A 114,118-nucleotide genomic window follows, 5' to 3' on the forward strand; every position below is an offset into this window, starting at 1 on the left:
GATGGTGAGTTCCTTAAATTGCGTGGTAAATTTTGCCTGCGCATCGGATTGATGCTGTGCCAACATCATCTCCGCTTCATTCTTCCTTCACCCTGCAGTTGGGAAAAGCGGTGGACCGCGCACGTCGCGCCATCAAGTCTATTGGCATGGGGAAACCAGCGGTTAGAAACGCTTCCTCAACATCTACTGAGCCATAGGCCTTTTTGACGTTATCCTTTCGCGCGTCTTGAAGTACAGGGCAGTGACACTCTATGTAGGGTGAAAGGATTTTTATTCGATTCCCGACGTTTTCGCCGTCGGGGGCAAGCTTGGTAAAGGACGCACATGAGAAATCCAGTCGATACAGCTATGGCTCTGGTGCCGATGGTTGTTGAGCAGACCAACCGCGGGGAACGGTCTTACGACATCTACTCTCGCCTGCTGAAGGAACGCATCATCTTCCTGACCGGCCCGGTCGAAGATCAGATGGCGACGCTGGTCTGCGCCCAGCTTCTCTTTCTCGAGGCGGAAAACCCGAAGAAAGAAATCGCGCTCTATATCAATTCGCCCGGCGGCGTTGTCACCGCTGGTATGGCAATCTACGACACCATGCAGTTCATCAAGCCTGCCGTGTCGACGCTTTGCATCGGCCAGGCCGCGTCGATGGGTTCGCTGCTGCTCGCAGCCGGCGACAAGGACATGCGCTTTGCCACGCCGAATTCGCGCATCATGGTTCACCAGCCTTCCGGCGGTTTCCAGGGTCAGGCTTCGGATATCGAGCGTCATGCTCGCGACATCATCAAGATGAAGCGCCGCCTGAACGAAGTTTATGTCAAACATTGCGGCCGTACCTACGAAGAGGTCGAGCAGACGCTTGATCGTGACCATTTCATGTCCTCCGACGAGGCCAAGGACTGGGGCCTGATCGACAAAGTGCTGACGTCTCGTACTGAAATGGAAGGTGAAACCGCCGCCTGAGTTTATCCACGGGCGGTGTCCTCTACGCCACAGTTCTATCCCATTTGTGATCGAATAGGGGTTTAATGTGATGTAGAACACGGTAATAGTAGGCGTTAATGCTATGTAGTGTTTTTATGACATAGCATTCGGCATTCGAAGGGGGATTCGTTGCCACCGCAGCCCCGGCATGGGTGTCTGGGCTACGTTCAGTACCCCGAAGGGCGCCGCGATCTGCTGATGAAACGAGGGGCAGGTCCGGCGGGCGCATTGAGTGGACCGCGATTTCAATTTAGAGATTAGCGGCATGCTGGAAGGAAAGTGATATGAGCAAAGTCAGCGGCAGCAACGGCGGCGACTCCAAGAATACCCTGTATTGTTCATTCTGCGGCAAGAGCCAGCATGAAGTCCGGAAGCTTATTGCCGGGCCGACAGTCTTCATCTGCGATGAATGCGTCGAGTTGTGCATGGACATCATCCGCGAGGAGAACAAGTCCTCGATGGTCAAGTCCCGTGACGGCGTGCCGACACCGCAGGACATCATCAAGGTTCTCGACGAATATGTCATCGGTCAGAGACAGGCAAAGAAGATCCTGTCGGTGGCCGTTCATAACCACTACAAGCGCCTGGCGCATGCCTCCAAGAACGGCGATGTCGAACTGGCGAAGTCGAATATCATGCTCGTCGGTCCGACCGGCTGCGGCAAGACCTATCTCGCGCAGACGCTGGCCCGCATCATCGACGTTCCCTTCACCATGGCTGACGCTACGACGCTGACCGAAGCCGGCTATGTCGGTGAAGATGTCGAAAACATCATCCTGAAGCTGCTGCAGGCTGCCGACTACAACGTCGAACGCGCCCAGCGTGGCATCGTCTACATCGATGAAGTCGACAAGATCTCGCGCAAGTCAGACAATCCGTCGATCACCCGCGACGTTTCGGGCGAAGGCGTGCAGCAGGCGCTGCTGAAGATCATGGAAGGCACTGTCGCTTCGGTTCCCCCCCAGGGTGGCCGCAAGCATCCGCAGCAGGAATTCCTGCAGGTGGACACGACGAACATCCTGTTCATCTGCGGCGGCGCTTTTGCCGGTCTCGACAAGATCATCTCCGCCCGCGGCGAAAAGACCTCGATCGGCTTCAGTGCTGCCGTCAAGGCGCCTGATGATCGCCGCGTCGGCGAAGTGCTGCGCGAACTGGAACCGGAAGATCTGGTCAAGTTCGGCCTGATCCCGGAATTCATCGGCCGTCTGCCAGTCCTGGCGACGCTGGAAGACCTGGACGAGGATGCGCTGATCCAGATCCTTTCGGAACCCAAGAACGCGCTCGTGAAGCAGTATCAGCGCCTGTTCGAGATGGAAGACGTCGAGTTGACCTTCCACGAGGATGCGCTGCGCGAAATCGCCCGCAAGGCGATCGTGCGCAAGACCGGTGCTCGCGGCTTGCGGTCGATCATGGAAAAGATCCTGCTCGACACCATGTTCGATCTGCCGGCGCTGGAAGGTGTTCGCGAAGTGGTCATTTCCGAAGAGGTCGTGCGCGGCTCTGCCCGCCCGCTCTACATCTATGCCGATCGGCAGGAAGAAAAGGCCAACGCTACCGCCTGATCGCGCGATTTGCGGCCTAAATTCGGGGCTCGTCGTTGACGGGCCCCTTTCTATTTGAAAAAACGTACAGTTTCCTGATAAAGTCCGGGGATAAGCTTATTGGAACGCCGACTTAACCGGTTGTGAAGAACGCCCGCCGCAGCCATGATGGCGCGATTCCGGGAATTCTCGGCGAATATGGATTTTGTGTCCGGCTTTGGTCCTCAGGGTACCGCGTCGTCGGCAGTGTTCGAGTAGCCGGGCTCCGGTGTTTGTTGTTGCGTTCCTCTTCGTGAAATGCGCGTTTCGTCGTCTGGCGGCGCGCCCTGCACGACTTGAAATAAATAATGTGAAGCTCCACTTCTAAACCAAGTGAGAGAGCCGGCTAATTCCCCCAGCCGGCAGAGAGCCCGGGAACGGGACGACGGAAAGGAAATGACATGACTAAGAAAACGTCTGCGGCAAATGAGAGCATTGCCTATCCGGTATTGCCATTGCGCGACATCGTGGTTTTCCCCCACATGATCGTGCCGCTGTTCGTCGGACGGGAGAAGTCCATCCGCGCGCTGGAAGAGGTCATGGGGTCGGACAAGCAGATCATGCTCGTCACCCAGATCAATGCCAGTGATGACGATCCCGCTCCGGATGCAATCCACAGGGTCGGCACCGTAGCCAACGTGCTGCAGCTCCTGAAGCTCCCAGACGGCACCGTCAAGGTGCTGGTCGAAGGCCGGGCACGCGCAGAGATCGACGCTTACACGAGCCGCGAGGATTTTTATGAAGCCCTCGGCCATGTCCTGCATGAGCCGAACGAAGATCCGGTCGAGCTGGAGGCGCTGAGCCGCTCGGTCGTTTCGGAATTTGAAAGCTATGTAAAGCTCAACAAGAAGATTTCTCCGGAAGTGGTCGGTGCGGCCAGCCAGATCGATGACTATTCAAAGCTCGCCGATACGGTCGCTTCGCATCTGTCGATCAAGATCACCGAGAAGCAGGAGATGCTGGAAACCACCAGCGTCAAGGGTCGCCTCGAAAAGGCCCTCGGCTTCATGGAAGGCGAGATTTCGGTTCTGCAGGTCGAAAAGCGTATCCGCTCGCGCGTCAAGCGCCAGATGGAGAAGACCCAGCGCGAATACTATCTGAATGAGCAGATGAAGGCGATCCAGAAGGAGCTTGGCGACGGCGAAGAAGGCCGCGACGAGATGGCCGAGCTGGAAGAGCGCATCTCCAAGACGAAGCTGTCCAAGGAAGCCAAGGAAAAGGCCGATGCGGAGCTGAAGAAGCTGCGCCAGATGAGCCCGATGTCGGCGGAAGCCACCGTCGTGCGCAACTATCTCGACTGGCTGCTGGGCATCCCCTGGCACAAGAAGTCGAAGATCAAGACCGATCTGAACAATGCCGAGAAGATCCTCGAAGCGGATCATTTCGGTCTGGACAAGGTCAAGGAGCGTATCGTCGAGTATCTGGCCGTTCAGGCTCGTGCGACCAAGATCAAGGGTCCGATCCTGTGCCTCGTCGGCCCTCCGGGCGTCGGCAAGACCTCGCTCGCCCAGTCGATCGCCAAGGCGACCGGCCGTGAGTATGTTCGCATGGCGCTTGGCGGCGTTCGTGACGAAGCAGAAATCCGCGGTCACCGCCGCACCTATATCGGCTCGATGCCCGGCAAGATCATCCAGTCGATGAAGAAGGCCAAGAAGTCCAATCCGCTCTTCCTGCTCGACGAAGTCGACAAGATGGGCATGGATTTCCGCGGCGATCCGTCTTCGGCCCTGCTGGAAGTGCTGGACCCGGCGCAGAACTCGACCTTCATGGATCACTACCTGGAAGTCGAATACGATCTGTCGGACGTGATGTTCATCACGACGGCGAATACGCTGAACATCCCTGCGCCGCTGATGGACCGCATGGAGATCATCCGTATCGCCGGCTACACCGAAGACGAGAAGCGCGAAATCGCCAAGCGGCACCTGCTGCCGAAGGCCATCAAGGAACATGCGCTGCAGCCGAATGAATTTTCGGTCAGCGATGATGCCCTGATGGCGATCAGCCAGCAGTACACCCGCGAGGCCGGTGTGCGTAACTTCGAGCGTGAATTGATGAAGCTCGCCCGCAAGGCGGTCACCGAGATCATCAAGGGCAAGGCGAAGTCCGTTGCGGTCACCGCTGCGAATATCGACGAGTATCTCGGCGTTCCGCGCTTCCGCCATGGCGAAGCCGAACGCGATGATCAGGTTGGTGTCGTAACGGGTCTGGCCTGGACGGAAGTCGGTGGCGAGCTGCTGACGATCGAAGGCGTGATGATGCCGGGCAAGGGCCGCATGACGGTCACTGGCAACCTGAAGGAAGTCATGAAGGAATCGATTTCCGCGGCGGCCTCGTATGTCCGCTCGCGCGCCGTCGATTTCGGCGTCCAGCCGCCGCTCTTCGACAAGAGCGACATCCACGTGCACGTACCGGAAGGTGCGACGCCGAAGGATGGTCCCTCGGCCGGTGTCGCCATGGCGACCGCCATCGTCTCGATCATGACCGGCATCCCGGTTTCCAAGGATGTCGCCATGACCGGTGAAATCACGCTGCGTGGCCGCGTGCTGCCGATCGGTGGCCTGAAGGAAAAGCTGCTTGCAGCGCTTCGCGGCGGCATCAAGAAGGTGCTGATTCCGGAGGAGAACGCCAAGGATCTGGCGGAGATTCCGGACAACGTGAAGAACAACATGGAGATCATCCCGGTATCCCGTATGGGCGAGGTGATCAAGCATGCGCTGGTCCGCAGGCCCGAGCCGATCGAGTGGGATGGCACCGTCGAAACGCCCGTGATCGCAACGGTTGAAGGCGTCGACGATGTTGGAGCAACCATCGCTCACTAAGCGTGGTTTCGCCTCATTTGTGACGAATTGACATAAAACCAGAAAAGACCGGCATTTTTGCCGGTCTTTTTTTGTGAAAAGCTTTTGGCGGCGCTTGCATTTCCTTGATTTGCAGGGCTTTTGGGGGTTGCGGCGGGCTAGAGCATTCGTATTCTGCGCCCCGCTTACAAGATGAGTCGTTTCATACCAGTAGAAAGGGGTGGAAACATGAATAAGAATGAGCTCGTGTCCGCAGTGGCCGAGAAGGCCGGTATTACGAAGGCTGACGCTGCTTCCGCTGTTGACGCTGTTTTCGATACCGTCCAGGCTGAACTGAAGAAGGGCGGCGACATTCGCCTCGCTGGCTTCGGCAGCTTCACTGTTTCTCACCGCGCGGCCACGAAGGGTCGTAATCCGTCCACCGGCGCTGAGGTTGATATCGCTGCTCGTAACGTGCCGAAGTTCACGCCCGGCAAGGGCCTGAAGGACGCCGTCAACGGCTGATCCGTTTTCACCCGCCTATCGGGGCTTTTGCCCTATGGTGGAGGATATAGGGGGTTCGAAGCATTTCGGACCCCCTTTTTGTGGGCGCATGTTGCAAATGCCGCCTATGAGTAGTTTCGGCCCGAAGCGGACAAAAGAGAGACCTGCTGCTAGCCTCAATAAGCTACTCTATGCCACTGCGTAAAAGCGGCTCGCCCCACAATCTCGGCAATTTGTGAGTTTGCATGGACGCCGTCAGCGGGAAGCATCCGCCAACCTTCGGCTATGACCTCGCCGTCACACTGCGACACAAAGTGATACTGCTCTGCGTAGGTATAAGCCATCTTCTCGCTGGAGGATAACAACACGACGTCATCGATTCTCGTTTATCGATGGGTTCGAATGTAGTCCACGAACGCTCTCAGCTTCAGAGGCTGTCGGTGCCGTTTGGGATAATAGAGATAGAAGCCGTCAAATGGCGGACAGAAGTCTTCCAGCAACGGTACCAGTTGGCCGCTCGCCAGATAGGGCTCGAAAGTTTCCACCATGCCGAAAGTGATCCCGGCTCCAGAGAGGGCGGATCGTACCATCATGCCCATGTCGTTCGTCGTCAGCGCCGGATCGACTGCGACGGCAAAATCCCGACCATCTTCGGTAAATTCCCAGCGATAGGGAGCGGCATCGGGTCTGGGGCGCCACCCGATGCAGATATGGTCGATCAGTTCGCGCGGATGCCGAGGGGGTTTATGTGCGGCAAGATACTTCGGAGAGGCGACCGCGCAATGCTTTTGCGATTGGGAGACCGGAACCGCCAGCATGTCCTGCTCCAGCACCTCGCCGAGCCTGACGCCCATGTCGAAGCCACGCTCGACGATATCGAACTCCTCGTCGGTGATGGTGATATCGAGATGAAGATCGGGATAGGCTTCCATGAAACCGGCCAAAAACGGGCCGGATATGAAACGCTCGGCAATGGATGACGCGGCAATCTTCAGGAGCCCGCGCGGCCGAGTCTGCACCTCGCGCACGGCCTGAATGGCTTCGCTGACCTGCTTCGCCGAGCCAGCGACCATGTCATGAAATCGCTCTCCGGCCTCCGTCAGCCGAACGCTGCGCGTCGTGCGCTGCACAAGTGCCACGCCGACACGATCCTCAAGCCGTTGCAAGGCCTGGCTGACCGCGGAGCGGGTCACGCCAAGCCTCTCTCCGGCCACACGGAAGTTGCGGGCTCCGGCAATCGCCAGAAAAACGGAAATTCCTTCGAAATCATCGCTCATTGGTTAGAGATTTTAACCAGCCTATCTCGGATTGGCAACTCGATAGCCGTTAATCGCCGGCCTATGTTTCTCGGGTCACAGACGAAACGGATAACACAATGAACGATCACCCTTATGTCGGCCTGTGGGTTACCGACGATGGCCAAGTCCGCCATGAGCTTTTGAACCATGGGCGCTACGACGAGGGTCGGGGCAACCTCAGGAGCGCTTACCGGGGCCGCTATCGGGTCGAAGGCACTCACATCGAATACCAAGACGATACCGGCTTCACGGCGGACGGCGATTTCGTCGATCTCGATACTCTGCACCATGCCGGCATGATCCTGCGGCGGCAACGCGGCTGAGGCGGGCGGCAAACTCTCCATTGAAAGGAACAAGCATGGCGAACACATCCCCCGTCTGGTTTATTACCGGCGCGTCCTCGGGCCTTGGCCTTGCTTTGGCCGAAGCAGTTCTCGAACGTGGTTGGAAAGCCGTCGTCACGGCACGCAGACCGGAAGCCCTGGACAATCTCACGGCGAGATTCGGAGACCGCATCCTTGCCTTGCCGCTGGACGTGACGTCCAAGACTTCGGTCACGCAAGCCGTGGCCGCTGCCGAAGCACAATTCGGAATGATCGACGTCCTCGTCAACAATGCCGGCTACGGCTATCTTGCTGCGATCGAGGAAGGGGCCGATCCGGAAATCCGCGCCCAGTTTGAAACCAATGTCTTCGGATTGATCGATGTTACTAAGCAAGTCCTGCCCGGCATGCGCGCTCGCCGCTCCGGCCATATCTTCAGCATCTCGTCGCTCGGGGGTCTCGTGGCTTTCGCTGCCACCGGCTATTATCACGCGACGAAGTTCGCGGTCGAAGGCTTGTCGGAATCCCTCTTTCATGAGGTCGGCCCGCTGGGCATCAGGGTCACGATCGTCGAGCCAGGTGCTTTCCGCACCGATTGGGCGGGCCGTTCGATGATCGAGTCCGGCATTGTTATCGACGATTATGCCGAAACCGCCGGCAAGCGGCGCCAGGCGACGCGATCCGTTTCCGGCAACCAGCCGGGTGATCCGGTCCGCGCGGCAGCGGCAATCGTCAAGGCTTACGAGGCAGGCACACCGCCCTTGCGGTTGCTGCTGGGGGCTGGGGCTCTGACGGTCGCGCGCAAGCGCCTTGAAGACCTGCGGACCAATTTCGATCAATGGGCCGAATTGACATTAAGCGCCGATTTTCCGGCCTAAGGCCGGCATCACCCCAATCTATCCAGAAATCACGGAGACCACGATGTCCGACATCGAAGGGAAAGTCATTGCCATTACCGGAGCCAGCAGCGGAATTGGCGAAGCAGCGGCGCGTGTTCTAGCCAAGGCTGGCGCGCATGTCGTGGCAGGCGCACGGCGAACGGATCGCCTGGAAAGACTGGCCGCCGACATTGGCCGCGCAGGCGGATCAGTCCGGCCGAGGCATCTCGACGTCACGGATCAAGCAGACGTAGCAGCATTCGCTGGCTATGCCGCTGCCGAATTCGGCAGGCTCGATGCCATCGTCAACAATGCGGGTGTCATGCCGCTCTCCCCCTTGGCCGCATTGAACGTCGATGAGTGGGATCGCATGATTGACGTTAATATCAAGGGTGTTCTCTACGGGATTGCCGCGGCATTGCCGATCATGAAGCAACAAGGCTTCGGCCATGTCATCAACGTCGCCTCCACGGGTGGCCATCGCGTTTCGCCGACGGCTGCCGTTTACTGTGCCACCAAGTTTGCCGTCCGGGCTATTTCTGAAGGCTTGCGGCAAGAGGAAGACAGCATTCGCGTGACGATCATCTCGCCCGGTGTAACGACTTCCGAACTTGCGGATACGATCAGCGACGATACCGCACGAGATGCGATGCGCGTCTGGCGCGCCATCGCCATCAGTCCGGAGTCGGTGGCAGGCTCGATCCTGTACGCACTTTCTCAGCCCTACGAAGTTGATGTCAGCGAGATCATCATCCGGCCGACCGCGAGCGCAAACTGAGAACAGACGGAATGGCCGCCCTCGGCGCACAGTTGCATTGGACGCCGCCTCTATTGGCGGCGGCCAATGGCGCTCACATCGCTCCCTCAGAGCAGCGTCCGGCCGCCATTGACCGCAAGCTTCTGCCCGGTGATGAAGTCCGCCTTGCTCGATGCAAGGAACACGACTGCGTCGGCGATATCTTCAGGCTTGCCGAAATGGGCCAGCGGCGTCTGTGCGAGATAGCCGTCTTTCGCCTGCTGTGAAGCCTCAGCATGGCGCTCGACCGGAATCCAGCCGGGGGCAACGAGATTGACCGTAATTCCCTCCGGCGCGAGTTCCCGGGCCCAGGAGCGGGTCATGGAAAGCATGGCGCCTTTTGCCGAGGCATAGTTTCCGAAGTAAGGATTACCGAGTTCCGCGACTTCCGAGCCGATATTAATAATTCGCCCTGACTTGCGCACGCGCCAATCCGGCAACACGGCTTGCAGCAGCTCGAGCGGCGCTTTGACGAAGAACTCAAGCTGATCGAGATGGGTCTGCCAGGATTGCTCCATCAGCGGCATTTCCGGCTGCGGCCCCGTTGCATTGTTTACGATCAGGTCGACGGGCCCTAACGCGTCCGTTATGGCACCAAGGCCGTCGGTGAGCTGAGCCTTGTCGATGACGCTGAATTTCGCCGCATAGGCTTGGCCGCCCCGCTGCCGGATCGAGTCGACCACGGAATCCGCCCCGCGGGTATCATGTGCATAGTTGACCGCTACGGCCCAACCCGCCTCCCCAAGTTCCCGCGCAATCACTGCGCCAAGTCCGCGCGACGCGCCGGTTACGAGAGCCACTTTCATTGAATCTCCTCCTTGAACTCTGCGGTTCGATGCAGACGCGACTATGCGTCGTTTTCGAATTCCGGCCGACCGCCGAAAGATTCATGGCCGGGTTCGCACCCGGCCACCTGCTGCGTGGAAATTCTTGCCGTTACCAGCGGTGATGAACATGCGGCGCGACCAGGCGCTCGTAGATCTCGCGCGTTGCAGACATGACATCGGCCGAAAGTGGCGCGAGGTCGGCTGCTGCCGCATTGGCCTTTGCCTGCTCGGCGTTGCGGGCGCCGGGGATGACGACCGTGACCGCTTCGCTCATCAGGATCCAGCGCAGCGCAAAGGCCGCCATGCTCGCGCCGGCGGGAACCAGCTTGCGGACTTCTTCGACGGCCTGCAGGCCGACCTCGAACGGCACGCCGGCAAAGGTCTCGCCGACATCGAAGGCTTCGCCGTGGCGATTGAAGTTGCGATGATCGTCGCTGGCGAACCGGGTATCGCGGGTGATCTTGCCGGAAAGCAGGCCGGAAGCTAACGGCACGCGGGCGATGACCGCGACGTTCCTGCGCATGGCTTCTTTGAAGAACAGATGATCGGGACGCTGACGGAAGATGTTGTAGATGATCTGGATGCTGAGCACGCCCGGATATTCGATCGCCTTCAATCCCTCCTCGACCGTGGAGACACTAACGCCGTATCCCTTGATCTTTCCGGCCTTCTGCAACTCGTCGAGGCCGGCAAAGACTTCGGGGCGGTAGAGCACATCTGTCGGCGGACAATGCAGTTGCACCAGATCCAGGCTGTCGACGCCGAGGTTTTTCAGGCTGCGGTCGATGAAGCTCTCGAGATTGGCCTTGTTGTAACCGTCGGCGACATGCGGGTTGAGCCGGCGGCCAGCCTTGGTCGCCACCATCGGGCGCGTGCCGCCGCGCGCCTTCAGCACGTCGGCGATGATCTTTTCCGAGCGGCCGTCGCCATAAACATCAGCCGTGTCGATGAAGGTCATGCCGGCGTCGAGCGCGGCATTCAATGCAGCGCGGCCGTCGACCTCGCTGACATCGCCCCAGGCGCCGCCGATTTGCCAGGCGCCGAAACCGACATCCGTAACGACAAAGGGCGTGCGGCCGAAAGCATGGTGTTTCATGAGATTGTCTCCGTTCGTGATGAAATGCCAAGGCACTACCAGCCACCCAGAGTGCAGACAAGCCTAGGACGAAGCTGCGGGATCGCAATTGCGTGACATAGGAGTATGACAGGCGCCGGCAATGGACGAAAGCGTTGGATGACTGATGTCACACGGTGTTCATCGAACCTGTATTTCCCTAAAAGAGGGTGCGAGATATCTGACGATGACCGGAGCTTATGCCCTCTTTCAGCTTCATCCATGCCGCCGACCTGCATCTCGGCAGTCCTTTCCAGGGGCTGGCACTGAAGGATGCTGCCGTGGCTTCCGTCTTCGTGGAAGCCAGCCGCAAGGCTTTTTCGACACTGGTTGGGCTGGCGATCGAGAAAGCGGTCGATTTCCTGCTGATTGCTGGCGATGTCTATGACGGCGATTGGAAGGACAACAAGATCGGCCTGTTCTTCAATCGGGAAATGGCACGGCTGGAGCGCGCCGGCATCCCGGTCTATCTGCTGCGAGGCAATCACGACGCCGCCAGCGTCATTACCAAGACGATAACTCTGCCCGCCAATGTCCACGAATTCCCCACGAACAAGCCCGCCTCCATCAAGCTGGAGGCGCTGCAAGTCGCGCTGCATGGACAGGGCTTTGCCGAGCGCTCGGCCAACGACAATCTGGCGATTGGCTATCCCGCAGCCGTGTCCGGCTGGTTCAATATCGGCATTCTCCATACCTCGCTCACCGGCCGCGAGCCACATGCGCCCTATGCGCCGTGCTCGGTCGACGACTTGCGGTCGCGCGGCTACGACTATTGGGCGCTGGGCCATGTCCACGACTACGAGGTGGTGGCGAACGACCCGCTGGTGATCTTCCCAGGCAATCTGCAGGGCCGGAACATTCGCGAGCGCGGTGCCAAGGGCGCTGTTCTGGTAACCGTCGAGGAGGGCCGCATCAGCCATGAACGCCTGATCGTCGACGAGGCGCGGTTTGGGCAGATCGATATCGCTGTCGATCCTGAGGATGACCAGGCAGCGATCCTGCGTCGTGTCGAACAGGCAGCGCAGCCGCTTGCCGATGATATGGCGGGGCGCATGATGGCGCTGCGCGTCCGGCTATCGGGTATTACGCCGCTGCAGGGCGCCATAGCGGCCTATCGCCAGCAATGGCGGGACGAAGTCGAGGCGGCGTGCCATCGCGTGCATGAGGATATCTGGCTGGAGAAGCTGGAGCTGCGGCTGGAGCCGCCTGTCGCGCGCATCGTCGAGGCCAACGGCACACTCGATCTCGGCCAATTGCTGGCCGAGCATGTCGGCGATGCGGACATTGTGGCGGAAGCGAACAGGCTCGTCGGTGAGATCGCAATACGCTTGCCGTCCGGTCTAGGTGCGTCGGAATTGCCGTTGGACGATACAGTCGAGATGCTGATCGAAGAGGCGCGGCAATTGCTGCTGGCGCGCGGGCAGGGGGCAGGCTGACTTTATGCGCTTCGATCGGCTCTCTATTCTCCGCTACGGCGCGCTGACCGACCGCACGCTCGATTTTCGCGCCGGCGCGAAGCTGCATGTCATTTACGGGCCGAACGAGGCCGGCAAGTCCTCGGCGCTCAGTGCTATTTCCGATTTGCTTTTCGGCTTTCCCGCTGCAGCCGAACAGGACTTCCGGCATGAGCTGACGAGCCTGCGTGTCGGCGCCGCCGTCAGCTCGCGCGATGGTGCGACACTTGCTTTCCGCCGCCGCCGCGGGCGCAAGAACACTTTGCTCGCTCCTGACGACAAGGAGACGCCGCTTGCCGAAGATGCCTTGGCGCCGTTCCTCGGCAATTTGAGCCGCGACGTTTTCGAGCGCGCTTTCGGGCTCGATTCTCTCCGATTGCGGCAGGGAGCGACGGCCATGCTGCACAGCGGCGGAGAGATCGGCAGCCTGCTGTTCTCCGCTGCCTCCGGTCTTACAGGCCTCTCTCGCTTACGGCAGTCTCTTGAGGGCGAAGCGGACGGCATCTACGCGCAGCGGCGGTCGAAGGATCGCCGTTTCTACCAGGCACTCGATCGCCATGACGAGGCGCGCAAGGCCGAACGCGACTATGAGCTCAAATCCGGTGACTGGAAGAAGCTGCTGTCGGAAGCCGCGGAGCTCGAAGCCGAACTGGAACGCCTACAGGACCAGCGCCGGCAGACGCGGCAAGCGCTCGACCGGCTGCAGAGGTTGAAGACGTTGCAGCCGCTCTTGGCCGATATCGACGGCGAGATGGCGGCTCTTGTCAGCCTCGCCGATCTCTCTGCGATGCCGGACAGTTTTGCGGACGGGCTGGAGCAGGGCCTGAGCGACAAGCGTTCCGCCGAGGACGAACTGCGCCGTGCCCAGCAGCTAGCCACGCGCACCAGCGAGGAGCTGTCGTCGATTCACATAGACGAAGCGCTGCTGCGGCTATCGGACGATATCACGCAGCTCTTTGCTGAGACCGGCAACTACCGCAGCCAACGACAGGATCTGCCGCGCGTCGATCAGGAGTTGGCTGGTTTTGACGCGGCACTTGCGCAACTCGCCCGCCGTCTTGGCTGCGCTGATGTCGAGCAGTTGGATAAGCGGCAGCCGAGCGATGCCGACCGCGCCCGCCTTTTCGAACTGGTAGAGGAGGGCAGACGTTTGCTTCTCCAGGGCCAGGGGCTCACGGAGCAAGTAGATAGCGAGCACAGACAATTGACGGCGCTGGAGAAAGACAGTCTCTCAGGCCGCCTGATCGACCCTCGGCCCTATATCGACCAGCTGGAAGCATTGGCCCACGATCTCTCCGCCCTTGCCCGCCTGGATGGGTGGGAGACACAGATCCGCCGCGTCAAAACGGACCTTCAGGAGGCGGCCGCTCGCTTGCGCCCGCCGGTCGCCGATATCGAAGCGCTCTTTACCGCGCCGCTGCCGGATAGCGCCGAGATTGCCGCGCATCGCGAAACGATTGACACCATCCGCGGCAGTCTGCGCGAGGCGTCCGACAAGGCGCGCGTTCATGACGAGCAGTTGGCGGAGATCGAGCAGGCGCTGGAAGATGCCGAGCGCAAGGGTCCGATCGTCACGCATGAACAGATTGCCACCGCACGCGACGCTCGTGATGTCCTATGGCAATCGATCCGCCACGTCTTGGCGGATGGTGGCCTGCCTTCCGATGGCAAGACGATCGCCACCTTCACGACAAGCCTGGTGGAAGCGGATCGCCTTGCCGATGTGGCACTGAGCGATGCAGAGCGGGTTTCGCGTCATGCGGACAATCTGCTGCGGCAGGCGCGGCTGCGGCAGGAGCGTGAGGCTGCCGCGAAGCGACTGCAACAGTGCGAAGAAACATCGGTAAAGGCGCTTGCGACCTTTGCGGCGCTGTTCGAGCCCTGCGGTATCACCGCCCTCGATCCGGCGGCCATGCTGGAATGGCGGCGGGCGATCGACGGGCTATTCCGGGAGCGCCGCGCTCTGCGCGATCTGCTGGACGAGCGGGATGAAGCTGCCCTTGCTGAGGCGCGTGTCTCGCCGGCCCTGAAGGATATCGCCGACGCCACCGGCTATAAAAGCGGCCGGCTGCCGGCGGGTGCGATGGCAGAAGGGCTCCGAAAGCACCTCCGTTTGCTTTCGGAGCGTTGGAGCGAGAGCCGCACGCGCGAAGGTGAGATCGTCTCAGCACGCGATCGGTTGACGCGCCTCGGGGAGCAGCAGCAGGATATCGGGCGGCGTCAGGCCGTTTGGCGCGAAGCCTTCGACAGGGCTGTCCCGCTCTTCGGCCTTCCCGAAGATACAACATTGGATATGGCTGCTGCCGCCTTGAAGGCATGGGTCGAGCTGCCGGATGTTCTGGCGGAGCATGACAACCGCCAGCGTCGCGTCAGCGGCATGCGCCGCGATATGGCCGATTTTGAGCGGCGGCTCGCCACACTCGCCGCAACCGCCGGCTACGAACTCGACCACTTGCCGCCGGACGCCGCGGCCGAGGCGTTGCACGCTCGCGTCAATGCGGTGCGTGGTGAACAGAAGAAACGCGACCGGCTCGACGAAGAACGCCAGCAGGCGGAGGCGCAGGCTATCCGCTGTGGCGAGGCGGTCGCAACTGTCATGGCCGATCTTGCACGTCTGACGGCCGATCTGCCGGAGGATACCGATCTGCCGGCATTGCTCTTGCGCCTGCGCGAGCGTGCCCGGCGGAACACACGGCTGATGGAAAGCCGAGGCCGTTTCCGCCAGCAGGCCAATGGCGACGGCGAGGACGAAACTCGCGCCCAGCTCGCCGGCTTCGAGCGCGTCGCCGCCGAGCTGGAGATCGAGCGGTTGACCGCCGAAGATCTCCGGCAATTCACAGCCCATGGCGAACTCACGGCGCGTCTGTCGGAAAACCAGCGCCAGCGGCGCGCATTGGAGACCGGCGTCAGTGCCGAATACGCCGTCTTCGAAAAGCTCTCCGCCGAGCAGGAAGCCAAGGATCTGGCGCGGCAATGGGTGGTGCTGAAACTCGCGGCACGGATGCTGGCAAGCTCGATGGAGGCCTATCGCGAGCAGCAAGCCGATCCCGTCATCACGCGGGCAGGGGATCTATTCTCGCTGCTGACCGGCCACCGCTTCGCGCGACTGGTCGAGGAACATGACGAGAAGGACATTTTGCAATTGCTGGCGGAGCGCTCGGGCGGCGAGCGCGTGCCGCTGGAGGGCTTGAGCGAGGGCACCGGCGATCAGCTTTATCTCGCCTTGCGGCTCGCCTTTCTCGAGGATTATTCATCCTGCAACGAGCCCGCGCCATTGATCGTCGACGACATCTTCCAGACCTTTGATGACGACCGCGTCAGCGCCGGCCTGAAGGCGCTCGCCGGCACGGCGGAGCGTTTCCAGACCATTCTCTTCACCCATGAAATGAGCCTGGTGGAGATTGCCAAACGGGAGATCGGCCAGGATTTGGACCTCGTCCGCCTGTAACGGGCCGGCAAGCGTCTATGTTGTCGCTTGGATGACGTCATCGGATGGCATAGGCTGACCGCAGAGAACAAGGCGCGGCAAGACGCCGCCATGTCGGTAAAGCAGGAGAAACGCCGTGGAGATCAAGCCTAACGGATCGCGCCCGACGCTCATGGCGCCGGCCGAATACTTCACCGGTACTGTACGCCAGGAGCCGTTGATGCAGGCGCAGGCACCGGCCCGCGTCCAGGTCGTGAATGTCAGCTTCGATCCGGGCGCCCGCACGGCTTGGCATACGCACCCCTTTGGCCAGACGCTGGTGGTGACATCCGGCAAAGGCTTTGCGCAGAGCTGGGGCGGCGAAATCCGGGAAATCAACGCCGGCGACGTCCTCTGGTTTGCCCCTGGCGAAAAACACTGGCACGGCGCCGGGCCGGATACCGCGTTGACGCATATCGCCATTCAGGAAATGCAAGACGGCAAAGCCGCCGACTGGATGGAATATGTAACCGACGAGCAGTATCGCGGGTAAAGGCGGAACGGCTCGATCGGTTTGGAAGCGCGGCGGTTCTTTCGGATCAGGGTGGCCGCTGCGGCCTCACATCGATGGAATATGCAGCTTCGTTGCGATCAAGATCTTAGGGTCTGACTTGTCTCGGCTGTATGCCGGATTGATCGCCCGGTCGTCAAAGGTCTGTGTCGCATGCAGCCGTCGCAAATTGTCCTTCTCTCGCTCAAATCGCTTTTTTCGTTCTCCCGATTTGTCGGATCCCCGTGAAACCGATTCATGGTGGTAGAGGCAGGCGAACGGCGTCCAAATGATGCGGAAGCCTGCTTTATAGGCCCGCAGGCAATAGTCGACGTCATTGTAGGCGACGGCGAAATTGTCCTCATCGAATGTGCCGATCGCCTCGGCGCAGTCGCCGGAAATAAGCATGACCGCGCCTGTGACACAGGTCATCGAATTGCGGACATGCAGCCTGTTCATCGGGCCGCCGAAATCCCTAGGCTTGTTCATATACCAATGACCCGCCAGCCCGCCAAAGCCGATGATGACGCCGGCATGCTGGATCTTGTCGTTCGGATAGAGAAGCTTGGCGCCGACAATGCCGGTCCCCTCGTAGGCGAGACAGGCCACCATCTCCTTCAGCCAATCGGGCTCGATTATCTCGACGTCATTGTTGAGGATAAGATAGTGCTCACCCTTGGCGGCACTCAGACCGCGGTTGATCGACCGGGAGAAATTGAAGGGCTCCGGCGTGATCGAGGCCGAAAACTGCGGATGCGTTTTGCGGTAATGCTCGTAGAGATCCAGCACGGACTTATCCGAAGAGCCGTTGTCGACGACAAGCACTTCGAAATTGGCATAGTCCGTTCGCTCGAAGATATCCTTCAGCACCCGCGAAATCAGGTCGAAGCTATCCTTGCTGGGAATAATGATGGAAATCTTCGGCCATGAATTCTCCGGACGCTCGAACACTACGCGATGCAGAGTTTTCGTCAGTGCGCCGTCGACGCGAACAGGCTGCTGTTGGCGCTCAAATCGTTCGACAAGCGCCCTTCGGGCGTTGGCGGTCGCGGCATCCATGAATTTTCGCGAATAGGTATGGCCATTGCGCCGCCACCAATAGGCAGGGTAGGGCAGGTGAAGGATGGCATTGCCGGGCAATCCTTCCAGATAGCGCAGCAGCAGGTCATAGTCCTGCGAGCCATCATATCCGGTGCGAAGATAACCGATCTCCCGAAGCCGGCTGCGCCGGTAGATGGAGAAATGATTGATGTAGTTGACGCCCGTCAGAAGAACGGGGTCGTAGTCCGGCTTCAACATCAGCCCGGTGGGCTTCAGCGTGTCGTCAACAACCAGTTCGTCGGTATAAAGGAAGCTCGCATTCGGATTCCGTTCGAGCGTGTGCCGCACGACTTTGAGGGCATGCGGGGCGATGACGTCGTCATGGTCCAGCAAAGCGACCCACAGACCGTGTGCATGCAATAGTCCGGCATTGGTGGCGGCCGCTATGCCGCCGTTCTTTTCGTTCAGGACGAAACGGACATTGTCTTTCGATCTCTGCGTCTCATACCACCGCAGTGTTTCAGGCGAGGTCGATCCGTCATCGCTCAAGATGAGCTCCGTACCTTCTTCGTTTTGTGCTTCGAAGGATCTTACGAGATCGTCGAGATATCGAGACGGCGCGTTGTAGACCGGAACGACAACGCTGAGCCATAGTCCCGCCGTCGAGGAAACAGGCGACGCAGCGAGATCGGCGGCAAGCCGATAGCTCGCCTCCGCATATTGTATCGTCGCGCTCGGCGAACGTTTCCCGAAGGCCAGCTTCGGCATCTTAGTCCAGTATTGCGCCAGCTTACCGAGATCGACGCGTTCTGCTGGCCCATGCGCGTCCAGCAGCGCTGAAATATGCTTTTCGGCCGATTTCACTGAAGAAAATGCCGCAACGTCGAAGCTGAACGTGGTTGGGAAGCTGGCCGGGTCGGCGCGCAGGGAGCAGATGGTGCCGACCGCTCCCACGTCGGCCGTGATGATGAAGCGACGCCCTGCCGACAGCGTGACCGCATCCTTTTCCCGGAAGCCGCGACCGCGATTGACATAGAACTTCGGGTCAATGGCTTCATCGGTGCCGGCTATATGAGCGACGACGAGCCTTCTCCTGACAGGGGCGAACCGAATTTCGAAGGCGGGATCGTCGCCAAGCGATTTCCATAGATTGGGATGGGCACCGGGCGAAATTTCCCGTTCAAGATCGTCGTTGGGTAAAATCTTAAGTGTCATTGATTTCTTAATATCCAAATCCCAGCCGCGGATAGCGTTCCCATGGCTGGCCATCAAGCCATATCACCGAGCCCATCGAAACGTATGCCTGGAAATGCCAGCGTCGCATTCTGCCGCATTTTTTCTATGGACTGTTGTGTGGCATTGCGCGCAATCATTCGCCGGTCTCCATCCTCCACAAGCTGATCGATGGCCATCAGCCATTCCTCCATCGTGTTGCCGATGTGAATCTCTCCGGCAACGGCACAACGTGCAAATGTCGTGCATCGGGAAAATATGGCGGCGGCTCCCATGCGGCTTATGTCGATCCGCTTCGTATCCGCGCGGCTGTCGTTGGTCCGTCCCGCCAGGAGCGGCGTCAAGGCAATGTCGGCGCCATGATCCGTGGTCCTTGCAAGATAGGACGACCACGGCAACTGTGGGCTAATCGTCATTCTGTTCGGTTCAATGTCCTGACGGCGCCATCGGCGCGCAAGTTTGCCATCGGCAAAAACCTCGAAATGCAAATTTTCATGCTTGCGCATTGCCGAGCTGACGACCGGCATCAGGAATTCGTGCTCATGGCGGTGAATACCGGTGGCATGATAGACCATTTTCAGCGCGGGAACCGTCTCGCCCTTGATCTCGGCTGATTTCCTGGCGGGCTTTGCCGGCATCGGCGCCAGGATCTCGACCTTATGGCTGGCATTCGCCAGCGTCTCCGCCAGAGCCTCCGTCGATACCCATAGATGAGTCAGCAACCGGTTGAGGCGAGGGAGCGGCCGTATGGCGAAATTGAGCAGCCTGAATTTGTAGGGCCAGCTGGCTTCGTCGCCTGCCACGACGGCTGGGATATCGTCGTCGATGAAATATGCCACGCCCGCCAGGCTGTCACGCCTGCGCTCCAGCCAGCGCAATTGGGGCTCCTTGATGTAGCGGCAAATGATGACAAACAGTCCTTCACCATCGACATCGTCCAATCTGTCGTCGAGCCCCCGCATGAAGATCGGGATATTGGCAAGAGCTTTGGTTCGCTCATCCAGATAGTAGCTGGCACTAGGATTAGGGTGTCGCGATAGAATCAGAAGCTGTTTTGCAGCGGGAGCAATACCATCAAGGGATGTAGCGCAAGGCTGCGGCCTGGGTATCAATCCGTGGATGATGTTGCGCAGACTTTGCATGGATGACCGACCGAGCGCAATTAGCCTAGACGATTTCGCACGGACGTCAGCAGGCTGACGACAATGCCCCAAATTGCCAAGGTCGCTGCCAAAACGCCACAGATCCAGAGCGCCCGTTTGGGATATTCCGCTTCACCCGGCAGGTCCGGCGCAAGAAACGTATCGAGATAGAGGAGCTGTTGCTTGCTGACGAACTGCACTTGCTCCAGCGTTCTCATACTCGCGGCGAATTGCTGTTCGGCCAGGCTTTGCTCCAGTTCTCGCTGAGACATATCGACCGACACGTCGGCAAGGTTCTGCTCCGATTTGTTTTGTCCGGCCACCTGGCTGTTCAGATCCTCGAGTTGCTTTTCCTTGCTGTCGATCTGGCGCTTCAGAACCTTCATCTGTGGCGCATTGGGCGATACCGTTCCGAGCAGCGCGTCGTATTTCTGCTGAAGGTTGACTTTGTCCGTCTGCACGCTCGTGATCAAACCCGTGAGAATGGCCGATGATCCTTCGACGCTGAGGACGCCGGTTTGATTGCGGGCGAGCTGAAGCTGCTCCCGCGTTTTCTGCAGTTGAGTCTTCGCATTGTCCAAATTGGTTTGAGCGGTGGTTGTGACATCGCGCCACATGCGGTTGTTGACGTCGTTGACAACGGCTTCGGAAGCCGTAACGACTTCTCTTAGTATCTTTTGCGCGTCGGTGGCCGAAAAGGCGCGGACCTTTACGGTCACGATACCGCTGTTGGCGTCGGTTTTGATCGAAACCATATCCTCCCAGTAGTCGAGCATTTTCTCTGACGTAGCATCCTGCTTCAGCCTCGCAAGCGGGTCGATCGCCGGATTTCCGTAGAGTTTTCGGAAGTCGACCTTGTCCTGGAGAGCGGCCACCATATCCTTGCTGGTAATGAAATTGGTAACGATCAGCGTATTCTGAATAATCTCCGCCGATGGCAGGCCGGTTACTTTGGCCAGCTGGTCCTTGCCGAGTGCCGGCGTCGATGACCGGACGGTAAAGCGTGTTTCGGACTGGTATTGATCCGAGGCCATGTGTGTGAAGTAGTAGATCGACGCGGCATTCGGGATAATGAGAAGCAAGATCGTTAACGCCAGAATCGCCCTGCCAATAATCTGCTCAAGGGGGCGGGGGCGCAGTCCGACTGCTTTATAAAACTGGCTTCGTTTTGATGTCGAAAAGCGCAATTTGCGCGCAGTCACCGACAGTTTCGCGGCAACATCGCGGCTGTGCTGGATCGCACTGAGCTGAACAGTTTCAGACGTCTTTCCGGTATCGTGAGCCATTTTGGACCTTGTTGACAATCCGTCGCATCTTATCTGTTCAACCTGTAGTACGCTTCGATGGCCTGTTCGACCTTGTCGAAAATCATGAGTCTGCCGTCGACGAGCACCATTCCCTTGTCGCAATGTTTTTTGATCATGCTCATACTGTGGGAGATCATGATGATGTCTGAATATTTTCGCCGGCTATCAAATGCGGCGCGACAGCGTTCCTGGAACCGAGCATCGCCCACGGCCAGAACCTCGTCGACAAGATAGCAGTCGAATTCGATGGCCATGGAAAGCCCGAAGGCCAATCGGGCGGCCATGCCGGAAGAATAGGTGCGTACCGGCGCATTGATATAGTCGCCAAGTTCAGCGAATTCCTCGACAAAACGGGAGACTCGCCTGACATCCTCCCCATAGGCGCGGGCAACAAAGTGAAGATTCGCGCGGCCGGTCATATAGGGATTGAAGCCGCTGGCCAGTCCCAATGGCCAGGACACCCGAACGTCTTTGATGATCTTGCCCGAATTTGCCAGCATGGTGCCGGCAATCATCCGCATTGTCGTCGATTTTCCCGCGCCGTTCACGCCGAGCAGGCCGTAAGAATAGCCGGACATGAATTCGCAGGTCACGCGATCCAGGATTACCTTTTTGCTATTTTGCGTCTTGAAGTATTTCGATACGTTTTTGAAGCGGATCATCACGCATGTCTCACTTATATCTGATGATCCTGCACGGACGCCCAGATCAATGAGAGGGTTGTCCAGACAACGGCTAGGCCAAGCAATATGATGAGTGGCGTGGTGATCCGGTGAGGAAAGACGGCTTCATCCGGAAGCGTTGGGTTCACGAAAACAGCGAGGTAAAGCGTTTTTCGAAGCGCTTCCGCAAGCACCGCATCGTAGTTCCTCTGCGAAGCCTCATAAAGCCTTTCCGCGATTACCCGGTCCGTATCGAGCCTGGAGTATTCCAGCAGCGCTTTGGCCAGACTCGCATTTTCCGGCCCGGTCAGTTCCGATTTCTTTTTGTCGATCTGAGCATCAAGGCTTTGCAGCGCAAGCGTCAGTTGTTGGTAGGTCGGAGAGCCCTCCGCATGTGACTGCTTCATCACGAAAAGGCGCGTTTCGAATTCGAGCTTCTGCGCAAGGAGTCCCGTCAGCAGCGTGCTGCTGTCCTTGGCCTGCGCCTCTGGACTGAGAAGCCCGGATTGATGCTGAAATTGATTGAGCGCGGTCAAGGTGTCGGCATAGGCCTTCCCGCTTTTTTCGACATCCGCCTGCATGCTTTGCACGATGTCGTTGCGTGCGCGTTGCGAGAGCTCGTTGATCAGCGCTTCGCTCTCCTGGATGATGGCGTTGGAGAGCTTTACGGAATCGTCGGGCGTGAATGCGCGAACCTTCAAAGTGATGATGCCGGAGGAGACATCGATGTAGGCACTGACGTGGTTTTGCCAATAGTCCAGAAATTTCTCGTCTGATTTCGACGAGCGGAATCGAGACAGAAAATCCGCATCTTCCCGCGTGAACATGGATCGATAGTCGAGTTTCTTGCCGATCCGTTTGAGGATCTCCGTCGAGCGAATGAAGCTCGTAACAACGTAAGCATCCTGTGAGGCAGAACGCATATTGAGAAGGCCCGCAGGCCCGCCGCTATTCTCGGATCCGCCACTGCCGTCGCCCTTGTCGTCTGAACTGGTGCCGGAGAGGGCGCGAACGGCGAAGCGGGCTTCAGCAACGTACTGATCTGAAGCGATGAAGACGTAATAGATCAAGCTCGCCAGAAACGGCAGGATGACCATCAGTAAAAAGCTGAGGAGGCGAAGCGGTGGCTTGCCGCCGGACTGGGGCGCGGGTTCCTGCGTGCCGGGTACCGGTATATATTCGATCTCTTCCAGATCATTGTGCTGGCGCCGTTCGGGCACCCGTCGCCGAAACAATGACGGTAAGAGATGTCGCGCCGGCTTTACTCGCGGAGACCGCTGATCGATCGCCTCTTCAATGGTTATTTTGGGCATGTCGGCTTGCATTCGTTTTTAGCAATTCCGGCGCGGTCGGTTTCATCGCCTCACGCACGTAATGATCAAAAATAAGGTCTTCCTCGAGCATCAGCTCGGCAATATGCAAAGAGCGTAATCTGGTCGCGACGTCCTCCAGGGCGGTGTGCCGGGAGAGCAACGGAAGCTCGCCTATGGAAATACCGAGCAGCTCACCAATCGCGTCCTGAAAATGAAGGCTGTCGGCATCATGCCCGACAACGGTGAAACGTGAGAGCAGCTCGATCGCCGCAGCAATGTCGCCACGCGTGGCGAGTTGCTCCGGGCTGCTGGCGACCAGTTGGCGGGTAACAGGGGACACCAGAACGTTTCTGACATTCTGCGATGCTTTCTTGAGCGCCGATTTGAGGGACGACTCATTTTCGAGATCGACCTCAGCGAAATGTTCCGCCGCCGGTGCCAGGATGATCTTATCCCGGTCGCCAAAGAATGAGATCTGGGTTTTTGCCATCCGCTTCAAAAGAAATATGCGCAGGGCCAATTCATAATAGGGGTCCGTGAGCAGAACGATGGCTTTGAATCCCTTGTCGAGAAACTCCTCATAATTCCGCAGCAGCAGGCGCCCGCTGATATAAATCGACTGGATGGCGTTGAGATGAAAGGCCTGGAGCGCGGTTTCATGGCCGAAACGCTCTACGGACGACAGCTCATATTGAAAATGACGGCCGCAGTGATAATCGAATTTGACCATCGGCAGGAGCTGTGTTTCCAGGCGCAGGATCTTCAGTGGGACCGGTTGCGACACTTGTGGCCGCCGATAGATCAACACTCCCGACATCCTCGGTGTAAACGAGGCGCTCTACCAACTGAGCTAATCGCCCGTCATGCAAGCGGGTCATTGGCCCGCCGCGTTCGGTGGCCGTGATCTATGCGGAACGGCAAAAAACCGCAAGAGTGTTTGTGAAGATTTTTTGATTTTTTTGATGGCGTCGCTCCGTCAAGTCGATATCGATACTCCGTCCTTTCGCAAAAGCAGCCTGGCTCTGGAGCGTGTATGAGCCGCTTTTGAAATGCGTGAGACGCGAACCTGCCATGCCAAATCGGCGGAGCCGGAATGTGTCGGCGACGGTCGCGCAAACAATTCGCACTCTGTCATGGATTTGTATTTAAACCTGCTTGACACCCAAACACGAACCCCGTAGTTAGCCGCTCATCGAACGGCGAGAGGCCGCTTTGATGGATGCGAGAGCATCCGGAATGCTTGAAATGAAGTGCGGGTGTAGCTCAGTCGGTTAGAGTGCCGGCCTGTCACGCCGGAGGTCGCGGGTTCGAGCCCCGTCACTCGCGCCATTTTAAAGCATAATTGCCGGATTTCGCATGGCCGATAGGTCAAACGATGCGCGGGTGTAGCTCAGTCGGTTAGAGTGCCGGCCTGTCACGCCGGAGGTCGCGGGTTCGAGCCCCGTCACTCGCGCCATTTGTTTCAAGCCATTACAATCAATCATCAATTTGCTGCGACTGCGAAAACACCGTTCCGCGTTTGCGCGGATTTGTCGCGATATCGTTGCAGCTTGTTGATAAGCCGTGTTCGGTAGTGCTTGAAACGACATATTCAAAAGGCTTGCGCCCGCGCTCCGGCTGCGCTAACCACGGCTCTGTTGCAACGCTCTTTCGCTTGGCTTGGGCATTTGCTCAGAGGCGCCACCCCGGCGCCCATGGCAAGCAGGGATGGACATGATGACTGGACTGCTCAGTTCCTATATTCCGATAGCGATTTTCATTGGTATTGCCGTGGTGATCGGCCTGGCGTTGTTGATTACGCCGTTTGCCGTCGCCTTCAAGGCGCCTGATTCGGAAAAGCTGTCGGCTTACGAATGCGGCTTCAACGCATTCGACGACGCCCGCATGAAATTCGACATCCGCTTCTATCTTGTGTCGATTCTCTTCATCATCTTTGACCTGGAAGTCGCCTTCCTTTTCCCCTGGGCCGTATCCTTCGGTGCGATCGGCTGGTTCGGGTTCTGGTCGATGATGGTGTTCCTGGCGGTGCTGACCATCGGCTTTATCTATGAATGGAAGAAGGGAGCGCTCGAATGGGAGTAGCCCAAAGCAACACGACGCTCGTTGCGCCGCAGCCGAAGGGGATCATCGATCCCGCAACCGGCAAGCCCGTTGGCGGCAATGATCCGTTCTTCGGCGAGATCAACAATGAGCTCGCCGACAAGGGCTTCCTGGTCACCTCGACCGACGAGCTGATCAACTGGGCCCGTACCGGCTCGCTGATGTGGATGACCTTCGGCCTTGCTTGCTGCGCCGTCGAAATGATGCAGGTTTCCATGCCGCGTTACGACGTAGAGCGCTTCGGTTTTGCACCGCGTGCCTCGCCGCGCCAGTCTGACGTCATGATCGTCGCCGGCACGCTGACCAACAAGATGGCCCCGGCTCTGCGCAAGGTCTACGACCAGATGCCGGAACCGCGCTACGTCATCTCGATGGGCTCCTGCGCCAACGGCGGCGGCTACTATCATTACTCCTATTCTGTTGTGCGCGGCTGCGACCGTGTGGTGCCGATCGACATCTATGTACCGGGCTGTCCTCCCACGGCGGAGGCGCTGCTCTACGGCGTCCTTCTGCTGCAGAAGAAAATCCGGCGCACCGGCACGATCGAACGGTAAGGCAGAGGACAAGGCAATATGAGTGAAGCCCTGAACGAACTCGCCACCTATCTCACGGAAGTTCGCGGCGCGCTGATTTCGTCGTTCGAGATCAAGTACGGTGAGCTGAACGTGACGACATCAGCGGCAAACGTGGTCGCGCTGCTGACGTTCCTGCGTGATGATGCCAAATGCGGTTTCGTCAACCTTACGGATATTTGCGGCGTCGACTGGCCGCAGCGTCCCGATCGTTTCGATGTCGTCTACCACCTGCTGTCGCCGAAGAAGAATTTGCGCATCCGCGTCAAGGTTCCGGTCGCCGAAGATCAGCCGGTTCCCTCGGCCTGCAGCGTCTATCCCGGCGCCGATTGGTTCGAGCGCGAAACCTGGGACATGTACGGCGTTCTCTTCACCGGCCACCCGGATCTGCGCCGCCTTTTGACCGACTACGGCTTCGAAGGCCATCCGCTGCGCAAGGATTTCCCGACCACCGGTTTCGTCGAAGTTCGTTATGACGACGCTGCCAAGCGCGTCATCTACGAGCCGGTCGAGCTGAAGCAGGAATTCCGTAACTTCGACTTCTTGTCCCCTTGGGAAGGCACGGATTACGTGCTGCCGGGCGATGAGAAGGCGAAGGCATAATTTGATGGCGTGTGGCGGGCCTTGAGGCTTGCCATTCTCTGAATATCTGAAAACGCGAGCATCGCCGCCATGACAGAACACAACGTTCGCAACTTCAACATCAATTTCGGTCCGCAGCACCCGGCTGCGCACGGCGTTTTGCGTCTTGTCCTCGAATTGGACGGCGAAATTGTGGAACGCGTCGATCCCCATATCGGCCTGCTGCATCGCGGCACGGAAAAGCTGATCGAGACGAAGACATATCTGCAGGCCGTTCCTTATTTCGACCGCCTTGATTACGTGGCGCCGATGAACCAGGAACACGCCTATGCGCTGGCTGTCGAAAAGCTCCTCGGCATCGAAATTCCGATCCGTGGCCAGTTGATCCGCGTGCTCTACTCGGAAATCGGCCGCATCCTTTCGCATCTTCTGAACGTTACGACGCAGGCCATGGACGTCGGTGCGCTGACGCCGCCGCTGTGGGGCTTCGAGGAGCGTGAAAAGCTGATGGTGTTCTATGAACGCGCATCTGGCTCGCGCATGCATGCCGCTTATGTCCGTCCGGGCGGCGTTCACCAGGATCTGCCGGAAAAGCTGGTGCAGGATATCGGCGACTGGTGCGATCCCTTCTTGAAAGCGCTCGACGATATCGACGAGCTGCTCACTGGCAACCGCATCTTCAAGCAGCGCAACGTCGATATCGGCGTCGTGTCGCTGGAAGACTGCTGGGCATGGGGCTTCTCTGGCGTCATGGTCCGTGGCTCGGGTGCCGCTTGGGACCTGCGTCGCGCGCAGCCCTATGAATGCTATTCCGATCTCGAATTCGACATTCCGATCGGCAAGAACGGCGACTGCTACGACCGTTACCTGATCCGCATGATCGAGATGCGCCAGTCTGTCCGCATCATGAAGCAGTGCGTCAACCGCCTGCTCGGCGATGCCAAGACCGGCCCGGTCTCTTCGCTCGACGGCAAGGTCGTGCCGCCGAAGCGCGGTGAGATGAAGCGTTCGATGGAAGCGTTGATCCACCATTTCAAGCTCTACACTGAAGGGTACCACGTGCCCGCCGGCGAGGTTTATACCGCCGTCGAAGCGCCGAAGGGCGAGTTCGGCGTCTATCTCGTCTCCGACGGCTCGAACAAGCCGTATCGCTGCAAGATCCGCGCTCCGGGCTATGCGCATCTGCAGGCCATGGATTTCATGTGCCGCGGCCATCTGCTTGCCGACGTCGCGGCCGTGCTCGGTTCGCTCGACATCGTGTTCGGTGAGGTGGATCGCTGATGCAGCTTTGGCCGGTCCTCGTTGCGGCGCTTCTTGTTGCTTCCGGAGCTTCGGCTCAGCAGGTCGGCAAGACGCAGACGTTGCCCAGCATCACCGTGCAAGGTTCGAATGCGAAAAGTTCGAATGTTGCCAAGAGTGGAAATACGGCTTCGCAAAGCGCGGTATCGACCATGGGCGATCTCGTGTCACGCGGCTATGAAATAAAGGCCGCTGTGCCCAACGGCGGCAAATTCGTTGTGTTTATGCAGAAAGACCAGTCGGCCTATGCCTGCGAATTTTCGTCTCTGACGGATACGCGGTGTGGGTCCTTAAACTGAGATAAGGCGTGAAAGATGTCCGTTCGTCGACTAGCCGAAGATCAATTCCAGCCTGCCGCCTTCGCCTTTAACCAGGAGAACGCGGTTTGGGCGGAAAAGACGATCAAGAAATATCCCGAGGGCCGTCAGCAATCCGCGATCATCCCGCTGATGATGCGGGCGCAAGAGCAGGATGGCTGGGTCACCAAGGCGGCCATCGAAAAGATCGCCGATATGCTCGACATGGCCTATATTCGTGCGCTCGAAGTTGCCACCTTCTATACACAGTTCCAACTGCATCCGGTCGGCAGCCGCGCCCATATCCAGGTGTGTGGCACGACGCCCTGCATGCTGCGCGGCGCCGAGGGCTTGGTGAAGGTCTGCAAGAGCAAGATCGCCGACCACGCGCTGGAACGCAATGCCGAAGGCACGCTTTCCTGGGAAGAGGTCGAATGTCAGGGCGCCTGCGTCAACGCACCGATGGTTGTTATCGGCAAGGATACCTATGAGGATCTGACGCCGGAACGTCTCGAAGAGATCATCGATGCATTTGTCGCAGGCAAGGGCAGCGAAGTCCCGACTGGCCCGCAGATCGATCGCGTTTTCTCTGCACCGGAAGGTGGTTTGACTTCGCTTCTGGATTCGCCGAAGCCGGCGACGAAGAAGAAGTCCGGTGCTAAGGTTGTCGCCGAAGCGGGGGCGGTGCCATCCGAGCCAGCGGCTGTCGGCAACAAGGCTGAGTAAGAGGTAAGGCATGTTACAGGATCAGGATCGCATCTTTACCAATATCTACGGTCTCAAGGACAAGTCCCTGAAAGGCGCGATGAGCCGCGGCCATTGGGATGGCACCAAGCAAATCCTCGAAAAGGGCCGGGACTGGATCGTCAACGAGATGAAGGCTTCCGGCCTTCGCGGTCGTGGTGGCGCAGGCTTCCCGACGGGCCTGAAGTGGTCCTTCATGCCGAAGGAAAGTGATGGCCGTCCGCATTATCTCGTCGTCAACGCCGACGAGTCTGAGCCGGGCACCTGCAAGGACCGCGATATCATGCGCCACGATCCGCATACGCTGATCGAAGGCTGCGTTATTGCCGGCTTCGCCATGGGCGCCCACACCGCCTATATCTATGTCCGTGGCGAATACATGCGCGAGCGCGAAGCCCTGCAGGCAGCCATCGACGAGTGCTACGATGCCGGTCTTCTGGGCAAAAACAACAAGCTCGGCTGGGATTTTGATGTTTTCGTTCATCATGGCGCCGGCGCTTATATCTGCGGCGAAGAAACCGCGCTGCTCGAAAGCCTCGAAGGCAAGAAAGGCCAGCCGCGTCTGAAGCCGCCGTTCCCGGCCAACATGGGTCTCTACGGCTGCCCGACCACCGTCAACAACGTCGAATCGATCGCCGTTGCGCCAACGATTCTGCGTCGCGGCGCTGCCTGGTTCTCCTCCTTCGGCCGTCCGAACAATGTCGGCACGAAGCTGTTCATGCTTTCCGGGCACGTCAATCGTCCGTGCACGGTCGAAGAAACGATGGGCATTACGTTCCGCGAACTGGTCGAGAAGCACGGCGGCGGCATTCGTGGCGGCTGGGACAATCTGCTTGCCGTTATCCCCGGTGGCGCGTCGTGCCCGGTCGTTCCGGCGGCCGACATCATCGACTGCCCGATGGATTTCGACGGTCTGCGCGAGGTCAAGTCCTCCTTCGGTACGGCGGCTGCGATCGTCATGGACAAGTCGACCGACATCATCAAGGCGATCGCCCGCATCTCGGCCTTCTTCAAGCATGAAAGCTGCGGCCAGTGCACGCCGTGCCGCGAAGGCACGGGCTGGATGTGGCGCGTGCTGGAACGCATGGCTCGGGGCAATGCGCAGAAGCGCGAAATCGACATGCTGTTCCAGGTGACCAAGCAGATCGAAGGCCATACCATCTGTGCGCTCGGCGACGCCGCCGCGTGGCCGGTACAGGGCCTGATCCGCAACTTCCGCCCGGAAATCGAAAAGCGCATCGACCAATATACGGCCAATGCGACGAGCCACGGTGCGGTGCTGGAAGCGGCCGAGTAAGGAGCGATGATGGCGAAGACCACAGATACCAGGCAGAATAGCGGAGCGGCCGATGCATCGGCTGATCTCAGCCGTATTGCCGCGGATATGCTGCGGAATTCGCCTGTTTTGCCGATCCACCCGTTGATGTCGCATCCGGCGGCCGCATTTGCTGCCGCGACCGCGATTGGGTTCGGCTTCTCGTCGCAGATGGCGGGCGCGTTCTTCGGCGCGCTGCAAGGTGCGGTCGAGGCGACCAACAAGCTCGCTGTCGCGCTTGACGAGAAGAACAGTGCTTCTGCTGAGCCGAAGCCGGTAGCAAAGAGCGATGGGGCAGGAGAGGTGACGGCGTCGCGCGTTGCCAAGCCGGTCGAAGCAAAGCCGACGGATGTAAAGAAGACCGAACCAAAGTCCGTCGCGGCGAAAGCTACGCCAGCGAAAGTGCCGGCCAAATCCAGGGCCAAGGCCAAGGTCGTTGCTGCTGAACCGGTCGCGGCAAAGCCGGCAGCGGTGCCTGTGCGTAGCCGCAAGGCCGCCGCGAGGGCGGATGACCTGAAGCGGATTTCGGGCATCGGTCCGAAGTTGGAGCAGGTTCTGAACGGGCGCGGCATCCAGCGCTTTGCCGATATCGCTGCCTGGAACGAGGCGGATATCGAGCGGATCGATGCGGAATTCGGTTTCGATGGCCGTATCAAACGCGACGATTGGGTTGGCCAGGCGAGAGCGCTCCAGCCGAAAGGCCGGAGTTGAGAATTTTCTTTGGCCGTGCCTAAGCAGCCGAAGAGCGTGAACTAAAGCGGTGAGCATGTTGTGGGCGCGGCCTGCGATGTTTCAGCCGAGGTGCTGATCTTGTGGGGGCAAGGTTCGGCAAAGGTGATTGTGAGCAAGACCGGTGCCACGCGGCTCAAATGCCGTGCCGGTGGCGAGACGGTATTGCGATCATGAAATTGTCTGTGGCCAGGTTCGGCGGCAGACGTGACATAGGACTGAGTGGACGATGGCAAAACTGAAGATTGACGGTAAAGAGATCGAAGTTCCGGATCACTACACGCTTATCCAGGCGTGCGAGGAAGCCGGCGCCGAAGTCCCGCGCTTCTGCTTCCATGAACGACTGTCGGTGGCTGGCAATTGCCGCATGTGCCTCGTCGAGGTGAAGGGTGGCCCGCCGAAGCCGCAGGCCTCCTGCGCCATGGGCGTGCGCGACATCCGCGGCGGCCCGAACGGCGAGCTTCCGGAAGTCTTCACCAACACGCCGATGGTCAAAAAGGCCCGCGAAGGCGTGATGGAGTTCCTGCTGATCAACCACCCGCTGGATTGCCCGATCTGCGATCAGGGCGGCGAATGCGACCTGCAGGACCAGGCCATGGCCTTCGGCATCGATAGTTCGCGCTATCAGGAAGACAAGCGCGCCGTCGAAGACAAGTATATCGGCCCGCTCGTCAAGACCGTGATGAACCGCTGCATCCACTGCACGCGCTGCGTCCGCTTCACGACGGAGGTCGCCGGCATTTCCGAACTCGGCCTGATCGGCCGCGGCGAAGACGCCGAGATCACCACCTATCTCGAGCAGGCGATGACCTCCGAGCTGCAGGGCAACGTCGTCGACCTTTGCCCGGTCGGCGCGCTGACCTCGAAGCCCTTCGCCTTCACGGCCCGTCCGTGGGAACTGAACAAGACCGAATCCATCGACGTCATGGACGCGCTCGGCTCAGCCATCCGCGTCGACACCCGCGGCCGCGAAGTCATGCGCGTCTTGCCGCGCGTCAACGAGCAGATCAATGAAGAATGGATCTCCGACAAGACCCGCTTCATCTGGGACGGCCTGAAGACGCAGCGCCTCGACAAGCCCTATGTCCGCAAGGACGGCCGCCTGCAGGCTTCGACCTGGAGCGATGCCTTCGCCGCCATCAAGTCCGCGGTTGCTGGCACCAGCGGCGACAAGATCGGCGCGATCGCCGGCGACCTCGCTTCTGTCGAAGAGATGTACGCGCTCTCTGAACTGCTGAAGTCGCTGGGATCGGAAAATCTCGACTGTCGCCAGGACGGGACGGCGCTTGATCCGTCGCTCGGCCGCGCAAGCTACATCTTCAATCCGGGCATCGAGGGCATCGAAGCTGCCGACGCGCTGCTGATCATCGGCGCCACGCCGCGCTTCGAAGCGGCTGTGTTGAACTCGCGCATCCGTAAGCGCTGGCGCAAGGGCAAGTTCCCGATCGGCGTGATCGGCGAACATGCCGACCTGCGTTACTCCTACGATTATCTCGGCGCCGGTCCCGATACGCTGGCCGATGTCGTCAGCGGTTCGCACAGCTTTGCCGAGGTTCTGAGGAATGCTGAGAAGCCGATGATCATCATCGGCCAAGGCGCGCTCATCCGCGAAGACGGTGCCGAGGTGCTGGCGAATGCCGCCAAGCTCGCTGCCGCCGTCGGCGTCGTGAAGGACGACTGGAACGGCTTTGCCGTGCTGCACACCGCGGCTTCCCGCGTTGGCGGCCTGGACCTCGGCTTCGTGCCGGGCGCAAAGGGCGTCAATGCTGCTGCCATGCTGTCCTCGATGGACGTTCTGTTCCTGCTTGGCGCCGATGAGCTCGACTTCACCCGCAAGGGCGCGAAGTTCACCGTCTATATCGGCTCGCACGGCGACAATGGCGCGCACAATGCCGACGTGATCCTGCCGGCCGCCACCTACACCGAAAAGTCGGGCACTTGGGTCAATACCGAAGGCCGCGTCCAGATGGGCAATCGTGCCGGCTTCGCACCGGGCGACGCCCGCGAGGACTGGGCCATCATCCGCGCCCTTTCCGACGTGCTTGGCAAGAAGCTTCCCTTTGATTCGTTGAGAGAATTGCGAGCCAAGCTCTATGCTGCTTTCCCGCATTTTGCAGGCATCGACGAGATCGCCGAAGGCGATAGCGCCCAAATTGTCGCACTCGCGAAAAAAGCCGGCGCGATGGGTAAATCCGGGTTTGCTTCGCCGATCAAAGACTTCTATTTGACGAACCCGATAGCGCGTGCCTCTGCCGTCATGGCGGAGTGCTCGGCATTGGCCCGCAACAATTTCCAGGCTGCGGCAGAGTAAGGGCAAAGGACTATGGATTCATTCGTTTCGACCTATCTTTGGCCGGCGCTGATTATCATCGGTCAGTCCCTGCTGCTCCTGGTCTGCCTGCTGATCTTCATCGCCTATATCCTTCTTGCCGACCGCAAGATCTGGGCGGCGGTTCAGCTGCGCCGCGGCCCGAACGTCGTCGGTCCTTTCGGCCTGTTCCAGTCCTTCGCCGACCTTCTGAAGTTCATGGTCAAGGAGCCGATCATTCCGGCTGGCGCCAACAAGACCGTCTTCCTGCTGGCTCCACTCGTTTCCGTGGTTCTGGCGCTGTCCACCTGGGCCGTCGTGCCGGTGGCGCATGGCTGGGTCATCGCCGACATCAATGTCGGCATTCTCTACATTCTGGCGATTTCGTCGCTCGAAGTGTACGGCATCATCATGGGCGGCTGGGCTTCGAACTCGAAGTATCCGTTCCTTGGCGCGTTGCGTTCTGCCGCGCAGATGGTGTCCTACGAAGTCTCGATCGGCTTCGTCATCGTCACCGTGCTGCTTTGCGTCGGCTCGCTCAACCTGACCGATATCGTCATGTCACAGCAGACCGGCCTCGGCACCAAGCTCGGCCTGCCTGCCTCGTTCCTCGATTGGCACTGGCTGTCGCTGTTCCCGATGTTCATCGTGTTCTTCATTTCGGCGCTCGCTGAAACGAACCGTCCGCCCTTCGATCTTCCGGAAGCGGAATCGGAACTGGTCGCCGGCTTCATGGTGGAATATGGTTCGTCGCCCTACATGATGTTCATGCTCGGCGAATATGCCGCCGTCGTTCTGATGTGCTCGCTGACCACGATCCTCTTCCTCGGTGGCTGGCTGCCACCGATCGATATCTGGATCCTGAACTGGGTCCCGGGCATCATCTGGTTCCTGCTGAAGTCGTGCCTCGTCTTCTTCATGTTCGCGATGGTCAAGGCGTTCGTGCCGCGCTACCGCTACGACCAGCTCATGCGCCTCGGCTGGAAGGTCTTCCTGCCGCTGTCGCTGGCCATGGTCATTATCGTTGCATTCGTGCTGAAGCTGACGGGATGGGCATGATGATGTCGATCCTCGCTTCAAGCAGATTTGGAGGTTGAAGATGGCCGGAATTTCCAACGCCGTCAGCTCGCTGTTCCTCAAGGAATTCGTCGGCGCATTCTTTCTGTCGATGCGCTATTTCTTCAAGCAGAAGGCGACGATTAATTATCCCTTCGAAAAGGGACCGGTCAGCCCGCGCTTCCGCGGCGAACATGCGCTGCGCCGCTATCCGAACGGTGAAGAGCGCTGCATCGCTTGCAAGCTCTGCGAAGCCATCTGTCCTGCTCAGGCCATCACCATCGAAGCCGGGCCGCGCCGCAATGACGGCACCCGCCGCACGGTGCGCTACGATATCGATATGGTGAAGTGCATCTATTGCGGCTTCTGCCAGGAGGCATGCCCCGTCGACGCCATCGTCGAAGGGCCGAACTTCGAATTCGCCACCGAAACCCGCGAAGAGCTTTACTTCGACAAGGCGCGGCTTCTGGAAAACGGTGACCGCTGGGAACGCGAAATCGCGCGCAACATCGCGATGGACTCGCCGTACCGCTAAGCGGAATTTTGAATATGCCGTGACGGGCGGCCGAGATTGTCGCCGTCGCGGTCGAATAGAGACCGGGGCTTTGCCGGACGTTTGTCCAGCAAGTCCCATCGGGCAGGGACACTCCCGGCTGCCCGGGGGAAGACGAAAAAGGCACCAACATGGGTCTGCAGGCTCTTTTTTTCTACATCTTCGCCTTTGTCGCGGTGGCGTCGGCGTTCATGGTTATCTCGGCGCGGAATCCGGTCCATTCGGTCCTGTTCCTCATCCTGGTCTTCTTTAATGCGGCCGGCCTCTTCCTCCTGATGGGGGCGGAATTCCTGGCGATGATCCTGCTGGTCGTCTATGTCGGCGCCGTCGCGGTTCTCTTCCTCTTCGTCGTCATGATGCTCGATATCGACTTCTCCGAGCTCAGGGCAGGCATTTTGGAATATGCGCCGATCGGCGCGCTGATCGGCATCATCCTCGCCGCCGAGCTGATCGTCGTCATCGGCGGCAGCGTGATTTCGCCCACGATCGCCAAGTCGGTCGCCATGCCGATCCCGGCGCTGACAACCCGGACGAACACCGCCGCACTCGGCGACGTGCTCTATACCAACTACGTTTATTTCTTCGAGATCGCCGGCCTTGTGCTCCTGGTCGCGATGATCGGCGCAATCGTGCTGACGCTGCAACATCGCACGCACGTCAAGCGTCAGAACATTCCCCAACAGGTCGCCCGCACGCCCGCGACCGCCGTCGAGGTGGTCAAGGTCAAGCCGGGGCAGGGCGTCTAAGGCGAGGCACGAGGGTCAAAGGAACAAGAATATGGTCATCGGACTTTCCCACTACCTGACGGTCAGCGCCATCCTTTTCGTGCTCGGCGTCTTCGGCATCTTCCTGAACCGCAAGAACGTCATCATCATCCTGATGTCGATCGAACTGATCCTGCTTGCGGTCAACATCAACATGGTCGCCTTTTCGTCGTTCCTCAACGATATCGTCGGCCAGGTCTTCGCTCTGTTTATTCTGACTGTCGCCGCTGCCGAAGCGGCCATCGGTCTTGCAATTCTCGTCGTCTTCTACCGCAACCGCGGCTCCATCGCGGTTGAAGACGTCAACATGATGAAGGGCTGATAAAGCTATGTTTTTATATAAGGCTATCGTCTTTCTTCCCCTGATCGGCGCGATCATCGCCGGCCTGTTCGGCCGCGGGATCGGCGCCAAGGCTTCGGAATATGTCACCTGCGGCTTGATGATCATCGCCGCAGTTCTGTCCTGGATCGTTTTCTTTACGGTTGCGCTTGGCCACGCCGATGGCGCGATCAAGGTCGAAGTGCTGCGCTGGATCCAATCCGGCGGTATCGATGCCTCCTGGACGCTGCGCATCGATACGCTGACCTCGGTGATGCTGATCGTCGTGAACACGGTTTCGACCCTGGTTCACGTCTACTCGATCGGATACATGCATCACGATCCGCATCGTCCGCGCTTCTTCGCCTATCTCTCGCTCTTCACCTTCGCCATGCTGATGCTGGTGACCTCCGACAACCTCGCCCAGATGTTCTTCGGCTGGGAAGGCGTCGGTCTGGCCTCCTATCTGCTCATCGGTTTCTGGTTCAAGAAACCGTCGGCGAATGCGGCTGCGATAAAGGCCTTCATCGTCAACCGTGTTGGCGACTTCGGTTTCGTGCTCGGCATCGCCGGCGTCTTCGTTCTCTTCGGCTCGATCAATTTCGATGTCATCTTCGGCAACGCTCAGAGCTTTGCCGCAGGGCAGGGCGGTCAGCCGGGCGATATCGTACTCAACCTCTTCGGCATGCACCTTGATCGTGCGCATGCACTGACCGGCGTCTGCCTGCTGCTCTTCATGGGCGCCATGGGCAAGTCGGCGCAGTTCCTGCTGCACACCTGGCTGCCGGACGCCATGGAAGGCCCGACCCCGGTGTCGGCGCTCATCCATGCCGCGACCATGGTCACCGCCGGTGTCTTCCTTGTCGCCCGCATGTCACCGATCTTTGAACTGTCCCCGGACGCGCTGACTTTCGTCACCGTCATCGGTGCGATTACCGCCTTCTTCGCGGCGACGGTCGGCCTGGTGCAGAACGACATCAAGCGCGTCATCGCCTATTCGACCTGTTCGCAGCTCGGCTATATGTTCGTCGCCCTCGGCGTCGGTGCTTATGGCGCGGCCATCTTCCACCTGTTCACGCACGCCTTCTTCAAGGCCCTGCTGTTCCTCGGCGCCGGTTCAGTCATCCACGCCGTCGACGGCGAGCAGGATATGCGTCACATGGGTGGCTTGCGTACGCACATCAACAAGACCTTCTGGGTTATGGTTATCGGGACGGTGGCAATCACCGGCGTCGGCATTCCCTTCACCCATTTCGGTTTTGCCGGCTTTATTTCCAAGGATGCGATCATCGAGGCTGCCTATGCTTCCCACAGCTCGGTCGCCGGCTTCGCCTTTACGCTCCTGGTCATCGCAGCGCTGTTCACCAGCTTCTATTCCTGGCGCCTGATCTTCATGACCTTCTTCGGCAAGCCTCGCGCTTCGCACGAGGTCATGCATCACGTGCATGAATCACCGAACGTCATGCTGGTCCCGCTCTACCTGCTGGCGCTCGGGGCTGTCCTCGCCGGCATGGTCTTCAGAAGCGATTTCGTTGGCGAGGCCTATGGCGAGTTCTGGAAGACTGCACTGTTCTCATTGCCTACGAACCATATCTTCGAAGAGATGGAACATGTTCCGGCTTGGGTGAGCATGAGCCCGTTCATCGCCATGCTGCTCGGCTTCGTGTTGGCCTGGTACATGTACATCAGGTCGCCGGAAACGCCGCGCGTCCTCGCGCAGCAGCATCGCGTGCTCTACGAGTTCCTCTTGAACAAGTGGTACTTCGACGAACTCTATGACTTCCTCTTCGTTCGCTCTGCCAAGGCGCTTGGTCGCTTTCTTTGGCAGAAGGGCGACATCGGGGTCATCGATACGCTCGGCCCGAACGGTGTTGCCGCCCGTGTCGTCGATGTCACCAACCGCGTCGTTCGCCTGCAGACCGGTTACCTCTATCACTATGCCTTCGCGATGCTGCTCGGCATTGCAGCCCTCGTTACCTGGATGATGCTCGGGAGTTCCCTCTGATGACCGATTGGCCTATTCTTTCAACGGTCACGTTCCTGCCGCTGGTGGGCGTCCTGCTCCTGCTGCTTATGCGGGATGACGGACCCAATGGCCGCCGCAACATCCTGAACGTATCGCTGCTGACGACGCTCTTCACCTTCGTTGTCTCGCTGTTCGTCTGGATTGGCTTCGACAATGCCAATCCGGGCTTCCAGATGATCGAGAAGCACGACTGGCTCAACTCCGGCATCAGCTATCATATGGGCGTTGATGGCATCTCCATGCTGTTCGTCATCCTGACGACCTTCCTGATGCCCTTCTGCGTGCTGGCGAGCTGGCTCTCGGTCGAGAAGCGCCTGAAGGATTACATGATCGCCTTCCTCGCCCTCGAGACGATGATGGTCGGCGTCTTCACGTCGCTGGATATCGTGTTGTTCTACGTCTTCTTCGAAGCCGGCCTCATTCCGATGTTCCTGATCATCGGTGTCTGGGGCGGTAGGGATCGCGTCTACGCCAGCTACAAGTTCTTCCTCTACACGCTGCTTGGCTCGGTGCTGATGCTGCTCGCCATCATGGCAATGTACTGGCAGGCCGGCACGACGGATATCCCGGCGCTGCTCGCCTACAAGTTCCCTCCGCAGATGCAGATATGGCTGTGGCTAGCTTTCTTCGCCTCGTTCGCGGTGAAGATGCCGATGTGGCCGGTGCACACCTGGTTGCCTGATGCGCACGTTCAGGCGCCGACGGCGGGCTCGGTCATCCTGGCCGGTATTCTTCTGAAGCTCGGCGGCTATGGTCTCATCCGCTTCTCGATTGGCATGTTCCCGAATGCGTCGGAATATTTCGCGCCGCTCGTCTATGCCCTTTCGGTGATCGCTATCATCTACACCTCGCTGGTGGCGATGATGCAGGATGACATGAAGAAGCTGATCGCCTATTCCTCGGTCGCACATATGGGCTATGTCACCATGGGCATCTTCGCGGCCAACCAGCAGGGCGTGCAGGGCGCGATCTTCCAGATGCTGTCGCACGGCATCGTCTCGGGCGCGCTCTTCCTTTGCGTCGGCGTGATCTATGACCGCACCCATACCCGTGAGATCGCGGCCTATGGTGGTCTCGTCAACAATATGCCGAAATATGCCGTAGCGATGATGGTCTTCACCATGGCGAACGTCGGTCTGCCCGGCACCTCCGGCTTCATCGGTGAATTCCTGACCCTGATCGGCGTCTTCCGCGCCAACACCTGGGTTGCACTGTTTGCCGCCACTGGCGTCATTCTTTCAGCCGCTTATGCGCTTTGGCTCTACCGCCGCGTCATCTTCGGCGCGCTGGAAAAGGAAAATCTCAAGAAGCTGCTGGATCTGTCGCCGCGCGAACAGCTCATCCTCTATCCGCTGATCGCGTTGACGATCTTCTTCGGCGTCTATCCGGCTCCGATCTTCGATGCGACGGCCGCTTCGGTGGATCTGCTCGTGAACAACTATACCGCAGCCCTGCACGCCGCGCAGAATGTTGCGCTGTCGATGAATTGATGACGGGACTTATTCGACATGACTGCTGACACAATTCTTGCAAGCCTGCATCTTTCCATCCCGGAGCTCATCCTCGCGGTCGGTGCGCTTGTGCTGCTCATGATCGGGGTCTTCGCGGGCGAACGGTCGGGCCCGACCATCACCGGCCTTGCCATCGCCGTTCTCGCGGTGGCCGGTCTCTGGATCATCTTCGTGCCGGGCGAAGGCCTGGCTTACGGCGGCGCCTATCTCGCCGACGGCTTCTCGCGCTTCATGAAGGTCGTGGCGCTGATCGGCTCGATCGTCGCCATGTTCATGAGCATGGGACATGCGCGCGAGCAGCAGCTCGATCGTTTTGAGTTCCCGGTGCTGTTGCTGCTGGCAACCCTCGGCATTCTGCTGATGATCTCGGCCCATGACCTGATCTCGCTTTACCTTTCGCTGGAGCTGCAGTCGCTGGCACTTTACGTCGTTGCTGCCATCAATCGCGACAGCATCAAGTCGACGGAAGCTGGCCTGAAGTATTTCGTGCTCGGCGCGCTGTCCTCGGGCATGCTGCTCTATGGTATGTCGCTGGTCTATGGCTTCACTGGTCACACCACCTTCGACGCCATCGCTACGGCGCTCACCGCGGAAACCCGCTCGCTCGGTCTCGTTTTCGGCCTGGTTTTCGTTCTCGCAGGCCTGGCCTTCAAGATTTCCGCCGTGCCGTTCCACATGTGGACGCCGGATGTCTATGAAGGTGCGCCGACCCCGGTCACCGCCTTCTTTGCCGGTGCCCCGAAGGTTGCGGCCATGGCGATCCTGACCCGTATCGTCGTCACCGCTTTCCATCCGGTGCTTGCCGACTGGCAGCAGATCATCGTCTTCATCTCGATTGCTTCGATGTTGCTCGGCTCCTTCGCCGCGATCGGTCAGCGCAACTTCAAGCGACTGATGGCCTATTCCTCCATTGGTCACATGGGCTATGCGCTGGTCGGTCTCGCTGCCGGCAACAAAACCGGCGTCTCCGGCGTCATGCTTTACATGGTCATCTACATGGTCATGACCCTCGGCTCCTTCGCCATCATCATGGCGATGCGTCGCAAGGATGGCCGCCAGGTTGAAAACATCGACGACCTCGCTGGCCTTTCCGCGACCAATCCGTTCATGGCGGTTGTGCTGACGGCACTGATGTTCTCGCTTGCCGGTATCCCGCCGCTCGCCGGGTTCTTCGGGAAGTACTTTGTTTTCGTCGCGGCCATTCAGGCTCATCTCTATGCGCTCGCTATCATCGGCGTTCTCGCATCGGTCGTCGGCGCCTACTATTATCTGCGCGTCATCAAGGTGATGTGGTTCGATGAAGCCAAAGACGAGTTCACCCGCACCGCCGGTTCGCTGCGTCTGGTCTTCGGACTCTCCGGTCTCTTTGTGGTCGCCTACGTCTTCTTCGGCGGTGCTATCGGCGGTGCGGCCGATCTCGCTGCCGCGACGCTGTTTTGATGGCGTCTGACATGAACGGCCGGAAGTCGCTCGCCGACTTCCGGCATGATGCGCTTTCGGAGACTGCGTCCACCAATAGCGAATGCCTGGAGCGGGCGCGGGCAGGCGATGCCGGCAATCTCTGGGTGACGGCAGGCCGCCAGACGGGCGGCCGCGGGCGCCGCGGGCGTCCATGGGTGTCCGAACGCGGCAACCTCTATGCTTCCCTTCTTCTGATTGATCCGGCTCCCATGGATCGCCTCGGTTCTCTGCCTCTGGCCGTCGCGGTTGGAGTGCACCAGGCGGTGCGCGGCGTGTTGCCGTTGGCGGCCGAGCCTGTCGAGGTCAAGTGGCCGAATGACATTCTGATCGGTCGCAAGAAGACCTGCGGCATTCTGATCGAGGGAGAAGCTCTTCCCGACGGCCGTTATGCGCTGGTGATCGGTATCGGCATCAACGTTTCCGTCATGCCGGAAAACCCGCTCTATCCAGTCACCTGCCTGCACGAGCACGGCACGACAGTGTCGCCGGAAGAGCTGTTTGCGCATCTTTATGCCTCTATGGCCGAGGCGCTCACGATCTGGAACAGTGGCAAAGGCGTCCGCGAGGTAACCGCACGTTGGCGCGAGGTCGCCTGCGGCATCGGTGAAAAGATCACTGTAAACCTGCCGGACCGTTCGATTTCCGGCCATTTCGCCGGAATAGATGATAATGGCTTGTTGATGCTCGATACCGGTGACGGCAAGATTTTGCCGATTGCCGCGGGCGATGTTTTTTTTAATCGTAGGTAGAAGATAGATATGGCGAACCAAGACGAACTGGTGTTTCTGCCACTTGGCGGCGTCGGCGAGATCGGTATGAATCTCGCGCTTTACGGCTATGGCGCGCCGGCACATCGCCAGTGGATCATGGTTGATTGTGGCGTTACCTTTCCTGGGCCGGATCTGCCCGGTGTCGATCTCGTGCTCCCCGACATCCGCTTTCTCGCCAAGGAGCGCAAGAATCTCAAGGGTATCATCATCACCCATGCGCATGAGGATCATTACGGCGCGCTGAACGATCTATGGCCCGGCCTGAATGTTCCTGTCTATGCCTCGGCCTTCACCGCCGGCTTGCTGGAAGCCAAGCGCGACTATGAAAAGTCGATGGGCGAGATCCCCATTACACCGTTCAAGGCCGGCGATCGTATCAATGTTGGCCCGTTCAGCATCGAAGGCGTGGCCGTCAATCACTCCATTCCCGAACCGATGTCGCTGATGATCCGCACGCCGGTCGGCAATGTCATCCATACCGGCGACTGGAAGATCGACCACGAACCATCGCTTGGACCGTTGACCGACGAGGCACGTTTCCGCCAGCTCGGCGACGAAGGCGTGCTGGCGCTGATGTGCGATTCCACCAATGCGTTGCGCGACGGCGTGTCTCCCTCGGAAAAGGATGTTTCGGAAAGCCTGCGCAAAATCATCGAGGATGCCGAGGGGCGGGTGGCGATCACCACTTTCTCCTCGAATGTCGGCCGTATTCGCACCATTGCCGAAGCCGCCGAGGCGGCGGGTCGCGAGATATTGCTGCTTGGCAGTTCGCTGAAGCGCGTTGTCGACGTCGCCCGTGACATCGGTATCATGGAGGGCATCAAGCCGTTCATCGCCGAAGACGAATATGGCTATATCCCGCGCGACAAGGTCGTCGTCATTCTGACCGGCAGTCAGGGCGAGCCGCGTGCCGCCCTCGCCAAACTCTCGCGCGACGAGATGCGCAATGTCGCGCTCGCCGCCGGCGATATCGTCGTTTTCTCCTCGCGCGCTATTCCCGGCAATGAGAAGGCGATCCAGGATATTAAGAACGGCCTCACCGAGCAGGGCGTGCATGTGGTGACGGATGCAGAAGCGCTGGTCCATGTCTCCGGTCATCCTCGCCGCAACGAGCTGCAGAGGATGTATGAATGGACGCGGCCGAAGGTCGTGGTGCCGGTGCATGGCGAGGCAACGCATCTGACCGCGCACAAGGACCTGGCCGAGCAATCCGGGATCTCCATCGTGCCGCGGGTTCGCAATGGCGATATTTTGCGGTTGGCGCCGGGGCCGGTCGAGGTGATTGGCGAGGCGCCGCATGGTCGTATCTTCAAGGACGGCACGCTGATCGGCGATTTCGACGAGATGGGCATTGGCGAGCGTAAGAAGCTCTCCTATGTCGGCCATGTCGCTGTTAACGTCGTGCTCGACGCCCGCTATGATATCGTCGGCGATCCCGATCTCGTGCCGATCGGCCTTCCGGCCTATGACGACGAGGGCGAGGAGATGGAGGATACCCTCTTTGACGCCATCGTCGGTGCCATCGAGAGCATTCCACGCGCTCGCCGCAAGGATATCGACATGCTGCAGGAGGCTGTGCGCCGCGCTGTGCGCGCCACTGCCAACCAGAGCTGGGGCAAGAAACCGGTCGTGACCGTGTTTGTCACGCGCGTCACCGGGCAATAAATAGGGGTTTCGATCTGATCGAGGAAAAAGGGGACAGCCATGCTCAGGCGCATCAATCACATTGCGATTGCCGTTCCTGACATCGCTGCTGCTTCTGCCACCTATCGCGATACGCTCGGCGCCAAGGTTTCGGCACCGCAATCCTTACCGGAACACGGCGTCACCGTCGTTTTCGTCGAATTGCCGAACACGAAAGTCGAGCTGTTGGAACCCCTCGGTGATGCCTCGCCGATATCTGCCTTTCTCGCCAAGAACCCCGACGGCGGCATGCACCATATCTGCTACGACGTGGATGATATACTCGCGGCACGCAATCATCTGATTGCGGCCGGTGCCCGCGTACTCGGCAATGGCGAGCCCAAGATCGGCGCTCATGGCAAGCCGGTGCTCTTCCTGCATCCCAAGGACTTTTTCGGGACTCTCATTGAACTTGAGCAGCGCACAGTCCTTTAAATCGGCGGCGATTTGGCAGAGGCACGCGCGCAATCCGGAAATGCTACTGTGACCTTTGCGCGTCTGGCTGGACGCGCGGCGCAGTTGTGTGACATTAGGGCGCTAAGCTGCGCTTTGAAATGGCGGGGTTTTGGTTCTATAAGCTGATTTAATGAGAAGAGGGCAAGCCGGTTTGCGGCCTGTTTCGAGGGGAGCGTCATGGCCCAGCAGATTTTTTCGACTTGCGCGGTCTATTTCGTTGTCTGGTGGATTACGCTTTTCGCCGTCCTGCCGTTTGGTTTGCGCACACAAGCCGAAGATAACCATGTCATTCTCGGCACGGTCGAGAGTGCGCCGACGAAATTTCGTGGCTGGAGGGTGGTGCTGATCACGACGCTGGTATCCGCTGTGATCTACGGCGCGTGGTACGTCAGCTCGCATTATCTGGGTTTTGGCTTCGACTCGATCCCGCCCATTGTTCCACGCGACTGATGGCTAAGGTTCATTCCTGAATATTTTTCGCAATTTTCGGATGAAGATCCTGCGCCCCTGAATAGCCCATAATCCGTCATACCCCTGTCATCTGCCTGAGGCAAAGAGGCTGCGCAACGGCGATCATTCCGTTACGTGAGTTCGCCGTGGCTGGAGACTGCATTGGAGCCCGTCGGCTGGAAAAACAGGCGATCGGGCGGGGCAGAAAAGCAAAAAAAAACAAGGCTGTAAGCCTTGTTTTTAAGTATCGCGTGATCCTTATCCGTTGCCGGGGCTGCGAACGAGCGCGCCTAAGATCTGATCCTCCCAAGACTTGACCGCGAAACGACAAGAATTTAGCCTTCTTGCCTCTTTTGTGAGCTAAAATTAGCTCAAAGATTGGGCCTTGTCATCTATTTTTTTGCATTTTTGCTACAGTCGCGCAGAATTTTTCTGTTGACAGATTTCGCTCACAAATCCTTAGAAACGTGCATCTTTTCGAAATTGTAAAAATATATGACGTTGCCCCGCATTTGCGGGTGTTCACCCGGTTTGCTCGCGCTAAATGCGGGTTTCTTTCCTGCGCCGAAGCAGTTATGAACGCCTCCAGCAGTTAATTTTCGAACGATTCCGCTGGATGCGGAACGTCAAACCATCTGGAATCAGCCCATGCGTCTGTCTCGTTACTTCATGCCCATTCTGAAGGAAAATCCCAAAGAGGCTGAAATTGTTTCTCATCGGCTGATGCTGCGTGCCGGCATGATCCGCCAGCAGTCTCAGGGCATCTACTCCTGGCTGCCGCTGGGTAAGCGCGTTCTCGACAAGGTCAACAATATCATCCGCGAGGAACAGAACCGTTCCGGCGCCATCGAGCTGCTGATGCCGACGCTGCAATCGGCTGAGCTCTGGCAGGAAAGCGGCCGCTATGACGCCTATGGCAAGGAGATGCTGCGTATCCAGGACCGTCAGGAGCGCCCGATGCTCTATGGCCCGACGAATGAGGAGATGGTCACCGACATCTTCCGTTCCTACGTCAAGTCCTACAAGGATTTGCCGTTGAACCTTTATCATATCCAGTTGAAGTTCCGCGACGAGATCCGTCCGCGCTTTGGCACCATGCGTTCGCGTGAGTTCATGATGAAGGACGCTTATTCCTTCGATCTCACGATGGAAGGTGCCGTGCACTCCTATAATAAGATGTTCACGGCCTATTTGCGCACTTTCAATCGCCTCGGCCTCAGGGCAATCCCGATGCGCGCTGATACCGGCCCCATCGGCGGCAATCTCAGCCATGAATTCATCATCCTTGCCGACACTGGCGAATCGGAAGTCTTCTGTCACAAGGATTTCGTCAATTTCGATATTCCTGCGGAAGACACGAATTTTGATGATGTCGCAGGGCTGAAGGGCATCTTCGACAAGTGGACGTCGCTTTATGCGGCAACCTCCGAGATGCATGATGAGGCGGCCTTCAATGCCATTCCTGAAGGCGAGCGCCTGTCGGCCCGGGGCATCGAAGTCGGCCATATCTTCTATTTCGGAACGAAATATTCCGAGCCGATGGGCGCGAAAGTGCAGGGTCCTGACGGCAAGGAGTATGCCGTCCACATGGGATCTTACGGTATTGGCCCGACCCGCCTTGTTCCCGCCATCATCGAAGCATCGCATGACGAGAACGGAATCATCTGGCCGGCTTCGGTCGCGCCCTTTGACGCCGTCGTGATCAACATGAAGGCCGGCGATCAGGCCTGCGACGCCGCTTGCGAAACGGTCTATGCAGCGCTTTCGAAGGCCGGCAAGGACGTGCTTCTCGACGACAGGGACGAGCGCGCCGGAACGAAGTTTGCCACCGCCGATCTGATCGGCGTGCCCGTGCAGATCATCGTCGGGCCACGATCGATCGCGAACGGCGAAGTGGAAGTCAAGGACCGCAAGACGGGTGCCCGCGAGACGATGACTGTCGAAGCGGCGCTCAATCGGCTGGCAGGCTGATAAACGATAAGGAAGAGAAGCGAATGGCGGTAAGCGCGGCAGTGGAGCAGCAGGGGAAGGTCCTGAAAACCAGCCCATCATCGCGTCCGTTCTCCGGCTTCGAACGGCTCGTCGCCTGGCGCTATCTGCGCGCCCGGCGCAAGGAAGCATCGATTTCGGTCATCGCCGGCTTCTCGCTGGTCGGCATCATGCTCGGCGTCGCGGCTTTGATCATCGTCATGGCCGTCATGAACGGTTTTCGCGCGGAGCTCTTCAAGCAGATCCTCGGCTTTAACGGCCATGTCGTTGTCCAGCCGGTGGATTCGCCTCTGAATGATTATGCTTCGCTGGCGCAGAGGCTTGCTGCCGTCCCCGGCGTCACCATGGCATTGCCGCTGGTCGAAGGAGAGACGCTTGCTTCCGGCCGCGGCGGTTCGGGCACTGGCGCACTCGTGAGGGGTATCCGCGCCGAAGACCTCACCAAGCTTAAGACCGTTTCGGACCATATCGTCGATGGCGATATGGTTGGCTTTACAGCCGGCCAGGGCGTTATGGTCGGCTCACGTCTGGCCCGGCAACTGGGTCTTACCGTCGGGGATCAGATCACGCTCACGGCACCAGACGGCGACGTGACGCCCTTCGGCGTCAATCCGCGGGTCAAAGCCTATGCGATCTCCGGCATCTTCGAAGTCGGCATGTCGGAATATGATTCCTCCGTGGTCTTCATGCCGCTGGAGGAATCGCAGCTCTTTTTCAATGCCGAGGGGATCGTCGAGAAGATCGAGCTCTTCGTCAGCAATCCGGATGATGTCGACGAATTGAGGCCGAAGATCGAGGCGGCGGCGGGGCGGCAGGTCTTTCTGACGGATTGGCGACAGGTCAACGAGACCTTTTTCTCGGCGCTGCAGGTCGAACGCAACACTATGTTCATGATCCTCACGCTGATCGTCATCGTCGCTGCACTCAACATCATTTCCGGCCTGATCATGTTGGTGAAGGATAAGGGAAGCGATATCGCCATTTTGCGCACCATGGGCGCGACATCCGGGGCGATCATGCGCATCTTCTTCATGACGGGCGCGGCGATCGGCGTCGTCGGCACGGTCGCCGGCGTCGCGCTCGGTGTCGTCGTCTGCCTCAACATCGAATCGATCCGCCAGTTCTTCTCCTGGATATCTGGCACGGTGATCTTCAATCCCGAGGTCTATTTCCTCAGTAAGTTGCCGGCGCAAATGAATCTCGGCGAGACCATCTCGGTGGTCGTGATGGCGCTGACGCTATCCTTCCTCGCCACGATCTTTCCGGCCTGGCGCGCCTCGCGGCTCGATCCGGTGCAGGCGCTACGGTACGAATAAGGAATTCCACATTTGATGAAGCGCAACGTCGTTCTCCAGCTTACGGGCGTGGAGCGTCATTACGGGCAGGGCGAAACGCGGCTGTCGATCCTGAAGGGCGCCGATTTTGCCTTGAGCAGCGGCGAGATCGTCGCCCTCGTCGCACCCTCGGGAACGGGGAAATCGACGCTTTTGCACGTGGCAGGTCTGCTGGAGCATCCCGACGGCGGCGAGGTGACGATCAACGGCCATGCCTGTGAGGGATTGTCCGACGAAAAGCGTACCGCCGTCCGCCGCAGCGAGATCGGCTTCGTCTATCAGTTCCATCATCTGCTGCCGGAGTTTTCGGCGCTGGAAAATATCATGATGCCGCAGCTGATATCCGGTCTCTCATGGAAGGAGGCGAGCGCCCGTGCCGCCCAGCTCCTCGACTATATGCGCATCGGCCACCGCGCTGACCATCGCCCGGCTGAGCTTTCCGGCGGCGAACAGCAGCGTGTCGCCATCGCCCGAGCCGTCGCCAACGCCCCGCTGGTGCTTTTGGCCGACGAGCCGACCGGCAACCTCGATCCGGATACCGCCCACTATGTCTTTGACGCGCTGGAGGCGCTGGTACGCCAGTCCGGACTTGCGGCGCTGATTGCCACGCACAATCACGACCTCGCCGCTCGCATGGACCGCCGCGTCACCATCAACGACGGCAAGGTCGTTGAGTTCTGACGGCGTCAAGGGACAATCAGCCCGCCGCGATAATCCAGCTCATAGGCCTTACGCTCGTTCACCAGGATGATCTCGTGGCCGATAAAATGATCGCAATCGCCGGTGCTGCGATCGACATAGCGGCCAAGCGGATGGTCGAATTCAAAGCCGCCAAGAAAGCGTTTCTCATCTAGGTAAAGCCGCATGAGGGCCGCCTTGATAATCATGCCCGTGGCCTTGGCGTCGATCAAATCGGGCTCCGCGATCCGTCCGAAATAGTTCATTGCCCACACGGGCTCGTCATCGAGCCAGATCAGCTCCTGTCCGGCGAAATCCGTGCCGCCGAAATAGCTGTCGAGATAGCGCCAACGGCCGCGGGCATAGCCGATATCATGCGAACCGTTGCAGCAGGACGGAAGAGCTACGCCGTCGCCGACATAGGTTTCGGCTTTGGCGGTGACAATAAAATCATTCAGCTCGGCAAGATCCGGCACGGTTCTCTCCATCTAGTGATGAGAGGTCAGGATGCCACGCACGCTTCGGCTTGTAAAGAACATATAGTGAACAAATGAGCTATTGTTACTGGTTTACGCCACAGCCCTTCTGACCGATATCGTCGTTCCAATCCTGGATCTTGATGGTCCTGGCCTCGATCTTGAGTTCCTTGCCGCCCTTCGTCGCCTTGCCGGTCAGGACATTGTAGTCGCAGGTGAAGCTGCCGTCAGGATTGAGAGTGTCCCGGTAGTCATAGGTGTAGCCGGCAACGACGAAGGCGTTGTTCCTGAAGGCGAGGGTGAGCGTCTGATGCCAGCGATCGCGACCGATTGCATCGTTCTGTGAGGTAACCGCGATCGAGCCATTGGGCAGTGCCGCGATCGACGGCTCCTGACCGACGATGCCGCCGGGCTCGGCGCTGCCCCATATCTTGTCAGGTGCGGCGGCCGCCAGCTTGAGCAACGAATGTTCTTTGTCGAGGAGATAAATATAGATGCCGATCGTATTGTCGGCCTGGTCGTTCGGAGGCGCTAACGCCAGCAATGCAAGGTCCGGCTTGCCGTCCTTGTTCCAGTCGCCGATTGCGGCGTCGATGATGCGGTCTGGCGCGATCATATCTTCGGCCTGAGCCGCTGATGTAACCGAAAGCAGAATGAGAGCGCAGGCAAGTGACGTCATCGTGATCTCTCCGTTCGCGTTTTCATAGCTTAGGGTTGTGCCTTCCGTCCATCGACATACTCCAAACAACGACGATGAAAATTATTGATGCAGCTATTGACTCTCGAACATAAATAGAACAAAAAAGAAACATAACGAGTAAGGAGCGCGTAAATGACCGATATCATTCGAGACGTTGCAGCATTCACCTCCATCGTCATGTTTGTTGCCAGCTTTTCCCTCATCATGATGGCGATGTGAATTTTGTCCCCATGAGCGTTGCGATGCGCTCGTGATTCATGAGGTCAACTTCTGGACTTTATCGTCCGCTATGCCGACAATGCAGCCGATTCATTTGGGCATGCGGAAGGGCATATGATGGCGGATATGGGTAGCAGCGGCGCAACGAGTGCGCCGGTCGGAGATACGCCGGAATTCGTACATCTTCGCGTCCATTCTGCTTTTTCGCTGCTCGAAGGCGCATTGCCGCTGAAGAAGATCCTCGCCAAAGCGGCTGGCGACAATCAGCCGGCCATTGCCATCACCGATACGAACAACCTTTTCGTTGCGCTGGAATTCTCCCAGAAGGCGATGGATGAGGGGTTGCAGCCGATCATCGGCTGCCAGGTGTCGATCGACATGGAAGATGGTGTCGAGAGCGAGAAGCGTGGGCCGCAGCAGGCCTTGGCCAAGCTGCCCTCCATCGTGTTGCTTGCAGCGACCGAGCGGGGCTATGAACGGCTGGTCGATCTTGTCAGCCGGGCCTATCTCGGCGGTGAAGGCAATCAGGCTGCCCATATCACTGCCTCCTGGCTGGAGGAAATTTGTACGGACGGCATGATCGCGCTGACCGGTTCGCTTGGTGGCCCGGTCGATATGGCACTGAAGGACGGCCATGCGCCGCTGGCTCTGTCGCGCCTGTTGACGTTGAAAGGCTTGTTCGGCGATCGGCTTTATGTCGAACTACAGCGTCACGGCACCTATGATCGCCGCCACGAACAGAAGATGATCGCGCTCGCTTATGAGCATGATCTGCCGCTGGTTGCGACCAACGAGGCCTTCTTCCCGACTCGCGACGACTACGATGCCCATGATGCGCTGATGGCCGTCGCCCATAATGCCATCGTTTCGGACGACACTCGTTTCCGTCTTACGCCGGACCATTATTTGAAGAGCCGCGCCGATATGGCAAAGCTGTTCGCCAATCTGCCGGAAGCGTTGGAAAACACCGTCGAGATCGCCCGACGCTGTTCTTTCGTGTTGAAGACACGCAAGCCGATCCTGCCACGCTTCACCGGCGCCACCGACGATGCGGAGGAGGCCGAACGCGCCGAGGCGGCGGAATTGCGCGCCCAGGCGGTCGAAGGTCTCGACCGGCGGCTAGCCTCGCTCGGCATGGCGCCGGGCTATGTGGAGAAGGATTATCGCGAGCGATTGGAATTCGAGCTCAGCGTTATCGAGCGCATGAAGTTCCCCGGCTACTTCCTGATCGTCTCGGACTTCATAAAATGGGCCAAGCAGCACGATATCCCAGTCGGGCCTGGACGCGGTTCGGGCGCAGGCTCGCTGGTCGCCTATGCGCTGACGATCACCGACGTCGATCCGCTGCGCTTCTCGCTGCTGTTCGAGCGCTTCCTGAACCCCGAACGCGTGTCGATGCCGGACTTCGATATCGATTTCTGCCAGGACCGCCGCGAAGAGGTGATCCGCTATGTCCAGGCCAAATATGGCCGGGAGCAGGTGGCGCAGATCATTACCTTCGGTTCGCTGCAGGCGCGCGCCGCCCTTCGCGACGTAGGCCGCGTGCTGGAAATGCCCTATGGTCAGGTCGACAAGATCTGCAAGCTGGTGCCGAACAATCCCGCCAATCCGACACCGCTCAGCAAGGCGATCGAGGAAGAGCCGCGCCTGCAGGAGGAAGCCGACAAGGAACCGGTCGTTGCTCGGCTGCTCGACATCGCTCAGAAGATCGAGGGCCTCTATCGTCATGCCTCGACGCATGCCGCCGGCATCGTCATCGGCGACCGGCCGCTGTCGAAGCTGGTGCCGATGTATCGAGACCCGCGCTCCGACATGCCGGTCACCCAATTCAACATGAAATGGGTGGAACAGGCCGGCCTGGTGAAGTTCGACTTCCTCGGCCTGAAGACGCTGACGGTTTTGAAGACGGCCGTGGATTTCGTCGCCAAGCGCGGCATTACACTCGATCTCGCCAGCATCCCACTCGACGACAAGATGACCTACGACATGCTTTCGCGTGGCGAGACGGTCGGCGTGTTCCAGGTGGAAAGTGCGGGCATGCGCAAGGCTCTGATCGGCATGCGCCCGGACTGCATCGAGGATATCATCGCGCTGGTGGCCCTCTACCGTCCCGGCCCGATGGAAAACATCCCGGTCTACAATGCGCGCAAGCATGGCGAAGAGGAGATCGAATCGATCCATCCGACGATCGACCATCTTCTGAAGGAGACGCAGGGCGTCATCGTCTATCAGGAGCAGGTGATGCAGATCGCCCAGGTCCTGTCCGGCTATTCGCTCGGCGAGGCCGATCTTCTGCGCCGCGCGATGGGCAAGAAGATCAAGGCGGAGATGGACCAGCAGCGCGAACGCTTCGTCGATGGCGCCATCAAGAATGGCGTGCCGAAAGGTCAAGCGGACGTCATTTTCGACCTGCTCGCCAAGTTTGCCAACTACGGCTTCAACAAATCGCACGCCGCCGCCTACGCCATCGTCTCTTACCAGACGGCCTATATGAAGGCGCATTATCCGGTGGAGTTTCTTGCGGCCTCGATGACGCTCGATATGGCAAACACCGAAAAGGTCAACGACTTCCGTCAGGACGCCAAGCGCCTTGGCATCGAAGTCATCGCGCCGTCGATCCAGTCCTCGTTTCGCCATTTCGAGACGGGCGAAAACCGTATCTATTACGCGTTGGCGGCCATCAAGGGTGTCGGCGAATCTGCCGTCGACCATATTGTCGAGGTACGCGGCGACCAGCCTTTTGCGGGCATCGAGGATTTCTGCCTGCGCATCGATCCGAAGCAGATCAACCGCCGTGTGTTGGAAAGCCTGATTGCCGCCGGCGCCTTTGATTGTTTCGACATCGATCGTGCGCAACTGATCGGCGGGCTGGACCGGATCATGGGCTATGCGCAAGTCGCGCAGGAAAATAAGCGAAGCGGCCAGTCCGACATGTTCGGAAGTGCGGCTTCGGGGCCCGAGAAAATCCTGCTCCCAACCTTCACCCCCTGGCTAGCCTCGGAGCGGCTGCTGCGCGAATTTCAGGTGCTCGGCTTCTACCTGACTGCTCATCCGCTGGACAGCTACAAGAACGTGCTCAACAAGATGCGCGTCCAGACCTTCGCCGATTTCTCGGCGGCGGTGAAACAGGGGGCCAGCAACGGCCGCCTGGCCGGCACCGTCATCTCGAAGCAGGAGCGCAAGACGCGAACCGGCAACAAGATGGGCATCTTCGTTTTCTCCGATGCCTCCGGCCAGTTCGAGGCCGTGCTGTTCTCGGAAGTGCTCAATCAATATCGCGACGTGCTGGAAGTCGGCAAATCCTTCGTCATTACCGCACAGGCAGACGAGCGGCCGGAAGGCATCAGCCTGCGCCTGCAAACGGCGCAGTCGCTGGAGGAAAAGTCGCTGCAGATGCAAAAGGCGCTACGCGTCTACGTCCGCGATTCCGGTCCGCTGAAGGCGGTGGCGGCTCACCTCAATGCCAAAGGCGACGGTCTCGTCTCCTTTATCGTCATCAAGGAGGAGGGTAAGCGCGAGGTGGAGGTAGCGCTGCCGGAGAAATATCGAATCACTCCGGAAATTGCAGCCGCACTGCGCACCGCGCCCGGCGTGATCGACGTCGAGCTCGTCTAACCTCGTTTTCCCAACGCGCCGCGATTGGTGATGGTAATGAAATCGGTCTGGTCGCCGGTTTCCGGGCCGATGCCGGTGTCGGAAATCGTCAGCGATGAGCCGGCCGTCAGCAGATCCTCGATCTTGCGCCTGACGTCATTGGGTATCGTGATACGGTCGAGCGCGCGGTCGGCAGCGTCAGGCGATTCCGCTTGCGCCTCGCTGGTGATGTCGAGCCGCTTCTTCGTATCCTTGGAAAGATCGTCTTCCAGTGTCACGCCAAACCAGTCCGCCTTGCCATTCACTTTGTCGATCGTGTGGGCGGTAAAGAAATGCGTGCCGAGCGCTTCCTGCGGCTCGGCGATGATGGCGGGCGCTTCGAACAACGGCTTGAAGTTCTGCCGAACCATGATTTCGCCGTTCGGCGGCTCGCCTTTGCCAGCGACATCGTAGACGGCCTTCATCAGCGGCGGGCTGACTAGTCCGCCCGATGTCGTGATGTTATGCGCCTTCTTGAAGTCCTCGATCGCCTGCACCGTCGCCGGTCCAAGCATGCCGTCCGGTGTACCGGTCGCAAAACCCATGCCGTTCAGCAGACCCTGCAGGTCGCGGACATTTTCGCGCAGACCCCGGCGGGTGATGAGGATGCCGAGCGGTGCCGGATCGATGGGCGCCGCCTGTGCAGCTTGCGGCATGGGCAGGGCAGCGACATCGTTGGTGGCGACCTGCACCGGCTGTGCCTGCGGCAGAAAGGCTGTCGTCGGCCGCAGTTCAAGATCGGAAAACAGAACAGAGGCGGGGACAGCCTCGGGCTGGAACAGCATGGCATGTTCGAAGGGCTGCGGCACCAGCGGCTGGTCGGCGATGACGACGTGCACGCCGCGCTCCGTCATCTGGTAGAGCATCTTGGCGAAAGCCTTGGGCATGCGCACGCAGCCGTGCGAGGCAGGATAATTCGGTACCGAATTGGATTCATGCAGTGCGATGCCGGACCAGGTCAGCCGCTGCATGAAGGGCATCGGCGACGCAGAATAGAGATTGGACTCGTGATAGACCTCCTTCTCCAGAATGGAGAAGATTCCGCTTGGCGTCGCATGGCCGCGTTTGCCGGTCGAAACCTTCGATGTCGCCACCACCTTATCGCCGTCATAGACCGCAAGCGATTGCCGGTCCTTCGACACGACGATCTGCAATGTGCGGGTATCTTCCGCGCCGAAGGCAGGATGAATGAGGGCTGTGGCCGACAACAAGCCAAGTCCGAAAAGAAAACGCGACTTCATATACACATACCAAAACGCAATACTCGTATCGCCGCAAGTTAGACTTCGAAGTTTAAGGAAGACTTGAAAGCAAGCCGTCCACGCAAATTGCTTTTTCGTCGCTTCATCCGGCAAAGGCCTGCCCAATAGGCGCAATTGCGACAGGATGTATTTTATGTATATCTTAAATTGCAGGATGGGGAACCGGGCGGGCGTTCGACATGCATGTGGACGTGATCGAAAAGCAGGAAGATCTGCAAGGGCTGAAAGGCAACTGGGATCGGATCTATGAGATCGACCCGGAAGCGCAGTGTTTCTTGTCCTGGACCTGGATATCGAGCTGGTTTGCCTCGCGTTCTCTGCCTTGGATCGTATTGGCGGCGAGGGAAGACGCCGATGGCGCCTATGTGGCCTTCTTCCCGATCCAGCTCGGCACCGGACTCGACCGGGGCAAGGGCTTCTACAATACCATCGTCTTGGGCGGCTCCTATTTCGCCTCCTATACCGGCATTCTCTGCGATCCCGCCTTCGCCGATGCCGTCGTCCCAGCATTTGCCGATTGCATTCGCTCCTTTCATTGGAGCAGCCTGCATCTCGACGATATCGATCGGTCATCCCTTCGGATCGGGTCTTTCCTCGAGCATTTTCCGACGGCTGACTTTGTCGGCGACAGGGTCAAGCGTCCCGCGCAGATTTCGGACGCGGCCGAGAGGATCGATCCGGAAATCCATGTCCATGTGACGCTGCCGGCGGATTTCGACTCGTTCCTTCGCGACAAATTGCATTGGCGGGCGCGGCGCAATATCCGTCATTGCCTGCGTAAGTTGGAAGGCTCGGCATTCCGGGTGACTCATGGCAACGCCGAAACCATCGAGGCGGATCTGGCGACGCTGCTGAGCCTTTGGGAGAAGCAATGGGGACGGCGCAATCCTGGCTATACGCGCTATGTTCTCGACAACTCGCAGTCCGTTCTGCCGGATTGCTTGGGCAGCGGCAGTCTTTTTCTGCCGATCGTCTGGCATAACCGAGTGCCGATAGCGGCCTCCGCCGTCCTTCTCGATCGCCCTAGAAAGAGTTTGCTCTGTTTCCTGAGTGCGCGTGATGTCTCGGTCCGAGATCTGTCTCCAGGCTTGATGGTGCATGCCTATACGATCCGATGGGCGATAGAGAGCGGCTTTCGAATCTACGATCTCGGTCCTGGCAATTATGAGCACAAGTATATTTTCGGCTCCGTTAGCCGGCGCATCGAGCGCTTTCGGATCGATACAAGGACGGGGCGGAATCTCGGCGAACGGCTGGACCCGCATTGTCTGCCGTTCGTGATTGCCCGCATCAAAAGCCTGTATTCAGCCAGCGATCTGACCAATGCTGAGATCGGCTGCCGACAGGTTCTCGCGATCGAGCCGATGCATCAGGAGGCTTTGGCGCTCTATCGCGAAATCGTGGCGTCGCGAATACTTTGGCAGGCAATCTCGCCGGACGAAACGACGAATATCAGCTCGGACGATCAAGAAGTCGTCGGCCGCGCCGAGGCGGAAAAGCAATGCCGCGCCACCATCGCCGAAAACCCGGGAGACTTCGATGCGGCGCATCGGCTGAGCATACTTCTGATGCTGCGGGGCGAGGCCAGGGAGGCGGAAGCCGAGATTGAACGGGCATTGGAGCTTCGTCCCGACTCCGCCGCGGCCCATTGCACGTATGGCAACCTTCTCGCCGCGGTCAGGGATTTCGAAGGCGCCATCGTCCGTTATGATCAAGCGATCGCTCTCGAGCCAAATCATGCGATTGCCTATAACAATAAGGGAAACGTGCTGCGCCGCCTGGGGCGCTCAGACGAGGCGCTGGCGAGCTATGAAAAGGCGATTGCGATCAGGCCGGACTACGAACAGGCGCGCGCCAATCGGGCGGCACTTTTCGATGAAGAGACGGACATGCTGCCGGCGGCAGTTTAGCTCTCGCGTTTACCGCCGAATGTGTAGCCGGTTTCGACTGTCTTGTTGCCGAATTTTTCCCTGAGCTTATCCATCGCCGCTTCCGCAGCGGCCCGGCGGGTCGCCTGTTCGTCAACCAGATCGGGAGGGTCGGCGCGGGCAGCGTCGCAGAGGTCGGTGACCCCGATGCCGATCAGGCGGAACTTGGTGCCGTCGGTTTCATGTTCGAGCAATCGCAAGCCGGTGCGGAAAATCCGATCGGCAAGCTGGGTCGGGTCTTCCAGCCGGCGGTTGCGGGTGCGGCTTTTGAAATCCGCCGTTTTCAGCTTCAACACGACGGTCTTCCCGGCAATGCCGCTGCGCTTCAGGCGGCGCGATACCTTCTCCGAGAGATCGCGCAGGATCGGCACCAGATCGTCATGGCGGGAAATGTCGTCGAAGAAGGTCGTCTCCGACGATACGCTCTTTGCGGCTTCGTTCGGATGCACCGTGCGATCATCGATGCCGCGCGACAGGCGGAAGAGCCGCTGGCCAATGACGCCGTAGCGGCGCATCAGATCGCCTTCCTCCATCGTCTGCAATTGGCCGATGGTGCGGATGCCATCGCCTTCCAGCGTCGTCGCAAAGGCCTTGCCGACGCCCCAGATGGTGGTCACCGAACGCGGTTCCAGAAACGACACGGCCTCCTGCCGCCCGATGACCGAAAAGCCGCGCGGTTTCTGCAGGTCGGAAGCAACCTTGGCGAGGAACTTGCAATAGGAAAGGCCGACCGAAATGGTGATGCCGATCTCGCTTTCGATGCGCTTGGCGAATTTTGCCAGAATGCGAGCCGGCGGATCATGGTGCAGGCGCTGTGTGCCCTCAAGCTCCAGAAAGGCCTCGTCGATGGAAAGGGGCTGCACCAGAGGTGTCAACTCCTGCATCAGCGCCCGCACTTCGCGGCCGACGCGGACATATTTTTCCATATTCGGGCGGATGACGACCGCCTGCGGACAGGCCTCCAGCGCCTTGAACATCGGCATGGCCGAGCGGACGCCGTGAATGCGGGCGATATAGCAGGCGGTCGACACGACGCCGCGCTTGCCGCCTCCGATGATGACCGGCTTGTCGGCCAGTTCCGGATTGTCGCGCTTCTCGATCGAGGCATAGAAGGCATCGCAATCGATGTGCGCCAGTGTCAGGCCGTAGAGTTCGCGATGATAGACAAGGCGCGGACTGCCACAAGCCCGGCAACGCGTGCGCTCGGCCGATTGCTCGCTCAAGCAATCGCGGCAAAAACCGGAAACTTTATAGGGCGCGCTGATCATAAAAATAGAACAAAAATTGAACATCGCTACCTTATGTTTTAAGCTCGTGAGTCTCAAGACGGAAAACAGCTGGGAGGAGATGTTGGAAGAATTGAAAGCGCTGCCGTTGACGCCGAGTCGCTGGGACGATTTCGAGACGCTCTTCGGACCGAGCGGCGCCTGCTACGGCTGCTGGTGTACCCATTTCCGCATTCCGACATCCGACCGCAAAACCATGGATGGCGAGGCGAAGAAAGAATTCATGCAGGCTCGCGTCGCCGCCGGCTCGCCGCCGGGCCTTCTCGGCTATGTCGGCGAGCGTCCCGTCGCCTGGACGCAGGTCGGCCCTCGATCGGAACTGCCGCAGTGGAATTCTCCGAAAACCGTATCGCGGCCGCTCGAACTCGGGGATGCCGAGGACAACTCGGTCTGGGCTGTGAGCTGTTTTTTCATGAATTCGCGTGACCGCGGCAAGGGATATAGCCATCGCATGCTGTCGGAAGCGGTGAATTTTGCCAAAGCCTCCGGCGCACGCATTCTGGAAGGCTGTCCGATCGAGCGGACGAAGCAGTCGAAATCCGTCGGCCTCTATGTCGGTTCGCTGCGCATATTCGAGGCAGCCGGATTTTCCGAAGTCGCAAAACGAAAGGACGGGCGCCCTTTGATGCGCCTCTTTCTCTGATGCCGGCTCGGGGGAACTCAGCCGGTGATATGGGCATGGATCAACGGCGCCGCCTGAGCCCAGTCGTTCGCCTGGGGAATATCGGCCGCGGCAGCCGGCGCCATGCGATGGACGATCGAATCCGGCTTCAAGTTGATGAGAAGGCAGCTTGCGACATGGTCGCGGACCGAATGCAGATTGTGCGCCATATCGTCGATGAAGGCGACGGGCAGGGTGCGCTCGCCGTGCAGTGCCTGCACGATTGGCCCCTTCGCCTGCAGCGAGGCGAGCAGCGGATAGGCGAGGCCAAGTCTGTCGAGAAGGCGACGGCGCTGCGCCCAGAATTGCGGCGGCATGGCGGTGAGGAAGACGATGTCGGCGTCCTTGGAGAAGCCACCGAGAGTATCGACAACCCGATCGAAGGGTGTCTGCCACTGCTCCTGCGCTTCGAAAAAGGCGTCGATCAGGCGACGGACCTCCTGTTCTTCCAGCGCCTCGCCGCTTGCCTTGGAAATGACGTTGCCGGTCAGCCGGAAGGAACGCGGCAGGAATTCATGGCCTTCACCGTCCAGAAAGACCAGGAAAGGAGCGAAGAAGTGCAGCACGACATCATCGACGTCGCAGACGATCAGCGGCCGGTCTCCGAGGCGGATATGCGATGTGTCCAGTTCGATTGCAGTGTCCATCGTCAATATTCACCAGAGGAAAGACCGGGCGGCGAGAAATGCGCCGAAGCGGCGGCAACCGTTTCGGGCGCGATGCCGCTTGCCTGGCAGAATGCAAGCAATGTCGGCTCGTGGTTCATCAGGAAATCCAGCATACCTGCAAGAAAAGCGGGCTGGTTGATGGCGTTGCGCACTTGCGCCGCTTCGACGCCGGTCAGGGCCAGGAAGCGGCCGAACATATCCGGCTCATTGGCCAGCCAGCCAAGTACGGCGATCGCAGTTTCCTGCGGATCGGCCGCTGCCTTCTTCGGGTTCTTGAAGTTGCTTTGCATTTTGAGCGGTAAATTACCTTTTTTTCAACCAAATGCCGCTAGCATCGGGTTCAAGTATTTCTGGAATCGATTTCTCGCGACGTTATATTTTCATAGAATGGATGCAATACCGGATGCAGGGACAGCTCTCCATGCCTAAGCAGGTGATGATTGTAGAAGACAACGAGCTCAATATGAAGCTCTTTCGCGATCTGATCGAGGCGTCCGGCTACACGACGATCCAGACCAGAAATGGCATGGAAGCACTTGATCTTGCTCGAAAACATCGCCCGGACCTGATCCTCATGGACATCCAGCTTCCGGAAGTCTCCGGGCTCGAGGTGACGAAGTGGCTGAAGGAAGACGATGATTTGCACGTCATTCCGGTGATCGCGGTGACAGCCTTTGCGATGAAGGGCGACGAGGAGCGTATCCGTCAAGGCGGCTGCGAGGCCTATGTCTCCAAGCCGATCTCTGTCCCGAAATTCATCGAGACGATTAAGACTTATTTGGGCGACGCTTGAGCGCGGGGAAAGACTGATGACCGCGCGCATCCTAGTGGTTGACGATGTTCCCGCGAATGTGAAGCTACTCGAAGCGCGGTTGCTGGCCGAGTATTTCGACGTGCTGACCGCGGAGGATGGCTTGAAGGCGCTCGCTATCTGCGAGAGCACCCAGGTCGATCTCATCCTGCTCGACATCATGATGCCTGGCATGGACGGCTTTGAAGTCTGTGAACGGCTGAAGTCCGATCCACGTACCACCCATATTCCCGTAGTCATGGTCACAGCGCTCGATCAACCGGCCGACCGCGTGCGTGGCCTGAAAGCCGGCGCCGACGATTTTCTGACCAAGCCGGTAAACGACCTTCAGCTCATTTCGCGGGTCAAGAGCCTACTGCGCCTGAAGACGCTCAGCGATGAGCTGCGCATGCGCAACGAGACGGCCCGCAACTTCGGCATCGACGACTTGCTGCGCTTGGGCGATGGTCGCGTCGACGAGGACGGCCATGTGTTGCTGGTCGACGGCCGCGCCAATTCGCAGGAGCGTATCATCCGCGCCCTGAAACCGATTGCAGAGGTGACGGTGACGTCCGATCCGCAGGCCGCCCTGGTCGAAGCTGCGGAAAAGCCGTTCGAGCTCGTCATCGTCAACTCGAATTTCGATGATTACGACCCGCTAAGGCTTTGCTCGCAGCTCCGCTCGCTGGAGCGGACGCGCTTCCTGCCGGTGCTGCTGGTGACCGATCAAGGGGCTGACGAGATGATCGTCCGGGCGCTCGATCTTGGCGTCAACGACTATATTGTCCGCCCTCTCGATCCGAACGAGCTGGTTGCCCGCTGCCTGACGCAGATCCGCCGCAAGCGATACAACGACCGGCTGCGGGCGAGTGTGCAACACACGATCGAGCTTGCTGTCACCGACGCGCTCACCGGCCTCAACAACAGGCGCTATCTCGACAATCACCTGAAGATTCTCTTCAACCGCTCTCTGACGCGCGGACGGCCGCTCTCCGTGTTGATCACCGATATCGACCGCTTCAAACAGGTGAACGACACCTATGGCCACGATGCAGGTGATGAAGTGCTAAGGGAGTTTGCCGCCCGTATTCGCTCTGCCGTACGCGGCGCGGATCTGGCCTGCCGCTATGGCGGCGAGGAATTCGTGGTGGTTATGCCGGATACGTCCCCCGAGGTTTCCGCCGCTGTTGCCGAGCGCCTGCGCGCTGCGGTGGAGACCATGCCCTTCACGCTGCGGGAGTTGGGGGTCGCGCTCGATGTCACCGCCTCCTTCGGTATTGCGTCTCGTTTGGAGACGGTCGAAACACCCGAGCAGCTGATGAAATATGCCGATCGCGCCCTGTATCAGGCCAAAAACGCGGGCCGCAACCGTGTTGTCGCGGCAGCCGCCTGATCGAAACGATCCGACCCTGTTTAAAGCCCCTTCAATATCCAGGGGCTTTTCTGAGTTATAAACAGGGATTAACAAATTTTAATCTTTGTTCCACAGCCATGTGCACGCCGATTTCCACGCGAGAATAGGCTTTATAATCGGGTCAACAAATTCGCATAAATACTTGCTATATTGACAGAAATACGATGCCTATTGCGAATATTCTGCAATAGAATCGTCCGGTAAGAAGTTGAATCAGTAAAAAACTATGAGTATATGATGTATATCATAATTTTCATTATGGTGTGCAAATGCGCTCAAATATCTGTAGTGAGAGTTTGCTAGGAAAGCGGTAATTATCTCTTCATTTTTGAAGTGTACTCGCTTTTTGATTGTTATTTTTTCAGGCAACGGAACTGAATGAAAACGCGAATTTTAACCATTCGGCCAAACGAAGATTTTTTATCATTAAGAATTTGTTGATTTTCTTCCGATTTCGCGCAAATTTAGTTTCATACAAGGATAGCCCGCAAGGGCGTGAAGATACCCCATGATGCTCAGGTCCGCCGCATCTCCTGGGTCGTGGGGTCGGTCGGCTGGCAGGCAATTTCAAGCGGTTCCTCGTGCCGTTTTGCAGGCTAGCCGGCCCCCAGCTTAAAACGCCGCCTTCCAACGGAAGAGCGGCGTTTTTCTTTGTCATTTAATATCAGAAAGTTGCATTTTAGCTTTTGCTGTTTTTTCTGTACCTTCATAAGGTTTTGCACAGAAAAAAGAATGCGGCCAAAAGAAAAAGGCGCTAACCTTCCGGTTGCGCCCTTTTGTAATCAGAAGTTTAGGAAACTTACTTGATCTTCGTTTCCTTGAATTCGACGTGCTTCTTAGCAACCGGGTCGTACTTCGTCTTGGTCATCTTGTCCGTCATCGTGCGGCTGTTCTTCGTCGTGACGTAGAAGAAACCGGTGTCGGCCGTCGACAGCAGCTTGATCTTGATGGTGGTAGCTTTGGCCATGGTCGTCCTGCCTTTAAGAAAAATGAAAGCCGTGGACGGCCAGTGCGGAGGTCCACGGCAAATTCTGGCGCGAAACTACAAATCGCGCCCGAAAAGTCAACCCCTGCTGCCCATGAAAAGCACCCGTATCGCCGAAAGCAGGACATAAAGCCCAAAGAAAAAGGCGATTGCCCAGGCAAAACCGCTGGGGTTGGCAATATCCATGGCAGTACCGATCGCCGGCGGGCCGAGGACCATGCCAACTGCATAACAGAAAACGAAAGCGGCATTGGCCGCCACAAGATCCGCGCCCGTCAGCCGCGTTCCGAGGTGGCTCAGGCCCACCGTATACATGCCGGAGACGCAACCGCCCCAGAACAGCAGGATAACCGCCAGAAGTATCCAATTCGAGGCAAGCGAGGGCAATAGGAGCGCGCCGATCAGGCCGATGGCTGCCATGATCGACAGTAGCGTCCGCTTGTCGCGCAGGTGGTCGGCAAGCAGCCCCAGGGGGATCTGAAAGACAAAGTTGCCGACGCCCATCACGGTCAGCAGAAGTGCGGCCTGTGATTCGTTGAAGCCCAGACGAGTCGCATAGCTGGTGAACAGCGATCCCCCGCCGACGGTCACGGCGCCGAACACGAAGACGGCAGCCGTGGCCGTCGGTACCAGGAAGACGTAACGGATGAAGTGCAGTTCCGGCTTTTCGTCGACGATGGGACTCTCGTTGCGGGCGATGAAAATCGGAATCGTCGCCGCCAGAATGATGCAGGCGCCGATGATGAAGGGCATCAGCCCCTCGCTGCCGACCAGCGAGAAAAGCAGGGGCCCGGCCGCGAAGCCGAGCGAGAAAACTGTGGAATAGAGGCCGAGAACGAAGCCGCGCTTGGAGGGCGGGGAGGCGGCATTGATCCAGAATTCCGACAGGATGAAGAGGGTGGTGGTGGACCCGTGGAAGATCAGGCGCAGCGGAAACCAGAGCAGCAGGCTTTCGGCGTAATAGAACCCGAGCGAGCTCAGCGCGGAGAGCACGACGGCCCAGATCATCGTCTGCACGACACCAAATCGGTGGGCAAGCTTGGTGGTGATCAGCGCCGCTATCATTGCGGCGATCCCCATCATCGCCGTATTGAGCCCGATCAGGCTCGAGGGAATGCCGCGTTTTTCCAGGATGATGCTGAGAAGCGGAAGGCCAAGGCCGATAGCGATGCCGACAGCGGAAACGGACGAAATGGCGGCGACGAGCGAAGGCCAATGAATTTCTTCGACTTGGCCGGCCTTGCCGTTCGTCGGTTCAAACATGAATTGATCCTTAGAGCATGTGGCGAACGAATCGTTCGCAACGCAGAAGATAGAAAGGCACGGCTCGGCCAAATCCAGGTGACGGGTCGGCTTTCATGGGATCGATCACATCCTCCGGAATGATCCTCTCGACGCCCGGCATGTTCAGACAAGAAATGCCGCCAATGTCAAGCCATTGGAGTTCAAGCAATTCCCGCGAATCACGAATATATGGTGGATCGATGCCGGTTCTGTCCGAAGGGAGTAATGGGGCACGCCGGCACCCGCCAGCCGGCAAGGCTGGTGATATCCGTTCGAGCACATCGTTCACGAGCGGCCGTTCCTCTGATCCCATTCTTCCGGACTGTCGTCATGGCCGCCGAAGCCATGCATCCGTAGGGCCCATTGCAGGCCGATGACGCCGCCCTTGATCGGTTGGATCACGGCAAGCGCGGTGATCACGGTGATCGGAGCCCATATTGCGAGATGCGCCCAGATCGGCAGGTGAAAGACCGTATCGGTCAGCAAATAGCCACCGACGACGACATGGCCGAGCACCAGAACCACCAGATAGGGCGGCAGGTCGTCGGCACGCTGATGGAACAGCTCCTCGCCGCAGACGGCGCAACGATCGACGGGCTTTAAGAAGGCGCCGAAGAGCTTTCCCGTGCCGCAGTGCGGGCAGCGGTTCAGCAGGCCGCGGACAATCGAGCGCCCGAGCGGGCGTTCTGCCTCGTCGGGGCCGCCATAGCGGGTCATGGGATCGGGCGGGCTGCTCGTCATGAACATTTCCTTCCTGCCGGCAGCCGCCGTTTATCGGCGCCCGCGCGGCGGCCTTGTTCCCGGCGCTTTGCGTGCCGGGGTCTTATTGCGTCGCGTCGCCTTGTGGAAGGAGCGCACCGCCGTGGGCATGTCGCGGCCATCGCTGAGCATTTCGAAGCGCAAAGCACCGGCAAGCGGGATCGCTTCCGCCAGACGCACTGTGACGCTGTCGCCGAGGCGAAAGCCGAGCCCCGTCTTTTCACCCGTCAACGCCTGATGCGCCTCGTCATAAATGAAATAGTCGGAGCCGAGCGTAGATATAGGGATGAAGCCGTCGGCGCCATAGTCGGGCAGGGTGACAAAAAGTCCCGATTTGGTGACACCGCCGACACGGGCCTCGAATTCCTCGCCGATGCGTCCGGCGAGATGGTGCGCAATCAGCCGGTCGACCGTCTCGCGCTCGGCAGCCATAGCGCGGCGTTCGAAGGTCGAAATTTCAGCAGCGATATCGTCGAGGGTTGCTTCCTCGTCCGGCGTAATGCCGCCTTCGCCGAAGCCAAGCGAGCCCACGAGCGCGCGATGCACGATCAAATCCGCATAGCGGCGGATCGGCGAGGTGAAATGCGCGTATTTCATCAGGTTCAGGCCGAAATGCCCAATATTGTCAGGGCTGTAGATCGCCTGGCTCTGTGAGCGCAGCACCATCTCGTTGACCATGGTCTGATGCGCCGTGCCTTCGGCCTTCGCCAGAATACCGTTGAAGCTGTTGGCCCGGACATTCCCACCCTTGACGAGCGAGATGCCGAGCGTCGCAAGGAATTCGCGCAGCACTTCCTGCTTGGCAAGCGTCGGGCCGTCGTGGATGCGGTAGATCAGCACCTGGCGCTTCTTTTCCAGCGTTTCGGCAGCGGCGACATTCGCCTGGATCATCATTTCTTCGATGAGTTTGTGGGCGTCGAGACGCGGCGGCACGAAGACCCGGTCCACTGTGCCGTCCGGCTTCAGCAGGATCTTGCGTTCAAGCATGTCGAGTTCGAGCGGCTGGCGCCGGTCGCGGCCGCGCCTCATGATCTCATAGGCATGCCAAAGCGGCTTGAGGATCGGTTCCAGCATCGGCCCGGTCTTGTCGTCCGGCTTGCCGTCGATCGCCGCCTGCGCCTGTTGATAGGAGAGTTTGGCGGCACTCTTCATCATGATGCGATGAAAGCTGTGGCCCGCCTTGCGGCCTTCCTTGGAAAAGACCATCCGCACGGCAAGGGCGGGGCGGTCGACGCCTTCCTTGAGGGAACAGAGATCGTTGGAAATGCGCTCGGGCAGCATCGGCACGACGCGATCCGGGAAGTAGACCGAATTGCCGCGTTTCAGCGCCTCGCGATCCAGCGCGGAGCCGGGGCGGACATACCAGGAGACGTCCGCGATCGCGACGTTGACGATTACGCCGCCGGGATTGTCCGGAGAGGGATCCATTTCAGCGTAGACCGCGTCGTCATGGTCCTTGGCGTCAGCAGGGTCGATGGTGATCAGCGGCAGGCTGCGCCAATCCTCGCGATGCGACATGGTGGCAGGCTTGGCGGCGTCCGCTTCGGCAATGGCGGCTTGCGGGAAGACATGCGGAATGCCGTGCGCATGGATGGCGATCATCGAGATCGCCTTTTCCGAGGCGACGGAGCCGACCACCGACAGCACCTTGGCGCGCGGCAGGCCAAAGCGGCCGAGGCGGGCCACTTCGACTTCGACCAGATCGCCGTCCTTGGCGTCGCCGGTATAATCCGGATCGATGACCATTTCCTCGCCGCGCCGCTCGATCGGCATCAGCCGCCCACCGCCGCCCGGCGTTTCGCGGAAGACACCCACGGTCGCGGCCAGACGCTTGTCGATGACCCTGATGATGCGCCCGGAATAGGCCGGACCGCCGCGATCGACAGCCGGAAAAATCTTGGCGAGGATGCGGTCGCCCATGCCGGCGACGGGTGCCTTGCCCTTGCCGTTGCGGCCGGCGGGCGAGGAGGATTGCTTGATCAGCACGGCCGGTGCCACACCGTTTTCCTCCGGCCATTCGGTGGGACGGCCGATCAGTTCGCCGTCCTTGTCGCGCGTGGTGATGTCGAGGACGGCGATCGGCGGTAGTGCCCCGGGGCGGATGAGCGACTTGCGGCTCTTCTGCACCATGCCGTCTTCTTCAAGCTCACGCAGGAGGTTCTTGAGCGCGACACGGCTCTCGCCCTTCAATCCGAAGGCCTTGGCAAGCTCCCGCTTGGAAGCCTGCTGAGGGTGCTCGGCGATGAAGCGCAGAATGACTTCGCGCGGCGGCAGCACGCCGTGGACGATCGCCATCATCGGTTCCTGATTGCCGCTGTTTTTCGTCGCGCGGCCAGCCTTGCCGGGGCGTCGCTCCGACGATGAAATCCTGCCGCGCGGTTCTCTGCTCACTCTGCGCTCTTCTTCGTTGTCTTGGCCGTTTTCGCCTTGGCGGGAGCCTTTGTAGCCGTCTTGGCCTTTGGCTTGGCCGCAGTCTTCGTCGTCTTGCTGGCGGCAGCCGCGGTCTTGGCCTTTGCCGGCTTCGCGCCACCGGATTTGCCGGCCTTTGCAGCGATCAGCGCCAGGGCTTCTTCAACCGTGATCGCCTGCGGATCCGTACCCTTCGGCAGGGTCGCATTGACCTTGCCCCAATTGACGTAGGGTCCGTATTTGCCGTCACGAACAGTAATCGTGCCGCCGCCGTCCGGATGTTCGCCGAGATCCTTCAATGCTGCTGGCGTGCCGCCGCGTGCTCCGCCGCCGGCGGCCTTGCTCTGCTTTTCAGCCAGAACGGTTACGGCGCGGTTGAGGCCGACGGTGAAAACATCCTCGACCGTCTCGAGATTGGCATAGCTGCCGTCATGCAGCAGGAACGGCCCGTAGCGGCCGATGCCGGACGAAATCATCTTGCCGCTTTCCGGATGTTTGCCAATATCGCGCGGAAGCGAGATCAGCGCCATGGCCTTTTCATAGTCGATATCCTCGGGCTTCCAACCCTTCGGCAGCGAGGCGCGCTTGGCTTCCTTGCCGTCGCCGCGCTGGATATAGGGCCCGAAGCGACCGGAACGCAGCGTCAGCTCCTCGCCGGTTACCGGATCGGTGCCGAGTGCCTTCGGTTCGTTCAAGCCGGTGGCTTCGGCCTCTGTGCCGCCTTCCGAGGAAAGCTGGCGCGTGTAGTTGCATTCCGGATAGTTCGAGCAGCCGATGAAGGCGCCGTATTTGCCGAGTTTCAGCGACAGGTTGCCCGTGCCGCAGACCTGGCAGATACGCGGGTCGCCGCCGTCTTCCCGCTTCGGGAAGACCAGCGGTGCGAGCGCTTCGTTCAGCGCGTCGAGGACATTGGTGACGCGCAGCTCCTTCGTATCCTCGATCTGGGCAAAGAAATCGCGCCAGAAGTCGCGCAGCACGTCCTTCCAGTTCAATTCGCCGGCGGAGATGCGATCGAGCTTCTCCTCGAGATCGGCAGTGAAGTCGTATTCGACGTATTTCGTGAAGAAGCTTTCGAGGAAGGCCGTGACGAGCCGGCCCTTGGCTTGCGGCACCAGCTTGCGCTTGTCGATCGTCACATAGTCGCGGTCGCGCAGCGTCGCCAGTGTTGCCGCATAGGTCGACGGGCGGCCGATGCCGAGCTCTTCCATCTTCTTGATCAGCGATGCTTCCGAATAACGCGGCGGCGGCTCGGTGAAGTGCTGGGTCGAATTGATCTTCTGCTTGGCGAGGTTTTCGCGCGCATTGATCTCCGGCAGGCGGCCATCCTCGTCGTCTGCATCGTCGCTCTGCTCGCCGTCTTCCTTCTGGTCGGTGTAGGCGGCGATGAAGCCATCGAAGCGGATCACCGACCCGACAGCGCGCAGACCGGCCTTCTGGCCGGCATTATCAGCCAGGATCTCGACGGTGGTCCGCTCGATCTCGGCCGAGGCCATCTGGCTGGCAATGCCGCGCTTCCAGATGAGGTCATAGAGCCTGATCTGATCGGCATCGAGGAAGTTGCGGACGCGATCCGGCGAGCGATCGAAATCGGTCGGACGTATCGCCTCGTGCGCCTCTTGAGCGTTCTTCGCCTTGGTCGAATAGAAGCGTGCCTTTTCCGGCAGATAGCGATTGCCGAACTGATCGGCGATCGAGCGCCGTGCCGCGTCGATCGCTTCCGGCGCCATCTGCACACCGTCCGTACGCATATAGGTGATGAGACCGACGGTCTCGCCGCCAATATCGACGCCTTCATAGAGCTTCTGCGCGATCTGCATCGTGCGGGATGCCGAGAAGCCGAGCTTGGAGGAGGCGGCCTGCTGCAGAGTGGACGTGGTGAAAGGCGGGCTCGGATTGCGCTTGACCGGCTTTGCCTCGACCGTATCGACGACGTAAGCCGCGCCTTCCAGCAGCGCCTTCAGCTTGCCGGCGTCTTCGCCATTACCGATCGAGCGCGGCTGCAGGCGCTTGCCGTTGGCCGCGACGAGCCGCGCTTCGAATTCGTCACCGCGCGGTGTCTTCAGGATCGCCGAGAGATTCCAGTATTCTTCGGAGATGAAACGTTCGATCTCCGACTCGCGGTCGCAGACGAGGCGCAAGGCCACTGACTGCACGCGGCCGGCCGAGCGGGCACCCGGCAGCTTGCGCCACAGCACCGGCGACAGATTGAAGCCGACGAGATAGTCGAGGGCGCGGCGAGCAAGATAGGCGTCGACCAGCGGCACGTCGATGTCGCGCGGCTCGGCCATCGCATCGAGCACTGCCTTCTTGGTGATGGCATTGAAGACGACGCGCTTCACCGGCTTGCCGTTGATGACGCGCTTCTTGTTCAAGAGGTCGAGCACGTGCCAGGAAATCGCTTCGCCTTCGCGATCCGGGTCGGTCGCGAGAATCAGGCCGTCGGAGGATTTCACCGCGTCGGCGATGTCCTTCATGCGCTTTTGCGAAGCGCCATCGACTTCCCAGAGCATCTCGAAATCTTGATCCGGCAGCACCGAACCGTCTTTGGCGGGCAGGTCACGCACATGGCCGAAGGAAGCAAGAACCTTATATCCGGGTCCCAGATATTTGTTGATTGTCTTGGCCTTGGCAGGCGATTCCACCACTACAACGTTCATCATAAATCTCTGAATACGAGGTCGCGCCGGAAAAAGGCGCAGGAGAGACCGGGTATTTTAGTCTCCCCGGCCTTCCGACATGGACAGGGAATTCGTCGCGGTCAAGAGGCGAAGTCGAATTTTGCGGTCGGCGCTGCGATACGATCCTTGTTGGATGACATCAATGCTACAATCCTGAATAAACGTTTTCGCATGCCCCCTGCGGTTGCTGCCATCATATCGGGATGGTCCGCGACACTTTCAATCCAGCATCGAAATCGACACCAGTCCGCCGGGGTGCCGATGCAACCGGCCGGCCATGTCCAGTTCGAGAAGCACGGAATGGACGGAGGATACCGATAGGCCGGTGTGCCGAATGATATCATCGATCTCAACCGGCGTCGGCCCGAGCGCATCGATGATCTGCCAGCGGTCGGTATCATCCGGTGGCACCGACAGCGGTTTGCCGCTCCTTTCTGCCGGTGCTTCGGCAAGCTGCGGGCGGAAAAGATCGGGCTCAGCCAGCGGCCTCAGCGCCTCGATGACGTCATCAGGACTGGTCACGATCATCGCGCCGTCTTTCAGCAATCCATTGGTGCCCTCGCAGCGCGGATCGAGCGGCGAACCGGGTACGGCGAACACCAACCGGCCGAACTCGCCGGCAAGCCGCGCGGTGATCAGCGAGCCGGAGCGCGTTGCCGCCTCGACCACGACGACGCCAAGCGAGATGCCCGATATCAGCCGGTTGCGGCGCGGGAAATCGCGCGCCCGTGGCTCCCAGCCGAAAGGCATTTCGCTGACGGCAAGACCGTTGCGGTCCCATATCTCATTCAGCAGGCCGACATTCTCGGGCGGATAGGGCTGGTCGAGCCCGCCGGCCATGGCGGCGATCGTGCCGGTTTCCAGGCTGGCGCGGTGTGCCGCCGTATCGATCCCGCGGGCAAGGCCGGAGACGACAGCATAACCGGCCTGGCCGCAAGCGCGGGCGATCATCGCGGTGAACTTGGCGCCACTGATCGAAGCATTGCGCGAACCGACGATGCCGATTGCAGGCCGGGTCGCTGCCGGCAGACTGCCCTTGACGGCCAAAAGCGGCGGCGCGCCGTCGATCTGTCTCAGCGCCTGCGGATAGTCTGGTTCACCGATGCCGACGAAGCGGGCGCCGAAACGATGCGCGGTTTCCAGTTCACGCAGCGCATCCTGCTCGCTGGCGATGCGGATCGCCCGCGTCGAGCCGCCGCGCTGCGAAAGTTCCGGCAAGGCGGCGAGTGCGGCTTCGGCTGAGCCGTAATGACGAATGAGGTCGCGAAAGGTGGAGGGGCCGACATTGTCGGAACGGATCAGGCGGAGCCAGGCGATTCTTTGTTTTTCGGTCAGCGCGATTCCGGTTAGTCCTGCGCTGCCTGTTGCCATTACCCCTTCGCTCCGATCTTGCTTTCATTGCCGGCGGTCAGCCGGATAATATTGGCTTTGTGCTTGTACCAGCAGATGATGGTCATCACAGCCATGGCCGCGGCAATCTTGTCGGCACCCAATATCCATAATGCAACCGGAATGACAAGGGTTGCAACCAGTGCGGAGAGCGAGGAATAGCGGGTGGTGAAGGCAATGGCCAGCCAGACGATGGCGAAGATCAAGGCCATCAACGGCGCGAGACCCAGGAGAATACCCAGATAGGTCGCAACGCCCTTGCCGCCCTTGAAGCCGATCCAGACCGGGAAGATGTGACCGATGAAGGCCGCAAAGCCGGCGAGCACGCCCGCATCCTCACCAAAGAAATGCGAAACGACCAGCACGACAGCCGTCCCCTTGAAGGCATCGAGCAGGAGCGTTGCCGCCGCCAACGGCTTGTTGCCAGTGCGCAGCACATTGGTTGCGCCGATATTGCCGGAGCCGATCTTGCGGACATCGCCGAGACCGGCCATGCGCGTTAGAACCAGGCCGAAGGGGATGGAGCCGAGCAGGTAGCCGATGACAATAGCTGCGAGCGCCGTCGGCAGGGTCAACTGCCATGTCCAGAAATCCGCCATTACTTTTTGTTCCCCCTAAGTCCCATCTTTGCCTAGAGACCGTGAACCAGCTCGCCCGCGACATAGGTCGCGACCGCTCTCCCGGTCATTCGCGCATCTTCGAATGGTGTATTCTTCGAGCGCGAAAGAAGCATGTCTTTGGCGACAAGCCAAGGCTCATCGAGATCGATCAAAGCGATATCCGCTTTGGCACCGGGCTTTAGCGTCCCGGCATCGAGACCGAAGATCTGCGCCGGCCGTGTCGACAGGGCGTCGATCAGCCTCATCAGGCTCACTTCGCCACTGTGATGCAGGCGAAGTGCGGCGGCGAGCAGTGTTTCCAGACCGACCGCGCCGTCCTCAGCCTCTCCGAAAGGCAGGCGCTTGGCATCCACATCCTGCGGGTCGTGCGAGGAAACGATGATGTCGATGGTGCCGTCTGCAAGCGCCTCGATCATGGCCGTGCGGTCATCTTCGGAGCGCAGCGGCGGATAGAGCTTGAAGAAAGTGCGGTATTCGCCGATGTCGTTTTCGTTGAGGGCCAGATTGTTGATCGAGATGCCGCAGGTGACCTTTGCGCCGCGCGTGCGGGCGACGCGGATGGCCTCAGCCGATTCAGGCACCGAGATCATCGCCGCGTGATAGTGGCTGCGGGTCAGCGCCGCGATCCTGAGATCGCGCTCGAGCGGGATGAGCTCGGCTTCCTTCGGAATGCCCGACAGCCCAAGCCAGCTCGCGAGCAGCCCCTCGTGCATGACGCCATTGGCGCCAAGATATTTGTCTCGGGTCTCGCAGGAGACAACCGCGCCGAATTCGCGCGCATAGGTCATGATGCGGCGCAGGATCTGCGTGTCGTGGACGCCGGAATGCGCGTCGGTGAAGACCACGGCACCGGCTTCCCTGAGGAGGCCGATTTCCGTCATCTCCTCGCCGGCGAGGCCTTTGGTGATCGCCGCTGCCGGATAGACGTTGACAACGGCCGTGTCGCGCGCCGTCTTTTTCACGAACTCGACCAGCGCTATGTCGTCGATGACAGGATCGGTATCCGGCATCATGATGAACGAGGTAACGCCGCCCGCCGCAGCCGCGCGGCTCGCCGAAGCGATGGTCTCGCGATGTTCGCCGCCGGGCTCTCCGACATGGACGCGGGCGTCGACGAGGCCCGGTACGGCGACGAGCCCGGTGCAATCCCGTACCTTCGTCACCTTCGGCGCTGCATGACCCGCCACATCCTTGCCGGCGGCCAGGATGACGCCGTTTTCGACGATGATCGTGCCGACCTCGTCGAGATTGCGTGAGGGATCGATGATCCGGACATTCTGGAGGACGATCGAGTTGCTCATGCGCCAGTTCCCTCGGTGCGCGGCCCCTGGTTTTGTGAGATCAGTAGCGCCTCCATGACCGCCATGCGCACCGCGACACCCATTTCGACCTGTTCGGCGATGACGCTTTGCGGGCCGTCGGCCACTTCGGAGGCAATCTCGACGCCGCGGTTCATCGGACCGGGATGCATGACCAGCGCATCCTCCTTGGCCGCCTTCAGCGTCTCCGCATCGAGCCCATAGAAATGAAAGTATTCGCGCACTGACGGCACGAAGGCACCGGACATGCGCTCGCGCTGCAGCCGCAGCATCATCACTACGTCGGCGTCCTTCAGCCCTTCCTTCATCGAATGGAAGACTTCGACGCCCATGTCGGCGATCCCGGCGGGCAGCAGCGTGGCGGGTGCGACGACGCGAACCCGGGCACCCATGGCGTTCAGCAGCAGGATATTTGAGCGTGCGACGCGCGAATGCAGCACATCGCCGCAGATCGCGACAATGATGCGTGAAAGCTTGCCCTTGGCACGGCGGATGGTCAGCGCGTCGAGCAGTGCCTGCGTCGGATGCTCGTGCTGGCCGTCACCTGCATTGACGACGGAGCAGGAAACCTTTTGCGCCAGGAGCGAGGCGGCACCTGCGCTGGAATGGCGGATGACAAGGACATCCGGCCGCATGGCATTCAGCGTCATCGCCGTGTCGATCAGCGTTTCGCCTTTTTTTACGGAGGAATTGCCGACCGACATGTTCATGACGTCGGCGCCGAGCCGCTTGCCGGCAAGCTCGAATGAGGCCTGTGTGCGGGTCGAAGCTTCGAAAAAGAGATTGATCTGTGTCAAGCCGCGAAGCGTCGATGTCTTCTTTTCGCGCTGGCGGCTGATCTTCACCGCCTCGTCGGCCTTGTCGAGAAGATAGGTGATATCTTGTTCGGTGAGGCCCTTGATGCCGATGAGGTGGCGGTGGGGAAAGAAGACCATAAAGCTGCCCTCCGGATTTCGTCAGGGGGTCTATAAAGAGGGAGTGCCTCAGGGGCAAGCGCGGGCTTTCGTCACGCCCGTTTGTTCCCCATGCAATTTCGCCCGAATCTCGCTACAGCAGCTATGCTGTTGGGAGACGAAACTTCCAGTTTCCTTTTGCAACCCTCTTGTTCTACAAGCGATCCATGACCCAACCGACCCGGACTGAAGACACATTTGCCGAACTGAACCAGCCGAGCCTCTGGACCGGCATCAATGCCTATCGGTCCGATCCGCTGATCGTCGATTTGACGTCCGGTCTGCCGCGCTCGACGCGTGAAGATCTGGAGCAGATGGGCCGCTACGTCACTTCGCACGAAGCGCAGGAACTGGCGCGCATGGCGAACCAGGGTGTGCCGCAGCTGCGCACGCATGGCCCGCGCGGCGAACGGCTGGATGTGGTCGAGTTTCATCCGGCCTGGCATGCGCTGATGCGCCGCTCCATGTCGTCGGGTCTGCACTCCTCGATCTGGGATCCTCAGGCCGACCCGGAAGCTAAAGGCCAGTCGCACAAAGTTCGCGCCGCGCGCTTTTATCTGACGGCACAGTTGGAATGCGGCCATCTCTGCCCGCTGACCATGACCAGCGCCTCGGTCGCAGCAATGATGGCGTCTCCGGCGGTGCAGAAGGATTGGGCGCCGAAGATTCTGTCGCGCAAATATGATTCGTCCAACAAACCGGCCATGCAGAAGAGCGCCGTCACCATCGGCATGGGCATGACGGAAAAGCAGGGCGGCACGGATGTGCGCGCCAACAAGACGACTGCCGACAAGGTCAGCGACGGCATCTACCGGCTCTCGGGCCATAAATGGTTCATGTCGGCGCCGATGAGCGACGCCTTCATCATGCTGGCGCAGACCAAGGACGGCATGGGGTGTTTCCTGGTGCCGCGGCTGCTCGAAGACGGCTCCGCCAATGGCCTGCAGTTTCAGCGGCTGAAGGACAAGCTCGGCAATCGCTCGAATGCGTCATCCGAAGTCGAATTCAGCGATACATTCGGCTTCCTGCTCGGCGCCCCCGACGGCGGTATTCGCACTATTCTCGACATGGTGACACTGACGCGCCTCGACTGCGCGCTGGCGTCCGCCGGTATCATGCGCGCATCGCTGGCCGAAGCTGTGCACCATGCCCGGGGCCGCAGCGTTTTCGGCAAGATGCTGGTTCATCAGCCGATCATGACGCGCGTGCTTGCCGACATGGCGCTTGATGTCGCCGCCGCGACCGCACTCGCCTTCCGCCTGGCGGAAGCCTTCGACAAGGCGAGCAGCAGCAGTGAAGATGCCGCTTACGCCCGCGTCATGACTCCGGTCGCCAAATATTGGTGCTGCAAGATCGCGCCCGCGCTTATCTACGAGGCGATGGAGTGCATCGGCGGCAGCGGCTATATCGAGGAGCGTCCGATCGCCCGCCACTATCGTGAAGCCCCCGTCAATGCGATCTGGGAAGGCTCCGGCAACGTGATGGCGCTCGACGTGCTGCGCGTTCTGAACCGGGGCAGAGACCTGTTCGAAACCGTCTTCGCCGGCCTTGCCCGCGATCTCGGTCCGGCCGGCAAGAAGACCATCGACGTTCTGCGCGCCGCCATGGCGCTTTGCCAGCAGGACGAGGGGGCGGCCCGTCTGCTGATCGAGCAGATGGCACTCGCCGCCGGCGCCGCCGAACTCTATCGCCTGGGTGCGGGTAAGATCGCCGATGCCTTCATCGAAACCCGTCTGGCGGGCGGCTGGCGCGCCACCTACGGCATGCTGGATGCCCGCTTCGATGCGAGCTACATCGTGGATCTGCTCTACCCGCCGGCGACTTGAAACTGTCGTTCAACGGAGACATCGGGTTCGCGATGGCATCTATGGTTGATGTGATACCAATAATTATTATATATTGGTATCAGCAAGGAGTTGCCTATGGCCCGCAACACATCTATTTCGCTCGGTGAGCATTTCAACGCCTTCATCGATGCGCAAGTGCAGACGGGTCGATACGGCTCCGCCAGCGATGTCGTCCGGGCCGGGTTGCGCCTGCTGGAAGAACACGAGGCGAAGGTCAAGGTTCTTCAGAACGCACTGATCGCGGGGGGAGAATCCGGGAAACCGGCTCCCTTCGACAACGCCGCATTCCTGAAGCGGATGCGAGCGGCATATGGCGAGTAAGTCCGGTAGGTATAGCCTATCGCCGCTTGCGGAGAGTGATCTCGAAGAAATCTGGCGCTATAGGCGGAAGCCTACCATGCCGATATCATTGATGCCTTTGAGGGACTGGCCTCGGGTCTCAAAGCCGGTCGTCGCGCTGACATCCGTGAGGGTTATTTTAAATACTCCGTCGGTTCCCACCTAATCTATTATCGGCAGCAGGATTCCGAGATCGCCATTATTCGTATATTGCATCAGCGAATGGACGTGAGCCCTCATCTTTGACGTGTTCTTTGGTCTAGGCTTTTTTATCCTGCGAACATGATATTCCGGACCTATCGTAGAGGCTCCTTATGATCAACATCCGCCCCGTCCAACCCGATGACACCGATCAGCTCTATGTCATCTCCCTGGTTACCGGCGATGCTGGCAAGGATGCGACGGCGCTTCACCGTGATGGCCGGTTGATCGGGCACATCTATTCCGTGCCTTACGCCACGCTTCATCCCGAGATGGCCTTCGTCGCCCAAGATGACGAGGGCGTCTGCGGCTATATCGTAGGCGTCTTCGATACCGTTGCTTTCGAGCAGCGCCTGGAGCGCGAGTGGTGGCCGAATCTGCGTTTGGTGTATGCCGATCCCGCGGGCGATCCCGAACTTTGGGATGCCGACCAGCGCCGGATATCGCAGATCCACCATCCGAAGCGAACACCCGCAGCTCTCACCGATCCGTTCCCGGCGCATATTCACATGAATCTTCTGCCGCGCACGCAGGGGCAGGGCATCGGCAGCGCGCTTCTGGAAAAATGGCTATCCAACGCCCGCGCCCACGGCCTTAAAGGCGTGCATCTTGGGGCAAATGTCGGCAACCACAACGGGGTGCGCTTCTGGGCATCGCGGGGTTTCTCCCGGCTGGAACTGCCGCCGGGATTGGCCTCCGAAAGCACCGTCTGGTTCGGCCAATCTCTCTAATCTGTGGATTCCACGGTTTTAAATGTATCGAAGCTCATCGCGTCGTTGTTCACTTGTACGCGGCTTGTTATTCACCGGCTGGTGACAGGTTGGAGCCGACACGATGCCGAGCGCAAACGCCGTTCTGAAAAACTCGATCGAAACGCCGGCAGAGCCGGCGAAGCGGGTGCGTAACCGCGCCGCGACCGAGCAGGCGATCCTGGATGCCGCGAAGCGGCTGTTGGCGGAGGAGGGGTTCCAGAATTTCGGCATCAACGCCGTCGCGCGCGGCGCCGGCTGCGACAAGCAACTGATCTATCGCTACTATGGTGGCCTCGATGGCCTGGTGGAGGCGATCGGCACCGATCTCGGAAGCTGGGTGAAGGACCGCATCCCCGACGATACGGGCGGCATGTTCCTGTTGACCTATGGCGACCTGATGGAGCGGCTGGCCCTGCTTTTCCTCGACGCATTGCGCGCCGACCCGCTGATGCGCCGGATCGTCGCCTGGGAGGTGTCCGAGAATACCGAGCAGGTGCGGCGGCTGTCGGAAGCCCGCTCGAAAGCGCTTGCCGGTTGGATCGAGCGCATGCGCGGCTCGCTGACGCCACCGAAGGGGATCGACACGATCGGTGTCAATGCCATGATCTTCGCCGCCATTCAGCATCTCGTTCTCTCGGCGGCCGTCAGCGGCCAATGCGCCGGTCTTGCTCTGAAAACGCCAAAGGATTGGGAGAAGGCGGCCATAGCGTTGAAGCGGATCGTACGCGGCGTTTACGGCTGACGGTGCAGCCGCGCGGGAGATATCCACAATTCCACCCGGCCGTTAACCTTAACAATTGGTTTACATTGCGCCGCATCGGTTAACTCGCCACTGTGCGAAAAGAGATTGTTAACCACCAAGCGTGCAGCCATGGGGTCCAGACCCGCAAAAATCGCGTTTCTTATCGCGGCGATGATGTTCTTCGCCGTTCTGGCACTAGATATAACGGTGCCGGCACTGGTGTTGAGTGCCATGGCACTGTCGAACTGGCTGGTCCTTTCGGCTGAAGCGACGCAATACCAGCGTCGAAGGGGAACCGCATGAAGTGGTTGCTGATATTCTGGGCCGCGCCGGTCTCGTTTCTCGGGGCTTGGTACTACCTGTCATACTACGACATGAGTTTCGGCATCTTCATGTTCACGCGGCAAATGCACGATCTCGTCTTCCAAATCTATGGAAAGATCCTCGGCATCCCGCCCGAAACCATTCCGCCGCTTGTCGCCCGTGCCATCGCCTTCGACACTCTGTTGGTCTTCAGCCTCCTCGGCTTTCGCAAGCGCGCCGTTGTCCTGGCCTGGTGGATGCGCCGTCAGGTCTCGGGAAAGACCGTCCTGCCGAGAGCCGAAAGCCTGTCTAAAGCCCCTTGAAGAATGAAGCTTGCGGCGGCCGAGTCGATACGCTCGGCACGCTTGGCGCGTGAGACGTCCATTTCCAAAAGCGCCCGTTCGGCCGCGACAGTCGACAGACGCTCATCCCAGAAGACGAAGGGCAGGGCGGTCTTGTCGGCCATGCTGCGCACAAAGGCCCGTGTCGCCTGCACGCGGGGGCCTGCCGAACCGTCCATGTTCATCGGAAGGCCGATCACGAAAGCCGCGACTTTTTCCTTCTCAGCGAAGGCGAGCAGCACCTGGGCATCCTGAGTGAACTTCACCCGTTTGATCACCGGGCGCGGCGTGGCGAACCGCCGGCCAAGATCGGACATGGCAAGCCCGATCGTCTTTGTGCCGAGATCGAGCCCAGCGATCGGCTGGCCGGGCAGGAGCATAACGGCGAGGTCTTCGATGGTCAGCGTCGTCATCAGGCTCTCATCCCCGTCAAAACAAATTGAAGTCCGCACTGCTTTTCTTTGTGGCGGTTTCGGATATGTCCTAAGACACCAGTCTTGCATTAGAAATCAAGTATTAAGGAGAAAATCCATGAAGATCACTTGGCTCGGCCATGCCGCTTTTCGTATCGAAACGGCCAAGGCCAAAATCCTTATCGATCCTTTCCTGAGCTATAATCCGTCCTTTGCGGGCGCCGGGCTCAATATCAAGGATGTCACCGCCGGCATCACCCATATCCTGCTGACCCACGGCCACGCCGATCATGTCGGCGACACCATTCAGATTGCCAAGGACACCGGCGCCGTCGTTCTCGCCAATGCCGATCTTGGCGCCTGGCTCAGCAGCAAGGGCGTCGAGAAGGTGGAAATGGGCAATACCGGCGGCACGGTCCCCCTGGGCAGCTTCTCGGCGACCTTCACCAATGCGCTGCACTCCTCTGCCCAACTGACCGAGGACGGAGTTTCGCATTCGCTCGGCAACCCGAACGGCCTGATGCTGCATTTCGACGACGAGCCGACGCTGTTCCACATGGGCGATACGGACATCTTCTCCGACATGGGTTTGATCAACGAACTGCACCAGCCGGACATCGGCATCGTGCCGATCGGTGACCGCTTTACCATGGGCGGCGCCGTTGCCGCACTCGCCTGCCAGCGCTTCTTCAACTTCAAGACCGCCATTCCCTGCCACTACGGCACTTTCCCGATCATCGACCACACACCGGAAAAGTTCATCGCCGGTCTGGAAGGCTCGAAGACGGCGGTGGCGGCACCGAAGGCGGGCGGCAGCGTTTCGGCGTAACAAAAGTACGTTGCGCGCGGCGGACATGGCCTTTATAGCGGGTAGGAAAAATACCGACCTGCGCTGCAGGTAGAACCTACCTCGGAGAATTCCATGTCCGTCGATCTTGCCACCGTGAAACGCGTCGCCCATCTTGCCCGCATCGCCGTCAGCGATAACGAGGCCGAGCGGATGATGGGCGAACTGAACGGCATCCTGGGCTTCGTCGAGCAGCTTTCCGAAGTGAATGTTGATGGTGTCGAGGCCATGACCTCCGTCACGCCGATGGCGATGAAGAAGCGAACAGATAACGTCACCGACGGCAGCAAGGCCTCCGACATCGTCGCCAATGCCCCGAATACCGACCAGAATTTCTTCCTGGTTCCGAAAGTCGTTGAATAACGGCCGCACGAGCCTGTTCCGACCCCATTGCCCTCATTAGACCTGAAGCGAAACAAGATGAGTGAACTGACCAGCCTGACAATCGCCGAAGCTCGCGACAAATTGCGCGCCAAGGATATCACCGCCACCGAACTGACCGAGGCCTATCTTTCGGCGATCGAGGCGGCCAATGCTCAGTTCAATGCCTATGTGAAGGTGACGCCGCAAAAGGCGCTTGAAATGGCCAAGGTGTCGGACGTCCGCCTTGCAGAAGGCAAAGCCGGTGCGCTGGAAGGCATTCCGCTCGGCATTAAGGACTTGTTCGGCACCGAAGGCATTCATACCCAGGCCTGCAGCCACATTCTGGACGGTTTCGAGCCGCACTACGAGTCGACCGTCACGCAGAACCTTTGGAACGACGGCGCCGTCATGCTGGGCAAGCTCAACATGGATGAGTTCGCCATGGGGTCCTCCAACGAGACGTCCTATTATGGCCCGGTGATCAATCCCTGGCGCGCTGCCGGCTCCAACCAGCAACTCGTTCCCGGTGGCTCTTCGGGCGGTTCGGCCGCTGCAGTCGCTGCGCATCTCTGCGCCGGCGCCACCGCCACCGACACCGGTGGTTCCATTCGCCAGCCTGCGGCCTTCACCGGCACGGTCGGCATCAAGCCGACCTACGGCCGCTGCTCTCGCTGGGGCGTGGTCGCCTTCGCCTCCTCGCTCGACCAGGCCGGTCCGATCGCCCGCGACGTCCGCGACGCCGCCATCCTGCTGAAGTCGATGGCCGGCGTCGACGCCAAGGATACGACCTCTGTCGATCTGCCGGTGCCGGATTACGAAGCCTCGCTCGGCCAGTCGCTGAAGGGTATGAAGATCGGTATCCCGAACGAATATCGTGTCGACGGCATGCCGGACGAGATCGAGACCCTTTGGCAGCAGGGCATCGCCTGGCTGAAGGATGCGGGCGCCGAGATCGTCAACATCTCGCTGCCGCACACGAAATATGCCCTTCCGGCCTATTACATCGTCGCGCCCGCTGAAGCCTCGTCGAACCTCGCGCGTTACGACGGCGTGCGCTACGGCCTGCGCGTCGATGGTAAAGATATCGTCGACATGTACGAGAAGACGCGTGCTGCCGGCTTTGGCCAGGAAGTCAAGCGCCGCATCATGATCGGCACCTACGTGCTTTCCGCCGGCTATTACGACGCTTACTATCTGCGCGCCCAGAAGGTTCGCACGCTGATCAAGCGCGATTTCGAACTCGCCTTCCACGCCGGCGTCGACGCCATCCTGACGCCCGCCACGCCGTCTTCGGCTTTCGGCATCGCCGACGAGAACCTCGCTTCCGATCCGGTGAAGATGTACCTCAACGACATCTTCACGGTGACGGTAAACATGGCCGGTCTCCCCGGCATTGCGGTCCCCGCCGGCCTCGACCCTAGGGGCCTGCCGCTCGGCCTCCAGCTCATCGGCAAGCCGTTCGACGAGGAAACGCTGTTCAAGACCGCACATGTCATTGAGCAGGCCGCAGGCAAGTTCACGCCGGCGAAGTGGTGGTAAACACCACTTTCTTCTGACCGTCGCCGATCGAGCAATCGGCGCGGCCCTTCCAGAACAAGTTGCACAACAATAATTCGTGTTAAAATTGCAACAACACGCCTGCATAGATGTGCGCCATCGTTTCTTTATCTTGAAACGATTCTAAACTGGAGCTATACGCGCCTTCCCGGTCGTCGTGCCGATGCGAGCGTTGATGGTTGGAGTTCCAAAGCTCCTCCCGTGCAGACGGTTTACTGTTCTGTATACGAATGCCGTATCGGAAGACGGAAGGCTTGTTGGAGTATAGCTCAATGGTAGAGCACCGGACGTTCGTCCGGAGGTTGTGGGTTCGAATCCCGCTACCCCCGCCAAATGGATAGCTCAGTTGGTAGAGCATCAGATTTTTAATCTGATTGTCGAAGGTTCGAATCCTTTTCCAATCGCTGATCGAAAGGTCGGCACCAGCCCGCGAAGCTGTTTACCAATGACGGTCCGGGGACCGGAATGCGCAAGGCCGGAAATCCGGGGACCTAACGGTCTTTCGGGCGGATGGCCGGGGCGCCAGGGTGACGAGCCAGATCGGCGTTGAAGATTGCGCCGTGTCCCGGCCAGCAAGGAGGAATTCCCTCCGAAGCCGCCGGGATACCGCGTGATCCGCTCTTCGCAAATCCGCCCGTCGTCACTGCCACCGGTCTCCGGATCTCGATGACCGGCCATGAAACGAAGCACGAAAGGAACATCGGTCTATGACGTAGCGCATGCCGAAGGAGTAAGAACAATGATGATATTTCTCGACAAGATCTTGGGACGCAAGCGCGTCCTCGTAAAGGAAAACGAACGTCTGGTTGCCCTGCACAAGGGCACGATCCTGGGTATTTTCGGACCGGGTCAGCAAGTACTGCCGAACCGACGCAACAGCCTTGACGTTTTTCGCTACGATCTGACCAGCCCGGTTTTCGCATCGGTCTACGAGAAGGCGTTGTTCGAAAAGCTCCCGGAGGTTGCCGAGTATCACCTGACCGTGTTCCGTACCGGCGTCGGCGAGGTTGCCGTTATCGAGCGCGACGGCGCAATTTACGCGATTCTCGGCCCGAGCCAGAAGCTCGCGGTCTGGACGGAGGCAGGTCCGTGGAAAGAAATGCGCGTCGATACCGCGCAGGAACTTGCCGTCGACCCGGTCCTAGCGCGACGCCTTGTTCTGGCGCGGAAGCTGGAGTTCCTTGTGAACCACGCCGTGCTGGAAGGGCAGGTGGGTTTGCTGTTCGTTGACGGCACATATGTGCGGACCCTTGAGCCGGGCATGCATGCCTTCTGGAATGTCGGCAAGGCCCTGCAGGTCAAGATCGTGGACCTGAAGCGTCAGTCGCTCGATGTCGCAGGACAGGAGCTCTTGACCAAGGACCGCGTGACGATCCGCGTCAACATTTCCGCGGATTACCGCGTGGTCGATCCGGTCAAGGCCGTCGGCTCCGTCAAGGACTTCGCGGATACGCTCTATCGTGCACTGCAGCTGGCGTTTCGCCGGACGCTCGGCACGATGACGCTGGATCAGATCCTGGAGCGCCGCGTCTCCATCAATGCCGAAGCGGCCGAAAAGGTGCGCGAGGACATGATGGCGATCGGTGTGGAAATCGCAGATATCGAGCTCAAGGATGTAATCCTGCCGGGCGATATGCGTGAGATATTGAACCAGGTGGTTGCCGCCGAGAAGCAGGCTGAGGCCAACGTCATCCGCCGCCGTGAGGAAACGAATGCAACGCGTTCGTTGCTCAACACGGCCAAGGTTATGGCGGAGCATCCGGTCATGCTGCGCTTGAAGGAGCTTGAAGCTCTGGAAGCCATTGCTGGCAAGGTGGATAACTTGACGATCCACAACGGCACCAGCGGCTTGATGAACGACCTCGTCAAGCTTCGCGACATCTGATCGCTGAATACAAAAGAGACCGCCCTGGATATCCCGGGCGGTCTCGCTCTTTTGCGATCCTACCTATTATCCAACTGCGCCCTGACCAATCCCAATCCCCGCTCGGTGATCCGATAAGGACTCCCTCCGGAGGATTTGATGGCTTTCAGGCGTTTGAGTTTGCGGAAGAGATCGAGGCCGAAGCCGGGATAGAGCCAACCGTCGCGTGTGAAGCAACTGACTGCCTCGATCTTTTTATTTTCAGAACGGTTGATTTCGATGCGCCCGCCCTGGGCAAGCAGATGCAGGATGCGCTGTTCAGCGCGGGAAATATCCATGGTTTTCAAGATCCGGAAAGCGCCGTTAGGCGCAACAAAACGATCCGACATTCCCACCAGGGAAGTCGGGGCTTCGTTTCGGGCCCTGCGCGCAAGAAAGACTTGCGGGCGGGGCCTTTACCGGGTCTGTGAAGAGGTAAACATGTGCCATACCTAGAACAGGTTGTACCCGGCGGTCAAGTTTCACCCTTGTTAAACATGGGCAGCCTTCCAGCGCCTGTTTGCTATTTGGCCGCTGGAAAAAGCCCTTTTCCGGTGTTTTACTGCTGAAAACGGCGGGGGCCCGATGATCCATATTCGCAATGCGCACGAGGGAGAGACGGAGATATTGGTCAATATCGGCCTGCGGTCGTGGCAGACGGCCATGGGGTCGATCGGCGGCACGGATGCGCTGCTCGAAAGTGCCAGCGAAGCCTTCTCGAATTTCACTCGCAGCGCCTGGCTGACGATTACGGTCGTGGAGCTGAATGGAGTGGTTGCCGGTTGGGCGGCGCGCGAGGCGTTGGACGAGAATATTTCCGATTTCTGGATCGATCCCGATCATCTGCGGCAGGGACTTGGTTCGGCACTGCTGGCGCAGATCGAGAAGGATGTTCTGGAGCAGGGGCTGGAGAAGATCGCGGTGCAGACTCACGCCGGCAACACCGGCGCGATCGAATTCTTCAAGGCGCATGGTTATGCCATCCATTGGCTCTCCGTCGACTATTCTCCGAAGCTCGATCGCGACGTGCCGACGGTCGGGCTTTCGAAAGTGCTGGTCGACAGCGGCGACGGGACATATGGCAACGGCATATAGCGCCTGCGCGGTGCTGAAAGTCTTGCGCCGCTTCGCCAATTGCTCTACCTCACAAAGTTCAGAAGAACAGCATTTCAAGAGCCTCTCATGACCATTGTCGACGTCCGCACGCCAGATCCGAAGCGTTTTATTCCCGGTGCCACCGGTGACTGGGAGGTTATTGTCGGGATGGAAGTCCATGCCCAGGTGTTGAGCAAATCTAAGCTCTTCTCCGGTGCCTCGACCGAGTTCGGCAAGCCGCAGAATTCCAACGTTTCGCTGGTCGATGCCGCCATGCCCGGCATGCTGCCCGTCATCAATGAGGAATGCGTCAAGCAGGCGGTGCGCACTGGCCTCGGCCTGAAGGCTCAGATCAACAAGCGCTCGGTTTTTGACCGCAAGAACTATTTCTATCCCGACCTGCCGCAGGGCTATCAGATCTCGCAGTACAAGGATCCGATCGTCGGCGAGGGTAAGATCGTCATTTCGCTCGGTCCGGATCGCCAGGGTCAGTTCGAGGACATCGAGATCGGCATCGAGCGTCTGCACCTGGAGCAGGACGCCGGCAAGTCGATGCACGATCAGCACGCCACCATGTCCTATGTCGACCTCAATCGCTCGGGCGTGGCGCTGATGGAAATCGTCTCCAAGCCGGATATGCGCTCGTCGGACGAGGCCAAGGCCTATATGACCAAGCTGCGCTCGATCGTGCGTTATCTCGGTACCTGCGACGGTAACATGGACGAAGGCTCCATGCGCGCGGACGTCAACGTCTCCGTGCGTCGTCCGGGTGGAGAATTCGGCACGCGCTGCGAGATCAAGAACGTCAACTCCATCCGCTTCATCGGCCAGGCGATCGAATATGAAGCGCGCCGTCAGATCGCAATCCTGGAGGACGGCGGCACGATCGACCAGGAAACCCGCCTGTTCGATCCGAACAAGGGCGAGACCCGCTCCATGCGCACCAAGGAAGATGCGCATGACTACCGCTATTTCCCCGATCCGGACCTGCTGCCGCTCGAATTCGACGACGCATTCATTGATGCCTTGAGAGCCAACCTGACGGAACTGCCCGACGACAAGAAGGAGCGTTTCGTTCGCGAGCTTGGCCTGTCGATCTATGACGCTTCCGTGCTCGTCTCGGAAAAGGCGATTGCCGATTATTTCGAAACGGTCGCCGCTGGCCGTGACGGCAAGATGGCGGCAAACTGGGTGATCAACGATCTCTTGGGCGCCTTGAACAGGACCGGCAAGACCATCGAGGAGACTCCGGTTTCGCCTGCCCAGCTTGGCGCCATCATCGACCTCATCAAGGCCGAAACCATATCCGGCAAGATCGCCAAGGACCTGTTCGAAATCGTGCTCACCGAAGGTGGTGATCCCTCAGAGATTGTCGAGGCCCGTGGCATGAAGCAGGTCACCGACACCGGCGCCATCGAGAAGGCCGTCGACGAGATCATCGCCGCCAATCCCGATCAGGTCGCCAAGGTCAAGGCCAAGCCGACGCTTGCCGGCTGGTTCGTCGGCCAGGTGATGAAGTCGACCGGTGGCAAGGCCAATCCGCAGGCCGTGCAGGCCCTCGTCAAGGCCAAGCTCGGCATCGAAGAGGAATAGGTCCCGTGTATTTCGTCCGCACGGCCGGCGAACAGGATCTCGGGAAGGTCCGCGACCTTCTCGTGGAGACCTGGCACGCGGCCTATGACAGGCACTTTGGCGCGGGGAAGGTCGATGAACTGATCGAACTTCTTCTGTCCCCGGTCAAGCTGAGAGCGCGGCTGGCGAAGCGGCAGTCCGAGTTTCTGGTGGCAGACAATGGCGAGGATATCGGCGGCATGGGTTATGCCGTCATGTCCGAGCAGATGACCAAGACGGTTCTTCTGCACATGCTCTATGTTCGCCCCTCACTGCAGCGCAACGGCATCGGCCGCGATATATTCGCCGAGCTGGAAACCTGCTTTCCGGACGCCGAGGTTATGCGCCTCGACGTCGAGCCGGAGAACGCCGAAGCCATCGCCTTCTACGAAGCCCACGGTTTTGCCGAGGTCGGCCGCAACGAGAATGCTGGTCCGGGACAGTCGGGTATTCCGGCTTTGGTGTTTGAGAAGCGGCTAGCAAGCCATTAAACGGGTCGGAAGAATTTGGCTATGAACGGAACTGATCTGTTGATCCGGGAGGCCAGAGAGGGCGACCTTGCGGCTCTTATCGCCCTCTTCGCCGCCGATGCTCTCGGTGGTCACGGCGACACGACCGATGCCGCCGCCTATGGGGATTACCTCCGCGCCTTCCGCACCATCCAGTCCTCGCCCGACCAGACGCTGTATGTCGCTGAACGCGGCGGCGAGGTCGTCGGCACCTTCCAGACCATGATCACGACGTCGCTGACCGGCCGCGGGTCGTCTTCGATGATCATCGAGGCGGTGCAAACGCGTTCGGATCTACGCGGGCAGGGGATCGGTGCTGCGATGATCAGTTTTGCATTGCCGAGGCAAAAGGCCGCGGCGTGCGGCTGGTGCAACTGACCTCGAACGCCGCCCGCAAGGATGCCCATCGTTTCTATGAGAGATTGGGTTTCAAGCCGAGCCATCTTGGTTTCAAGATGGCTTTGAAATGACCGCTTTTCCCGCTGGAATCACTGGACAAGGCGGCATAGTGGCGGCATAAGCGAGGGATCGAATTCTGGTTTCGCTCGCACTCCCAGCGGGCATAAGGAAAAGACATGTGGAATTTACTCGTACAAACCTTCACCTGGTGGAATGGTCAGACGATGGGCACACGCTTCGCGACCTGGCGGTTTGGCAAGCGCGTTGGCGAGGATGAATTCGGCAATGTCTATTACGAGGGCGGCACGTCCTCCTACGGTCTTCCGAAGCGCTGGGTGATCTACAAGGGCTATGCCGAAGCCTCCGCCATTCCTCCGGGCTGGCACGGCTGGATGCATCACCGCACCGACGTTCCGCCGACCAAGGACAACTATGTTGCCAAGGAATGGCAGAAGGCACATCGTGCCAATCCGACCGGCTCGCCGCAGGCCTATCGTCCGCCGGGCTCGCTGTCCGTTGCCGGCGAACGTCCGCGCGTCACCGGCGATTACGACGCCTGGACCCCGGGTAACTGAGCGTAGAAGGCCGGCTCGTCCTTTGGCCACAATTGGCCTTTAGGCGCAGATTGTGCCGGCTCGTGCTCGGCGCTTTGACCGAGACCAAGCGGAGATTGGCGGATATGACGTTTTTCACGCGGAGCGCTTCTTTGCGTGCGATGTCGGGAGTAGCGCTCGCCCTCGCCATGGGCGCATTGATGGCGCCGTCCGCTAAGGCGGCTCGCATCTCCAACCCCGTTGCTGTCTTCTCCGGCCTCGACAAGATCACCGGCCGCATCACGACTTTCGATGTCTACATCAACGAAACCGTGCAGTTCGGTGCTCTGCAGGTGACGCCGAAGGCCTGCTATTCTCGCGACGATACCGAACAGCAGAAGGTCGACGGCTTTGTCGAAGTGGACGAGATTACCCTCGACCGCCGCATCCGTCGCATCTTCACCGGCTGGATGTTTGCCGACAGCCCAGGCCTCAACGCCGTCGAACATCCGATCTATGACGTCTGGCTGAAAGAGTGCAAGCAGAAGTCGGATATCCCACCGCCGGACACCGCGGGCGCCAAGTAGACACGTTACTCTTCAAGAATCGGCAATGCCGCAAGACAGGCTCACGAAAGCGGGTCTGTCGCTATCAATCCTGCGGCAAGCCGGTCAGCCTATCTCCCCGCCGGAAGCGGCGGCTTTCCAAATCACACGCCGATCGGTTTCATCAGAGAGATCGATAACTATGCGCGAGCCGTCTTTGACCCTTCGCCGCATCGCATCGGCCCGATCCGGATGGATCAGAAGCTTTGCATCGTCGCGGAGAGCCTGGAGCCGGGAGCGTGAAATGCTGAGTTCAGACGCAAGCAGGCGATCGAGGCGCAAGTTGAAGGGAAGCGCGATCGCCAGATCGATTTCCAGCACTGACCCGTCATCCGTCTCGCCCAGCACCTCTCTTTGAATATCAGCAGCAGCAAATTCGTCAATGCGTTGAGCCTTGCGACTCAATGCGTTGAGATCGAATTCTCGTGCCCGTATCCAATCAGGATCGTCGCCTTGCAGCGCTGCCAGAGCAGGGGGATTGAGGTCTCGGATAGCCTGGCGCTCGAAGAGTGTCCTGTTCCATGTCTTGTCGCAATCAGAACATTTGTAGATGAGCCAGGCATCGAGTTTCTTGCCGTTGGCGTTGAGCCTGATCTTGCCGCTGGATTTGAAGGGCTTAAGACAACCGCATCCACTGCAAGCGATCCACGGCTGAGGCGCAGTTCGAGGATTGATGGTCCATCGGACCTTGAGAATGTTGCACATACCGTCTTGGTCTTCCGTTCGGAAGTTCACCAAGATGGCGGCAAGACAAGCCCCCTACGGGCGCGGCGTGGCGATGTTTCGGACGGCTGAAGAGCTCAGACAGCAATGGCTGCGCATGGCGCATGTCAACAATGCCAAACCGGTCTCAGACCACCACCCGATGAACATGATCATATGTCCGGCGGCGATAAAGCTGCCCCGACATACAGGGTGAAATTGGATGAGACCGGTATTTATGAAGGCAAAGTAGGACCTCGGCGCGCCAACACTCTTCGCGTCAACTCTTAGCAAATAAAACCACAGGTTTAAAGCCGTTGATGCGCGGAAAAGCCGATGCCTTCTCAACCGCCGGAGAAGCTGAGGTTGGGCGATTCCATCGCCTTTTCCAGCATTTTTACATACTGATCCTTCGGCACATCGATTGCACCGAATGTCCTTAAGTGCTCGGTGGTAAATTGAGTGTCGAGCAGTGTGAAGCCGCGCTTTTTGAGGCGTTCGACCAAATAGACGAGGCAGATCTTCGAGGCGTCGGTGCGGCGCGAAAACATGCTCTCGCCGAAGAAGGCCGAGCCGAGCGATACGCCGTAGAGCCCGCCGACCAGTTTGCCGTCTTCCCAAGCCTCGACGGAATGGGCGTGGCCGATATGGTGCAGGGTCGAATAGAGCGACCTGATGGTTTTGTTGATCCAGGTGCTTGGCCGGCCGTTGGTCTGCTCCGCGCAGGCGGCGATAACGGCGTCGAAATCCGTGTTGAAGCGAATATCGAAGGGCTTTTGGCGGATGGTCTTCGCCAGGCTTTTCGAAACGTGGAAAGTATCGAGCGGCAGCACACCGCGTAGCTCCGGCTCGACCCAGAAGATTTCCGGATCGTCAGCCGATTCCGCCATCGGGAAGAGCCCGATGGAATAGGCACGCAGCAGGATCTCCGGAGTAATGCCGGGATTTCTGCCGCGCGGTCCTACCATAGGTTAAGCCGATCCCTTCGCCAGATAGTTTTCCAACCAGTGTATATCGTAATCGCCGTTGGCGATATCCTGGTTGGAAACCAGTTCCTGGAACAGCGGCAGCGTGGTCTTGATGCCGTCGACCACGAATTCGTCAAGCGCACGGCGCAGACGCATCATGCATTCGACGCGGGTGCGGCCGTGAACGATCAGCTTGCCGATCAGGCTGTCATAATAGGGCGGGATTCTGTAGCCCTGATAGGCGCCGGAATCGATGCGCACGCCAAGGCCGCCCGGCGCATGGAAATGTGTGATCGTGCCGGGGGAGGGCACGAAGGTGCGCGCGTCCTCGGCATTGATGCGGCATTCGATGGCGTGGCCGTGGAAATGCACATCCTCCTGTGTCACCGAAAGACCACCGCCCGAGGCGACGCGGATCTGTTCGTGCACGAGATCGATACCGGTGATCGCTTCCGTCACCGGATGCTCCACCTGCAGGCGGGTGTTCATTTCGATGAAATAGAACTCGCCGTTTTCGTAGAGGAACTCGATCGTGCCGGCGCCGCGGTACTTCAGCTTCTTCATGGCGTCAGCGCAGATCTGACCGATCTTCATACGCTGCTCGACGTTGAGTGCCGGCGAATTGGCCTCTTCCCAGACTTTCTGGTGGCGGCGCTGCAGTGAGCAGTCGCGCTCTCCGAGATGAACGGCATTGCCTTCACCGTCGCCGAACACCTGGATTTCGATGTGGCGCGGCTTGCTGAGATATTTTTCCATGTAGACGGATTCATTGCCAAAGGCGGCCGCCGCTTCGGTACGCGCCGTCGACCAAGCTTCGATGACGTCCGCTTCCGTACGTGCCACCTTCATGCCGCGGCCGCCGCCGCCGGCGGTTGCCTTGATCAGAACCGGGTAGCCGATTTCCCTTGCCGTCCGCAGCGCGTCCGCCTCGGTCTTCACCTCGCCGTCCGAGCCGGGAACGACGGGAATGCCGAGCTGCTGCGCGGTCGTCTTGGCGGTGATCTTATCGCCCATGATGCGGATATGCTCCGCCGTCGGGCCGATGAAGGTGATGCCATGTGCTTCGAGAATATCGGCGAATTTGGCGTTCTCCGACAGGAACCCATAGCCTGGATGCACGGCGTCGGCACCGGTGATCTCACAGGCAGCGACGATCTGGTGGATGTTAAGATAGCTGTCGCGCGACGGCGGCGGGCCGATACACACGCTTTCATCCGCCAGGCGCACATGCATCGCGTCGCCGTCGGCGGTCGAATGCACCGCGACACTCGCAATGCCAAGCTCCTTGCAGGCGCGCAGCACACGAAGGGCGATCTCTCCGCGATTGGCTATGAGAATCTTCGAAATCATGGGCATGGGGCCTACTCGATGACGACCAGGGCTTCGCCGTATTCGACCGGCCGTCCGTCCTGAATGAGGATTTCGGTGACAATACCGGATTTCGGCGCGGGGATCTGGTTCATCGTCTTCATTGCTTCGATGATCAGCAGCGTCTGGCCCTCCTTGACGGAGGCGCCAACTTCGATGAAGTGCGCAGCGCCCGGCGCGGGTGCCATATAGACTGTGCCGACCATCGGTGCGCTGACGACGTTATCAGGATTGCGCGACTTGCCGGCAGGTGCGGCGGCCGCGGCCGGAGAAGCGGCGACGGCAGGTGCTGCCACGGCGTAAGCGGGTGCTGCGATTGGCGCTTGAACATATTGCGTCGTGCCGGCGCGCGAGACGCGGATGCGCAGATCTTCCTGCTCGACTTCGATCTCGGTCAGATCCGTCTCGTTCAGAATATTGGCGAGGTCGCGAATCAGCGCCTGGTCGATGCCCAATTTCTTTTCAGCCATGGATGTTTTGCCCTGTATTCTTGTTATTGCGTGATGGATTTCAGCGCGTGCAGCGCCAGGATGTAGCCGTAAGGCCCGAAACCGCAGATCATACCCTTGGCGGCGGGCGCGATCATCGATTTGTGCCGGAATTCTTCGCGTGCGTGGATATTGGAGATATGGACCTCCACCACAGGGACGGAAATGGCTCGGATCGCGTCATGAAGCGCGATCGACGTATGGCCATAGGCGCCCGGATTGATGGCGATGCCGGCGGCGACATCTCCGGCCTCGTGCAGCCAGTCGACCAGTACGCCCTCATGATTGCTCTGGCGAAAGTCGACGACGAAGCCGAGGCTTTCGCCCACGGATTTGCAGTCGGCTTCTATATCCTTGAGAGTCTTGCCGCCATAGATGCCCGGCTCGCGTTTGCCAAGGGCATTCAAATTGGGTCCGTTCAGGACGAAAATGGTTTGCGCCATCAGAGGTTCCGTCAAAGTGCAGCGCAACCTATAGACTCCCGAGGGCCTATAGGAAAGCCCCCAGGCATAGGTTGCGCATGTCTAGGTGTGGAAACGCCTTGAATTTGGCGATTTTACGCATAACCCCGAAATCGGTCCGATTTCTGAAAGATCTATGCGCCTTCCAAAGGGCGATTGGGTCCTTTGCGCATCCCTGAGGATGCGCAAACCGTCATCACCGCGGTTCAGCAGGTGGTCTTGCCGCAACTGCGGACATTGGCGATCTTCTGTTGGATGGCTTGGAGACCGATCGCGCCGGAGATCGCCTCGTCACCGATGACATAGGCCGGCGTGCCGGTGACGTTGAGATCGGTGGCGAGCTGATAGGTGGCCTTTACCGAATCATTGTTCGGGCTCTTAGCCATTTCGGCGCGGATTGCCGCCTCGCTGACGCCAAGCGAGGTCGCGACTTCGATCGCGCTGTCTTCGGAGGCGCGGCCATCGGTGCCAAGCAGCGTGTGATGGAATTCGGCATATTTGTCCGGTGCCAGCTTGCGGAAAGCGTCGGAGACCCGGGATGCGGCAACGGAGTCCGGTCCGAGGATCGGGAATTCCTTCAGCACGAAACGCACATTCGGGTCCTGCTTCAGCAGTGCGTCCATGTCGGGGAGTGCATGACGACAATAGGTGCAATTATAATCGAAGAACTCGACGACAGTGACGTTGCCCTTTGGATTGCCGATCGTGACGTCATCCTTGGAATTGAAGATGGCGTCCTTGTTCTGGGCGACTGCCTGGGCAGATTGGGCGAGGCGCTGCTCATCCTGTTTCTTCTCAAGCGCCGCCTGCGCGTCCAAAAGAACTTCCGGATGCTCGACGAGATATTCTTTGATGAACTCCCCGAATTCCTTCTTCTGCTGGTCATCCAGTGCGGCCGCGGGCTGGACCATGGCGAGCGACGCGGCAATGGCGATCGCTGAGGCGGCCAGCAGGGTTTTGGAAAAAAGGGGCATTGGGTCCTCGTTTGAGTAGGTGCTGAGACTCGTCGTCCGGTTCGGGATATCACCGTGAGGTTAAAATCCACAAATCTGTATCGGCAATTTACGGTGCATGCTTATTTCCAGAAACAGGAATTTTCACGACAAAGCCGCAATCGCGGGATTGTGAACAGGCTAATATTGCGGCAATTGTCTGGTTCTAATCCGATCCGAGAAAGAATTGACCTTGTTTTCCCTATCCAAACGCAGCGATGTCGAACCCTTCCACGCCATGGATGTACTGGCTGAGGCGACGCGGCGGCGTCAGGCGGGACATGCCGTGATCTCGATGGCCGTTGGTCAGCCGTCGCATCCCACGCCGCAGGCAGCGCTTGCGGCGTCACGCGAAGCACTCGGTCACGGTCGCATCGGCTACACGGACGCACTCGGCACGCTGGCGCTGAAACAAGCGCTTGCCGGTCATTACCAAGCTCGCCATGGGCTGACGATCGATCCCGCGCAGATCGCGATCACCACCGGTTCGTCGGCCGGCTTCAACCTCGCCTTCCTGACGCTGTTTGACCCCGGCGACAGCGTCGCGATCGCCCGTCCCGGCTACCCAGCCTATCGCAATATTCTCGCTGCCCTCGGGCTCGACGTCCTCGAAGTGCCCGTCACGGCCGAGACGCAATTCACGTTGACGCCGGAAAGTCTGGAGGCGGCGCAAGCCGCGAGCGGCAAGCGACTGAAGGGCGTGCTGCTCGCAAGCCCCGCCAATCCGACCGGTACGGTGACGGGCAGGGCGGCTCTGAAGGCGCTCGCCGATTATTGCGCCGACCGCTCGATCGCCTTCATCTCCGACGAGATCTATCACGGCCTGACTTTCGTCGGCGAGGAGACGAGCGCGCTGGAGCTAACCGACCAAGCGATCGTCATCAATTCCTTCTCGAAATATTATTGCATGACCGGCTGGCGTATCGGTTGGATGGTGCTGCCGGAGCGACTGGTGCGACCGATCGAGCGTGTCGCCCAGAGCCTCTATATCTCGGCGCCGGAACTCTCGCAGATTGCTGCCGCCGCGGCGCTCGGGGCGGGGGCCGAGTTGGACGTCTACCGCGAAAGCTATCGCCGCAACCGCGATTTCCTGATGCGCCGTCTGCCAGAGATCGGCCTCTCCATCGCTTCGCCGATGGACGGCGCTTTCTACGCCTATGTCGATGTCAGCCGTTTCACCAACGACAGCATGGCTTTCGCCCGCAAGATGCTGGCCGAAATCAACGTGGCCGCCACACCCGGCCTCGACTTCGATCCAATCGAAGGACACCGCACGATGCGCATCTCCTATGCCGGCTCGAACGCTGAGATCGAGGAGGCGGTGCAACGCATGGCGGCGTGGCTGAAATAGACTCATAGGATCGGTGGGCGAGCCTCGAAGGACGAGGGCGGATGTGAGAGACAATCCGTCACGGCAACACATTCGGCTACATTGCTGTAACCGGCATCAATCAGCCGCCGCATTACTTGGATCACGTATCTGCCACTCACATTCCTGATCTCACCAAGAGATGTTCTTGTCGCTATTGGTCTCCTTGCCCCTCGCCGAAACTCGCGAGGAGGATGAACCATCGAAGAATGTCGATCATCGACTACGCGCGCTTGTGATCGTCCCAAACAAAAATCCGGCCGCGTTGCCACGGCCGGATTTTGTTTATTTCGTTCCAAACAGCAGCGTTCAGAAGAAACCGCGGCGTTGCCACCAACCGGCCTTCTTCGGCTTGGTCGGCTCGCCATCGGGCTCGCCGCCTTCGCTGGTGCGGGTGGATCTGACCACCGGCTCGGAGGAGGAGACGTTCGACTCACGGTTGGCGCGTACCGGCTTGCCCTCGGCTTCGATCACCTGGCGCTCCGCTGCGGCTACCGGTTCGACGGCAGCGTCGAGATCGGTGGCGATTTCGGCAACTGTTTGGGCCCCCGCGCCAACTGCGGGCACCTCTTCGGCGGCCGGCGCTTCGATGGGTGATGCTTCGGCTTTCGGCTTGCGACGGCTGCGGCTCTTGGTGGGCTTCACCTCTTCGGCGACGACGGCCGCGGTTTCGACCGCTGCCATAGCCGGCTGGCTTTCGACGGCGGCTTCACCTTCAGCGACAGCGATGTCGGCGACGGTCACAGCGGCGTCTTCTTCGCCCTCATTCTCATCGTCAGCGCCTTCGTCATAATCGGCTGCTTCACCGCCGGCGGCCAATTCATTGCCTTCACCGTCGCGATTGCGGCGGCCGCCACGCTTGCCGCGACGGCGGCGCTTGCGCTTCTGCTGGCCATCCTCGGCGGACACGGCAGAGACTTCGCTGCTGCCATTGTCGTCTTCGTCGCCTTCATCCGCGTCCTCGCTTCCATCCTCTCCGGATGCATCGGTGGACTCGGAAGCAGCTTCTACCTGGGTGTCGCTGCCGCGGCCGCGACGGCGGCGACGGCGCTTGCGCTTGCGGCCGCCCTCATTGCTTTCGGAGCGGGCGACGGGCTGCTGCTCGACGCCAGCGGCCTTTTCTTCGAGTTCTTCGTCTTCGTCCTCGTCGGCTTCGATGACGATATCGTCGTCTTCATCCTCCGGAATGGCAGCGAAGTTGAACAGAGATTCAATCTTCACCGGATTTTCCACCGGCTCGCCGCGGTCGATCGCAAAATGCTGAGTACCGACGGCATTGTCCGCGTCGATGACGATGGAGACGCCGAAGCGGTTTTCGTAATCGACGATCGTCTGACGCTTGTGGTTGAGCAGGTAGAGCGCGATGTCCGGCGTCGTGCGCACGGTGATATCGTGCGTCGTGTTCTTCAGCAGATATTCCTCGATGCCGCGCAAAACATGCAGCGCAACGGAGGACTGTGAACGCACATGGCCGGTACCGCCGCAATGCGAGCAGATCTGCGTCGTGCTTTCGAGAACCGAAGCGCGGATGCGCTGGCGCGACATTTCGAGAAGGCCGAAATGCGAAATGCGGCCGACTTGGATGCGGGCGCGATCGTTCTTCAGGCACTCCTTCAGCTTCTTCTCGACGGCGCGGTTGTTGCGCTTTTCTTCCATGTCGATGAAGTCGATGACGATCAGGCCGGCAAGGTCGCGCAGGCGCAGTTGCCGCGCAATTTCTTCCGCCGCTTCCAGGTTGGTCTGGAGTGCTGTGTCTTCGATCGAGTGCTCGCGCGTCGACCGACCGGAGTTAACGTCGATCGAAACCAGCGCTTCCGTCTGGTTCATGATCAGATAGCCGCCAGAGCGCAAGGTCACTTGCGGCTGCAGCATGCGGTCCAGCTGCGCCTCGATGCCGGAACGCGAGAAGATCGGGTGAATGTCGCGATAAGGCTGAACCACCTTGGCGTGGCTCGGCATCAGCATCTTCATGAAGTCTTTCGCTTCACGATAGCCTTCTTCGCCGGCAACGATGATTTCGCTGATGTCCTTGTTGTAGAGGTCACGGATCGACCGCTTGATCAGGCTGCCTTCCTCGTAGACGAGGCAGGGAGCGGTCGAAGCAAGCGTCAGCGTGCGGACGTTTTCCCACAGACGCATCAGATATTCGAAATCGCGCTTGACTTCGACCTTGGTGCGATTGGCGCCAGCGGTGCGCAGGATGACGCCCATGCCTTGCGGCACTTCGAGCATCTTGGCGATTTCCTTGAGGCGCTTGCGGTCCTGCGGATTGGTGATCTTGCGGGAGATGCCGCCCCCGCGCGCCGTGTTTGGCATCAGAACCGAGTAGCGGCCTGCGAGCGAGAGATAGGTGGTGAGCGCTGCACCCTTGTTGCCGCGCTCTTCCTTGGCCACCTGCACCAGCAAAATCTGGCGGCGCTTGATGACTTCCTGGATACGGTACTGTTTGCGCGGCTTGCGCTGGGTACGATCAGGAACCTCTTCCATCGCATCTTCGGCGCCGACGGATTCGATCACTTCTTCTTCCTGGTCGTGATCATCGTCGTCGTCATCGTCGTGACGGCGCTTGGAAACGTCGACGTCTTCGGAAATCGAATCGGTTTCGACCATCGCGGCCATTTCGCCGGACGGGCCTTCTTCCTCTTCGCTGGGAGCGTCGACGGTTGCCGTCGCTTCGACTGCCGGCGCCTCTTCGGCGGAAGCTTCCGCAACCACTTTTTTGCGGCTGCGGCGCGGCTTGGGCTTCTTTGCCGGAGTTTCTTCCTCGGCGGGAGCTGCTACCTCAAGGGCGGGGGCTTCTTCTGCAGCCGCTTCTTCCGTGACGGCGACTTCAGCCTCATCCTTGTGGACGATGCCGATGTCGGGCTGTTCCTGTTGGGAAAGATCGAGCGCGGTTTCGACGTGTTCGACGTCGTCGTCGCGGCGATGTTCTTCGGCTTCCGCTTTCAGGAGCGCCTGCCGGTCGGCCAGTGGGATCTGGTAGTAGTCGGGATGAATTTCGGCAAAGGCCAGGAAACCGTGCCGGTTGCCGCCGTAATCCACGAAGGCGGCCTGCAGCGAGGGCTCAACCCTCGTTACCTTGGCGAGATAGATGTTGCCGCGGATCTGCTTCTTGTGCTGCGACTCGAAGTCAAATTCTTCTATGCGGTTCCCGCGAACGACAACAACACGCGTCTCTTCCTCGTGAGACGCATCGATAAGCATTTTGTCTGCCATGAAAGCTGTGCTCCTCGGCGCCGCCATGCGGAAAGGGGCCGGCCTGTCGCTAAGACAGGCTGGATGCAATCCGCCATTGCTGCACCGGATAATAAAAGTCGCGATTGGTTGTTTTGCGATGACAACAGCCAGACAGCGGCCGGGACATCAGTTCCCCGGGGTCTGTTCACTTCCTGAAAAAGCTGCTGCGGTACCATCCGTAACCAAACGAGATCGACAATGCCTTAGACCCATCAACCGGGTCCGATGAATGTGCTCTCTAAAGAGCGTTTGGTGGCTCTCCACCGATGAACTTCCCGTGCAAAAACCGGAAATTCAGATATCCACTATGGGAGCAGAAGCACCGGAGACGGCGGATGACGGCCGCTTATGGCGCCTATTACTCGAGGCGGCTGCCTTTGCGGCGACTCTATCCCGTCAACACTTCTACCCTCATATTCGTTGTATGTTTTATCTGTCACAATAGCAAGGGGAAAGCCAAGTATGCCATAATATTGATGGATTCGTCGTGTGATGAAGATGCGGGGACGGCGTTTCCGATTCTTCTCCCGGCGCGCCATCACATCGGCACTATCGCATCACCATTGGTTTTCCCGTTATTTTTGGACTTCAAAAACTACGTTGAAATCGATATGGGGCGCAGTGAGCAGTTGTTAAAGGGATTGCGGCATGCGACGGAGAACAGCGTGAGGGCTTTGCGAATTGCAGCAGCGGCCCTCGCAGTGACGGCTCTTTCAATCCTTTCGCCGCTTGTGACGGCAATGGCCGCCGCCGATCCCTTGCTCGCCTATGGTGCGCGTATTGCCGGCGACGATGCCCGCACCCGAATCGTCATCGATATGGATCGCGAGCCGACGTTCTCGGTCCATTATCTCGACAACCCCGTGCGCGTTGTCATCGATCTTCCGGCAACGGCTTTTGGCTTTCCGGCCGCTGATCTGAAGCCGGTCGGCCTCTTCAAGGATATACGCTACGGCACCATGGATGAGGACAGTGCCCGCATCGTGCTGACGGCGGCAAAGCCCGTGAAACTGGTCATGGCCAAGGTGCAGCCCGACGAAAGCGGTAAGGGGCATCGCCTCGTACTCGACGCCGAGATGCTGCCTGCCGAGCAATTTGCGGAGCTGATCAAGCAGCAGAGCTGGACCAACGATGACACCGCAAAGGATGTAGGTCCGGTGGCGCCGATGGAAAAGGCCGATCCAGGCTCCTTTCTCGTGGCTGTCGACGCCGGTCATGGCGGTATCGACGCTGGCGCGACGGCAAGCGACGGGGTCACGCAGGAAAAGGAAATTACGCTCACCTTCGCCAAGCTCCTGGCTGACAAGCTGAATGCCCAGCCCGGCGTCAAGGCCTTTCTGACCCGCGACAAGGACGAATATCTGTCGTTGTCACAGCGGGTGACCATCGCTCGACAGAACCATGCCACGCTGTTCATCTCGCTGCATGCCGACACGCTGAAGCAAAAGGACATCCGAGGCGCCACTGTCTACACGATCTCCGACAAGGCCTCCGATAAGCTCGCAGGCGAAGTTGCCGATCGCGAAAACAATTCCGATCAGCTCGCTGGTGCGGACACGCAGACCCAGCCCGCTGCCGTCGCCGATATTCTGATGGATTTGACGCGGCGCGAGACCCAGGCTTTTTCCATATCGCTGGCGCAGGACGTGTTGACCTCGTTCAACGGCCAGATCTCCATGATCAACAATCCGCATCGCCATGCCGGCTTCCGCGTGCTGCAAGCACCCGACGTTCCATCGATTTTGCTCGAACTTGGCTTCCTTTCGAACAAGGATGATGAGAAGCTGTTGCTCGATCCTGATTGGCGGCAGAAATTGGCCGACCGGCTGACCGAGGCCGTGAAACAATATCGCGTTTCGACCATTGCGAACGGCGGGTGAGGCAAGGGAGATGGGCGCCGTTCGTGTCTTCCATGTAACAGCGATTGCTTATAGGCAGGAACGAAGTGAGGAATACTGGCGGCGGGCCCTATTTTGCTCACATTCGCGCCGTTACAGCAAAGTATTGTTTGCCCGCAGGCGGCATGCACGGCTTTGTGCCGTTGCCGTCTTGCATTAACACCGTGAGCGTGCAAAACGCCCGTGAATGTGCGATGGTCTCGCGCACGCGCCGCATGAAGAAGAAGCACCGGTAGCATCATATGGTCAGACTGATTGGATATTTCTTTGGGCTGGGCTGCATCCTGTTCCTGGGTGCGGCTGCGGCTGCGGCTATTTATCTGAGCGTCGTCTCCAAAGATCTGCCCGACTACGAGGTTCTCGCGAAATATGCGCCGCCGGTGACGACCCGCATTCATGCCGGCAACGGTGCGCTGATGAAGGAATATTCGCGGGAAAACCGCCTGTTCCTGCCGATCCAGGCCATTCCCGACCGCGTCAAGGCCGCTTTCCTCTCAGCAGAAGATAAGAATTTCTATAATCATCCCGGTGTCGATGTCGGTGGCCTGATGCGCGCCGTCGCCGTCAACCTCCAGAACATCGGTTCTGGCCGCAAGTTTGTCGGCGCATCGACCATCACGCAGCAGGTCGCCAAGAATTTCCTGCTTTCAGCCGACCAGACCTTCGACCGCAAGATCAAGGAAGCGATCCTCTCCTTCCGCATCGAGCAGACCTACAGCAAGGACAAGATCCTCGAACTCTATCTCAACGAGATTTATTTCGGCCTCAATTCCTATGGTATCGCCGGTGCTGCGCTCACCTATTTCGACAAGTCGGTGAATGAGCTGACCATTGCCGATTCGGCCTATCTCGCTTCGCTGCCGAAGGGTCCGTCCAACTATAATCCGTTCCGCCATGCCGACGCCGCGATGACCCGCCGCAACTGGGTTATCGACCGCATGGTCGAGAACGGCTATGTCAGCCAAAGCGACGGCGAGGACGCCAAGAAGCAGCCGCTCGGCGTCGTGCCGCCGAAGAACGGCCCGTCGCTTTTCGCCTCGGATTATTTTTCCGAAGAAGTTCGCCGCCAGTTGATCGACCAATACGGCGAGAAGATGCTTTATGAGGGCGGACTTTCGGTACGCACCTCGCTCGATCCGCAAATGCAACTGGAAGCGCGTAAGGCACTGCAGGACGGTCTCGTCGACTATGACGAGCGCCGCGGCTTCCACGGCCCGATCAAGCAGATCGCGACCTCGCAGGACTGGGGTCCGGAGCTCGCCAAGATTCCCACGTTGAGCGATGTGCCGGAATGGCAGTTGGCCGTCGTGCTCTCGGTCTCCGACCAGACGGTCGATATCGGCCTGCAGCCGGATGTCGACGCCGCCGGCAAGGTCGCAGGTGACCGCAAGCGTGGTACGATCGCCGCCGCCGACATGCGCTGGGCCTATCGCTCGGCCAATGCCGGCAAGACGGCGAAATCGCCGAGCGGGGTGCTGAACGCTGGTGATGTGATCTACGTCCAGAAGACCGGCGATGCCGATTCCAGCACCTATCGCCTGCGCCAGCCTCCGAAGGTCCAAGGTGGCCTCGTCGCGATGGACCCGCATACCGGCCGCGTGCTCGCCATGGTCGGCGGTTTCTCCTATGCGCAATCGGAGTTCAACCGCGCCACCCAGGCAAAGCGCCAGCCGGGTTCGTCCTTCAAGCCCTTTGTTTACGCCGCGGCCATGGACAATGGCTATACGCCGGCTTCGGTCATTCTCGACGATCCGCTCCAGATCACGCTCAGCAACGGGCAGGTGTGGAAGCCGGAGAACTATGAAGGCGAGGGCGGCGGTGCCCATACGCTGCGCTTCGCCATCGAGCATTCGCGCAACCTGATGACGGTGCGTCTCGCCGCCGATATGGGCATGCCGCTGGTCGCCGAATATGCCGAACGCTTCGGTATCTACGACCATATGAATCCAGTGCTTGCCATGGCGCTTGGCGCCGGCGAGACGACGGTGCTGCGCATGGTTTCCGCCTACTCGGTCATCGCCAATGGCGGCAAGCAGATCAAGCCGACATTGATCGACCGCATTCAGGACCGTTACGGCGCGACCATCTTCAAGCACGAGGAACGTGTCTGCGACACCTGTAATTTCGGCGACTGGCAGAACCAGGATGAGCCCGTCATCGCCGACAATCGCGAGCAGGTGCTTGATCCGATGACTGCGTATCAGGTCACGTCGATGATGCAGGGCGTCGTCATCCGAGGCACGGCAGCCGGCAAGGTGAAGCTTAATACCGATGTCGCCGGCAAGACCGGCACGACCAATGATGAGAAGGATGCCTGGTTCGTCGGCTTTACGCCGAGCCTCGTCGCCGGCCTCTACATCGGCTACGACACGCCCAATACACTCGGCCGCGGCGCGACCGGCGGCTCGATCGCCGCGCCGATCTTCAATGAGTTCATGCAGGCTGCCACCAAGGATCAGCCGCCGCAGAAGTTCCAGGTCCCGGCAGGCATGAACATGATGGCCGTCAACCGCGCGACCGGCATGGCCGCGCAGCCCGGTGATCCAGACGCCATCATGGAGGCTTTTAAGCCCGGTACCGGCCCGGCCACGACCTACACGGTCATCGGCGGTGGCGATGCGTCGGCGCAGGTCGCGCCCGAGGAAATTCTGAAGACCTCGCCGCAGGCCAACCAGGCGGTCACGTCAGGTGCGGGCGGCCTCTTCTGATCTCATCGGATTTCTCCAATGATCTTGCCGCGGGGCTTTACACTCGCGGCATGTGTAACTATGTCACCAGCACTCTTTGAATCGAACAGTCGTTCATAGCGAACGGCCGAATAAAGAAGCGGGAATATGCGAGCGGAAATCGAGAATGTAGTCGACGAAACCAAGCAGGCCATAAGCCTGCTGAGGAGGCATCTTTGACTGGGATCAGGCGGTAAGACGACTGGACTGGTTGAACAACAAGGCAGAGGACCCGACCCTTTGGAACGATGCCACCGAAGCGCAGAAGCTGATGCGCGAGCGCCAGCAGCTTGATGACGGCATCAACGGCGTGCGCGCTCTTGAGCGTCAGCTTGCCGACAATGTCGAGCTGGTCGAGCTTGGCGAGGAAGAGGGCGATGCCGACGTCGTCCGCGAGGCCGAAGAGGCTCTCAAGGGCTTGAAGGCGGAGGCTGCGCGCCGGCAAGTGGAAGCCATGCTGTCGGGCGAGGCCGATTCCAACGACACCTACCTGGAAGTCCATTCCGGCGCCGGCGGTACCGAGAGCCAGGACTGGGCGAACATGCTGTTGCGCATGTACACCCGTTGGGCAGAGCGTCAGCGCTTCAAGGTGGAACTGCTCGAAGTCCATGACGGCGAAGAAGCTGGCATCAAATCGGCGACGCTTCTGGTCAAGGGCCACAATGCCTATGGCTGGCTGAAGACCGAATCGGGCGTTCACCGCCTGGTGCGCATCTCGCCCTATGACAGCAACGCCCGTCGTCATACCTCCTTCTCGTCGATCTGGGTCTACCCGGTCGTCGACGACTCGATACAGATCGAGATCAATGAAAGCGACTGCCGCATCGACACCTATCGTTCGTCCGGCGCCGGCGGCCAGCACGTCAATACAACGGACTCGGCGGTGCGCATTACGCACATCCCGACCGGTATCGTCGTGCAGTGCCAGCAGGAACGCTCGCAGCACAAAAACCGTGCCAAGGCCTGGGACATGCTGCGCGCTCGCATGTACGAAGCGGAATTGATGAAGCGGGAAGAAGCTGCCAACGCCGAAGCCGCCTCGAAGACCGACATCGGCTGGGGCCATCAGATTCGCTCCTACGTCCTGCAGCCCTATCAGCTCGTCAAGGATCTGCGCACCGGCGTCGCCAGCACAGCCCCGGATGACGTACTCGACGGCGATCTCAGCGAGTTCATGGAAGCAGCCCTCGCCCACCGCATCAGCGGTGCGGCTGATGCGGTCGTGGACGACGTGGATTAAGAGCAGGATCTGTTTGATCGAAAAAGGCCCCGGAGACGGGGCTTTTTTGTTGGCTGAATTCCGCATTGGCGCCGATGCGCCAGCAATCCTCAATCCGAGAACTGCTCCGCCAATATCCGCTCCGACCACGACCTGTCCGGATCCGACAGGATGCGCGCCGTCGTGTCTTCGGTCTGGGCAATCCTGACGCCCACGACCGATTTGACCTCGGTGTTGTCGGCGACGGCGTTGACCGGGCGTTTTCCTGCCTCCAGCACGGTGATGTCGATCGTCACTTTATTGGGCAACAGGGCGCCGCGCCAACGGCGCGGGCGGAAAGCACTGACGGGGGTGATGGCGAGCAGCGGCGCCTCCAGCGGCAGGATGGGGCCGTGGGCGGAAAGATTGTAGGCCGTTGAGCCGGCCGGCGTCGTCACCATCAGCCCGTCGCAGATCAGCTCCGGCAGACGGACATGGCCGTCGATCTCGACCTGAAGCTTCGCCGCCTGATAGGACTGGCGAAACAACGATACTTCGTTGATAGCGAGCGCGACGGATGTGCTGCCGTCTTCGTTGCGCGTGCTCATCTGCAGCGGATGAAAAGCATTTTCGACCGCCGCATCGATGCGTTCTGCCAGGCATTCCGTGCGATAATCGTTCATCAGGAAGCCGATGGAGCCACGATTCATACCATAGACGCGCTTGCCGGAGTTCATCGTATTGTGCAGCGTCTGCAGCATGAAGCCATCGCCGCCGAGCGCAACGACAATATCCGCATCTTCCTGCGGCGTCTGGCCGTAAAGCCGAATCAATTCTTCGCGCGCGGCCTGGGCTTCCGGAGCGCTCGATGCGAGAAAACAAACAGATTGAAAAGCGCGTGACATGCAATGTCCTTTGAATAGCCATACTAGGTAATGATATTCACCCAGTGCGACAAGACGTTTCGCAAAGACTGGTGAATCCGCAGGGATCCTCGATCTTGCGGTACTGAAGCCAAACGGCCGATTTTCCCTTTACAGGAAATGAAAATCTGCTACTTGGCATGCCGATGTGCCCTTGTAGCTCAGTTGGTAGAGCACCTGATTTGTAATCAGGGGGTCCCGGGTTCGAACCCTGGCGGGGGCACCATCAATCTCTTAAATATTTCAATAATTTATGGTTATCCCGCACTGCTCATTGGAGGGCGGGGCACTTGTTTCATGTTGTATTCGGCTTCCCTTGATTTCTGGGCATTCCCCGCGGCGGCGCCGATTCCGTATCTCGGCACGCAACATGTTGCAGCGAGAAAAAACTCTGCCACTCATCCAGCAGCGAGTAACGCGGAATTGGGCCGCGCTACGGCGGCATACCTCTCGGGAGCCATTAGGGCCTCCGCTCGGAGGAAAGGCGATTCACAAATCCCATAGTGATGCGGTGCGCCGGGAGTGTCGAGTGCTAGTCGCAAACGGTCCTGTGCAGCACCACCCGGTGGTGATAGCTGTATCTGTAGTATCTCTCTGTCCAGCACCGGCGACCATAGTCATATCTCGGGCCGTCATAGTAGCCATCGTAGGCGTAGCGTGGCGGGTAATGATAGTACCGTGGTGGCGGCCGATCATAATAGTAGCGAGGCCCGGTCCCGTACTCGAAGTAGATCTGAGAGAATGCCGGCGACGCTGGTAACGCCGTTGCAAGCGCCAGTGCTGCGATTGCGATCTTTTTCATGTCTTCTTCCCATTCGATTTGCACATCCGAGGCATGTTCTCATGCCTCGGATGTTAATACGTCACGAGCGTTGGTTCTGAACATGGACCTAAGTCCCGATCAAATCCGGACTTTGGCCCGATGAGGCGCAAAGATGGCGTTGAGTACTGGTTGGCTTCTAGCGCGCCGCGCAAACTCCTTTGCCCCGTCAACGCCTTGTTGCGCCTCTACGATGAGACGCGAATCGCTGTTGGAAGCGATAGACGTGCGACCAAGATGAACGAGGGAAGTGAAACATGACGGACGCCAAGAGCGGCATCGCAGCCTTAAGGCCACACATAACGGTAATTGGCGTAGGCGGTGGCGGCGGAAATGCGATCAATAACATGATTGCCGAAAATTTGGCGGGTGTAGACTTCATTGCGGCAAACACGGACGCTCAGGTCCTCGCGACATCAAAAGCATCACGCCGCATCCAACTCGGAGCAAATGTAACAGAAGGTCTCGGTGCAGGTTCGCTGCCGGAGGTTGGACGCGCGGCTGCCGAGGAATCGATCGATGAGATCATGGATCATCTGCACGGTTCACACATGTGCTTCGTCACGGCTGGAATGGGCGGCGGAACAGGGACGGGTGCTGCACCGGTGATCGCTCAAGCCGCCCGTTCGGCTGGCATCCTGACCGTGGGCGTCGTCACGAAACCGTTTACCTTCGAGGGCAATCGCCGCATGAAGACAGCGAATCTTGGCATCGAGGCGCTGCAGCAGGCGGCCGATACAGTCATCGTAATTCCCAATCAGAATCTGTTTCACATTGCCGATGCAAAGACCACTTTCGAGGATGCCTTCCTGACTGCCGATCGCGTGCTTTATTCCGGGGTTGGATGCATCACTGATCTCATCGTCAAGGAAGGGCTGATCAACCTTGATTTCGCTGATGTGAAATCGGTCATGCGTGGGATGGGCCGAGCTATGATGGGCACGGGCGAAGCCACTGGCGAAGGCAGGGCAATGAAAGCGGCCGAAGCGGCAATCGCGAACCCCTTGCTGAATGACGTTTCAATGAGAGGTGCCAAGGGTGTTCTAGTCTCGATCTCCGGTGGTTCGGATATGACACTCTTCGAGGTGGACGAGGCAGCGAGCCGCATTCGGGACGAAGTACAAGGTGACGCGGAAATCGTCATCGGTGCAATCTTCGACCCCAACCTTGACGGCAGGTTCCGTCTGTCTGTTGTGGCGACTGGATTGGATGGTCATCGACCCCTGGATCCGATGGACGCCTTCGTTCAGGATTTGGAGCAAAAGCCTACGCTGCAGTAGCACGCGCAATTTTCGACGGCGGCGAGGATGGAATTGGATGTCCAGGCTGCCAGTCTACCGCTTCTGCGGGACGCGACGGCCTTGCGCTACGTGATCCTAAGGCAGCACACATAGCAGCGGTCGGCTTACCACGAAAAAGCCCGGCGCAAGGCCGGGCCTAATGCGTTACCGGCAGATACGCTCTTCCCGAACGACCCTATGGCCGTGATGCCATTCCTTCACGACCTTTGTGAAGCAGTGACGGTGGTGGTAATTCCAGTCGGCACGATCATGATAGTGATGGCGATGGTAATAGGGACCATTGTCGTTCGTAACCACGACCGTGGCGGCCTGGGAGGGAAGGCTTGTGGCTGCAAGAGAGGCGAGGGCGATTGCAGAAGCGATGAAGAACTTGTTCACGGGGGTCTCCGAACATTTTGCTCTTGTACAACGTCTCCGAGGACGTTGATTCAAAGCTAGTCCCCAGGGCATGAACGTCGCCTGACGGTTGCGTTCACGTGAGCTTCATCCGGGTCGCCGCCCTCAATGTAGGCTGGAAGAAGCGCAACTGGGCTGCTGGTGTAGGAAATCAGCGGCAGCGGCATGCTATTGGAAAGCCACTGCCCTTTGAAAAGGTCAGGCCGATCGCTAACATGTGATTCTCGTCATTGCTGAATGTGGGAAGACATGACCGTTAAGCCCAAGAAGCCCAAACTCGAACACTCCGAGCTCTCCGGTGAATTTACCGAGGACGACGTGACCGTACTCGTCGATATCTTCCGTCCGGCGGGCACTCAGGAAGACTGGCGCATGGAAGTCATCACGCCGGAGGAGGATCTCATCGAATGGGAAGAGCCCTTCGCGACGGACCGGGAGGCCTTCGACGAGTTCCTGGCGACGATCGCGCGCGATGGTATCAGAAGTTTCTTTGACGATGCGGACCCCGCGATTCACTAGGCTGCGCTGGCGCATTTGCGAGGTCTATTGACGTCGGCGGGCGCATGCCTGACGCTAAGGATGATGGGCGGACCTCCGACTGAGAATCGGTTGGAGATATGAACATTTACAACTTCTAAAATAGGCATACACTCTCTCCCATCAGAGGCGGGCGAGGGAGCGTCCATGCGCAAGGCACCGAGGCATCTTGTCTTAGGATTGTCATTTGCTGCGATCGCGGTGATTGCAAGCGCACCGGCGATGGCTGGACAGAATTGCTACTGTAAAAACAAGGACGGAACGCTGCACGCGGTCGGCGAGCTCGCCTGTATGACCGTGGACGGCAAGAGCTATCTCGCGCAATGCCAGATGAACCTCAACGTCACGTCCTGGTCAAAGCTGCAGGATGGATGCCCGGTCACGGAGCGCTCTCCATGGCAGCAATCCGCCTGGCACTCGCAGCCGACTGTCCTTCGCTGAACAGTTTTCGAGAGGATGATGATTTTCTTCGAATCGTCATCAGGCTCCAGCTATTTGATTTTGCAGGATCTTATCCGAAAACCGCTTCGCACTTCTTGGGATTATGCTCTAATGGCAACGGTATGCGCGCTCCGAAATGGCGCTCATACCCGAGCGAGTCATGAATTCATAAAGAATGCGCCGGCCGAAGGGATTATGCAGGCGGATGGCGTCGGACCCCAGAAATTGCGTTTCCGTCAGGTCAAAGGCTCTGAGATGCGGCGCCCGCAGGATTGCTGCGCGATAGAAATCATGAAATTCGCGCCGGCAGACATAGGTCTTGTATTTGGTCATGCAGAAGGCCGAGAAGGCCCCGTCATGGTTGCGGAGAAAATCGGCGACGCCGACGGTGACTTCCGGCCAGGCGGGATTGAAAGTATCGTCGAAGACGATGACACCGTGATCGGCGGTCGTTTCCTTTGCCAGCTGGCTGTCGGCCACGAGATTCGGCAGCATGTGCCCGCCGTCGACACTGAAGAAGCGCACCTCGCCGACCTTGCTCAATACATCTTTCGGAGACAGATCCGCGCTATCCCCGACCACGAGCAGGTCCTCGTTGACCGGCAGGCCGAGCCGGTCGCCATTCTCGAGAAATGATCGGTATTGCTCGGAAATGCCATCCGACATCTCCCCGATATCGAAGAGATCGATGCCGAGCACACGATCTTCAGGGGAGGCGATCTTTTTCAGGAGAAAATAAGAGCGGCCGAAATAGACACCGATTTCAGCAATACCGCCGCCCAGGTCATTTTCTCGCTGACGTTCCAAAATAGAGAGATAAACAAGGGCATCCGGCGGATCGATATATCCTTCCACGCTTCGCAGCTCGTGGAAGATGAATTTACGGATATTCGATAGAAACATACGCCCTTTGCCCTGCTTTCCCGATATGTGACAATTATGACCGGATCGGACCGGCTTAGCCTAACATAGTCACATTTCCCGGGCGTCAACCCGCGCGCGGAATATCGAGTCTCTAAAGCACATCTCGATCTCTGGGATTCGCTCCTTGCGCTTTAGATCCTTGATTTTGCGCATGTCGTTATCGCGAAACCGCTGAGGGCTTTTGCGCGGCAAGCTTTAACCGCCCTGTTTGCGGACCAGGACCATAGGTTGTCCCTCTTCCTCCTCGGATTTCTGGAAGGTGCCATCCGGCCTCATGTCGAAAGAGAGCGAAGAGCCGTCCGTGCCCATCATCACCAGGCCGAAACCCTCCATGACCCAGAGGGAAAGCTTGAGATTGCCTATGTCGGCGGGGCAGTCGCTGCCCGGTGACATTTTGGGTGTTCCATCCGGGTCGGTATCGCTGGAGAGCGTGACGCTGCAGATGGCTTTGCCGTCAGGCTGCTGGATCTGCCATGTGCCGGCCACACTTGCGATGGTCGGGACATGGTCGACATCGCCAAGCGCCGGCAACAGCCACATCGGATCGCCCTCTTCGATTTCCCAGGGCGAACCTTCTTCTTCTTGCTGGAAACGAGCGACTACTTTCTGCGTCGCGTCGGTGAGAGCTAGCGATCCGTCCTCGCCGAAATTCCAGGCGGCCGCCTTGACAAATGCGGGCAGGGCGGCGGCGCAGGCATCCGCGCCGTTGATGGCGTAGCCGCCAGCCGCCGGACTGGTTTCGAAGGTGAGGTGGCAGCCCTTGGCGCCGCTTTCGGGTGCCAGCAGCCATGTCCCGGCTTGCGCCTTGATAAGTTCGTCATCGACGGCGCCTGCCGGTTGGCCGGTGGCGAGAATGAGGGCGGCAGAAGCGGCCGCGAGGCTAAAACTACGGATCAAGGCAAATTCCCCCAAATCTGCTGCGGCAGCCCCAGTGCCGCTAGGTTTTCAGATAAGACCGCGCTGCATAAAGGGCGATTGCGGCCGCGTTCGAGACATTGAGTGATTTGATGGCGCCCGGCATGTCGAGCCGCGCCAGCGCATTTACCGTCTCGCGCGTTTTCTGGCGCAGCCCCTTGCCTTCGGAGCCAAGGACAAGGGCAACTTTCTCGCCCGAAAACGTGCCTTCGAGTGGTGCCGGCCCTTCCGAATCAAGGCCGATGGTGACGAAGCCGAGCCGGTGAAGCTCGCCGAGCGCATCGGCGAGATTGGTGATCTGTATGTAGGGTATCAGCTCCAGCGCACCGGAAGCGGATTTCGCCAGCACGCCCGATTCGGTCGGGCTATGACGCTGAGTGGTGATGACGGCGCCGGCGTCGAAGGCAACGGCCGAGCGCATGATGGCGCCGACATTATGCGGATCGGTGACCTGATCGAGCACCAGCAGCAGCGGGCTGTCCTTCAATACCTCCAGGCGGCGGACGGGCAGGGGACGCGTCTCCAGCATCACGCCCTGATGGATCGCTTCGGGACCAAGTACCTTGTCGATATCCTGCGGCGAGACGATTTCGACGGGAATGCCGAGTTCCTCGACCGGTCCGATCTCAAGCCGCACAAGTGCGTTTTGCGTTGCAGACAGCTTGATGTTCTTCCGCTCGGGGTTGGCAAGGGCCGCGCGAACCGTATGCAGGCCATAGAGATAGACCTGGTCGGGAGCCAGTGCCGGCGGCTTCCAATCGTCCGCGCCGGCCCGCTTGCGCTTTTGGGGCGGCGGCGTCGGGATTTCGCCACGCTCACGCTTGGCATCGCGATGCGCGCGCCGCAGGGTGGCGTAATGCGTGTCCTTGGCCGACTTATCGCCAGTGGTGTTTTCGGGGCCGGAACGGCCGGATGTTCTGTCTTTGCTCATGCGGCTTTATAGCTGGAGCGCCCTTGAGCGCATAGTCCTCTTTCGATGGTGGGCTTTTGCAGTCAGTTGAAATTTTTTCGTCATTTTTGGCAGAACCTCATGTTGACAGACGGAAACGGTGCAGTCATATACGCGGCGCAGATCGCGGCGGCGACGTCGGGTCTAGCAAGCTTGGTCTCAGGATCCAGTCGGAAAACTGGAGGGATGCCCGAGTGGTTAAAGGGGACGGACTGTAAATCCGTTGGCTCAGCCTACGTTGGTTCAAATCCAACTCCCTCCACCATTCCGCGCAGGATCTTGGCCACCCCGCGGGTATAGCTCAATGGTAGAGCAGCAGCCTTCCAAGCTGAATACGCGGGTTCGATTCCCGCTACCCGCTCCAAGTTTTTCAATCATTTAGTTATTTCTCGTGCAATTGGCGCGCTTATTGCGCTTTTCGGTGCGAGCGTCCGCTGCTTTTCCGCTTGTCTCCGATCCGTCGATGCCTGGCGTAAAGGCCGACTGAGGAACATTGGGGATGCAGTTGGTGCGCCGCGTCGCTACCTGTTCCCTTCGGTGCGGGGAGGAATTCTACGGTGATGGCTGCTCGGCCGGCCAGTGTGATGGTATTCCGGGCGATGCATCGAGTGCATAGGCCGTCCATGACTGTAGTAGCTGCGGTGGTTATTGCGATACCGATAGTATCCAGTGGGATATCGGTATCGGTTGCTGCCGCCATATATCACCGTGCCACCATAGTAGCCGCCGCTATGGTAACCGCCGGTGTACCCGTTGTAGGCATAAGGGCCGCTTTCGACGACGCAGCTTGAAAGCAGGCCGGCCAGACACAGGAACACGGCTGAAAGTAGAGATTTGCTCCGCATGGTTGCTCCTCCTGCGGAGCTATATGGGGCGTACCATGCGACCGGCAATTGAGAGATCGGGTAAAATCTCCGCTGTGGTTTCAATATTTGCCGATCGTTGCCTGTCTCGTGGCTACGCGATTGATGCAGAAACCGCCCGCCGAATCGAAGGCTGAGCGACCGTCTTTCCCTCGCATTTCTCGTGAACCCGCCATGACAAGCAATGGCGTACGGCCTGTTTTCACCCCGCCAGATCGTGACCGGACTGCTTGCTTTGCATCTCTAGCGTGAGATCTTGCTTAAACAGGAAGGAGCGATAGATAGTCCCGACCAACCTAAACGGGGGAGTACCCAATGGGAATTTTTGCCAAAATCAAAAGCGCCATCTGGGGCGAGGCGAAGGCGGCGGAAGTTGCGCCTGCGTCCACTCAAGCAACCACTGCCGGTGGGGCTGCGACAGCCACGCCCGCACAGGCACCTTCTTCTGCGGGATCGGCACCAACCACGAGTGCGCAGACCGCACCGGCGGCAGCCGCGCCGGTGGATGTCGCGTCGATTCTGGATGCGGCCGTTAAGAAGGGTGGCCAAAAGCTCGACTGGAAACATTCGATTGTCGATCTCATGAAGGCGCTCGGCATGGATGCAAGCCTCGCAGAACGCAAGGAGCTTGCACAGGAACTGGGCTACACCGGCGACGCCGGGGATTCCGCGAAGATGAACATGTTCCTGCACAAGGCTCTAATGAAAAAACTCTCGGAGAATGGCGGCAAAGTACCGGCAGATCTGCTTGATTGATTGCGGTACATCGTTCGGGAGGCAGTCTTCTTTTGAAGGCTGCTGATCATTACGCCCTCTCCGCATTGGGGAGGGCGTCTTTCGTTGCTTGGCAATCCACAGGCGGCTTCGGTTCGGCTGGCAGCTCGGACACCTGGAATATTTCCTCGGCGTGCCTATCTAACCGTCTGAACCGGCAAATGCTTTTACGTCTTTCCGGATCGGCCGGCGAAACCTTCGGCGCGAATCAATGCCGACGGCGCGTATTGTCCGCCATCGGCTACACTTCGCCAAGAATAGAGCCTGCAATTAAGTCTTGCGCAAATGCGACGAAAGCCTTAAACGGCGGCACTAAACCGGTTCGCCGGGGTCACCATTTACGTTCACAGGAAGCATTCAAATGGCAAAGAGTAAGTTTGAGCGCAATAAGCCGCACGTTAACATCGGCACGATCGGCCACGTTGACCACGGCAAGACGTCTCTGACGGCAGCGATCACGAAGTTCTTCGGTGAGTTCAAGGCGTATGACCAAATCGACGCGGCACCGGAAGAAAAGGCTCGTGGCATCACGATTTCGACGGCTCACGTTGAATATGAGACGGCTGCCCGTCACTATGCGCACGTCGACTGCCCCGGCCACGCTGACTATGTGAAGAACATGATCACGGGTGCGGCGCAGATGGACGGCGCGATCCTGGTTTGCTCGGCTGCCGACGGCCCGATGCCGCAGACGCGCGAACACATCCTGCTCGCCCGCCAGGTTGGCGTTCCGGCGATCGTTGTGTTCCTGAACAAGGTCGACCAGGTTGACGACGCCGAGCTTCTGGAGCTCGTCGAGCTTGAAGTTCGCGAACTGCTGTCGTCCTACGACTTCCCGGGCGACGACATTCCGGTTGTCAAGGGTTCGGCGCTTGCAGCTCTGGAAGACAGCAACAAGGAAATCGGCGAAAACGCGATCCGCGAACTGATGGCAGCCGTTGACGCCTACATCCCGACGCCTGAGCGTCCGATCGACCAGCCGTTCCTGATGCCGATCGAAGACGTGTTCTCGATCTCGGGCCGTGGTACGGTTGTGACGGGCCGCGTCGAGCGTGGCATTGTCAAGGTTGGTGAAGAAGTCGAAATCGTCGGCATTCGTCCGACGTCGAAGACGACGGTGACCGGCGTTGAAATGTTCCGCAAGCTGCTCGACCAGGGCCAGGCCGGCGACAACATCGGCGCGCTGATCCGCGGTGTGAACCGCGACGGCGTCGAGCGTGGCCAGATCCTGGCAAAGCCGGGCACTGTTAAGCCGCACAAGAAGTTCAAGGCCGAAGCCTACATCCTGACGAAGGAAGAAGGCGGCCGTCATACGCCGTTCTTCACGAACTACCGTCCGCAGTTCTACTTCCGCACGACGGACGTGACGGGCATCGTGACGCTTCCGGAAGGCACGGAAATGGTTATGCCTGGCGACAACATCACGGTTGACGTCGAGCTGATCGTTCCGATCGCGATGGAAGAAAAGCTGCGCTTCGCGATCCGCGAAGGCGGCCGCACCGTCGGCGCCGGCATCGTCGCTAGCATCGTCGAGTAATCCCCGGATTATTCGTTGGTTACGAAGGCCCCGCTGGAAACAGCGGGGCCTTCGCATTTTGGAGGCACACATGAGCTTGATCATTCTGACCGGCGCCTCTGGTTCAGGGAAAACGGCAATCGCCGAGGCGATCGCCAGGGACCCTGCACGGACGTTAGCCGTCTTTCATTTCGACAGCATCGGTGTGCCATCGCTCGGCGCCATGATCAGGGATCATGGGTCGCCCGAGGCCTGGCAACGCGACAAGACTATCGAATGGCTGGTACAGCTTGTGCCGCAGGCGCAGAAGGGCAGGGACGTTCTTTTCGAAGGGCAAATGCGGCCATCCTTCATCATCGAGGCGGCCGTGGCCGCCAA

At 59.4% G+C, this 114,118-nt stretch carries 101 protein-coding genes, 6 tRNA genes and 3 pseudogenes (1 of these 110 cut by a window edge); 71 read left to right on the forward strand and 39 right to left on the reverse strand.

Annotated features, from left to right (window positions below; all coding sequences use genetic code 11):
* Window positions 1-324: 324 nt before the first annotated feature.
* From clpP to hupB, 4 genes are all read left to right on the forward strand, one after another.
* Entirely contained in the window at window positions 325-957 is a 633-nt protein-coding gene (clpP, locus tag CCGE525_RS08020) for an ATP-dependent Clp endopeptidase proteolytic subunit ClpP (RefSeq protein ID WP_120703825.1), read from the forward strand.
* A gap of 305 nt (window positions 958-1,262) precedes the next feature.
* Window positions 1,263-2,540: an ATP-dependent Clp protease ATP-binding subunit ClpX gene (gene clpX, locus CCGE525_RS08025; protein ID WP_028753990.1), complete on the forward strand. Its 1,278-nt coding sequence runs from the start codon at window positions 1,263-1,265 to the stop codon at window positions 2,538-2,540.
* 419 nt (window positions 2,541-2,959) lie between these two features.
* Window positions 2,960-5,380, forward strand: coding sequence for an endopeptidase La (gene lon, locus CCGE525_RS08030; protein WP_120703826.1), 2,421 nt, complete (start codon window positions 2,960-2,962; stop codon window positions 5,378-5,380).
* Between the two features lie 207 nt (window positions 5,381-5,587).
* Window positions 5,588-5,863, forward strand: coding sequence for a DNA-binding protein HupB (gene hupB, locus CCGE525_RS08035; RefSeq protein ID WP_120703827.1), 276 nt, complete (start codon window positions 5,588-5,590; stop codon window positions 5,861-5,863).
* Between the two features lie 365 nt (window positions 5,864-6,228).
* On the opposite strand, the gene CCGE525_RS08040 is transcribed toward hupB, so the two are convergent.
* Window positions 6,229-7,119, reverse strand: coding sequence for a LysR family transcriptional regulator (locus CCGE525_RS08040; protein ID WP_120703828.1), 891 nt, complete (start codon window positions 7,117-7,119; stop codon window positions 6,229-6,231).
* A gap of 98 nt (window positions 7,120-7,217) precedes the next feature.
* Here CCGE525_RS08040 and CCGE525_RS08045 point away from each other — a divergent pair.
* The 3 genes and pseudogenes from CCGE525_RS08045 to CCGE525_RS08055 form a co-directional block, all read left to right on the forward strand.
* A pseudogene (locus CCGE525_RS08045) lies at window positions 7,218-7,463 on the forward strand (Atu4866 domain-containing protein); the annotation flags it as partial.
* A gap of 35 nt (window positions 7,464-7,498) precedes the next feature.
* Window positions 7,499-8,341 carry an oxidoreductase gene (locus CCGE525_RS08050; RefSeq protein ID WP_120703830.1) on the forward strand — a complete coding sequence of 281 codons (843 nt, stop codon included), beginning with the start codon at window positions 7,499-7,501 and terminating at the stop codon, window positions 8,339-8,341.
* A gap of 43 nt (window positions 8,342-8,384) precedes the next feature.
* The gene (locus CCGE525_RS08055; protein WP_120703831.1) at window positions 8,385-9,119 is read left to right on the forward strand and encodes an SDR family oxidoreductase; all 735 of its coding nucleotides are present in this window, start codon (window positions 8,385-8,387) and stop codon (window positions 9,117-9,119) included.
* Window positions 9,120-9,205: 86 nt separating this feature from the next.
* Here the strand turns inward: CCGE525_RS08055 and CCGE525_RS08060 are convergent, their stop codons facing one another.
* Window positions 9,206-9,943, reverse strand: coding sequence for an SDR family oxidoreductase (locus CCGE525_RS08060; protein ID WP_120703832.1), 738 nt, complete (start codon window positions 9,941-9,943; stop codon window positions 9,206-9,208).
* A gap of 130 nt (window positions 9,944-10,073) precedes the next feature.
* The gene (locus tag CCGE525_RS08065; protein ID WP_120703833.1) at window positions 10,074-11,060 is read right to left on the reverse strand and encodes an aldo/keto reductase; all 987 of its coding nucleotides are present in this window, start codon (window positions 11,058-11,060) and stop codon (window positions 10,074-10,076) included.
* 218 nt (window positions 11,061-11,278) lie between these two features.
* Between CCGE525_RS08065 and CCGE525_RS08070 the strand changes: the two genes are divergently transcribed.
* The 3 genes from CCGE525_RS08070 to CCGE525_RS08080 all read left to right on the forward strand — a co-directional run bounded on the left by CCGE525_RS08070 (window position 11,279) and on the right by CCGE525_RS08080 (window position 16,491).
* Complete coding sequence (locus tag CCGE525_RS08070; RefSeq protein WP_120703834.1) at window positions 11,279-12,514, forward strand: metallophosphoesterase family protein; 1,236 nt, start codon at window positions 11,279-11,281, stop codon at window positions 12,512-12,514.
* 4 nt (window positions 12,515-12,518) lie between these two features.
* Window positions 12,519-15,980: an ATP-binding protein gene (locus CCGE525_RS08075; protein ID WP_120703835.1), complete on the forward strand. Its 3,462-nt coding sequence runs from the start codon at window positions 12,519-12,521 to the stop codon at window positions 15,978-15,980.
* 115 nt (window positions 15,981-16,095) lie between these two features.
* Entirely contained in the window at window positions 16,096-16,491 is a 396-nt protein-coding gene (locus tag CCGE525_RS08080) for a (R)-mandelonitrile lyase (protein ID WP_120703836.1), read from the forward strand.
* A gap of 66 nt (window positions 16,492-16,557) precedes the next feature.
* On the opposite strand, the gene CCGE525_RS08085 is transcribed toward CCGE525_RS08080, so the two are convergent.
* From CCGE525_RS08085 to CCGE525_RS08110, 6 genes are all read right to left on the reverse strand, one after another.
* On the reverse strand, window positions 16,558-18,744 hold the full coding sequence (locus tag CCGE525_RS08085; protein WP_120706319.1) for a glycosyltransferase family 2 protein: 2,187 nt from the start codon (window positions 18,742-18,744) through the stop codon (window positions 16,558-16,560).
* Between the two features lie 53 nt (window positions 18,745-18,797).
* Entirely contained in the window at window positions 18,798-19,904 is a 1,107-nt protein-coding gene (locus CCGE525_RS08090) for a hypothetical protein (protein WP_120703837.1), read from the reverse strand.
* A 20-nt stretch (window positions 19,905-19,924) separates the two neighbouring features.
* Window positions 19,925-20,986: a KpsE/RkpR family capsule polysaccharide export protein gene (locus CCGE525_RS08095; protein ID WP_245472108.1), complete on the reverse strand. Its 1,062-nt coding sequence runs from the start codon at window positions 20,984-20,986 to the stop codon at window positions 19,925-19,927.
* 233 nt (window positions 20,987-21,219) lie between these two features.
* Window positions 21,220-21,873, reverse strand: a complete 654-nt coding sequence (locus CCGE525_RS08100) for an ABC transporter ATP-binding protein (RefSeq protein WP_120703839.1) — start codon at window positions 21,871-21,873, stop codon at window positions 21,220-21,222.
* 14 nt (window positions 21,874-21,887) lie between these two features.
* The gene (locus CCGE525_RS08105) at window positions 21,888-23,186 is read right to left on the reverse strand and encodes a KpsE/RkpR family capsule polysaccharide export protein (RefSeq protein ID WP_120706320.1); all 1,299 of its coding nucleotides are present in this window, start codon (window positions 23,184-23,186) and stop codon (window positions 21,888-21,890) included.
* The gene (locus CCGE525_RS08110; protein WP_245472109.1) at window positions 23,167-23,994 is read right to left on the reverse strand and encodes a hypothetical protein; all 828 of its coding nucleotides are present in this window, start codon (window positions 23,992-23,994) and stop codon (window positions 23,167-23,169) included. Before CCGE525_RS08110 ends, CCGE525_RS08105 begins: the two co-directional genes overlap by 20 nt.
* A gap of 444 nt (window positions 23,995-24,438) precedes the next feature.
* Between CCGE525_RS08110 and CCGE525_RS08120 the strand changes: the two genes are divergently transcribed.
* The 25 genes and pseudogenes from CCGE525_RS08120 to CCGE525_RS08240 all read left to right on the forward strand — a co-directional run bounded on the left by CCGE525_RS08120 (window position 24,439) and on the right by CCGE525_RS08240 (window position 48,184).
* Window positions 24,439-24,515, forward strand: a tRNA-Asp gene (locus CCGE525_RS08120).
* Window positions 24,516-24,565: 50 nt separating this feature from the next.
* Window positions 24,566-24,642 (forward strand) — tRNA-Asp (locus CCGE525_RS08125).
* A gap of 260 nt (window positions 24,643-24,902) precedes the next feature.
* Complete coding sequence (locus CCGE525_RS08130) at window positions 24,903-25,268, forward strand: NADH-quinone oxidoreductase subunit A (RefSeq protein ID WP_028754004.1); 366 nt, start codon at window positions 24,903-24,905, stop codon at window positions 25,266-25,268.
* Window positions 25,259-25,840, forward strand: a complete 582-nt coding sequence (locus CCGE525_RS08135) for a NuoB/complex I 20 kDa subunit family protein (protein WP_120703840.1) — start codon at window positions 25,259-25,261, stop codon at window positions 25,838-25,840. Before CCGE525_RS08130 ends, CCGE525_RS08135 begins: the two co-directional genes overlap by 10 nt.
* Window positions 25,841-25,858: 18 nt before the next feature.
* A complete protein-coding gene (locus CCGE525_RS08140; protein ID WP_120703841.1) occupies window positions 25,859-26,461 on the forward strand; it encodes an NADH-quinone oxidoreductase subunit C in 603 nt (200 codons plus the stop codon).
* Between the two features lie 69 nt (window positions 26,462-26,530).
* Entirely contained in the window at window positions 26,531-27,721 is a 1,191-nt protein-coding gene (locus CCGE525_RS08145; protein WP_120703842.1) for an NADH-quinone oxidoreductase subunit D, read from the forward strand.
* Complete coding sequence (locus tag CCGE525_RS08150) at window positions 27,721-28,038, forward strand: hypothetical protein (protein ID WP_120703843.1); 318 nt, start codon at window positions 27,721-27,723, stop codon at window positions 28,036-28,038. Before CCGE525_RS08145 ends, CCGE525_RS08150 begins: the two co-directional genes overlap by 1 nt.
* Window positions 28,039-28,053: 15 nt before the next feature.
* Window positions 28,054-28,684, forward strand: a pseudogene (nuoE, locus tag CCGE525_RS08155) (NADH-quinone oxidoreductase subunit NuoE); the annotation flags it as partial.
* 87 nt (window positions 28,685-28,771) lie between these two features.
* Window positions 28,772-30,076, forward strand: coding sequence for an NADH-quinone oxidoreductase subunit NuoF (gene nuoF, locus CCGE525_RS08160; protein ID WP_120703844.1), 1,305 nt, complete (start codon window positions 28,772-28,774; stop codon window positions 30,074-30,076).
* A 9-nt stretch (window positions 30,077-30,085) separates the two neighbouring features.
* Window positions 30,086-30,805, forward strand: a complete 720-nt coding sequence (locus CCGE525_RS08165; RefSeq protein ID WP_120706321.1) for an NADH-quinone oxidoreductase subunit E — start codon at window positions 30,086-30,088, stop codon at window positions 30,803-30,805.
* Between the two features lie 247 nt (window positions 30,806-31,052).
* Window positions 31,053-33,134 carry an NADH-quinone oxidoreductase subunit NuoG gene (gene nuoG / locus CCGE525_RS08170; protein ID WP_120703845.1) on the forward strand — a complete coding sequence of 694 codons (2,082 nt, stop codon included), beginning with the start codon at window positions 31,053-31,055 and terminating at the stop codon, window positions 33,132-33,134.
* 12 nt (window positions 33,135-33,146) lie between these two features.
* Window positions 33,147-34,190, forward strand: a complete 1,044-nt coding sequence (gene nuoH / locus CCGE525_RS08175) for an NADH-quinone oxidoreductase subunit NuoH (RefSeq protein ID WP_120703846.1) — start codon at window positions 33,147-33,149, stop codon at window positions 34,188-34,190.
* Between the two features lie 40 nt (window positions 34,191-34,230).
* Window positions 34,231-34,722 carry an NADH-quinone oxidoreductase subunit NuoI gene (gene nuoI, locus CCGE525_RS08180; RefSeq protein ID WP_028754013.1) on the forward strand — a complete coding sequence of 164 codons (492 nt, stop codon included), beginning with the start codon at window positions 34,231-34,233 and terminating at the stop codon, window positions 34,720-34,722.
* Window positions 34,723-34,871: 149 nt separating this feature from the next.
* Window positions 34,872-35,486, forward strand: coding sequence for an NADH-quinone oxidoreductase subunit J (locus tag CCGE525_RS08185; protein ID WP_120703847.1), 615 nt, complete (start codon window positions 34,872-34,874; stop codon window positions 35,484-35,486).
* Window positions 35,487-35,517: 31 nt separating this feature from the next.
* Entirely contained in the window at window positions 35,518-35,826 is a 309-nt protein-coding gene (gene nuoK / locus CCGE525_RS08190; RefSeq protein ID WP_120703848.1) for an NADH-quinone oxidoreductase subunit NuoK, read from the forward strand.
* 7 nt (window positions 35,827-35,833) lie between these two features.
* Window positions 35,834-37,828, forward strand: a complete 1,995-nt coding sequence (gene nuoL, locus CCGE525_RS08195) for an NADH-quinone oxidoreductase subunit L (RefSeq protein ID WP_120703849.1) — start codon at window positions 35,834-35,836, stop codon at window positions 37,826-37,828.
* The gene (locus CCGE525_RS08200) at window positions 37,828-39,339 is read left to right on the forward strand and encodes an NADH-quinone oxidoreductase subunit M (RefSeq protein ID WP_120703850.1); all 1,512 of its coding nucleotides are present in this window, start codon (window positions 37,828-37,830) and stop codon (window positions 39,337-39,339) included. Before nuoL ends, CCGE525_RS08200 begins: the two co-directional genes overlap by 1 nt.
* Window positions 39,340-39,357: 18 nt before the next feature.
* Window positions 39,358-40,800, forward strand: coding sequence for an NADH-quinone oxidoreductase subunit NuoN (gene nuoN / locus CCGE525_RS08205; RefSeq protein ID WP_120703851.1), 1,443 nt, complete (start codon window positions 39,358-39,360; stop codon window positions 40,798-40,800).
* Complete coding sequence (locus tag CCGE525_RS08210; RefSeq protein ID WP_120703852.1) at window positions 40,800-41,570, forward strand: biotin--[acetyl-CoA-carboxylase] ligase; 771 nt, start codon at window positions 40,800-40,802, stop codon at window positions 41,568-41,570. The genes nuoN and CCGE525_RS08210 overlap by 1 nt, the downstream gene beginning before the upstream one ends.
* Before the next feature lie 9 nt (window positions 41,571-41,579).
* Window positions 41,580-43,256 (forward strand): ribonuclease J, encoded by a 1,677-nt coding sequence (locus CCGE525_RS08215; protein ID WP_120703853.1) that lies wholly within the window; start codon window positions 41,580-41,582, stop codon window positions 43,254-43,256.
* A 39-nt stretch (window positions 43,257-43,295) separates the two neighbouring features.
* The gene (mce, locus tag CCGE525_RS08220; protein ID WP_120703854.1) at window positions 43,296-43,709 is read left to right on the forward strand and encodes a methylmalonyl-CoA epimerase; all 414 of its coding nucleotides are present in this window, start codon (window positions 43,296-43,298) and stop codon (window positions 43,707-43,709) included.
* 198 nt (window positions 43,710-43,907) lie between these two features.
* Entirely contained in the window at window positions 43,908-44,180 is a 273-nt protein-coding gene (locus CCGE525_RS08225) for a DUF1467 family protein (RefSeq protein ID WP_120703855.1), read from the forward strand.
* Window positions 44,181-44,828: 648 nt separating this feature from the next.
* On the forward strand, window positions 44,829-46,151 hold the full coding sequence (gene proS, locus CCGE525_RS08230) for a proline--tRNA ligase (protein ID WP_120703856.1): 1,323 nt from the start codon (window positions 44,829-44,831) through the stop codon (window positions 46,149-46,151).
* Window positions 46,152-46,174: 23 nt separating this feature from the next.
* Window positions 46,175-47,485, forward strand: a complete 1,311-nt coding sequence (locus CCGE525_RS08235) for a lipoprotein-releasing ABC transporter permease subunit (RefSeq protein WP_120703857.1) — start codon at window positions 46,175-46,177, stop codon at window positions 47,483-47,485.
* 15 nt (window positions 47,486-47,500) lie between these two features.
* On the forward strand, window positions 47,501-48,184 hold the full coding sequence (locus tag CCGE525_RS08240; protein ID WP_120703858.1) for an ABC transporter ATP-binding protein: 684 nt from the start codon (window positions 47,501-47,503) through the stop codon (window positions 48,182-48,184).
* 5 nt (window positions 48,185-48,189) lie between these two features.
* On the opposite strand, the gene CCGE525_RS08245 is transcribed toward CCGE525_RS08240, so the two are convergent.
* On the reverse strand, window positions 48,190-48,657 hold the full coding sequence (locus CCGE525_RS08245; protein ID WP_120703859.1) for a DUF5680 domain-containing protein: 468 nt from the start codon (window positions 48,655-48,657) through the stop codon (window positions 48,190-48,192).
* An 85-nt stretch (window positions 48,658-48,742) separates the two neighbouring features.
* Window positions 48,743-49,336 carry a hypothetical protein gene (locus tag CCGE525_RS08250; protein WP_120703860.1) on the reverse strand — a complete coding sequence of 198 codons (594 nt, stop codon included), beginning with the start codon at window positions 49,334-49,336 and terminating at the stop codon, window positions 48,743-48,745.
* A 357-nt stretch (window positions 49,337-49,693) separates the two neighbouring features.
* Between CCGE525_RS08250 and dnaE the strand changes: the two genes are divergently transcribed.
* A complete protein-coding gene (dnaE, locus tag CCGE525_RS08255) occupies window positions 49,694-53,191 on the forward strand; it encodes a DNA polymerase III subunit alpha (protein ID WP_245472137.1) in 3,498 nt (1,165 codons plus the stop codon).
* Here the strand turns inward: dnaE and CCGE525_RS08260 are convergent.
* Window positions 53,188-54,450, reverse strand: coding sequence for a L,D-transpeptidase family protein (locus CCGE525_RS08260; protein WP_120703861.1), 1,263 nt, complete (start codon window positions 54,448-54,450; stop codon window positions 53,188-53,190). The genes dnaE and CCGE525_RS08260 overlap by 4 nt on opposite strands.
* A gap of 200 nt (window positions 54,451-54,650) precedes the next feature.
* Here CCGE525_RS08260 and CCGE525_RS08265 point away from each other — a divergent pair, with 200 nt between their 5' ends.
* Window positions 54,651-56,381 (forward strand): GNAT family N-acetyltransferase, encoded by a 1,731-nt coding sequence (locus CCGE525_RS08265; protein ID WP_120703862.1) that lies wholly within the window; start codon window positions 54,651-54,653, stop codon window positions 56,379-56,381.
* On the opposite strand, the gene CCGE525_RS08270 is transcribed toward CCGE525_RS08265, so the two are convergent.
* Entirely contained in the window at window positions 56,378-57,667 is a 1,290-nt protein-coding gene (locus tag CCGE525_RS08270) for a DNA polymerase IV (RefSeq protein WP_120706323.1), read from the reverse strand. The genes CCGE525_RS08265 and CCGE525_RS08270 overlap by 4 nt on opposite strands.
* A gap of 79 nt (window positions 57,668-57,746) precedes the next feature.
* Here CCGE525_RS08270 and CCGE525_RS08275 point away from each other — a divergent pair, with 79 nt between their 5' ends.
* Window positions 57,747-58,328: a GNAT family N-acetyltransferase gene (locus CCGE525_RS08275; protein WP_120703863.1), complete on the forward strand. Its 582-nt coding sequence runs from the start codon at window positions 57,747-57,749 to the stop codon at window positions 58,326-58,328.
* Between the two features lie 17 nt (window positions 58,329-58,345).
* Here the strand turns inward: CCGE525_RS08275 and CCGE525_RS08280 are convergent, their stop codons facing one another.
* Together CCGE525_RS08280 and CCGE525_RS08285 are read right to left on the reverse strand one after the other, a co-directional pair.
* On the reverse strand, window positions 58,346-58,993 hold the full coding sequence (locus CCGE525_RS08280) for a hypothetical protein (RefSeq protein WP_120703864.1): 648 nt from the start codon (window positions 58,991-58,993) through the stop codon (window positions 58,346-58,348).
* A 2-nt stretch (window positions 58,994-58,995) separates the two neighbouring features.
* Window positions 58,996-59,304 carry a DUF3572 domain-containing protein gene (locus CCGE525_RS08285; protein ID WP_120703865.1) on the reverse strand — a complete coding sequence of 103 codons (309 nt, stop codon included), beginning with the start codon at window positions 59,302-59,304 and terminating at the stop codon, window positions 58,996-58,998.
* A gap of 131 nt (window positions 59,305-59,435) precedes the next feature.
* Here CCGE525_RS08285 and CCGE525_RS08290 point away from each other — a divergent pair, with 131 nt between their 5' ends.
* Both CCGE525_RS08290 and CCGE525_RS08295 read left to right on the forward strand, forming a co-directional pair.
* Window positions 59,436-59,807, forward strand: coding sequence for a response regulator (locus CCGE525_RS08290; protein WP_028754034.1), 372 nt, complete (start codon window positions 59,436-59,438; stop codon window positions 59,805-59,807).
* Between the two features lie 16 nt (window positions 59,808-59,823).
* The gene (locus CCGE525_RS08295) at window positions 59,824-61,197 is read left to right on the forward strand and encodes a PleD family two-component system response regulator (RefSeq protein ID WP_120703866.1); all 1,374 of its coding nucleotides are present in this window, start codon (window positions 59,824-59,826) and stop codon (window positions 61,195-61,197) included.
* A gap of 820 nt (window positions 61,198-62,017) precedes the next feature.
* On the opposite strand, the gene rpmG is transcribed toward CCGE525_RS08295, so the two are convergent.
* The 10 genes from rpmG to CCGE525_RS08345 all read right to left on the reverse strand — a co-directional run bounded on the left by rpmG (window position 62,018) and on the right by CCGE525_RS08345 (window position 73,596).
* The gene (gene rpmG / locus CCGE525_RS08300) at window positions 62,018-62,185 is read right to left on the reverse strand and encodes a 50S ribosomal protein L33 (protein WP_003547442.1); all 168 of its coding nucleotides are present in this window, start codon (window positions 62,183-62,185) and stop codon (window positions 62,018-62,020) included.
* A gap of 96 nt (window positions 62,186-62,281) precedes the next feature.
* On the reverse strand, window positions 62,282-63,466 hold the full coding sequence (locus CCGE525_RS08305) for an MFS transporter (protein WP_120703867.1): 1,185 nt from the start codon (window positions 63,464-63,466) through the stop codon (window positions 62,282-62,284).
* A gap of 10 nt (window positions 63,467-63,476) precedes the next feature.
* Window positions 63,477-63,776: a hypothetical protein gene (locus CCGE525_RS08310; protein ID WP_162950140.1), complete on the reverse strand. Its 300-nt coding sequence runs from the start codon at window positions 63,774-63,776 to the stop codon at window positions 63,477-63,479.
* A complete protein-coding gene (locus CCGE525_RS08315; RefSeq protein ID WP_120703869.1) occupies window positions 63,773-64,228 on the reverse strand; it encodes a DUF983 domain-containing protein in 456 nt (151 codons plus the stop codon). The genes CCGE525_RS08310 and CCGE525_RS08315 overlap by 4 nt, the downstream gene beginning before the upstream one ends.
* 30 nt (window positions 64,229-64,258) lie before the next feature.
* On the reverse strand, window positions 64,259-66,637 hold the full coding sequence (gene rnr, locus CCGE525_RS08320) for a ribonuclease R (protein ID WP_120703870.1): 2,379 nt from the start codon (window positions 66,635-66,637) through the stop codon (window positions 64,259-64,261).
* Complete coding sequence (gene topA / locus CCGE525_RS08325) at window positions 66,634-69,312, reverse strand: type I DNA topoisomerase (RefSeq protein WP_120703871.1); 2,679 nt, start codon at window positions 69,310-69,312, stop codon at window positions 66,634-66,636. The genes rnr and topA overlap by 4 nt, the downstream gene beginning before the upstream one ends.
* A gap of 240 nt (window positions 69,313-69,552) precedes the next feature.
* Window positions 69,553-70,704, reverse strand: coding sequence for a DNA-processing protein DprA (gene dprA / locus CCGE525_RS08330; RefSeq protein WP_120703872.1), 1,152 nt, complete (start codon window positions 70,702-70,704; stop codon window positions 69,553-69,555).
* The gene (gene plsY, locus CCGE525_RS08335) at window positions 70,704-71,321 is read right to left on the reverse strand and encodes a glycerol-3-phosphate 1-O-acyltransferase PlsY (protein ID WP_120703873.1); all 618 of its coding nucleotides are present in this window, start codon (window positions 71,319-71,321) and stop codon (window positions 70,704-70,706) included. Before plsY ends, dprA begins: the two co-directional genes overlap by 1 nt.
* 32 nt (window positions 71,322-71,353) lie before the next feature.
* Window positions 71,354-72,643, reverse strand: a complete 1,290-nt coding sequence (locus CCGE525_RS08340; protein WP_120703874.1) for a dihydroorotase — start codon at window positions 72,641-72,643, stop codon at window positions 71,354-71,356.
* The gene (locus CCGE525_RS08345; RefSeq protein WP_120703875.1) at window positions 72,640-73,596 is read right to left on the reverse strand and encodes an aspartate carbamoyltransferase catalytic subunit; all 957 of its coding nucleotides are present in this window, start codon (window positions 73,594-73,596) and stop codon (window positions 72,640-72,642) included. The genes CCGE525_RS08340 and CCGE525_RS08345 overlap by 4 nt, the downstream gene beginning before the upstream one ends.
* Window positions 73,597-73,781: 185 nt before the next feature.
* On the opposite strand from CCGE525_RS08345, the gene CCGE525_RS08350 reads away from it, so the two are divergent.
* The 7 genes from CCGE525_RS08350 to CCGE525_RS08375 all read left to right on the forward strand — a co-directional run bounded on the left by CCGE525_RS08350 (window position 73,782) and on the right by CCGE525_RS08375 (window position 78,121).
* Window positions 73,782-75,440 carry an acyl-CoA dehydrogenase family protein gene (locus CCGE525_RS08350; RefSeq protein WP_120706324.1) on the forward strand — a complete coding sequence of 553 codons (1,659 nt, stop codon included), beginning with the start codon at window positions 73,782-73,784 and terminating at the stop codon, window positions 75,438-75,440.
* Between the two features lie 96 nt (window positions 75,441-75,536).
* Complete coding sequence (locus tag CCGE525_RS08355) at window positions 75,537-75,782, forward strand: type II toxin-antitoxin system ParD family antitoxin (RefSeq protein WP_120703876.1); 246 nt, start codon at window positions 75,537-75,539, stop codon at window positions 75,780-75,782.
* A 105-nt stretch (window positions 75,783-75,887) separates the two neighbouring features.
* A complete protein-coding gene (locus CCGE525_RS39810) occupies window positions 75,888-76,046 on the forward strand; it encodes a type II toxin-antitoxin system RelE/ParE family toxin (protein ID WP_425375895.1) in 159 nt (52 codons plus the stop codon).
* A gap of 68 nt (window positions 76,047-76,114) precedes the next feature.
* Window positions 76,115-76,732: a GNAT family N-acetyltransferase gene (locus CCGE525_RS08365; protein WP_120703877.1), complete on the forward strand. Its 618-nt coding sequence runs from the start codon at window positions 76,115-76,117 to the stop codon at window positions 76,730-76,732.
* A 103-nt stretch (window positions 76,733-76,835) separates the two neighbouring features.
* Window positions 76,836-77,495, forward strand: a complete 660-nt coding sequence (locus CCGE525_RS08370; protein ID WP_120703878.1) for a TetR/AcrR family transcriptional regulator — start codon at window positions 76,836-76,838, stop codon at window positions 77,493-77,495.
* Window positions 77,496-77,624: 129 nt separating this feature from the next.
* Entirely contained in the window at window positions 77,625-77,798 is a 174-nt protein-coding gene (locus tag CCGE525_RS38255; RefSeq protein ID WP_162950141.1) for a hypothetical protein, read from the forward strand.
* Complete coding sequence (locus CCGE525_RS08375; RefSeq protein ID WP_120703879.1) at window positions 77,795-78,121, forward strand: DUF6105 family protein; 327 nt, start codon at window positions 77,795-77,797, stop codon at window positions 78,119-78,121. The genes CCGE525_RS38255 and CCGE525_RS08375 overlap by 4 nt, the downstream gene beginning before the upstream one ends.
* Here the strand turns inward: CCGE525_RS08375 and ruvX are convergent.
* The gene (gene ruvX, locus CCGE525_RS08380; RefSeq protein WP_120703880.1) at window positions 78,064-78,552 is read right to left on the reverse strand and encodes a Holliday junction resolvase RuvX; all 489 of its coding nucleotides are present in this window, start codon (window positions 78,550-78,552) and stop codon (window positions 78,064-78,066) included. The genes CCGE525_RS08375 and ruvX overlap by 58 nt on opposite strands.
* A gap of 118 nt (window positions 78,553-78,670) precedes the next feature.
* On the opposite strand from ruvX, the gene CCGE525_RS08385 reads away from it, so the two are divergent.
* The 5 genes from CCGE525_RS08385 to CCGE525_RS08410 all read left to right on the forward strand — a co-directional run bounded on the left by CCGE525_RS08385 (window position 78,671) and on the right by CCGE525_RS08410 (window position 83,204).
* Window positions 78,671-79,381, forward strand: coding sequence for a metal-dependent hydrolase (locus CCGE525_RS08385; protein WP_120703881.1), 711 nt, complete (start codon window positions 78,671-78,673; stop codon window positions 79,379-79,381).
* 93 nt (window positions 79,382-79,474) lie between these two features.
* Entirely contained in the window at window positions 79,475-79,762 is a 288-nt protein-coding gene (gene gatC / locus CCGE525_RS08390) for an Asp-tRNA(Asn)/Glu-tRNA(Gln) amidotransferase subunit GatC (protein WP_120703882.1), read from the forward strand.
* A gap of 57 nt (window positions 79,763-79,819) precedes the next feature.
* The gene (gene gatA / locus CCGE525_RS08395; protein WP_120703883.1) at window positions 79,820-81,301 is read left to right on the forward strand and encodes an Asp-tRNA(Asn)/Glu-tRNA(Gln) amidotransferase subunit GatA; all 1,482 of its coding nucleotides are present in this window, start codon (window positions 79,820-79,822) and stop codon (window positions 81,299-81,301) included.
* A 349-nt stretch (window positions 81,302-81,650) separates the two neighbouring features.
* Window positions 81,651-81,719: transfer RNA gene (locus tag CCGE525_RS08405), tRNA-Lys, on the forward strand.
* A 342-nt stretch (window positions 81,720-82,061) separates the two neighbouring features.
* Window positions 82,062-83,204, forward strand: a complete 1,143-nt coding sequence (locus CCGE525_RS08410; protein ID WP_120706325.1) for a slipin family protein — start codon at window positions 82,062-82,064, stop codon at window positions 83,202-83,204.
* A 59-nt stretch (window positions 83,205-83,263) separates the two neighbouring features.
* On the opposite strand, the gene CCGE525_RS08415 is transcribed toward CCGE525_RS08410, so the two are convergent.
* Window positions 83,264-83,521 carry a YjhX family toxin gene (locus CCGE525_RS08415; protein WP_120706326.1) on the reverse strand — a complete coding sequence of 86 codons (258 nt, stop codon included), beginning with the start codon at window positions 83,519-83,521 and terminating at the stop codon, window positions 83,264-83,266.
* A 286-nt stretch (window positions 83,522-83,807) separates the two neighbouring features.
* Here CCGE525_RS08415 and CCGE525_RS08420 point away from each other — a divergent pair, with 286 nt between their 5' ends.
* From CCGE525_RS08420 to CCGE525_RS08445, 6 genes and pseudogenes are all read left to right on the forward strand, one after another.
* Window positions 83,808-84,317: a GNAT family N-acetyltransferase gene (locus CCGE525_RS08420; protein ID WP_120703884.1), complete on the forward strand. Its 510-nt coding sequence runs from the start codon at window positions 83,808-83,810 to the stop codon at window positions 84,315-84,317.
* A gap of 87 nt (window positions 84,318-84,404) precedes the next feature.
* Window positions 84,405-85,910, forward strand: coding sequence for an Asp-tRNA(Asn)/Glu-tRNA(Gln) amidotransferase subunit GatB (gene gatB / locus CCGE525_RS08425; protein ID WP_120703885.1), 1,506 nt, complete (start codon window positions 84,405-84,407; stop codon window positions 85,908-85,910).
* Window positions 85,911-85,915: 5 nt separating this feature from the next.
* Window positions 85,916-86,419: a GNAT family N-acetyltransferase gene (locus tag CCGE525_RS08430; protein ID WP_120703886.1), complete on the forward strand. Its 504-nt coding sequence runs from the start codon at window positions 85,916-85,918 to the stop codon at window positions 86,417-86,419.
* A 21-nt stretch (window positions 86,420-86,440) separates the two neighbouring features.
* Window positions 86,441-86,907: pseudogene (locus CCGE525_RS08435) on the forward strand (GNAT family N-acetyltransferase).
* Between the two features lie 105 nt (window positions 86,908-87,012).
* Window positions 87,013-87,411: an NADH:ubiquinone oxidoreductase subunit NDUFA12 gene (locus tag CCGE525_RS08440; protein ID WP_120703887.1), complete on the forward strand. Its 399-nt coding sequence runs from the start codon at window positions 87,013-87,015 to the stop codon at window positions 87,409-87,411.
* 104 nt (window positions 87,412-87,515) lie between these two features.
* Window positions 87,516-87,956 carry a DUF2155 domain-containing protein gene (locus CCGE525_RS08445; protein WP_120703888.1) on the forward strand — a complete coding sequence of 147 codons (441 nt, stop codon included), beginning with the start codon at window positions 87,516-87,518 and terminating at the stop codon, window positions 87,954-87,956.
* Between the two features lie 84 nt (window positions 87,957-88,040).
* Here CCGE525_RS08445 and CCGE525_RS08450 read toward each other — a convergent pair whose 3' ends face one another.
* The 6 genes from CCGE525_RS08450 to CCGE525_RS08480 form a co-directional block, all read right to left on the reverse strand.
* Window positions 88,041-88,679 (reverse strand): DUF1062 domain-containing protein, encoded by a 639-nt coding sequence (locus tag CCGE525_RS08450; RefSeq protein ID WP_120703889.1) that lies wholly within the window; start codon window positions 88,677-88,679, stop codon window positions 88,041-88,043.
* 341 nt (window positions 88,680-89,020) lie between these two features.
* The gene (gene aat, locus CCGE525_RS08460) at window positions 89,021-89,644 is read right to left on the reverse strand and encodes a leucyl/phenylalanyl-tRNA--protein transferase (protein ID WP_120703891.1); all 624 of its coding nucleotides are present in this window, start codon (window positions 89,642-89,644) and stop codon (window positions 89,021-89,023) included.
* Window positions 89,645-89,647: 3 nt separating this feature from the next.
* The gene (gene accC, locus CCGE525_RS08465) at window positions 89,648-91,000 is read right to left on the reverse strand and encodes an acetyl-CoA carboxylase biotin carboxylase subunit (protein ID WP_205587441.1); all 1,353 of its coding nucleotides are present in this window, start codon (window positions 90,998-91,000) and stop codon (window positions 89,648-89,650) included.
* A gap of 5 nt (window positions 91,001-91,005) precedes the next feature.
* Window positions 91,006-91,482, reverse strand: coding sequence for an acetyl-CoA carboxylase biotin carboxyl carrier protein (gene accB, locus CCGE525_RS08470; protein ID WP_120703892.1), 477 nt, complete (start codon window positions 91,480-91,482; stop codon window positions 91,006-91,008).
* A 23-nt stretch (window positions 91,483-91,505) separates the two neighbouring features.
* Window positions 91,506-91,943 (reverse strand): type II 3-dehydroquinate dehydratase, encoded by a 438-nt coding sequence (aroQ, locus tag CCGE525_RS08475; protein WP_120703893.1) that lies wholly within the window; start codon window positions 91,941-91,943, stop codon window positions 91,506-91,508.
* A gap of 224 nt (window positions 91,944-92,167) precedes the next feature.
* Window positions 92,168-92,935 carry a DsbA family protein gene (locus CCGE525_RS08480; protein ID WP_120703894.1) on the reverse strand — a complete coding sequence of 256 codons (768 nt, stop codon included), beginning with the start codon at window positions 92,933-92,935 and terminating at the stop codon, window positions 92,168-92,170.
* Window positions 92,936-93,146: 211 nt separating this feature from the next.
* On the opposite strand from CCGE525_RS08480, the gene CCGE525_RS08485 reads away from it, so the two are divergent.
* Window positions 93,147-94,304 (forward strand): pyridoxal phosphate-dependent aminotransferase, encoded by a 1,158-nt coding sequence (locus CCGE525_RS08485; protein WP_120706328.1) that lies wholly within the window; start codon window positions 93,147-93,149, stop codon window positions 94,302-94,304.
* A gap of 327 nt (window positions 94,305-94,631) precedes the next feature.
* Here CCGE525_RS08485 and CCGE525_RS08490 read toward each other — a convergent pair whose 3' ends face one another.
* Entirely contained in the window at window positions 94,632-97,538 is a 2,907-nt protein-coding gene (locus tag CCGE525_RS08490) for an Rne/Rng family ribonuclease (RefSeq protein ID WP_120703895.1), read from the reverse strand.
* Window positions 97,539-98,188: 650 nt separating this feature from the next.
* Between CCGE525_RS08490 and CCGE525_RS08495 the strand changes: the two genes are divergently transcribed.
* From CCGE525_RS08495 to prfB, 3 genes are all read left to right on the forward strand, one after another.
* Entirely contained in the window at window positions 98,189-99,439 is a 1,251-nt protein-coding gene (locus CCGE525_RS08495) for an N-acetylmuramoyl-L-alanine amidase (RefSeq protein WP_414132388.1), read from the forward strand.
* Window positions 99,440-99,699: 260 nt separating this feature from the next.
* The gene (locus CCGE525_RS08500; RefSeq protein ID WP_120703896.1) at window positions 99,700-102,165 is read left to right on the forward strand and encodes a penicillin-binding protein 1A; all 2,466 of its coding nucleotides are present in this window, start codon (window positions 99,700-99,702) and stop codon (window positions 102,163-102,165) included.
* A 126-nt stretch (window positions 102,166-102,291) separates the two neighbouring features.
* Window positions 102,292-103,423, forward strand: a protein-coding gene (gene prfB, locus CCGE525_RS08505) for a peptide chain release factor 2 (protein WP_120703897.1) whose coding sequence is annotated in 2 segments (ribosomal slippage) — window positions 102,292-102,360 and window positions 102,362-103,423 — 1,131 coding nt in all. Because the reading frame shifts where the segments join, the coding sequence is not laid out codon by codon here.
* Window positions 103,424-103,512: 89 nt separating this feature from the next.
* Here the strand turns inward: prfB and CCGE525_RS08510 are convergent.
* Window positions 103,513-104,286 (reverse strand): NAD kinase, encoded by a 774-nt coding sequence (locus CCGE525_RS08510; protein ID WP_120703898.1) that lies wholly within the window; start codon window positions 104,284-104,286, stop codon window positions 103,513-103,515.
* 168 nt (window positions 104,287-104,454) lie between these two features.
* Between CCGE525_RS08510 and CCGE525_RS08515 the strand changes: the two genes are divergently transcribed.
* Together CCGE525_RS08515 and ftsZ are read left to right on the forward strand one after the other, a co-directional pair.
* Window positions 104,455-104,530: transfer RNA gene (locus CCGE525_RS08515), tRNA-Thr, on the forward strand.
* Between the two features lie 851 nt (window positions 104,531-105,381).
* Window positions 105,382-106,404: a cell division protein FtsZ gene (gene ftsZ, locus CCGE525_RS08525; RefSeq protein ID WP_245472110.1), complete on the forward strand. Its 1,023-nt coding sequence runs from the start codon at window positions 105,382-105,384 to the stop codon at window positions 106,402-106,404.
* A gap of 165 nt (window positions 106,405-106,569) precedes the next feature.
* On the opposite strand, the gene CCGE525_RS08530 is transcribed toward ftsZ, so the two are convergent.
* Entirely contained in the window at window positions 106,570-106,803 is a 234-nt protein-coding gene (locus CCGE525_RS08530) for a hypothetical protein (protein WP_120703900.1), read from the reverse strand.
* A gap of 267 nt (window positions 106,804-107,070) precedes the next feature.
* On the opposite strand from CCGE525_RS08530, the gene CCGE525_RS08535 reads away from it, so the two are divergent.
* A complete protein-coding gene (locus CCGE525_RS08535) occupies window positions 107,071-107,340 on the forward strand; it encodes a hypothetical protein (RefSeq protein WP_120703901.1) in 270 nt (89 codons plus the stop codon).
* A gap of 165 nt (window positions 107,341-107,505) precedes the next feature.
* Entirely contained in the window at window positions 107,506-107,799 is a 294-nt protein-coding gene (locus tag CCGE525_RS08540; RefSeq protein ID WP_120703902.1) for a hypothetical protein, read from the forward strand.
* Between the two features lie 108 nt (window positions 107,800-107,907).
* On the opposite strand, the gene CCGE525_RS08545 is transcribed toward CCGE525_RS08540, so the two are convergent.
* From CCGE525_RS08545 to rlmB, 3 genes are all read right to left on the reverse strand, one after another.
* The gene (locus CCGE525_RS08545; RefSeq protein WP_120703903.1) at window positions 107,908-108,702 is read right to left on the reverse strand and encodes a class I SAM-dependent methyltransferase; all 795 of its coding nucleotides are present in this window, start codon (window positions 108,700-108,702) and stop codon (window positions 107,908-107,910) included.
* A 216-nt stretch (window positions 108,703-108,918) separates the two neighbouring features.
* A complete protein-coding gene (locus tag CCGE525_RS08550; protein WP_120706330.1) occupies window positions 108,919-109,620 on the reverse strand; it encodes a protease inhibitor Inh/omp19 family protein in 702 nt (233 codons plus the stop codon).
* A 40-nt stretch (window positions 109,621-109,660) separates the two neighbouring features.
* On the reverse strand, window positions 109,661-110,569 hold the full coding sequence (gene rlmB / locus CCGE525_RS08555) for a 23S rRNA (guanosine(2251)-2'-O)-methyltransferase RlmB (protein WP_120703904.1): 909 nt from the start codon (window positions 110,567-110,569) through the stop codon (window positions 109,661-109,663).
* 198 nt (window positions 110,570-110,767) lie between these two features.
* On the opposite strand from rlmB, the gene CCGE525_RS08560 reads away from it, so the two are divergent.
* The 5 genes from CCGE525_RS08560 to CCGE525_RS08580 form a co-directional block, all read left to right on the forward strand.
* A tRNA-Tyr gene (locus tag CCGE525_RS08560) sits at window positions 110,768-110,852 on the forward strand.
* 25 nt (window positions 110,853-110,877) lie between these two features.
* Window positions 110,878-110,951 (forward strand) — tRNA-Gly (locus CCGE525_RS08565).
* 814 nt (window positions 110,952-111,765) lie between these two features.
* Complete coding sequence (locus CCGE525_RS08570; protein ID WP_120703905.1) at window positions 111,766-112,206, forward strand: DUF3597 domain-containing protein; 441 nt, start codon at window positions 111,766-111,768, stop codon at window positions 112,204-112,206.
* Window positions 112,207-112,585: 379 nt separating this feature from the next.
* Complete coding sequence (gene tuf / locus CCGE525_RS08575; protein ID WP_120703906.1) at window positions 112,586-113,761, forward strand: elongation factor Tu; 1,176 nt, start codon at window positions 112,586-112,588, stop codon at window positions 113,759-113,761.
* 70 nt (window positions 113,762-113,831) lie between these two features.
* Window positions 113,832-114,118: the 5' portion of a DEAD/DEAH box helicase family protein gene (locus tag CCGE525_RS08580; RefSeq protein ID WP_120703907.1), read on the forward strand. It continues 223 nt past the right edge of the window; only the first 287 of its 510 coding nucleotides appear in the window; its start codon is at window positions 113,832-113,834; the stop codon falls past the right edge of the window.

The organism is Rhizobium jaguaris (assembly GCF_003627755.1).
Classification (GTDB): domain Bacteria; phylum Pseudomonadota; class Alphaproteobacteria; order Rhizobiales; family Rhizobiaceae; genus Rhizobium; species Rhizobium jaguaris.

Bases quoted from the DNA above. Each gene is read 5' to 3' on its own strand.
- clpP (WP_120703825.1), top strand. From the start codon at position 325: ATGAGAAATCCAGTCGATACAGCTATGGCTCTGGTGCCGATGGTTGTT.
- clpX (WP_028753990.1), top strand. From the start codon at position 1,263: ATGAGCAAAGTCAGCGGCAGCAACGGCGGCGACTCCAAGAATACCCTG.
- lon (WP_120703826.1), top strand. From the start codon at position 2,960: ATGACTAAGAAAACGTCTGCGGCAAATGAGAGCATTGCCTATCCGGTA.
- hupB (WP_120703827.1), top strand. From the start codon at position 5,588: ATGAATAAGAATGAGCTCGTGTCCGCAGTGGCCGAGAAGGCCGGTATT.
- CCGE525_RS08040 (WP_120703828.1), bottom strand. From the start codon at position 7,119: ATGAGCGATGATTTCGAAGGAATTTCCGTTTTTCTGGCGATTGCCGGA.
- CCGE525_RS08050 (WP_120703830.1), top strand. From the start codon at position 7,499: ATGGCGAACACATCCCCCGTCTGGTTTATTACCGGCGCGTCCTCGGGC.
- CCGE525_RS08055 (WP_120703831.1), top strand. From the start codon at position 8,385: ATGTCCGACATCGAAGGGAAAGTCATTGCCATTACCGGAGCCAGCAGC.
- CCGE525_RS08060 (WP_120703832.1), bottom strand. From the start codon at position 9,943: ATGAAAGTGGCTCTCGTAACCGGCGCGTCGCGCGGACTTGGCGCAGTG.
- CCGE525_RS08065 (WP_120703833.1), bottom strand. From the start codon at position 11,060: ATGAAACACCATGCTTTCGGCCGCACGCCCTTTGTCGTTACGGATGTC.
- CCGE525_RS08070 (WP_120703834.1), top strand. From the start codon at position 11,279: ATGCCCTCTTTCAGCTTCATCCATGCCGCCGACCTGCATCTCGGCAGT.
- CCGE525_RS08075 (WP_120703835.1), top strand. From the start codon at position 12,519: ATGCGCTTCGATCGGCTCTCTATTCTCCGCTACGGCGCGCTGACCGAC.
- CCGE525_RS08085 (WP_120706319.1), bottom strand. From the start codon at position 18,744: ATGACACTTAAGATTTTACCCAACGACGATCTTGAACGGGAAATTTCG.
- CCGE525_RS08090 (WP_120703837.1), bottom strand. From the start codon at position 19,904: ATGCAAAGTCTGCGCAACATCATCCACGGATTGATACCCAGGCCGCAG.
- CCGE525_RS08100 (WP_120703839.1), bottom strand. From the start codon at position 21,873: ATGATCCGCTTCAAAAACGTATCGAAATACTTCAAGACGCAAAATAGC.
- CCGE525_RS08105 (WP_120706320.1), bottom strand. From the start codon at position 23,186: ATGCCCAAAATAACCATTGAAGAGGCGATCGATCAGCGGTCTCCGCGA.
- CCGE525_RS08130 (WP_028754004.1), top strand. From the start codon at position 24,903: ATGACTGGACTGCTCAGTTCCTATATTCCGATAGCGATTTTCATTGGT.
- CCGE525_RS08135 (WP_120703840.1), top strand. From the start codon at position 25,259: ATGGGAGTAGCCCAAAGCAACACGACGCTCGTTGCGCCGCAGCCGAAG.
- CCGE525_RS08140 (WP_120703841.1), top strand. From the start codon at position 25,859: ATGAGTGAAGCCCTGAACGAACTCGCCACCTATCTCACGGAAGTTCGC.
- CCGE525_RS08145 (WP_120703842.1), top strand. From the start codon at position 26,531: ATGACAGAACACAACGTTCGCAACTTCAACATCAATTTCGGTCCGCAG.
- CCGE525_RS08150 (WP_120703843.1), top strand. From the start codon at position 27,721: ATGCAGCTTTGGCCGGTCCTCGTTGCGGCGCTTCTTGTTGCTTCCGGA.
- nuoF (WP_120703844.1), top strand. From the start codon at position 28,772: ATGTTACAGGATCAGGATCGCATCTTTACCAATATCTACGGTCTCAAG.
- CCGE525_RS08165 (WP_120706321.1), top strand. From the start codon at position 30,086: ATGGCGAAGACCACAGATACCAGGCAGAATAGCGGAGCGGCCGATGCA.
- nuoG (WP_120703845.1), top strand. From the start codon at position 31,053: ATGGCAAAACTGAAGATTGACGGTAAAGAGATCGAAGTTCCGGATCAC.
- nuoH (WP_120703846.1), top strand. From the start codon at position 33,147: ATGGATTCATTCGTTTCGACCTATCTTTGGCCGGCGCTGATTATCATC.
- nuoI (WP_028754013.1), top strand. From the start codon at position 34,231: ATGGCCGGAATTTCCAACGCCGTCAGCTCGCTGTTCCTCAAGGAATTC.
- CCGE525_RS08185 (WP_120703847.1), top strand. From the start codon at position 34,872: ATGGGTCTGCAGGCTCTTTTTTTCTACATCTTCGCCTTTGTCGCGGTG.
- nuoK (WP_120703848.1), top strand. From the start codon at position 35,518: ATGGTCATCGGACTTTCCCACTACCTGACGGTCAGCGCCATCCTTTTC.
- nuoL (WP_120703849.1), top strand. From the start codon at position 35,834: ATGTTTTTATATAAGGCTATCGTCTTTCTTCCCCTGATCGGCGCGATC.
- CCGE525_RS08200 (WP_120703850.1), top strand. From the start codon at position 37,828: ATGACCGATTGGCCTATTCTTTCAACGGTCACGTTCCTGCCGCTGGTG.
- nuoN (WP_120703851.1), top strand. From the start codon at position 39,358: ATGACTGCTGACACAATTCTTGCAAGCCTGCATCTTTCCATCCCGGAG.
- CCGE525_RS08210 (WP_120703852.1), top strand. From the start codon at position 40,800: ATGGCGTCTGACATGAACGGCCGGAAGTCGCTCGCCGACTTCCGGCAT.
- CCGE525_RS08215 (WP_120703853.1), top strand. From the start codon at position 41,580: ATGGCGAACCAAGACGAACTGGTGTTTCTGCCACTTGGCGGCGTCGGC.
- mce (WP_120703854.1), top strand. From the start codon at position 43,296: ATGCTCAGGCGCATCAATCACATTGCGATTGCCGTTCCTGACATCGCT.
- CCGE525_RS08225 (WP_120703855.1), top strand. From the start codon at position 43,908: ATGGCCCAGCAGATTTTTTCGACTTGCGCGGTCTATTTCGTTGTCTGG.
- proS (WP_120703856.1), top strand. From the start codon at position 44,829: ATGCGTCTGTCTCGTTACTTCATGCCCATTCTGAAGGAAAATCCCAAA.
- CCGE525_RS08235 (WP_120703857.1), top strand. From the start codon at position 46,175: ATGGCGGTAAGCGCGGCAGTGGAGCAGCAGGGGAAGGTCCTGAAAACC.
- CCGE525_RS08240 (WP_120703858.1), top strand. From the start codon at position 47,501: ATGAAGCGCAACGTCGTTCTCCAGCTTACGGGCGTGGAGCGTCATTAC.
- CCGE525_RS08250 (WP_120703860.1), bottom strand. From the start codon at position 49,336: ATGACGTCACTTGCCTGCGCTCTCATTCTGCTTTCGGTTACATCAGCG.
- dnaE (WP_245472137.1), top strand. From the start codon at position 49,694: ATGGCGGATATGGGTAGCAGCGGCGCAACGAGTGCGCCGGTCGGAGAT.
- CCGE525_RS08260 (WP_120703861.1), bottom strand. From the start codon at position 54,450: ATGAAGTCGCGTTTTCTTTTCGGACTTGGCTTGTTGTCGGCCACAGCC.
- CCGE525_RS08265 (WP_120703862.1), top strand. From the start codon at position 54,651: ATGCATGTGGACGTGATCGAAAAGCAGGAAGATCTGCAAGGGCTGAAA.
- CCGE525_RS08270 (WP_120706323.1), bottom strand. From the start codon at position 57,667: ATGATCAGCGCGCCCTATAAAGTTTCCGGTTTTTGCCGCGATTGCTTG.
- CCGE525_RS08275 (WP_120703863.1), top strand. From the start codon at position 57,747: ATGTTGGAAGAATTGAAAGCGCTGCCGTTGACGCCGAGTCGCTGGGAC.
- CCGE525_RS08280 (WP_120703864.1), bottom strand. From the start codon at position 58,993: ATGGACACTGCAATCGAACTGGACACATCGCATATCCGCCTCGGAGAC.
- CCGE525_RS08285 (WP_120703865.1), bottom strand. From the start codon at position 59,304: ATGCAAAGCAACTTCAAGAACCCGAAGAAGGCAGCGGCCGATCCGCAG.
- CCGE525_RS08290 (WP_028754034.1), top strand. From the start codon at position 59,436: ATGCCTAAGCAGGTGATGATTGTAGAAGACAACGAGCTCAATATGAAG.
- CCGE525_RS08295 (WP_120703866.1), top strand. From the start codon at position 59,824: ATGACCGCGCGCATCCTAGTGGTTGACGATGTTCCCGCGAATGTGAAG.
- rpmG (WP_003547442.1), bottom strand. From the start codon at position 62,185: ATGGCCAAAGCTACCACCATCAAGATCAAGCTGCTGTCGACGGCCGAC.
- CCGE525_RS08305 (WP_120703867.1), bottom strand. From the start codon at position 63,466: ATGTTTGAACCGACGAACGGCAAGGCCGGCCAAGTCGAAGAAATTCAT.
- CCGE525_RS08315 (WP_120703869.1), bottom strand. From the start codon at position 64,228: ATGACGAGCAGCCCGCCCGATCCCATGACCCGCTATGGCGGCCCCGAC.
- topA (WP_120703871.1), bottom strand. From the start codon at position 69,312: ATGAACGTTGTAGTGGTGGAATCGCCTGCCAAGGCCAAGACAATCAAC.
- dprA (WP_120703872.1), bottom strand. From the start codon at position 70,704: ATGGCAACAGGCAGCGCAGGACTAACCGGAATCGCGCTGACCGAAAAA.
- plsY (WP_120703873.1), bottom strand. From the start codon at position 71,321: ATGGCGGATTTCTGGACATGGCAGTTGACCCTGCCGACGGCGCTCGCA.
- CCGE525_RS08340 (WP_120703874.1), bottom strand. From the start codon at position 72,643: ATGAGCAACTCGATCGTCCTCCAGAATGTCCGGATCATCGATCCCTCA.
- CCGE525_RS08345 (WP_120703875.1), bottom strand. From the start codon at position 73,596: ATGGTCTTCTTTCCCCACCGCCACCTCATCGGCATCAAGGGCCTCACC.
- CCGE525_RS08350 (WP_120706324.1), top strand. From the start codon at position 73,782: ATGACCCAACCGACCCGGACTGAAGACACATTTGCCGAACTGAACCAG.
- CCGE525_RS08355 (WP_120703876.1), top strand. From the start codon at position 75,537: ATGGCCCGCAACACATCTATTTCGCTCGGTGAGCATTTCAACGCCTTC.
- CCGE525_RS08365 (WP_120703877.1), top strand. From the start codon at position 76,115: ATGATCAACATCCGCCCCGTCCAACCCGATGACACCGATCAGCTCTAT.
- CCGE525_RS08370 (WP_120703878.1), top strand. From the start codon at position 76,836: ATGCCGAGCGCAAACGCCGTTCTGAAAAACTCGATCGAAACGCCGGCA.
- CCGE525_RS38255 (WP_162950141.1), top strand. From the start codon at position 77,625: ATGGGGTCCAGACCCGCAAAAATCGCGTTTCTTATCGCGGCGATGATG.
- CCGE525_RS08375 (WP_120703879.1), top strand. From the start codon at position 77,795: ATGAAGTGGTTGCTGATATTCTGGGCCGCGCCGGTCTCGTTTCTCGGG.
- ruvX (WP_120703880.1), bottom strand. From the start codon at position 78,552: ATGACGACGCTGACCATCGAAGACCTCGCCGTTATGCTCCTGCCCGGC.
- CCGE525_RS08385 (WP_120703881.1), top strand. From the start codon at position 78,671: ATGAAGATCACTTGGCTCGGCCATGCCGCTTTTCGTATCGAAACGGCC.
- gatC (WP_120703882.1), top strand. From the start codon at position 79,475: ATGTCCGTCGATCTTGCCACCGTGAAACGCGTCGCCCATCTTGCCCGC.
- gatA (WP_120703883.1), top strand. From the start codon at position 79,820: ATGAGTGAACTGACCAGCCTGACAATCGCCGAAGCTCGCGACAAATTG.
- CCGE525_RS08410 (WP_120706325.1), top strand. From the start codon at position 82,062: ATGATATTTCTCGACAAGATCTTGGGACGCAAGCGCGTCCTCGTAAAG.
- CCGE525_RS08415 (WP_120706326.1), bottom strand. From the start codon at position 83,521: ATGGATATTTCCCGCGCTGAACAGCGCATCCTGCATCTGCTTGCCCAG.
- CCGE525_RS08420 (WP_120703884.1), top strand. From the start codon at position 83,808: ATGATCCATATTCGCAATGCGCACGAGGGAGAGACGGAGATATTGGTC.
- gatB (WP_120703885.1), top strand. From the start codon at position 84,405: ATGACCATTGTCGACGTCCGCACGCCAGATCCGAAGCGTTTTATTCCC.
- CCGE525_RS08440 (WP_120703887.1), top strand. From the start codon at position 87,013: ATGTGGAATTTACTCGTACAAACCTTCACCTGGTGGAATGGTCAGACG.
- CCGE525_RS08445 (WP_120703888.1), top strand. From the start codon at position 87,516: ATGACGTTTTTCACGCGGAGCGCTTCTTTGCGTGCGATGTCGGGAGTA.
- CCGE525_RS08450 (WP_120703889.1), bottom strand. From the start codon at position 88,679: ATGTGCAACATTCTCAAGGTCCGATGGACCATCAATCCTCGAACTGCG.
- aat (WP_120703891.1), bottom strand. From the start codon at position 89,644: ATGGTAGGACCGCGCGGCAGAAATCCCGGCATTACTCCGGAGATCCTG.
- accC (WP_205587441.1), bottom strand. From the start codon at position 91,000: ATGCCCATGATTTCGAAGATTCTCATAGCCAATCGCGGAGAGATCGCC.
- accB (WP_120703892.1), bottom strand. From the start codon at position 91,482: ATGGCTGAAAAGAAATTGGGCATCGACCAGGCGCTGATTCGCGACCTC.
- aroQ (WP_120703893.1), bottom strand. From the start codon at position 91,943: ATGGCGCAAACCATTTTCGTCCTGAACGGACCCAATTTGAATGCCCTT.
- CCGE525_RS08480 (WP_120703894.1), bottom strand. From the start codon at position 92,935: ATGCCCCTTTTTTCCAAAACCCTGCTGGCCGCCTCAGCGATCGCCATT.
- CCGE525_RS08490 (WP_120703895.1), bottom strand. From the start codon at position 97,538: ATGGCAGACAAAATGCTTATCGATGCGTCTCACGAGGAAGAGACGCGT.
- CCGE525_RS08500 (WP_120703896.1), top strand. From the start codon at position 99,700: ATGGTCAGACTGATTGGATATTTCTTTGGGCTGGGCTGCATCCTGTTC.
- CCGE525_RS08510 (WP_120703898.1), bottom strand. From the start codon at position 104,286: ATGTCACGCGCTTTTCAATCTGTTTGTTTTCTCGCATCGAGCGCTCCG.
- ftsZ (WP_245472110.1), top strand. From the start codon at position 105,382: ATGACGGACGCCAAGAGCGGCATCGCAGCCTTAAGGCCACACATAACG.
- CCGE525_RS08535 (WP_120703901.1), top strand. From the start codon at position 107,071: ATGACCGTTAAGCCCAAGAAGCCCAAACTCGAACACTCCGAGCTCTCC.
- CCGE525_RS08540 (WP_120703902.1), top strand. From the start codon at position 107,506: ATGCGCAAGGCACCGAGGCATCTTGTCTTAGGATTGTCATTTGCTGCG.
- CCGE525_RS08545 (WP_120703903.1), bottom strand. From the start codon at position 108,702: ATGTTTCTATCGAATATCCGTAAATTCATCTTCCACGAGCTGCGAAGC.
- rlmB (WP_120703904.1), bottom strand. From the start codon at position 110,569: ATGAGCAAAGACAGAACATCCGGCCGTTCCGGCCCCGAAAACACCACT.
- CCGE525_RS08570 (WP_120703905.1), top strand. From the start codon at position 111,766: ATGGGAATTTTTGCCAAAATCAAAAGCGCCATCTGGGGCGAGGCGAAG.
- tuf (WP_120703906.1), top strand. From the start codon at position 112,586: ATGGCAAAGAGTAAGTTTGAGCGCAATAAGCCGCACGTTAACATCGGC.